Origin of the sequence: Flavobacterium sp. W22_SRS_FK3, assembly GCF_052113665.1 — a bacterium.
Classification (GTDB): Bacteria; Bacteroidota; Bacteroidia; order Flavobacteriales; family Flavobacteriaceae; genus Flavobacterium.
In genome coordinates this window covers 288,357-403,699 of record NZ_JBGQOF010000001.1, presented here as the reverse complement: position 1 = coordinate 403,699, position 115,343 = coordinate 288,357, and the positions used below count along the sequence as shown (strand labels likewise).

At 33.1% G+C, this 115,343-nt stretch carries 103 protein-coding genes, 3 tRNA genes, 1 other RNA gene and 2 pseudogenes (1 of these 109 only partly in view); 43 read left to right on the top strand and 66 right to left on the bottom strand.

From position 1 onward, the window contains the following. The 7 genes from ACEN2I_RS01870 to ACEN2I_RS01840 form a co-directional block, all read right to left on the bottom strand. On the bottom strand, window positions 1–1,578 hold the 5' portion of the coding sequence (locus tag ACEN2I_RS01870; protein ID WP_441764419.1) for a TonB-dependent receptor. It extends 1,812 nt beyond the left edge of the window; the window shows 1,578 of its 3,390 coding nt (coding positions 1–1,578); it begins with the start codon at window positions 1,576–1,578; the stop codon falls past the left edge of the window. A gap of 141 nt (window positions 1,579–1,719) precedes the next feature. After that, window positions 1,720–2,751, bottom strand: a complete 1,032-nt coding sequence (locus ACEN2I_RS01865) for a FecR family protein (RefSeq protein ID WP_441764418.1) — start codon at window positions 2,749–2,751, stop codon at window positions 1,720–1,722. Between the two features lie 216 nt (window positions 2,752–2,967). Further along, a complete protein-coding gene (locus tag ACEN2I_RS01860) occupies window positions 2,968–3,567 on the bottom strand; it encodes an RNA polymerase sigma factor (protein ID WP_441764417.1) in 600 nt (199 codons plus the stop codon). Between the two features lie 359 nt (window positions 3,568–3,926). Next, window positions 3,927–5,696: a RagB/SusD family nutrient uptake outer membrane protein gene (locus ACEN2I_RS01855; RefSeq protein ID WP_441764416.1), complete on the bottom strand. Its 1,770-nt coding sequence runs from the start codon at window positions 5,694–5,696 to the stop codon at window positions 3,927–3,929. Window positions 5,697–5,701: 5 nt separating this feature from the next. Next, entirely contained in the window at window positions 5,702–8,986 is a 3,285-nt protein-coding gene (locus ACEN2I_RS01850) for a SusC/RagA family TonB-linked outer membrane protein (protein ID WP_441764415.1), read from the bottom strand. A gap of 73 nt (window positions 8,987–9,059) precedes the next feature. After that, window positions 9,060–9,983 carry a FecR family protein gene (locus tag ACEN2I_RS01845; RefSeq protein WP_441764414.1) on the bottom strand — a complete coding sequence of 308 codons (924 nt, stop codon included), beginning with the start codon at window positions 9,981–9,983 and terminating at the stop codon, window positions 9,060–9,062. Window positions 9,984–10,066: 83 nt separating this feature from the next. Continuing rightward, window positions 10,067–10,591 carry an RNA polymerase sigma-70 factor gene (locus tag ACEN2I_RS01840; protein WP_441764413.1) on the bottom strand — a complete coding sequence of 175 codons (525 nt, stop codon included), beginning with the start codon at window positions 10,589–10,591 and terminating at the stop codon, window positions 10,067–10,069. Between the two features lie 267 nt (window positions 10,592–10,858). Between ACEN2I_RS01840 and ACEN2I_RS01835 the strand changes: the two genes are divergently transcribed. Next, window positions 10,859–11,920 (top strand): phosphatidylinositol-specific phospholipase C1-like protein, encoded by a 1,062-nt coding sequence (locus ACEN2I_RS01835; protein WP_441764412.1) that lies wholly within the window; start codon window positions 10,859–10,861, stop codon window positions 11,918–11,920. Window positions 11,921–12,064: 144 nt separating this feature from the next. Here the strand turns inward: ACEN2I_RS01835 and ACEN2I_RS01830 are convergent, their stop codons facing one another. From ACEN2I_RS01830 to ACEN2I_RS01810, 5 genes are all read right to left on the bottom strand, one after another. Then, window positions 12,065–14,020, bottom strand: a complete 1,956-nt coding sequence (locus ACEN2I_RS01830; protein ID WP_441764411.1) for a metallophosphoesterase — start codon at window positions 14,018–14,020, stop codon at window positions 12,065–12,067. A 256-nt stretch (window positions 14,021–14,276) separates the two neighbouring features. Beyond that, entirely contained in the window at window positions 14,277–14,741 is a 465-nt protein-coding gene (locus ACEN2I_RS01825) for a response regulator (RefSeq protein WP_441764410.1), read from the bottom strand. Window positions 14,742–14,743: 2 nt separating this feature from the next. Further along, entirely contained in the window at window positions 14,744–17,809 is a 3,066-nt protein-coding gene (locus ACEN2I_RS01820; protein ID WP_441764409.1) for a PAS domain S-box protein, read from the bottom strand. Window positions 17,810–18,082: 273 nt separating this feature from the next. After that, window positions 18,083–18,479: a transfer-messenger RNA gene (ssrA, locus tag ACEN2I_RS01815) on the bottom strand. A gap of 65 nt (window positions 18,480–18,544) precedes the next feature. Next, a complete protein-coding gene (locus ACEN2I_RS01810; protein WP_441764408.1) occupies window positions 18,545–19,747 on the bottom strand; it encodes a serine hydrolase domain-containing protein in 1,203 nt (400 codons plus the stop codon). A gap of 240 nt (window positions 19,748–19,987) precedes the next feature. Between ACEN2I_RS01810 and ACEN2I_RS01805 the strand changes: the two genes are divergently transcribed. Next, the gene (locus ACEN2I_RS01805; protein ID WP_441764407.1) at window positions 19,988–21,187 is read left to right on the top strand and encodes an NAD(P)-dependent oxidoreductase; all 1,200 of its coding nucleotides are present in this window, start codon (window positions 19,988–19,990) and stop codon (window positions 21,185–21,187) included. 101 nt (window positions 21,188–21,288) lie between these two features. Here ACEN2I_RS01805 and fumC read toward each other — a convergent pair whose 3' ends face one another. Beyond that, window positions 21,289–22,674: a class II fumarate hydratase gene (gene fumC, locus ACEN2I_RS01800; protein ID WP_441764406.1), complete on the bottom strand. Its 1,386-nt coding sequence runs from the start codon at window positions 22,672–22,674 to the stop codon at window positions 21,289–21,291. 61 nt (window positions 22,675–22,735) lie between these two features. Between fumC and ACEN2I_RS01795 the strand changes: the two genes are divergently transcribed. After that, window positions 22,736–22,876 (top strand): hypothetical protein, encoded by a 141-nt coding sequence (locus ACEN2I_RS01795; RefSeq protein WP_441764405.1) that lies wholly within the window; start codon window positions 22,736–22,738, stop codon window positions 22,874–22,876. A gap of 443 nt (window positions 22,877–23,319) precedes the next feature. Here the strand turns inward: ACEN2I_RS01795 and ACEN2I_RS01790 are convergent, their stop codons facing one another. Further along, entirely contained in the window at window positions 23,320–25,863 is a 2,544-nt protein-coding gene (locus tag ACEN2I_RS01790; protein ID WP_441764404.1) for a TonB-dependent receptor domain-containing protein, read from the bottom strand. An 87-nt stretch (window positions 25,864–25,950) separates the two neighbouring features. Then, the gene (locus ACEN2I_RS01785; RefSeq protein WP_441764403.1) at window positions 25,951–26,301 is read right to left on the bottom strand and encodes an arsenate reductase family protein; all 351 of its coding nucleotides are present in this window, start codon (window positions 26,299–26,301) and stop codon (window positions 25,951–25,953) included. A 113-nt stretch (window positions 26,302–26,414) separates the two neighbouring features. On the opposite strand from ACEN2I_RS01785, the gene ACEN2I_RS01780 reads away from it, so the two are divergent. Next, the gene (locus ACEN2I_RS01780) at window positions 26,415–27,350 is read left to right on the top strand and encodes a CPBP family intramembrane glutamic endopeptidase (protein ID WP_441764402.1); all 936 of its coding nucleotides are present in this window, start codon (window positions 26,415–26,417) and stop codon (window positions 27,348–27,350) included. Window positions 27,351–27,353: 3 nt separating this feature from the next. Continuing rightward, the gene (locus ACEN2I_RS01775; RefSeq protein ID WP_441764401.1) at window positions 27,354–28,394 is read left to right on the top strand and encodes an AMP-binding protein; all 1,041 of its coding nucleotides are present in this window, start codon (window positions 27,354–27,356) and stop codon (window positions 28,392–28,394) included. A 69-nt stretch (window positions 28,395–28,463) separates the two neighbouring features. On the opposite strand, the gene ACEN2I_RS01770 is transcribed toward ACEN2I_RS01775, so the two are convergent. From ACEN2I_RS01770 to ACEN2I_RS01760, 3 genes are all read right to left on the bottom strand, one after another. Continuing rightward, window positions 28,464–29,678, bottom strand: coding sequence for an RsmB/NOP family class I SAM-dependent RNA methyltransferase (locus tag ACEN2I_RS01770; protein ID WP_441764400.1), 1,215 nt, complete (start codon window positions 29,676–29,678; stop codon window positions 28,464–28,466). Window positions 29,679–29,822: 144 nt separating this feature from the next. Beyond that, window positions 29,823–31,787, bottom strand: coding sequence for a KUP/HAK/KT family potassium transporter (locus tag ACEN2I_RS01765; RefSeq protein WP_441764399.1), 1,965 nt, complete (start codon window positions 31,785–31,787; stop codon window positions 29,823–29,825). Between the two features lie 133 nt (window positions 31,788–31,920). Continuing rightward, window positions 31,921–33,189 carry a hypothetical protein gene (locus tag ACEN2I_RS01760; RefSeq protein WP_441764398.1) on the bottom strand — a complete coding sequence of 423 codons (1,269 nt, stop codon included), beginning with the start codon at window positions 33,187–33,189 and terminating at the stop codon, window positions 31,921–31,923. 119 nt (window positions 33,190–33,308) lie between these two features. Here ACEN2I_RS01760 and ACEN2I_RS01755 point away from each other — a divergent pair, with 119 nt between their 5' ends. Beyond that, a complete protein-coding gene (locus ACEN2I_RS01755; protein WP_441764397.1) occupies window positions 33,309–34,370 on the top strand; it encodes an oxidoreductase in 1,062 nt (353 codons plus the stop codon). Between the two features lie 121 nt (window positions 34,371–34,491). Here ACEN2I_RS01755 and ACEN2I_RS01750 read toward each other — a convergent pair whose 3' ends face one another. From ACEN2I_RS01750 to ACEN2I_RS01730, 5 genes are all read right to left on the bottom strand, one after another. After that, window positions 34,492–34,950 carry a sensor of ECF-type sigma factor gene (locus ACEN2I_RS01750; protein WP_441764396.1) on the bottom strand — a complete coding sequence of 153 codons (459 nt, stop codon included), beginning with the start codon at window positions 34,948–34,950 and terminating at the stop codon, window positions 34,492–34,494. Window positions 34,951–34,968: 18 nt separating this feature from the next. Beyond that, window positions 34,969–35,379 carry a hypothetical protein gene (locus ACEN2I_RS01745; RefSeq protein WP_441764395.1) on the bottom strand — a complete coding sequence of 137 codons (411 nt, stop codon included), beginning with the start codon at window positions 35,377–35,379 and terminating at the stop codon, window positions 34,969–34,971. A 31-nt stretch (window positions 35,380–35,410) separates the two neighbouring features. Next, window positions 35,411–35,953, bottom strand: coding sequence for an RNA polymerase sigma factor (locus tag ACEN2I_RS01740; protein WP_441764394.1), 543 nt, complete (start codon window positions 35,951–35,953; stop codon window positions 35,411–35,413). 68 nt (window positions 35,954–36,021) lie between these two features. Then, complete coding sequence (locus ACEN2I_RS01735) at window positions 36,022–37,158, bottom strand: SRPBCC family protein (RefSeq protein ID WP_441764393.1); 1,137 nt, start codon at window positions 37,156–37,158, stop codon at window positions 36,022–36,024. Between the two features lie 186 nt (window positions 37,159–37,344). Then, entirely contained in the window at window positions 37,345–37,533 is a 189-nt protein-coding gene (locus ACEN2I_RS01730) for a hypothetical protein (RefSeq protein ID WP_223683155.1), read from the bottom strand. An 82-nt stretch (window positions 37,534–37,615) separates the two neighbouring features. Here ACEN2I_RS01730 and ACEN2I_RS01725 point away from each other — a divergent pair, with 82 nt between their 5' ends. Further along, window positions 37,616–37,996: a hypothetical protein gene (locus tag ACEN2I_RS01725; RefSeq protein WP_441764392.1), complete on the top strand. Its 381-nt coding sequence runs from the start codon at window positions 37,616–37,618 to the stop codon at window positions 37,994–37,996. Window positions 37,997–38,055: 59 nt separating this feature from the next. Here ACEN2I_RS01725 and ACEN2I_RS01720 read toward each other — a convergent pair whose 3' ends face one another. After that, window positions 38,056–39,126 carry a branched-chain amino acid aminotransferase gene (locus tag ACEN2I_RS01720; RefSeq protein ID WP_441764391.1) on the bottom strand — a complete coding sequence of 357 codons (1,071 nt, stop codon included), beginning with the start codon at window positions 39,124–39,126 and terminating at the stop codon, window positions 38,056–38,058. A 315-nt stretch (window positions 39,127–39,441) separates the two neighbouring features. Between ACEN2I_RS01720 and mnmD the strand changes: the two genes are divergently transcribed. Together mnmD and ACEN2I_RS01710 are read left to right on the top strand one after the other, a co-directional pair. Then, complete coding sequence (mnmD, locus tag ACEN2I_RS01715) at window positions 39,442–40,101, top strand: tRNA (5-methylaminomethyl-2-thiouridine)(34)-methyltransferase MnmD (RefSeq protein ID WP_441764390.1); 660 nt, start codon at window positions 39,442–39,444, stop codon at window positions 40,099–40,101. A 173-nt stretch (window positions 40,102–40,274) separates the two neighbouring features. Continuing rightward, window positions 40,275–40,472, top strand: a complete 198-nt coding sequence (locus ACEN2I_RS01710) for a hypothetical protein (RefSeq protein WP_441764389.1) — start codon at window positions 40,275–40,277, stop codon at window positions 40,470–40,472. A gap of 225 nt (window positions 40,473–40,697) precedes the next feature. Here the strand turns inward: ACEN2I_RS01710 and ACEN2I_RS01705 are convergent. The 4 genes from ACEN2I_RS01705 to ACEN2I_RS01690 all read right to left on the bottom strand — a co-directional run bounded on the left by ACEN2I_RS01705 (window position 40,698) and on the right by ACEN2I_RS01690 (window position 43,170). Continuing rightward, window positions 40,698–40,771, bottom strand: a tRNA-His gene (locus ACEN2I_RS01705). Between the two features lie 87 nt (window positions 40,772–40,858). After that, window positions 40,859–41,575: a bacillithiol biosynthesis deacetylase BshB1 gene (bshB1, locus tag ACEN2I_RS01700; protein WP_441764388.1), complete on the bottom strand. Its 717-nt coding sequence runs from the start codon at window positions 41,573–41,575 to the stop codon at window positions 40,859–40,861. A gap of 66 nt (window positions 41,576–41,641) precedes the next feature. After that, window positions 41,642–42,736, bottom strand: coding sequence for a chorismate-binding protein (locus ACEN2I_RS01695; protein WP_441764387.1), 1,095 nt, complete (start codon window positions 42,734–42,736; stop codon window positions 41,642–41,644). A 2-nt stretch (window positions 42,737–42,738) separates the two neighbouring features. Continuing rightward, window positions 42,739–43,170, bottom strand: coding sequence for a PaaI family thioesterase (locus tag ACEN2I_RS01690; protein WP_441764386.1), 432 nt, complete (start codon window positions 43,168–43,170; stop codon window positions 42,739–42,741). A 126-nt stretch (window positions 43,171–43,296) separates the two neighbouring features. Between ACEN2I_RS01690 and ACEN2I_RS01685 the strand changes: the two genes are divergently transcribed. The 5 genes from ACEN2I_RS01685 to ACEN2I_RS01665 all read left to right on the top strand — a co-directional run bounded on the left by ACEN2I_RS01685 (window position 43,297) and on the right by ACEN2I_RS01665 (window position 51,983). After that, complete coding sequence (locus tag ACEN2I_RS01685) at window positions 43,297–44,811, top strand: hypothetical protein (RefSeq protein ID WP_441764385.1); 1,515 nt, start codon at window positions 43,297–43,299, stop codon at window positions 44,809–44,811. Between the two features lie 215 nt (window positions 44,812–45,026). After that, a complete protein-coding gene (locus ACEN2I_RS01680) occupies window positions 45,027–45,230 on the top strand; it encodes a hypothetical protein (RefSeq protein ID WP_441764384.1) in 204 nt (67 codons plus the stop codon). A gap of 311 nt (window positions 45,231–45,541) precedes the next feature. Then, a complete protein-coding gene (locus ACEN2I_RS01675) occupies window positions 45,542–47,389 on the top strand; it encodes an endonuclease (protein ID WP_441764383.1) in 1,848 nt (615 codons plus the stop codon). Window positions 47,390–47,640: 251 nt separating this feature from the next. Continuing rightward, entirely contained in the window at window positions 47,641–51,312 is a 3,672-nt protein-coding gene (purL, locus tag ACEN2I_RS01670) for a phosphoribosylformylglycinamidine synthase (protein ID WP_441764382.1), read from the top strand. 239 nt (window positions 51,313–51,551) lie between these two features. Next, window positions 51,552–51,983, top strand: coding sequence for a hypothetical protein (locus ACEN2I_RS01665; RefSeq protein ID WP_441764381.1), 432 nt, complete (start codon window positions 51,552–51,554; stop codon window positions 51,981–51,983). A 128-nt stretch (window positions 51,984–52,111) separates the two neighbouring features. Here ACEN2I_RS01665 and ACEN2I_RS01660 read toward each other — a convergent pair whose 3' ends face one another. The 12 genes from ACEN2I_RS01660 to ACEN2I_RS01605 all read right to left on the bottom strand — a co-directional run bounded on the left by ACEN2I_RS01660 (window position 52,112) and on the right by ACEN2I_RS01605 (window position 58,702). Beyond that, the gene (locus ACEN2I_RS01660) at window positions 52,112–52,591 is read right to left on the bottom strand and encodes a hypothetical protein (RefSeq protein WP_441764380.1); all 480 of its coding nucleotides are present in this window, start codon (window positions 52,589–52,591) and stop codon (window positions 52,112–52,114) included. 108 nt (window positions 52,592–52,699) lie between these two features. Next, window positions 52,700–53,962, bottom strand: a complete 1,263-nt coding sequence (locus ACEN2I_RS01655; protein WP_441764379.1) for an aminotransferase class I/II-fold pyridoxal phosphate-dependent enzyme — start codon at window positions 53,960–53,962, stop codon at window positions 52,700–52,702. A 396-nt stretch (window positions 53,963–54,358) separates the two neighbouring features. Further along, window positions 54,359–54,877 carry a hypothetical protein gene (locus tag ACEN2I_RS01650; RefSeq protein ID WP_441764378.1) on the bottom strand — a complete coding sequence of 173 codons (519 nt, stop codon included), beginning with the start codon at window positions 54,875–54,877 and terminating at the stop codon, window positions 54,359–54,361. Window positions 54,878–54,879: 2 nt separating this feature from the next. Continuing rightward, complete coding sequence (locus ACEN2I_RS01645; protein ID WP_441764377.1) at window positions 54,880–55,155, bottom strand: hypothetical protein; 276 nt, start codon at window positions 55,153–55,155, stop codon at window positions 54,880–54,882. Further along, on the bottom strand, window positions 55,152–55,331 hold the full coding sequence (locus tag ACEN2I_RS01640) for a hypothetical protein (protein WP_441764376.1): 180 nt from the start codon (window positions 55,329–55,331) through the stop codon (window positions 55,152–55,154). Before ACEN2I_RS01640 ends, ACEN2I_RS01645 begins: the two co-directional genes overlap by 4 nt. Before the next feature lie 14 nt (window positions 55,332–55,345). Next, entirely contained in the window at window positions 55,346–55,768 is a 423-nt protein-coding gene (locus ACEN2I_RS01635) for a hypothetical protein (RefSeq protein WP_441764375.1), read from the bottom strand. A 37-nt stretch (window positions 55,769–55,805) separates the two neighbouring features. Continuing rightward, the gene (locus ACEN2I_RS01630; protein ID WP_441764374.1) at window positions 55,806–56,279 is read right to left on the bottom strand and encodes a hypothetical protein; all 474 of its coding nucleotides are present in this window, start codon (window positions 56,277–56,279) and stop codon (window positions 55,806–55,808) included. Continuing rightward, complete coding sequence (locus ACEN2I_RS01625) at window positions 56,272–56,763, bottom strand: hypothetical protein (protein ID WP_441764373.1); 492 nt, start codon at window positions 56,761–56,763, stop codon at window positions 56,272–56,274. Before ACEN2I_RS01625 ends, ACEN2I_RS01630 begins: the two co-directional genes overlap by 8 nt. 40 nt (window positions 56,764–56,803) lie before the next feature. Continuing rightward, a complete protein-coding gene (locus tag ACEN2I_RS01620; protein WP_441764372.1) occupies window positions 56,804–57,745 on the bottom strand; it encodes a hypothetical protein in 942 nt (313 codons plus the stop codon). 68 nt (window positions 57,746–57,813) lie between these two features. Beyond that, window positions 57,814–58,125 carry a hypothetical protein gene (locus ACEN2I_RS01615; RefSeq protein ID WP_441764371.1) on the bottom strand — a complete coding sequence of 104 codons (312 nt, stop codon included), beginning with the start codon at window positions 58,123–58,125 and terminating at the stop codon, window positions 57,814–57,816. Window positions 58,126–58,148: 23 nt separating this feature from the next. After that, the gene (locus ACEN2I_RS01610) at window positions 58,149–58,406 is read right to left on the bottom strand and encodes a hypothetical protein (RefSeq protein WP_441764370.1); all 258 of its coding nucleotides are present in this window, start codon (window positions 58,404–58,406) and stop codon (window positions 58,149–58,151) included. Beyond that, entirely contained in the window at window positions 58,403–58,702 is a 300-nt protein-coding gene (locus ACEN2I_RS01605) for a hypothetical protein (protein WP_441764369.1), read from the bottom strand. The genes ACEN2I_RS01610 and ACEN2I_RS01605 overlap by 4 nt, the downstream gene beginning before the upstream one ends. Before the next feature lie 128 nt (window positions 58,703–58,830). On the opposite strand from ACEN2I_RS01605, the gene ACEN2I_RS01600 reads away from it, so the two are divergent. The 3 genes from ACEN2I_RS01600 (at window position 58,831) to ACEN2I_RS01590 (ending at window position 62,055) form a co-directional block, all read left to right on the top strand. After that, window positions 58,831–59,613, top strand: coding sequence for a LuxR C-terminal-related transcriptional regulator (locus ACEN2I_RS01600; RefSeq protein WP_441764368.1), 783 nt, complete (start codon window positions 58,831–58,833; stop codon window positions 59,611–59,613). Between the two features lie 111 nt (window positions 59,614–59,724). Continuing rightward, window positions 59,725–60,510, top strand: coding sequence for an NYN domain-containing protein (locus tag ACEN2I_RS01595; protein ID WP_441764367.1), 786 nt, complete (start codon window positions 59,725–59,727; stop codon window positions 60,508–60,510). Between the two features lie 33 nt (window positions 60,511–60,543). Next, window positions 60,544–62,055, top strand: coding sequence for an FMN-binding glutamate synthase family protein (locus tag ACEN2I_RS01590; protein ID WP_441764366.1), 1,512 nt, complete (start codon window positions 60,544–60,546; stop codon window positions 62,053–62,055). A 65-nt stretch (window positions 62,056–62,120) separates the two neighbouring features. On the opposite strand, the gene ACEN2I_RS01585 is transcribed toward ACEN2I_RS01590, so the two are convergent. The 4 genes from ACEN2I_RS01585 to ACEN2I_RS01570 form a co-directional block, all read right to left on the bottom strand. Beyond that, complete coding sequence (locus tag ACEN2I_RS01585) at window positions 62,121–62,555, bottom strand: hypothetical protein (protein ID WP_441764365.1); 435 nt, start codon at window positions 62,553–62,555, stop codon at window positions 62,121–62,123. 237 nt (window positions 62,556–62,792) lie between these two features. Then, window positions 62,793–63,200, bottom strand: a complete 408-nt coding sequence (locus ACEN2I_RS01580) for a hypothetical protein (RefSeq protein ID WP_441764364.1) — start codon at window positions 63,198–63,200, stop codon at window positions 62,793–62,795. 50 nt (window positions 63,201–63,250) lie between these two features. Next, a complete protein-coding gene (locus ACEN2I_RS01575) occupies window positions 63,251–63,700 on the bottom strand; it encodes a YhcH/YjgK/YiaL family protein (protein WP_441764363.1) in 450 nt (149 codons plus the stop codon). Window positions 63,701–63,753: 53 nt separating this feature from the next. Next, complete coding sequence (locus ACEN2I_RS01570) at window positions 63,754–64,932, bottom strand: glycoside hydrolase family 88 protein (RefSeq protein WP_441764362.1); 1,179 nt, start codon at window positions 64,930–64,932, stop codon at window positions 63,754–63,756. A gap of 354 nt (window positions 64,933–65,286) precedes the next feature. On the opposite strand from ACEN2I_RS01570, the gene ACEN2I_RS01565 reads away from it, so the two are divergent. Next, a complete protein-coding gene (locus tag ACEN2I_RS01565; protein WP_441764361.1) occupies window positions 65,287–65,439 on the top strand; it encodes a DUF2809 domain-containing protein in 153 nt (50 codons plus the stop codon). Here the strand turns inward: ACEN2I_RS01565 and ACEN2I_RS01560 are convergent. After that, entirely contained in the window at window positions 65,420–67,198 is a 1,779-nt protein-coding gene (locus ACEN2I_RS01560; RefSeq protein ID WP_441764360.1) for an ABC transporter ATP-binding protein, read from the bottom strand. The two genes, ACEN2I_RS01565 and ACEN2I_RS01560, sit on opposite strands and share 20 nt — an antisense overlap. An 82-nt stretch (window positions 67,199–67,280) precedes the next feature. On the opposite strand from ACEN2I_RS01560, the gene ACEN2I_RS01555 reads away from it, so the two are divergent. The 3 genes from ACEN2I_RS01555 (at window position 67,281) to ACEN2I_RS01545 (ending at window position 70,988) form a co-directional block, all read left to right on the top strand. Next, window positions 67,281–67,868 carry a non-canonical purine NTP diphosphatase gene (locus tag ACEN2I_RS01555; RefSeq protein WP_441764359.1) on the top strand — a complete coding sequence of 196 codons (588 nt, stop codon included), beginning with the start codon at window positions 67,281–67,283 and terminating at the stop codon, window positions 67,866–67,868. A gap of 186 nt (window positions 67,869–68,054) precedes the next feature. Continuing rightward, the gene (locus ACEN2I_RS01550) at window positions 68,055–69,962 is read left to right on the top strand and encodes a DEAD/DEAH box helicase (RefSeq protein ID WP_441764358.1); all 1,908 of its coding nucleotides are present in this window, start codon (window positions 68,055–68,057) and stop codon (window positions 69,960–69,962) included. Between the two features lie 252 nt (window positions 69,963–70,214). Then, window positions 70,215–70,988 carry a carboxypeptidase-like regulatory domain-containing protein gene (locus ACEN2I_RS01545; protein ID WP_441764357.1) on the top strand — a complete coding sequence of 258 codons (774 nt, stop codon included), beginning with the start codon at window positions 70,215–70,217 and terminating at the stop codon, window positions 70,986–70,988. Between the two features lie 309 nt (window positions 70,989–71,297). Here the strand turns inward: ACEN2I_RS01545 and ACEN2I_RS01540 are convergent, their stop codons facing one another. Then, on the bottom strand, window positions 71,298–72,758 hold the full coding sequence (locus ACEN2I_RS01540) for an aminoacyl-histidine dipeptidase (RefSeq protein WP_441764356.1): 1,461 nt from the start codon (window positions 72,756–72,758) through the stop codon (window positions 71,298–71,300). 110 nt (window positions 72,759–72,868) lie between these two features. On the opposite strand from ACEN2I_RS01540, the gene ACEN2I_RS01535 reads away from it, so the two are divergent. The 3 genes from ACEN2I_RS01535 to ACEN2I_RS01525 are packed head-to-tail and all read left to right on the top strand — an operon-like array spanning window position 72,869 to window position 75,108. Further along, window positions 72,869–73,930 carry a DUF3810 domain-containing protein gene (locus tag ACEN2I_RS01535; protein ID WP_441764355.1) on the top strand — a complete coding sequence of 354 codons (1,062 nt, stop codon included), beginning with the start codon at window positions 72,869–72,871 and terminating at the stop codon, window positions 73,928–73,930. Window positions 73,931–73,971: 41 nt separating this feature from the next. Then, window positions 73,972–74,466 carry an RNA polymerase sigma factor gene (locus tag ACEN2I_RS01530; protein WP_441764354.1) on the top strand — a complete coding sequence of 165 codons (495 nt, stop codon included), beginning with the start codon at window positions 73,972–73,974 and terminating at the stop codon, window positions 74,464–74,466. 9 nt (window positions 74,467–74,475) lie between these two features. Beyond that, window positions 74,476–75,108, top strand: a complete 633-nt coding sequence (locus ACEN2I_RS01525; RefSeq protein WP_441764353.1) for a hypothetical protein — start codon at window positions 74,476–74,478, stop codon at window positions 75,106–75,108. Window positions 75,109–75,226: 118 nt separating this feature from the next. On the opposite strand, the gene ACEN2I_RS01520 is transcribed toward ACEN2I_RS01525, so the two are convergent. After that, on the bottom strand, window positions 75,227–76,057 hold the full coding sequence (locus tag ACEN2I_RS01520) for a lysophospholipid acyltransferase family protein (RefSeq protein ID WP_441764352.1): 831 nt from the start codon (window positions 76,055–76,057) through the stop codon (window positions 75,227–75,229). A gap of 126 nt (window positions 76,058–76,183) precedes the next feature. Next, entirely contained in the window at window positions 76,184–76,834 is a 651-nt protein-coding gene (locus ACEN2I_RS01515; protein WP_441764351.1) for an NUDIX hydrolase, read from the bottom strand. 86 nt (window positions 76,835–76,920) lie between these two features. On the opposite strand from ACEN2I_RS01515, the gene ACEN2I_RS01510 reads away from it, so the two are divergent. Beyond that, the gene (locus tag ACEN2I_RS01510; protein WP_441764350.1) at window positions 76,921–77,358 is read left to right on the top strand and encodes a DUF4268 domain-containing protein; all 438 of its coding nucleotides are present in this window, start codon (window positions 76,921–76,923) and stop codon (window positions 77,356–77,358) included. A 92-nt stretch (window positions 77,359–77,450) separates the two neighbouring features. Here ACEN2I_RS01510 and ACEN2I_RS01505 read toward each other — a convergent pair whose 3' ends face one another. The 5 genes from ACEN2I_RS01505 to ACEN2I_RS01485 all read right to left on the bottom strand — a co-directional run bounded on the left by ACEN2I_RS01505 (window position 77,451) and on the right by ACEN2I_RS01485 (window position 82,547). After that, window positions 77,451–77,861 carry a hypothetical protein gene (locus ACEN2I_RS01505; protein WP_441764349.1) on the bottom strand — a complete coding sequence of 137 codons (411 nt, stop codon included), beginning with the start codon at window positions 77,859–77,861 and terminating at the stop codon, window positions 77,451–77,453. Window positions 77,862–77,880: 19 nt separating this feature from the next. Next, the gene (locus ACEN2I_RS01500; RefSeq protein WP_441764348.1) at window positions 77,881–78,825 is read right to left on the bottom strand and encodes an NAD(P)H-dependent flavin oxidoreductase; all 945 of its coding nucleotides are present in this window, start codon (window positions 78,823–78,825) and stop codon (window positions 77,881–77,883) included. A 10-nt stretch (window positions 78,826–78,835) separates the two neighbouring features. Then, on the bottom strand, window positions 78,836–80,440 hold the full coding sequence (locus tag ACEN2I_RS01495) for a S8 family serine peptidase (protein WP_441764347.1): 1,605 nt from the start codon (window positions 80,438–80,440) through the stop codon (window positions 78,836–78,838). A 47-nt stretch (window positions 80,441–80,487) separates the two neighbouring features. Then, a complete protein-coding gene (gene mnmA, locus ACEN2I_RS01490) occupies window positions 80,488–81,705 on the bottom strand; it encodes a tRNA 2-thiouridine(34) synthase MnmA (RefSeq protein WP_441764346.1) in 1,218 nt (405 codons plus the stop codon). A gap of 137 nt (window positions 81,706–81,842) precedes the next feature. After that, the gene (locus ACEN2I_RS01485) at window positions 81,843–82,547 is read right to left on the bottom strand and encodes a toxin-antitoxin system YwqK family antitoxin (protein ID WP_441764345.1); all 705 of its coding nucleotides are present in this window, start codon (window positions 82,545–82,547) and stop codon (window positions 81,843–81,845) included. 331 nt (window positions 82,548–82,878) lie between these two features. On the opposite strand from ACEN2I_RS01485, the gene ACEN2I_RS01480 reads away from it, so the two are divergent. Further along, window positions 82,879–83,334: a hypothetical protein gene (locus ACEN2I_RS01480; protein WP_441764344.1), complete on the top strand. Its 456-nt coding sequence runs from the start codon at window positions 82,879–82,881 to the stop codon at window positions 83,332–83,334. Window positions 83,335–83,484: 150 nt separating this feature from the next. Beyond that, the gene (locus ACEN2I_RS01475) at window positions 83,485–85,263 is read left to right on the top strand and encodes an AMP-dependent synthetase/ligase (protein ID WP_441764343.1); all 1,779 of its coding nucleotides are present in this window, start codon (window positions 83,485–83,487) and stop codon (window positions 85,261–85,263) included. A gap of 55 nt (window positions 85,264–85,318) precedes the next feature. Here ACEN2I_RS01475 and ACEN2I_RS01470 read toward each other — a convergent pair whose 3' ends face one another. The 3 genes from ACEN2I_RS01470 to ACEN2I_RS01460 all read right to left on the bottom strand — a co-directional run bounded on the left by ACEN2I_RS01470 (window position 85,319) and on the right by ACEN2I_RS01460 (window position 87,677). Then, window positions 85,319–86,416: a slipin family protein gene (locus tag ACEN2I_RS01470; RefSeq protein ID WP_441764342.1), complete on the bottom strand. Its 1,098-nt coding sequence runs from the start codon at window positions 86,414–86,416 to the stop codon at window positions 85,319–85,321. A 976-nt stretch (window positions 86,417–87,392) separates the two neighbouring features. Beyond that, a tRNA-Leu gene (locus ACEN2I_RS01465) sits at window positions 87,393–87,465 on the bottom strand. Window positions 87,466–87,604: 139 nt separating this feature from the next. Further along, window positions 87,605–87,677, bottom strand: a tRNA-Asn gene (locus ACEN2I_RS01460). A gap of 838 nt (window positions 87,678–88,515) precedes the next feature. Here ACEN2I_RS01460 and ACEN2I_RS01455 point away from each other — a divergent pair. Then, on the top strand, window positions 88,516–89,391 hold the full coding sequence (locus ACEN2I_RS01455; protein ID WP_441764341.1) for a hypothetical protein: 876 nt from the start codon (window positions 88,516–88,518) through the stop codon (window positions 89,389–89,391). 67 nt (window positions 89,392–89,458) lie between these two features. Here the strand turns inward: ACEN2I_RS01455 and ACEN2I_RS01450 are convergent, their stop codons facing one another. The 3 genes from ACEN2I_RS01450 to ACEN2I_RS01440 all read right to left on the bottom strand — a co-directional run bounded on the left by ACEN2I_RS01450 (window position 89,459) and on the right by ACEN2I_RS01440 (window position 92,582). Next, complete coding sequence (locus ACEN2I_RS01450) at window positions 89,459–89,719, bottom strand: hypothetical protein (protein ID WP_441764340.1); 261 nt, start codon at window positions 89,717–89,719, stop codon at window positions 89,459–89,461. 4 nt (window positions 89,720–89,723) lie between these two features. Continuing rightward, a complete protein-coding gene (locus tag ACEN2I_RS01445) occupies window positions 89,724–91,208 on the bottom strand; it encodes a DUF4403 family protein (RefSeq protein ID WP_441764339.1) in 1,485 nt (494 codons plus the stop codon). A gap of 102 nt (window positions 91,209–91,310) precedes the next feature. Then, entirely contained in the window at window positions 91,311–92,582 is a 1,272-nt protein-coding gene (locus ACEN2I_RS01440) for a hypothetical protein (protein ID WP_441764338.1), read from the bottom strand. Window positions 92,583–92,805: 223 nt separating this feature from the next. On the opposite strand from ACEN2I_RS01440, the gene ACEN2I_RS01435 reads away from it, so the two are divergent. The 5 genes and pseudogenes from ACEN2I_RS01435 to ACEN2I_RS01415 all read left to right on the top strand — a co-directional run. Next, window positions 92,806–93,435 (top strand): response regulator, encoded by a 630-nt coding sequence (locus tag ACEN2I_RS01435; RefSeq protein WP_441764337.1) that lies wholly within the window; start codon window positions 92,806–92,808, stop codon window positions 93,433–93,435. 5 nt (window positions 93,436–93,440) lie between these two features. Beyond that, entirely contained in the window at window positions 93,441–94,094 is a 654-nt protein-coding gene (locus ACEN2I_RS01430; RefSeq protein WP_441764336.1) for a hypothetical protein, read from the top strand. A gap of 314 nt (window positions 94,095–94,408) precedes the next feature. Further along, a complete protein-coding gene (locus tag ACEN2I_RS01425; RefSeq protein ID WP_441764335.1) occupies window positions 94,409–94,735 on the top strand; it encodes a hypothetical protein in 327 nt (108 codons plus the stop codon). Further along, window positions 94,732–95,532, top strand: coding sequence for a sensor histidine kinase (locus ACEN2I_RS01420; RefSeq protein WP_441764334.1), 801 nt, complete (start codon window positions 94,732–94,734; stop codon window positions 95,530–95,532). The genes ACEN2I_RS01425 and ACEN2I_RS01420 overlap by 4 nt, the downstream gene beginning before the upstream one ends. 157 nt (window positions 95,533–95,689) lie before the next feature. Next, window positions 95,690–95,815 (top strand): annotated as a pseudogene (locus tag ACEN2I_RS01415) (helix-turn-helix transcriptional regulator); the annotation flags it as partial. On the opposite strand, the pseudogene ACEN2I_RS01410 reads toward ACEN2I_RS01415, so the two are convergent. From ACEN2I_RS01410 to ACEN2I_RS01400, 3 genes and pseudogenes are all read right to left on the bottom strand, one after another. Then, a pseudogene (locus ACEN2I_RS01410) lies at window positions 95,816–96,364 on the bottom strand (TatD family hydrolase); the annotation flags it as partial. 348 nt (window positions 96,365–96,712) lie between these two features. Then, the gene (locus ACEN2I_RS01405) at window positions 96,713–98,134 is read right to left on the bottom strand and encodes an RtcB family protein (RefSeq protein WP_441764333.1); all 1,422 of its coding nucleotides are present in this window, start codon (window positions 98,132–98,134) and stop codon (window positions 96,713–96,715) included. A 66-nt stretch (window positions 98,135–98,200) separates the two neighbouring features. Beyond that, the gene (locus ACEN2I_RS01400; protein ID WP_441764332.1) at window positions 98,201–98,785 is read right to left on the bottom strand and encodes a hypothetical protein; all 585 of its coding nucleotides are present in this window, start codon (window positions 98,783–98,785) and stop codon (window positions 98,201–98,203) included. 195 nt (window positions 98,786–98,980) lie between these two features. Here ACEN2I_RS01400 and ACEN2I_RS01395 point away from each other — a divergent pair, with 195 nt between their 5' ends. The 7 genes from ACEN2I_RS01395 (at window position 98,981) to ACEN2I_RS01365 (ending at window position 108,776) form a co-directional block, all read left to right on the top strand. Continuing rightward, window positions 98,981–99,595, top strand: a complete 615-nt coding sequence (locus ACEN2I_RS01395; protein ID WP_441764331.1) for an HD domain-containing protein — start codon at window positions 98,981–98,983, stop codon at window positions 99,593–99,595. 264 nt (window positions 99,596–99,859) lie between these two features. After that, window positions 99,860–100,873 (top strand): helix-turn-helix transcriptional regulator, encoded by a 1,014-nt coding sequence (locus ACEN2I_RS01390; RefSeq protein WP_441764330.1) that lies wholly within the window; start codon window positions 99,860–99,862, stop codon window positions 100,871–100,873. A gap of 249 nt (window positions 100,874–101,122) precedes the next feature. After that, window positions 101,123–101,581: a MarR family winged helix-turn-helix transcriptional regulator gene (locus ACEN2I_RS01385; RefSeq protein WP_441764329.1), complete on the top strand. Its 459-nt coding sequence runs from the start codon at window positions 101,123–101,125 to the stop codon at window positions 101,579–101,581. Window positions 101,582–101,635: 54 nt separating this feature from the next. Beyond that, window positions 101,636–104,026 carry a 3-hydroxyacyl-CoA dehydrogenase/enoyl-CoA hydratase family protein gene (locus ACEN2I_RS01380; RefSeq protein WP_441764328.1) on the top strand — a complete coding sequence of 797 codons (2,391 nt, stop codon included), beginning with the start codon at window positions 101,636–101,638 and terminating at the stop codon, window positions 104,024–104,026. 99 nt (window positions 104,027–104,125) lie between these two features. Beyond that, the gene (locus ACEN2I_RS01375; protein WP_441764327.1) at window positions 104,126–105,307 is read left to right on the top strand and encodes an acetyl-CoA C-acyltransferase; all 1,182 of its coding nucleotides are present in this window, start codon (window positions 104,126–104,128) and stop codon (window positions 105,305–105,307) included. Window positions 105,308–105,463: 156 nt separating this feature from the next. After that, window positions 105,464–107,269, top strand: a complete 1,806-nt coding sequence (locus ACEN2I_RS01370; RefSeq protein WP_441764326.1) for an acyl-CoA dehydrogenase family protein — start codon at window positions 105,464–105,466, stop codon at window positions 107,267–107,269. A gap of 412 nt (window positions 107,270–107,681) precedes the next feature. After that, window positions 107,682–108,776: a glycoside hydrolase family 18 protein gene (locus ACEN2I_RS01365; protein ID WP_441764325.1), complete on the top strand. Its 1,095-nt coding sequence runs from the start codon at window positions 107,682–107,684 to the stop codon at window positions 108,774–108,776. A gap of 386 nt (window positions 108,777–109,162) precedes the next feature. Here ACEN2I_RS01365 and ACEN2I_RS01360 read toward each other — a convergent pair whose 3' ends face one another. After that, window positions 109,163–109,687 carry a DUF4251 domain-containing protein gene (locus ACEN2I_RS01360; RefSeq protein ID WP_441764324.1) on the bottom strand — a complete coding sequence of 175 codons (525 nt, stop codon included), beginning with the start codon at window positions 109,685–109,687 and terminating at the stop codon, window positions 109,163–109,165. Window positions 109,688–109,714: 27 nt separating this feature from the next. Then, window positions 109,715–110,149, bottom strand: a complete 435-nt coding sequence (locus tag ACEN2I_RS01355; protein ID WP_441764323.1) for an META domain-containing protein — start codon at window positions 110,147–110,149, stop codon at window positions 109,715–109,717. A 213-nt stretch (window positions 110,150–110,362) separates the two neighbouring features. On the opposite strand from ACEN2I_RS01355, the gene ACEN2I_RS01350 reads away from it, so the two are divergent. The 3 genes from ACEN2I_RS01350 to ACEN2I_RS01340 all read left to right on the top strand — a co-directional run bounded on the left by ACEN2I_RS01350 (window position 110,363) and on the right by ACEN2I_RS01340 (window position 112,858). Beyond that, window positions 110,363–110,890 carry a superoxide dismutase family protein gene (locus tag ACEN2I_RS01350; protein ID WP_441764322.1) on the top strand — a complete coding sequence of 176 codons (528 nt, stop codon included), beginning with the start codon at window positions 110,363–110,365 and terminating at the stop codon, window positions 110,888–110,890. 64 nt (window positions 110,891–110,954) lie between these two features. Then, window positions 110,955–111,524 carry a YdeI/OmpD-associated family protein gene (locus ACEN2I_RS01345; protein WP_441764321.1) on the top strand — a complete coding sequence of 190 codons (570 nt, stop codon included), beginning with the start codon at window positions 110,955–110,957 and terminating at the stop codon, window positions 111,522–111,524. 131 nt (window positions 111,525–111,655) lie between these two features. Continuing rightward, the gene (locus ACEN2I_RS01340) at window positions 111,656–112,858 is read left to right on the top strand and encodes an LETM1-related biofilm-associated protein (RefSeq protein WP_441764320.1); all 1,203 of its coding nucleotides are present in this window, start codon (window positions 111,656–111,658) and stop codon (window positions 112,856–112,858) included. A 46-nt stretch (window positions 112,859–112,904) separates the two neighbouring features. Here ACEN2I_RS01340 and can read toward each other — a convergent pair whose 3' ends face one another. Then, entirely contained in the window at window positions 112,905–113,543 is a 639-nt protein-coding gene (gene can, locus ACEN2I_RS01335) for a carbonate dehydratase (RefSeq protein ID WP_441764319.1), read from the bottom strand. Between the two features lie 135 nt (window positions 113,544–113,678). Then, a complete protein-coding gene (locus ACEN2I_RS01330) occupies window positions 113,679–115,316 on the bottom strand; it encodes a SulP family inorganic anion transporter (RefSeq protein WP_441764318.1) in 1,638 nt (545 codons plus the stop codon). Between the last annotated feature and the right edge of the window lie 27 nt (window positions 115,317–115,343).

The following is a 115,343-nucleotide window of genomic DNA, read 5'->3' as shown; positions in this document are numbered from 1 at the left end:
AAATGGCAGTTTATTTTTATCCGAAGCAAAAATAACAGAAGCTCCTATCTTTAGTTTTTTGTTTAAAGTATAATGATTTACATTAAAATTGGTAGAAAATTTATTGTAACCAAAATCTCCTGGTAAAACAGTATTTTCGTTATGATAGGCAGCACTTAATAAAAAATTAGTCGTGTCGTTCCCTCCTTTTAAGCTTCCTGAAAAATCGTTAAATGTTGCAGAGCCCCCTATTAATTTTTCCTGCCAGTCCGTATAAGCATTTGGATCAAAATCCGTAAGAGCTATTCCCGTGCTGGAATTACTTGGATTTGCATTTGCATTGGTTAACGCTGTACGAAGCATATTTAAATAAGTAGCTGTATCTAAGGTTTTTATCTTATGCGCCACATCAGATATACCGGAAGCAGTATTAACAGTAAATTCCGTTTTTCCGGCCTCTCCTTTTTTGGTGGTAATCAGCACAACACCATTTGCACCTCTCGAACCATATATCGCAGTAGCATCTGCATCTTTCAAAATTTCGATACTCTCAATATCGTTTGGATTCAGAATATTTAACGGGCTTGATCTTTTTTGCGCTCCTCTTATTACTCGATCTGACTGTACCTGCTCTTTTATGTCGTCTGAAATATAAGGAACACCATCGATTATATAAAGAGGCAGATTGTCTCCTGCAATAGAATTTCGACCACGAATACTGATATTCATATTACTTCCCGCATAACCAGAAGTCTGAGAAACAAAAACTCCCGGGGTTCTTCCTTGTAAACTTTGAAGAATATTAGTAATTGGCTGTTTTTCAATATCCTGAGAAGTAATTTTAACTACTGATCCGGTAGAAGTTCTTTTGGTTGTAGTACCATAACCAATAATGACCACTTCGTCCAGTTTGGCTAAATCGGGCTGCATTTTAATAGTAACAGTTGTTTGGTTTTCAACCGTAATTTCTTGTGTTTTATATCCTAAGTAAGATATTCTAAGCACGTGTTTTCCTGATGATAATTCGATTGAAAACTGCCCGTCAAAATCAGATATACCGTGCTTATTGCTGCCTACAAGCAAAACACTAACACCCGGTAATGGCAAGCCATTTTCATCTAAAATTTTCCCGCTTAGGTAATAATTAGCTTCGGCGTTATTTGAAGTATTGCTATTAATTTCTGATTTAGTACTTTCTTTTTTATAAACAATAACATTTTGATCTACCTGTTTATACACTAAATTACTGCCCTGAAAAACAGAATCCAGAATATCACTTACAGAGCGCCTTCCCTTTTCTGTACTAATTTTTGGAAAATTATTAATGATTTGCGGCTGATAAGCGAACAGTAATCCTGTTTTCTTCTCAATTGTCTTTAGCAGGGTTTTAAGATCCTGATTATGAAGTTCAATATCTACTGATATCGATTCTAAACTCTGACCGCTCATTTCATTGGCAAGGACCATATGCGTGCCACAGGTCAATAAGAAAATGTGGAATAGACTGATTCGCATAATTGTAATGGTTTTTTTTGAAAAGCCGAATAACGAATTATTCTTTTCCTTTTCAAACATGGTTGTTTTACAGCGTAATTTCATAAATTTGCTTGTTTTTTAATGGTTACTGGAATTAATTATTAAGAATCTTGGCCATCTGGTGTAGGAGCTGGATGGCTTTTTTATTATTTAATTGGTTAGTTTCTGTTTCGTATTTATCTGGTTTTAAAAATTAAGTTTTGTTTACTCACACCCCTTACCATCCAGAGTAATCACTCCGTTTTCATTATGGTAATTCGTTTCAATAACACTGCATATAACTTTTAGAACGTGATCTAAGTCTTCTTCGTTAAGAAAGCTGGCCGTTATTCTGCAGTTTTTGATTTTTTCATTCGATAATAAAATTTTGACCTTATATTTTTCAGAAATCATAGTAACTGCCTCTTTCATGTTCAGGTCATCCAGAATAAGGTAATTACTCTTCCATTCTACTGCAATTGCAGCATTCACATTATTTTGTTCATGAACTAAAGTGCTTTTATTTACTACTATTTGCTGATTAGGAGTAATGATACCATATATCCTATCTAAATCTCCAACCTGAACTTTACCACGTGTTACGGTAACTTGTATATTTTTTGAAGATTTATAGGCATTAATATTAAAGGCAGTTCCTAAAACTTTTGTTTGTACTTTACCTGTATGTACGATAAATGGTTTAGTTATATTTCGTTTAATATCAAAATAAGCTTCTCCTGACAAAGTTACCTCTCTTGTTTTATCATTAAAACTATCCTGATTATATTGCACGCTACTATTTTCATTGAGCAAAATCGTACTTCCATCAGGTAAATGAATCAGCTGTTTTCCACTAAATGCCAACACAGGACTTCTTTCCTCTGACTGTTCTACAGTATCAATTTTTAAATAATCTGGCGAGCTTTTATAAAAGAAAATATTTCTAACTGCAAACAAGACAGTAATTGCTGCCGCAATAGCTAATAAAGTACGTAACGTCTTTTTAGATGATTTCTCTCTAATCGGAATAACTTTGACAGAAGAATCAGAAAGGATATAAGTAAGGATATTATCTCCTTTTTCTTTTTCTAAAAATGCTAGGTCTTTATGATCTCTCAATAAGAAACTGATTTTTTCTTGTATGAAATCATCATGCATGCCATTTCTTATCATTTCCATAAGCTGCTGTTCTTCTACTTCAGACAATGTATGCTGTAGATAACCTTCAAATAATTCTTCAAATACTTTTTTATACATTTTTGAGTATTATAAATTAATAGTAGTTTTTTTAAATGGTAAACCTGGGGAGTTTAGAATTTATTATTTTTTTTTACAAAAACCTCTAAAAACAGGGGGCAAACCCAAAATAAATAGTGTTCTTTATTATAAAGACGATTAAAAAAGAGGGAGGGAGTAGTCTAAAGTGAAAAAAAAATGCAAAAAAAATAAAATGGGAAGGTTCGATACTAATGTTTAAGCAAAAACAGATAACAGAAGAAACAAAAGAATTGACATGAACATATTCATGTAAGGAGAAATTTTAAAACGAACAAACTTCAGGGCCTGAGCCATGTGCTTTTTAACCGTTTCTGTAGAAATACCTAATGTTTCACCAATTTTTTGGTGGCTTAACCCCTCCCATCTTGCCATTTTGTAGATTTTTTGCTGCTGAGGGGGAAGCTGTTCAATTATTTGATTTAAAATAATATTATACTGATCATCTTTAATAGCGTTATCAGCATTATCCGAAGCTGCATTTTTATAATTGATATCTGTTGACAAAGCAGCTTCTCTTGCTATTTTTTTAATCATATCAAAAATATGATTGCGGGAAATAATAAAAAGATAATTTTCAAGATTTGTTATTTCGGCTAAATTTTCATGATTTTGCCAAATTTTTAAAAAGACATCCTGAACAGCTTCTTCAGCTAAAATTTTTGATTTTGTAATTTTTAATGCGGTAGAATAAACAATATTTTTATATTGGTTATATAATTTTGTAAATGCCAGTTCGCTTCCCTGAGATAACTCATGAAGGAGTTTACTTTGATCTAAACTTGAATTTGATGGCATTTGTAAATTTGTTTCGAAAACACAATATTATTAATTTTTTAAACAATCGCCTCATTTAGGTTCAAAAAAAACGAATAAATATTGTTTTAATAATTATTTATAAGAATATTTGCTCTTTCTTGATAAAAAAAGCAAGCGCTTTAATGATCTTAAAAACATACTATTATTAACTTAAAAAATTGATCTTTTAGTAGTTTTGATGCAAACTACAGGTAATAAAACTTGATTATGGATTAGCTCTGGTTATACATTTATTGCATTCTCTTATACTAATATAGTATGATTATTTCATAAATAAAACAGCCTGTCTCTTTCAAAACAGGCTGTTTGTAAAAAAAAAATAAACTAACACACAAAACTTAATCGTATCTGAAATTTTGATCAAATTCTTTATTATCTATAACCGATTGCGGAATTGGAAATATTCTTCTAAAAGGTTCAGTAGCTGGTTTAGCAGTCCCTGACAAATCAAATTTTCCAAAACGTATCATCTGTGGTCTTCTGTATAATTCCCAATACAGTTCGAAACCTATTTCATTATATAAAACAGTTTCGTCTATAGACGTTAAGGCTTTTCCAGCTGCATTACCATATAAAGATTCTCTCTTTCTGCTTGTACGCAGTTTATTAAGGTCATCCATTGCTAAACCATTACTTCCTTTTCTGAAATAAGCCTCTGCCCTCATGGTGTAAATTCCGCCTAAACGATATAACGATATATCAACATTACTGGAACCATTTCCTTCTTCAGGATCAAATTCATATTTAAAAATACGAGCTCCCTGATTGATTTCGTTTTGAGCAAAAATAGCCTGAGCTGGATTTTGAAAAGTTAAAGATGGCGTAAAATCCATTCGGGTTGTGCTGCTTTTTTCCATATATAACGGAGACACTTTTATACGTCCGTCAGCAGTCATTTCAAAAGCTGCCGAAGTCAGTAATTTTGGTCCATACTGCGGTCCGGCCATAATTCCTCTGTTAAAATGAAACCAGGGTTTATTATCACTTTTAGGAACGATATCTGTTGCAGGAACACTAACATCAGTACCATCATTCATAAACCAGGTACCATCAGCATACTGATAAGTTCTGTGAAATCTTGGGTCATCATGATTTCCGTCCCAGGTTGCGTAAAATTCAGGAGTTGTACAGGCCGCATTTGTTCCTCTGTTTGCAGCAGAAACCCTTTGGTTACGCTCCATACAAACGTAGGCAAAACTGTTAGAACCATTACGGATATAGTCGATCTTTTGAGCGATAGCAAAAATAAGTTCCGATCCGTTGTTGTTATCCATATCAAAGTTCTTGAAATAATTACTCTCTAAAGCAAATTTCCCTGAGTCAATTAATAATGAAGTATAATAAATAACACGATCCATATCAGTTCCTGTACCGGTTACGGCAGCTTCATTAAAATTGAAATTTGAAGCTGCATTATAACGGTCTTTTAATACGGCACGGTTTAAATACATTGTACCTAAAAAAGCATAAGCGGCTTGTTTTGTAAAACGTCCGTGATAGGTACGCTGTTCTCCAATATTAGCCAAATCCGGTATCAAAGCTTCGACATCTTTAATCAACTGATCAATATGAGTATCTGCTTTTAAAATTTGTAACGGCGCATTTGGAGTCAATGGATCTCTATAAGGTGCTTGTCCGTATAAGTCTAAAGTTGAGTAGGTATAATACGCTAAAAGTGCTTTTGCTTCAGCCAAAAATAACTTCTTATCAGTTATCGTACTTTCTTCGATAGACTTAATTGCTGTTAAAGAACGTGTAATTCCGTTTGTTAATAAATTCCAGCCATTTCCAACAACAGCATTATCAGATTTCCAGGTAAACTCGTGCATGTCTCTCCATTTTCCTCCATCTCCCCAGTCGCTTCCGCGTGTTGGTAAAATAGCTTCGTCTGTAGTGTATTCCTGTAAAGAAAATACACCTCCATGATCTGTAAAAGTTCCGTCTCCTAATCTGTCATAAGCTGCGGCAAGTGCTCCCTCTGGATTAGAAGCCTCTGCTCCTAAAACTTCATCCAAAACAACCTCATCAAGATCTGTACAGCTGTTTAAAAGAAATATAAAAGTGAATATTGTTATAATTTTTATACTAAAAATAGTTTTTGTCTTCATGATAATTATAATTTTAAAGTTGCTCCAAAGCTAAAAGTCCTGGAAGTTGGGTAAGCAGCATAATCAATACCTATAGATTGGTTGCCACCGTTTGATTTCGGACTGTTAATCAAAGGATCGTATCCGGAATAATTCGTGATCGTGATTAAATTCTGACCTGTTACATAAAGTGTTAATCCGTTTAGCCAGCTTACACTTTTTAAGTCGAAATTATATCCTAAACGCGCTGTATTTAATCTGATAAAATCTGATTTTTCTAAAAACAAAGTAGATAAAATTGGTGAGTTTGCAGGATTCGCACCCGATTCATAATATCCTGAAGCCACGTTTCTATCTGAAGCTAAGTTGTTAATATTTAAAGCATTTAATCCTGTATTATTCAACAAATAACCTCCTGTCTGACCGATTATAGAAAATGACAGACTAAAGTTTTTATATTTCATATCAGTATTAAACCCATAGTAAAAAGTAGGCAGAGCCCCTTCGATAATTACCCTGTCACTGTTATCAATTTTTCCATCATTATTGGTATCTCTGAAAATGTTACCTCCATTTTCATCAAAACCAATATGCTCTAACAAATAAAATGATCCTGCTGCATAACCGCTTTTGTAAATATTTGCATTCACTCCGGATTGTCCCGGTCCTGAAATAGTTCCTGTTAAAATTTCTGAAACCGGCAAGTCTTCTATTTTATTTTTTAAGGTTGCACCGTTCATATCGATATTCAGGCTAAAATCTTTTGTCTCTATTAATTTTGAACCGAACATAAACTCAAAACCTTTATTAATGATCTTACCCTGATTAATATTCGTCCAGATCGTTGTTGTTGGACTCAATGATGGAGAAGGCACATTTAATATGGCATCAGTAGTTGTTTTGTTGAAATAATCAAAAGTTCCGTACAGTTTATCATTCCATAAACTAAAATCTAAGCCTAGATTGTATTGTGTTACAACCTCCCATTTTAAATCAGGATTTGCTGTTCTGACTACAGAAACTCCATTTACCAGATTCAGATCATCATACAAATAATATCCATCAGCACCCGACAAAGAATAACTTGCTTTTGTTAATTTATTTTCCACTTCCTGGTTTCCTGTTTGTCCCCAACTTGCTCTTAGTTTTAAGTTGCTTAATTCCTTTACATTTTCTAAGAAACTTTCTTTAGAAACATTCCATCCCAAAGCAAATGAAGGAAAGTAACCGTATTTATTATTATCTCCAAAACGGGTAGAACCGTCTGCTCTCATGGAAGCTGTTAAAAGATATTTATCATTAAAAGTATAGTTTAGTCTTCCGAAATAAGACTGCAATTCATTTTCCTGAGCATAACCTGTTGTTCCTGATTGTGTTCCCTCAAAACCCGGATTAATTGAAGGTTTAACACCAACGCCCTGATCCGTAATTCCGTCTATACTGAAACTTGTTCCGGATCTTTCAAATTTTTGGTACGAGAATCCTCCTAAAACTTCAAACTTGTGTTTATCCACCAATAAATTATACGTAAGATAATGCTCAATCAAAGAGTTTTTAGAATCCAGATTATTCTGTACATATTTTCCTTTCGGATTCAAATCGGTTAAGTTTGGATAAATTGTAGTATTACGTTCAGCTGTTGAGCGGTCGATACCAACGTTTAATTTGTACTCTAATCCATTAACAATTCGAAAAGAAGCCTCTAAGTTTCCTAAAACTCTCAAAGTGCGTGTTTCATCCTCGTAAATACTTAATAAATAGGCCGGATTATAATGCGCATTCATGTTAAAATTCGTGTAATTACCATCAGCGTCAAAAACAGGTCTTGTTGGGTTTGCCATCAAAGTATGTACGATCAATTGTCCGTTTGAACCTCCATCATCACTGGTCGGAACTCCATTATCTTTTGTTTCACTGGCTGTAAGATTCATTTTTAATTTTAAACGTTTGTTGTCTAAAAATGACTCAGCAGCATTAATTCTACCTGAAATGCGTTTGAAATTACTGTTATTAATTACCCCTTCCTGATCCATTTGGGCAAGAGATGCATAATAATTTCCTGAATCTGTTTGTTTTGCAAAAGACAAAGCATTATTTGTAGTAATGGCTGTTCTGTAAATTACATCCTGCCAGTCTGTATTTCCTCCATGGTCAAATGCCGGATCTTTAATAGCGTTTCTGTATTGGTCTGCACTTAAAACATCCAGTTTATTAGCTACTGTTGCAACTCCTAAATACGAATCAAAAGTCATCGTTCCCTCGCCTTTTGATCCTTTTTTTGTTGTAACCAATACAACTCCATTAGATCCTCTTGCCCCGTAAATTGCTGCTGCAGAAGCATCTTTTAAAACGGTAATCGATTCAATATCACTTGTATTTAAAAAGTTTAAAGGATTTTTTGCAGCCGAAGTTCCAAAACCAACATTAGTCCCCGAAGGACTCACATCATCATTAGATAACGGAACACCATCAACCACAAACAATGGGGTACTTCCGCTTCTGATAGATCCAACTCCGCGAATGGTAACATTTACACCTGCTCCCGGCTCTCCGCTTGTATTGACAACACGCACTCCGGCCACTTTTCCCTGAATTAAATTATCTACAGAAACATTCACTCCCTGTTTAAAATTTGCAGCTTCTAATTGTGTTACAGCTCCGGTTACATCTTTTTTAGACTGTTTTCCATAACCTACTACCAAAACTTCGCTTAATTCAGATGTGTTTGGTTCTAACTGAATTGTCATAAAACCCTTTTGAGCCACAACGGTTTTCATTTTATATCCTAAATACGAAATCTCAAGATTTCTTCCTTCTTCAACCGTAATTTCGAATTCTCCGTCAAAATTACTGACAGAAGCATTTTTGGTTGTTGCTTCTAAAATGCTTACACCAGGCATTGGCACACCATTTTCGTCAACAATTTTTCCTTTTACCCTAATCTTATCTGCAGCTTCATTAGTCTTTTTTGCGGGAACTGTTTTCTGAATTAGAACTAATTTTCCGTTAATGTTATAATTAAAATTGGCTTTTTTAGAAAGATCGCTTAAAATTACCGCTATAGATTCGTCGCTGTAACTCACAGAATAAGTAGTATTATCTACAATAATGGCTTGTCCGTAACTAAACTTGTAGCCTGTTTGCTCGCTAAGTTTTGAAAAAATAGAAACTAATGTCGCTTTTTCTACTTTATTTTTTACATTTGATTTTTTAAGATTGGTGATACTGTAACCGCTTTGAACGGACAATAGCGCCAGAACTAAAAAGAAAGTGCTCTTTAGAAAATTTAAATTGATTCGTTTAAAATACATGATTTAAGTTATTGGTTTTTCGATACTTAATTATTAATCGCAGTTGTTCTCAGCAACTGCTTTTTTTTTGATTTTAGTTCACTTTTACTGTTTCGCCATAAACATTAAATTTTAGGTTTGTGATATAATTTATTTGTTTCAATATGCTTTCAAGAGAAGCTTTCTTGTCGATAAATACAGTAACCGGAATACTAAAAACCTGCTTATTTTCGCATTCAAATGTTACTCCGTATTTGTATTGTAAAACCGTAATTACCTGTTTCAGGGTCGCTTCATTCATAGTAATATCCGTTGTATACCAATTCATTGCCAATACTTTATCTACAGGAAGTCGGGTTAGCTTTTCACCCAAAAACAAAGCCTCTTCATACGGAATCAAATCGACACTTTGTCCTTTTGAAGAAACATTTACTCTTCCGGTTACCACAATTACTTCACATTTTGATTTTGACATTTGAATGTGAAATGAGGTTCCCAAAACCCTTGTTTTAATTTCTCCTGAAGTAATAATAAAAGGATGCTTTTTGTCTTTTGCCACTTCAAAAAAGGCATTTCCTTTTAATAGAGAAACTTTTCTCTCCTCTCCTTCAAATTTTTCAGGATATTGAAATAATGAATTTGCTGCCAGATAAATTTTCGAGCCATCACTTAATTTGATAGACTTGGGGACATCTGACGTTTTGAATGTGAGTTGCTTTTCATTAACAACCTCTGGTTTGAATAAAAATCCTAAACCAACAAGAAAAAGAATACTGGCAGCAGCTATATATTTTAAGTACGGTTTAAAGGTTTTCTTTTTTCCTATTCGGAATTGAATTCCTTCATATATATTTTCAGAAACTTCATTTGAATTTCCCATTACATTTTCATCCCATTTAAAATTTTGATATTCGTTTAAAGCAAAATCATTCAGCAAATTTTCTTCTGCTTCAGTTGCTTTATTACGCATACTTTTATCGATAAGATATTCTAAACTATGTTTTATTCTTTTTACCATAATACGTATTGTTATCTATAAGTACCGAAAATCTAAAATCGTACTATCATGAAATATTATGAAAACATGAACAGAAAGTTATCTTAAAAGTTTTGATGAAAAATAATAAATGGGGCAAGCCAGGCCAGGTCTTTCAGGCCTTCCCGCAATTGTTTTAACGCTGAAGTTATTTGGTTTTTTACGGTTTGTTTTGATATTCCGAGCTCATCAGCGATTTGATCAATTGTCATATCCTGCATTTTATACATCAGCAAAACCTCTTTTCTTTTTTCGGGAAGTTTGTCTAATAATGAATAAATTAAATCCATAATCTCAGGATCAATCGTAGCAAAATGATCAATTACATAATCTTCAAATTTATCTTCCAGTATCGTCTTATCAAATCTATTATTCTGATAATGTTTAAAAACCTGGTTTTTTACTGCTCTGAATAAATAAGGTTCTATGGCGTTTATATCGATATCACTTTTTCTTTCCCATAAATCGACAAAAACATCCTGGACAATATTCTGTGACAGGTCGTTATCCTGAGTCATCGTATACGAAAAGGCAGTCAGCTTTTTCCAGTATTGGGTATACGTTTTTTCAAAAGTTTCAGGATTATTCATAAGTTCTTGAAGTAGTATTTAGTGGTGTAAATTAATAAAATGTAATACCATTGTTTTTTTCCTGAAAGTTATCTTTAAATTAAGGAATCTATACTTTTGCTTTATTAATACTACTTTTTCAAGACAAAAGTTACAGCCTGTTTGCTATTTCTTTTTCTTTATCTAACATAAAAATCATATCTTGATTTTAATTTAGTACTCTCGAAAAACAACAAAGTTCACCTGTCTCGTCCTCACTCCATTTATCAATTCCTATTTTCAAAATTTATGAAACAAATTCTGTTTACATTTTTAATTACTATAACTGTAATTTTAAATTCAAATGCACAAAGCGACGATTTAAAAATCAATCAACTACAGGTTATTGGCTCACACAACAGCTATAGACACGCTATCGAAAGTGATTTGTACAATACTATTCAGGCAAAAGATACTTCGCGTTCTTTAAAAGGGCTGCAATACACGCATATCAGCCTTACAGACCAATTAAACAAAGGCTTGCGTAATCTTGAAATTGATGTTCAGGCTGATCCTAAAGGCGGAAAATATGCGCATCCAAAAGGTTTGGATATCGCCAAATCTGAAGAAGTCTATGATTCGAATGGAGAAATGAAAAAACCGGGATTTAAAGTATTCCATATGATCGATATTGATTTTAGAACTTCATGTTACACTTTACAAAATTGTCTTGCAGAATTAAAAAAATGGTCTGATGCCAATCCGGATCATGTTCCTGTTTTTATTACACTTGAACCAAAAGATGACGACAGTTTCTTAGGCACAAAGGCAGAGAAATTTACACCTGAATTGTTCGACGCTTTAGACAAAGAACTTCGCAAAGGTTTAGGAAATAAGTTAATTACCCCAGACATGGTGCGTGGAAAATACAAAACGCTGGAAGAAGCGGTTTTAAATAACAACTGGCCAACGCTGAAAAATGCAAAAGGCAAATTCTTATTTATTTTAGATAATAACGGAGCCAAAAGAGATTTGTATGCTTTGAATCATCCATCATTAAAAGGCCGTGCTGTTTTTATCAATGCTGAGCTAGGAAAACCCGAAGCAGCGACTTTATTCAGAAACAATTCTGAAGATTCGACAATTACAGATTTAGTTAAAAAAGGGTACATCATCAGAACCAGAGCAGATTCTGACACGAAAGAAGCCCGTGCTAATGATTACAGTCATTTTAATGCTGCAAAGGCTTCAGGGGCACAAATCATTACAACTGATTATTATTTGCCAAGTACCTTTTTTGATTCGCCTTATGAGATAAAATATGATGATGGGAGTTATGCGAGAACTAATCCGGTAAATGGAGGGAAATAGTTTCAGGTTGTACTGAATAAAATTTAACCGCAAAGAACGCAAAAGTTTTTACCTAATTTGTGGTCATAAAACGCAAAGTTCGCAAAGCTTTATTAATAAAACTTTGCGAACCTTGTATAAATCTTAGCGCTCTTTGCGGTTAAATTATTTCAATCCCTCAATGACGCCATTCTTCAAATCTACACTAAAATGATCGGCAGGAACTTCGTGCATGAATTTATTGAATATAATTAAAAACAAATGCAATTGGTTTTGCAGCGGTTTCTCTTTTGAATTATCCTCTTTATGATTTTCGAAGAATGATTGTGTTACTAATTTATATGCTTTGGCTCTATTTTGACCAACATCGGTTAAAGCCAATTCATCAGCACTGCGGAAACGATAGAAATCCACCAGAAAATCATAACCTGTCCAGTTAAGATCTTCCTTTTTAAGTTTGTTTTTGGCTAAAATTTTGTTTGACTTTTGTTCGGATTCTACCCATTCTTTTTTTAAGGTTTCTTTATTTTTCAGAATATAATCAAAATCTTTATCTGCTTGAATATTCGCCAAAATAAATAAATCGTAACCGGAAATTTTCAAGAAAAAATCTTTGAACAATGAAGGCCAATCATCTGATAAAAAGCGTAAACGTACTAATTCTTTCAGGTGAAAATCGGTAAAATCGTGGTAGTTTTTAGTATCTAAAATAGCTTTGTTCCAAATATCCTTAGTTTGCTGACTCTCTAAAAACTGATATTCCATTTTATACAAATCAAAAAGTTCGTTATAACGTTTAACTTTATCAATTGCGATAGTCTGAATATCGAGCAGATTGTCTTTCTTAATTGTCAATAATTTATAAGCCGGAATATAGGCTGCCAAAGATGGTGTTTGTATATTGACCAAAGTATTTCCTTTTGCTGTTGTACGAATTCCGGTATCGTTAATATGCATGTGCCCGCCAAAATGAATTTTCAATCCGGCATCTGCAAAGGTTTGCGCGACTTCTTCAACAGGAACTCTGTTCAATTGCCATTTGTTTGGCCCTAATAATTCTTTTATTTCCTCGGAAGCGTCATCATTAAAATCAATCATCGGAAAATGGCTAAAAGCAATCAATGTTTTGCCCTGTTCTTTGGCTTGCGCCGAAATGTTTTCGACCCATTTTATCAAATGCTTTTTATTCGAAAGCACATTGTTATAACCTGTACTCGCTTCCGAATAACTTTTAGAATTTTTAGGATCTGCAGCATTTTTCTTCGGAATATAAACATTCCCATCAATCGCCATTAACCAGAGTCCGTCAATGGGTTCAACTACATAACTTGCATCCGGAACTTCGTAACCCGGCGCAACATCATAAACCCTGTTTGATAATTTTGCAGCTTCAGAGGCTTTTTCAAAACTATAATCCTGATTGGTATACGTCGAAAAAGGTGTTGCCCAGAATTTATATTTTTTATTCGGACAAAAACCAAAGTTTTGCAGACCATTCGTGATTCCTAAATACCCCATTTTGGCAATATCGCCCGTTACCACAACAGGATTTTCGGTAATCAAATTCGGTTTATATATTCCTTCTTTACTGAAAATAGGCTGACTTTTACCAGATTCTCCCAGAAAATCTTCTTTACCGGATTCTTGTGCAAAAGGCCCAACGGGGTCGTGGTTTCCGGTTGTGATGAAAAATTCAATACCGTATTTTTTTTGATACTGATTGAGAATTCCTTCTAATCCGCGAACGTGAATGGGCTGACCGTCATCTGTATAATCACCCGGAAGTGCCACGTATTTGACCTTTCGCTTTGCAATATCATCCAGGGCAGCAATAAAAGCAAAATAGTTTTCATTAAATATTCTCGTTGAATGCAGTTGAGAAGCCATCGTTCTCAATAAAGTATATTGTCCTGTTTTCGGATTTAAAACACCCTGATAATCACTATCTGAAAACTTTCCAAACAAATCCTGTAAATGCACATCCGATAAAAAAGCAACCTGAACGCCATCGATTTTGGACTGTTTTTGTGCTGAAACAATGCTGGTAAAAAAAATCAAAAACAGTAATACTAAACAAGTAGCTTTGCTTTTTTTATTTGGAAATATACTTTTTAAAATCATAGGTTAATCTATTACAAATTAAGTTTTATAAGACTGGATTGTCTTTCTAAAAATGACTTGCAATTTTATTGATTTAAACCTGAAAGGCATTTACCTTAGTGTTACGGAATGATAAAATTTTATGCTTTCTGAATAATGGTTGTTTTATCATTTTTTTTGTCAAGTTCACCTATAAAAACAGAAGTGATATTTTAATTTGGAAGGTTTGATCTGTCCAAGGGAAAATAATCTCATTTATTAAGATTATTGATCAATCTTAGATAATCCCATTAAATCCAAAAATATTCATAGATCCTTTTTTTTGCATATCAGCGATTGCATCTTGCAAACCATTTTCAAGGTTTTCTGTAAGTGAATGTAAAATATGTCTTAAATCTTTATAAGTATTTGGCTTTACAAAATAACCAATAGCACCCAGACTAGAAGCCGTTTCAATATCCTTTTTATGGGAAGATGTTGAAATCATAATGACAGGTATGTCTTCATATTGCTTATCCTTTTTTAATAATTTCAGACAGTCCCAACCATTCATGACAGGCATGTTGAGGTCTAGAAAAATAAGCTTGGGCTTTTCATTTAGTCCGGTAAGTAACTTTAATGCTTCTCCACCATTATATGCAGTATAGTATAGTATATTTTCATCAATATCTGTTAATGCCTCACAAAACAATTCTGTGTCGTCTGTGTCATCATCTGCCAATAAAATTATTTTTTTATTCATTTTTAAATATCATTTTCTTTTTGTCGCAATGGAAGTGTGATAATAAACGTAGCTCCTGAACCAAGAATGCCTGTAGCAGTTATGGTTCCTTCATGTCGCTCTACTATCTTTTTGCAAAGTGACAATCCTAAACCTGTACCTTCATATCTGTCTTTAGAATTTAGACGTGTAAAAGTCTCAAATATTCGTTCAGCCTGATTTTGCTCAAAACCAATTCCATTATCTGCTAATGTAATTACTGCAGACCTTCTTTCTTTTTCAAGAATAATTTTAGAAAGTATTGTTATTTGTGGTTTTGTATCTGCTTTACCAAATTTAATAGAATTATTGATAAGGTTATAAAAAAGCTGATAAATCAAGACTAATGCACCTTCCAGGGTTGGCAGATCATTATAATGGATTTTCCCTCCTTTTTTTTGCAAAGAAACTTCAAGATCAGTTTCAATATTTTTTATAACTTCATTCAAATCAATCCGTGTCGGTTTTTGCAAATCGGCATTAATTTTAGAGTATGCCAGCACTCCATCAATCATATTAAACATCCGATCTGTGGCAACGTGCACCCTTTCGATATATTTCAATGCCATCTCGTCTAATTTGCCATGAAGATGATCCTCCAGACGACTGGTAAACGTTTTTATTTTTCGTACAGGTTCTTTTAGATCATGGGATGCCACATGGGCAAACTGCTGCAGGTCTTCATTAGAGCGCTGTAATTCTTTTGTACGTTCAGCTACCAGACTCTCCAATTTTTCAGTAATGGTTTTTTGTTCATGGATATCAGTACAGGTTCCAAACCATTTTTTTATTGTCCCCGTCTTGTCAATAATTGGTAAAGCCTTACTTAAAAACCAACGGTATTGTCCTGTTTTTCCATTCTTTAAACGAAATTCAAACTGATAAGGATTACCTGTTTGAACACTTTTATACCAAAACTCTACTACAAGTGACACATCATCCGGATGCATTAATGGAATCCAGCTAGAGTCTCCAAATTCATTTTCGTCAAAAGCGGTATATTCATACCAACGCTTATTATAATAATCTACAAAGCCGTCCGGTTCTCCCGTCCAGATGATTTGTGGCACAAGATCGGCAAGCTGCCTGAATTTTTCTTCGCTTTCCCTAATAATTTCTTGTACCTCTTTTTGTGCAGTAATGTCTGTTGCAGAGCCAAACCATTCAATAATATTACCCTGTTCGTTCAAAACCGGTATGGCTCTTGAAAAAGTCCAGCTCATTGTACCATCTGAGTTCAGCACCCTATGTTCCAGTTCAACTATACTTTTGTTTGCTATAGCATCAGATGTAGCTTTTGCAACCTTTTCCTGATCATTGGGATGAATATATTTATCCTTCCAATTTAAAATCGGTTCGCCCGTATCAGAAAGTATTCCGTTGTCTTCCAGATTCCACATTACGGTCCAGTCTGCATTCATGCGATATACTACATCTGATGAAGCATTTACCAAAGCACGGAAACGATTTTCGCTTTCTTCTAATTTTTTCCTTGCTATGACTTGTTCTGTAACATCAACAGCTGTCTGAATCATTCCGGTTATTTGATTATCTTCAATTAACGGACGATAGGCAAGATTATAGTAGTATTCTTTTATTTCGCCTGTACGATTATGCGGAACAAGCACTTCACTCTGATCAAAAGAAATTCCATTATTATAAACATTCTGTACCTGCGACCAAACAAATTGCCCTTCCAATTCAGGTAAAACATCAATCAATGGCATGCCGATTATTTCTTCTTCTCGGCCAATCATTTCAAGCATTTGTTTATTGATCTGTTCTATCACCAAATCATCACCCTTTAACACCAAAGTGGCACAGGGAGTCTGAGCAATCATAGATCTTAATCGGCTCTCACTGTCTTCTAATTTTCTTCTGGACAGTACTTGCTCCGTTACGTCCATAGCCATGTGTAGTACTGCAGAATCCTCTTCAGTTTCTTTAATACAGTCATAAGAGAAATTATAATAACGCCGTTCCAGTTTTCCGTCAATTATTAAATCAACAGGCTGTTCATCTCCCCTAAAAGGTATTCCTGTTTTATGGACATTAATAACAGTCTGAAGTGCCGGCTGACCTGAAAGTTCTGGTAATATTTCCAGCATTTTTTCCCCGAGAGCCTCATCTGCTGTTTTTTTGTTCATAAACTTAAGCATAGGCTTGTTTATGCTTTCAATAACGACATCAACTCCTTTAGAAAGCAACATAGCTACTGGTGCTTGTTCAATCATATTGCGAAAGCGAGTTTCACTCTGCTGTAGTTTTTCTTCTGCCTGCTTTATTTCGGTAATATCCCTGGTAGTCCCTGCAACAGCTTCAACTATTCCATTTTCATTAATGACGGGAGTAAGAATATAATCATAGATACGAGAGCCTAATTCCGCATGTGGAAATGAAACTGTACCCCTGATCGTTTTTTTATTTGCAACTATTTCATCTATTTCCCTTTCATGCATTTGCGCATGCCATTCTTCGTAACCATTTTCACGTAAACCTAATCCAATGGCATCTTCAGCAGATTTGCCCCACATGTTAAGTAAGGCCTTATTAGCATAAGTAAAATTGTAGTCGAGGTCAAAAACATATACCAGATCAGGCGTATTGCTGGTAATAGAATCGTATAGTCTTTTTTGTTTCTCTGCTTTATTCAATGCTTCACTAAGAGCAATTTCTGATTGTTTACTTTCAGTAATATCATCTGTTGTCACCACCAATATTTCATTTTGCTTTACCACAGTAAAACGAAACCAATATTTCACATCCTCTCTTTCATACCAGCTTTCAAATCTAGCAGTGATTCCGGTTTCGACTACCTCAATCAATTTCATCAGGATACCTGCTTCTTTTACAGCAGGAAAAATATTGCTATATAATTTACCTTTATAATCTATATCACCAATCCAATCGAGAATATAAGTATTTAGTAGCAAAATCGAAAAATCTTCAATCTTCCCTTCGTCATTATAAAAAGACTGTATGACCGCGATACCGTTTGATGCAGAGTTAAAAACGGTTTGAAAAAGGTCTTTGTTTTCTGTTAATTTCATTGATGCATTTTATGACTAAGAAGGAACAGGCACTATTTTACTACTTTTTTGTGCGATTAATAATCTCGACCTTATATGAAAGAAAAAAAACGTTTGCCATTAGCTAAAATAAAAAAAATAACCCAGATACACAATGTCAATAATGAAGATAAGTTTTAAAACTATATCACCTATAAAGAAAACTTAAAACAAAATTAAATGTAAAAATTCGAGAGATTTTCAATTATTTACGTACTAAAAAAAAAAGGGAAGATATCTAAATACCTTCCCTTTTTGTGGAGTCGCCGGGAATCGAACCCGGGTCCAAACAAGCAATTAAAGAGCTTTCTACACGTTTATTTCCTGATTGGATTTTCGATGTTAAGCCAGGTCAGAAACAACCACTCAACACTTATCTTCTTAATTTCGATACCCACCCGAAGCTCATGGAAATCTAGGTTTATTTTTACGGTTCCCCTAGACTGACCGCCACAAACCAAGGCTTTCAAGGAGAATCCAGCTTCCCTATCTTATAGGGACGTGGCTAATCTTACTATAATTCAGATTATGCAGCTAAAGCGTAGTTATTTTCGCCGTGTAAAAGTGTTAAGATCTTATATTTACGAGCAAGGTCTCAATGCTCGACGTGCTTACTTTTCAATTCGACTTGCTGTCAAAACCAGTCGACCCCAAAAATGAGTTTGCAAATTTAGACTTTTTACAATTAGAATCTGTATAAATTTTAATTAAAATTAATTATTCTTCGTCTTTGAAATTAAACGGATAATCACCAAAAATTGGCGCCAGTTTTCGGACTGCATATGTATTCCTGTTCATTTTATTTGATAAAGCAATAATGGTAACATTTTCTTTTTGAAGTGTAATATAAGATGAAGTATTTCCGTGCCACCAGCCATTATGAAAATAAAAATTTTGACCCGTTTCCCAATTTATCATTCTAATACCCAAACCATAGTTTTTTGTACCTTTTCGTTCATTGCTCTGTCCGGTATAAACCTCTTTTAATAAAGCCGGTTTTAAAAAGCCTGGAGCATTTCTGGCTCTGTCAAATTTTAAAAGATCACGTGCTGTTGAAAAGACATTTTTATCTCCGTAAACATTATCCAGATAATCAAAACCAATCTCTGCTCCATTCCCTTTATATGAAGGAACAATCTTTTTTCTCTCCTTGTCATCGTCAAAAACATAAGTATGTTTCATTCCTAAAGGTTTGAAAATCATTTGATACATAGCTTCTTTATACTTCAAGCCTGTTATTTTTTCAATAATAAGTGCCAGCATCGCATAATTGGTATTGCAATAACCAAAACGGGTACCAACCTTTGATTCTAAACCTATTTGTTTTGTTGCCAGAATCTGTAAAATATCTTTGTTTGTTAATTGGTTATGTCTGTCCCAAACCGATTTATCGTGATCTGTAAAATAAGCATAATTTCGCATTCCGCTGCGATGACACAATAACATTCGTACAGTACATTCTTCGTAAGGAAATGTTTTTAAAATAGTATTTACTTTTTGATCCAGTTCAATCTTACCTGAATTAATTAATTTTAAAACAGCAGTTGCAGTCAATACCTTGCTTACAGAAGCAATTTGCACAGGGGTGTCGGCACCAATTTTTGTCTCCGCATTTTTATTAGCGTAGCCATTGTATCTTTCAAATATAATCTGCCCATTTTTTGCTACCAAAAAACTGCCATTCATACTATTATTTGGCCAATTTTTATTGTAAAAATGATTTATTCTTCCTTTTACAGAATTGATATAAGCTGTGGTTATCTTTTTTTCAGGCCCCATTGGGATCATTTTGCCCAGCGTGTCTTTTACTTCAGAAATTTTGTCAGGTTTAGTTTTTTTGTCTTTACCACAGGAGCTTAAAACTAATATTAGAAAAAGTATTTGTGGTATATTTGCTTTTTTTAGGAATCTCATTTGCATCGTTCTTGAAAAACAAATATATAGAATTCAATACTTTTGTTTTGCCCTTTTTATCATACATAAGTTTTATTTTTAACATATAATTAATAAGATTTTAAGTTATTTCATTGTATATCAATACTTAACAATTACTAATCATTAAAAATAAGAAAATAGCAACAAAAATTTAACTATTTTTGTTACATTTAAAACAAAATACACTAAAAAAGTTATATTATAAAATATTTTAAACCCATTAAAATGAAATTCGGAATAATCAAAGAAAGAAAAAATCCACCAGACAGACGCGTTGTCTTTACACCTGATGAATTAGCAAAATTAAAACAGGTGTATCCGGAAGCCTCTGTAACTGTGGAAAGTTCAGACATTAGAATTTTTTCCGATATGCAATACAAAAGTATGGGCATTACTGTTGCAGATAATGTTTCAGATTGTGATATTCTATTTGGCGTAAAAGAAGTTCCGGTTGATGCTTTAATTCCGAATAAGTCCTATTTCTTCTTTTCACATACTATAAAAAAACAGCCTTACAATAAAAAGCTCCTGCAAGCGATATTAGAAAAAAACATCAATTTATACGATCATGAAACCATCGTAGATGAACATAATCGCAGATTAATTGGTTTTGGAAAATACGCCGGAATGGTTGGTGCTTATAACGGAATTCGTGCATTCGGGATAAAATTTGAATTGTTTAAACTGCCAAAAGCAGAAACTCTTTCAGGTAAAGAAGCGCTCATAACGCATTTGAAACGTATAACTTTACCACCATTAAAATTTGTAATCACAGGAACCGGAAAAGTAGGAAACGGCGCTTTGGAAATTTTAAAAGCCATAAAAGTAAAAGAAGTTACTGTAGATAATTATTTGACTAAAAATTATACGCAGTCTGTTTATGTTCAATTGGATGCTTTAGAATACAACAAGAGAATTGATGATCAAGTACTTGATTTTATAGATTTTACAGAACATCCGGAAGCTTATACTTCTGATTTTGAAAAATTCACTAAAGTCAGCGATATTTATATTGCAGGGCATTTTTACGGAAATAATGCACCCAGAATTCTGACTCAGGAAATGCTGAATGCTAAAGATTGTAATATAAGAGTTGTTGCTGATATCTCTTGCGATGTGAACGGCCCAATTGCCTGTACGATACGTTCCTCAACCATAGCTGAACCTTTATACGGATATCTGCCATCAGAAAATAAAGAAGTTGATATTTTTCACCCAGCTGCAGTTGTAGTAATGGCTGTTGATAATTTGCCTTGTGAAATTCCAAAAGACGCCAGCGAAGGTTTTGGCGAACAATTTATGGAACATGTTATTCCGGCTTTCTTTAATGGAGATAAAGATGGGATTTTAAAAAGAGCCAAAATTACCGAAAACGGAAAGTTAACAGAAAGATTTAGCTACTTACAAGACTATGTGAATGGTTGATTGTTGATTGTTGATTGTTGATTGTTGATTGTTGACCTAAAAAAGAGCTTGAAAGGTTTAAACTTTTCAAGCTCTTTTTTAAATTAATCATTAAAATTAATCTAAACCATTTCTTCAGGTTTTACCCAATCGTCAAAATCTTCCGACGTTACGTAACCTAAACGAACAGCTTCTTCTTTGAGTGTTGTTCCGTTTTTGTGTGCGGTTTGTGCTATTTCCGCAGCCTTGTAATAGCCAATTTTAGTATTTAAAGCTGTAACTAGCATTAAAGAATTATCAACTAGTTCTTTGATACGTTTGTAATTTGGTTCGATTCCCTGAGCGCAATGTTCGTCAAAAGAAACACAGACATCACCGAGCAATCTTGCCGACTGTAAAAAGTTTGCTGCCATTACCGGTTTAAAAACATTTAATTCATACTGTCCCTGCATTCCTCCTACTGAAATAGCCACATCGTTTCCAATAACCTGAGCACAAACCATTGTTAAAGCCTCACATTGGGTTGGATTTACTTTTCCTGGCATGATAGAAGAACCCGGTTCATTTTCAGGAATATGAATTTCACCAATTCCGGAACGTGGGCCTGAAGCCAGCATCCGAACATCATTGGCAATTTTGTTTAAAGACACAGCCAATTGTTTTAAAGCGCCGTGGGATTCAACAATTGCATCATGAGCTGCCAAAGCTTCAAATTTATTCTCCGCAGTAACAAATGGATGTTTTGTAAATTTTGCAATATATTCGGCGACTTTTACGTCGTAGCCTTTTGGCGTATTTAATCCTGTTCCAACTGCAGTTCCGCCTAAAGCGATTTCAGATAAATGAGCTAATGTGTTTTTCAATGCTTTTAATCCGTATGCTAATTGTGCAGCATATCCTGAAATTTCCTGACCTAATGTTAAAGGTGTAGCATCCATAAGATGTGTACGCCCAATTTTTACTACATCTTTAAATTCAGCTGCTTTTTTTAATAAAGTCGAATGCAGTTTTTCAACTCCAGGAATTGTGGTTTCAACCACCATTTTGTAAGCCGCAATATGCATTCCGGTTGGAAAAGTATCATTTGATGACTGCGATTTATTGACATCATCATTAGCTTTTATAAATTGTTCGCCTTCGCCAATTTCAAAACCTTTAAGAACCTGAGCACGATTTGCAATGACTTCATTGACGTTCATGTTGCTTTGTGTTCCTGAACCGGTTTGCCAAATAACAAGAGGAAATTGATCATCTAATTTTCCTTCTAAAATTTCGTCACATACTGCTGCAATCGCATCACGCTTTTCAATTGATAAAACGCCTAAATCGTAATTGGCATAAGCTGCTGCTCTTTTAAGGTAAGCAAAACCTTCAATGATTTCTGGCGGCATGGATGCCGATGGACCAATTTTAAAATTGTTTCTGGAACGTTCTGTTTGAGCACCCCAGTATTTATCGGCTGGGACTTGTACTTCGCCCATTGTATCTTTTTCTATTCTGTATTTCATTTTGTTATTTGTAAAGTGTTATTAGTAATCTGTAAAATATTATTATTAAACGAAACTTCTTATGAAAACGGTTGCCGTAGCCCTGATGGGAACGGCATCCTTTTATGCCGGGGTTCGGAATAAAAGATATAGTGTACAGCAGGAAGAGCTCCTGAAAACACTCATATCCTTCTATTTTAGACTTTTAAAAGATAATGATTAAAACCTCTTATTTAAAATGAGTTTAAATATACGGATAATTGTCATTTTATAAAAATTGATTTGGTTTTTATTGCTAAGAAAAAATATAAAACATACATTTGTCCTTACATTCAAAAATTCCGGAAAACATGTTTGAATTTTCACAGTACTTAGGTTTTTTACTTTTCTTGACCATACTAACTATAGGGTTTTGGTTGATGTTTTTCTTGGTTGGATTCGTATCTTTTTGGGTTACGGGTGCTAGCTGGGAAATGTTCAAAGAGAAAAGAGCAAAGAAGAAACAAGAACAGTCAATTTAATTTTAAATTGATTTCATAAAAAAAGGACCCGTTTTTACGAGTCCTTTTTTTTATTTATAAAAATCCAAATTCCAATTAAGTCACTTAATAATTTAGTTTTCAAAATTGGAATTTAGATTTTTAACATTTTTGGATTTAAATTATATTATCCCGGAAAATCTCCTCCGCCATCACCTCCGCCATCATTATTTTTTGGCATGTTTTTGTTTTTGTCTGTTTTTTTCATGTTCAAGCGGTACGTAAATGACAGGTTGAATTGTCTTTTTCTCCACTGAAATTCGCTGTACGAATTAACACTTGACAAATTAACTTCCGATTTCATTTTTCTGGAATTAAATAAGTCACTTACATTAAAAGCAATCGTAGCTTTGTCTTTTAAGATGTCTTTGCTAAATGCAGTATTGACTACATAATTCCCTAAGCTTTTTCCTTGAGCTGTATTTTGTGGGCTAAAATACATTCCGGATAATTGCCAGTCAATTTTGTAAGGAAGCGTTAAACGAGAGTTTACTCTAGAAAACCAAGAGAAAGTTTCGTTGTCTAAATTTTGTGTTATTTCATCGCCTACAGCAGGTTTGTAAATATAGTCGCCAGTTGTTTTTACATCAGCTAGGTTGAAACTACTGTTTATTTTCCAAATCTTGAATGGACTGTAGTTCAATGTGAATTCTAAACCAAATTTTTGCTCTTTGGCTAAATTGATTGGGCTGCTTAAAATTACTGGATTTTTTGTTTCAAGAAATTCCGGGCTATTTGGATCGTTTGAGTCATAATCTGGATTCGGGTTTTGTGTTGTTACAAATTCACCTGTTTCGGTACGAACAAATGAAAATACATCTTTTGTGTTTTCAAAATAAATCGAAGTACTAAAAGTTACTTTATCCCATTTTTTTAGATAACCTAAGTCAAATTTATCTGTAAAAGAAGGATCCAAGTCTGGATTTCCTCTAAATAAATTGATATTACTGGAGTAATTAGTAGCTGGATTTAAGAAACGTCCTCTAGGCCTGGACAAACGTTTGCTATAACTCAAAGAAACACTGCTTTCATCTGATATTTCATAGTTGATAAAAGCACTAGGAAAAAAATTATTGTATTTTTTAGTATTGTAATTTTGTGTATCTAATAGATTGACATCAATTTTAGTATCTTCCCAACGCAATCCTAATAGATAAGAGAACTTATTCAATTTAAATCCATATTGAGTGTACAAAGCATTAATACGTTCGTTATATTCTAAGGTATTTGAAAGGTCGGTATTGATTACGTTATTAGGCATAACAACGTATGGATTCGTTAGATTATTAAAGTTTCCTTTGTAACCTGCTTCAAATTGGCTTCCATTTTCAAAAGGTAAAACATAATCTGTCTGCACTTGAAACATGTTTTGTTTTTGATTGTTTTTAGTAAAATCTAATTTAGCAGGATTGCTACTACCAATAGTTTCATCAGTAATAAGAGAATTATCTGCATCTTTATTGATTGCATAAGAAACATCTACCGTTAATTTATGTCCTTTGTCGTTGAAATTCTTTAATAAATTAGAAGCAAATTCGGTATCTTTTCCAGTATCGTCTCCTGCACTCAAACGATAACGTTTTCCTGTGAAATTTTTATCTGAATCAAAATTATTATAATTTACTAAATCATTGTTAGTGCCACTATTGTCTCTATAGCTAATGGAGTTTGTCCAAAAAGTATTAGGAGCCACAGTCCATTCTACTCCTGTTTTTGTAGAAATTCCTTTTCTAATTCGCTCTGTATCTCTATATTCATCAGTATAGCTATTTATAACACCATTATTAGTATTTAGATTAGTACCGTTAGCACTATTAGTCAAACCAGATCCTTTACTTGTTCTATAATTGTATCCCGTAGAAGTAAAAAAGTTTAGTTTTTTAGTTTTGTAATTCAAATCGGCGCTCAAACCATAGGTTTCAGGAATTCCTGTAGAGGCAATAAAACTTCCATTAAAGCCTAAGTTTTTTCCTTTTTTCAAAATAATGTTTAGAATCCCAGCTCCTCCTTCGGCATCATAACGTGCCGATGGGTTGGTGATTACTTCAACTTTATCAATCGCATCTGCAGGAATTTGGCGTAAAGCCTCAGCCATATTTAATGCATTAGAAGGTCGACCGTCTATAAAAATTCGTACATTTTCGTTTCCTCGCAAACTTACATTCCCTTCTACATCTACAGAAACAGATGGTACATTTTCTAAAACATCACTAACAGTTCCTCCTTTTACAATCATGTCCTGGCCAACATTGTAAACTTTTTTATCTAATTTAATTTCAACTGTTGATTTTTCTGCACGAATCACAACCTCGTTTAATTGCGCTGCGTCTTCAGACAAGTTTACAACTCCTAAATTAGTGTTTTCCTGTATGGTTTTTTGTTTATATTCTGTTGCTTTAAAAGAGATAAACTCAATTTTTATATCATAAGTTCCAGGATCAACAGCTACTTCAAATTCTCCTTTTGGGTTTGTAATTCCTCCTGCAACCACTTTTGCTTCATTTGGTAAACTAATAGTTACAGTAGCGTATTCTAATGGCTGTTTCGTTACTTTTTCTAAAACTTTTCCGGTAACTTTTACTTTGTTTTGGCTTGTAGTTCTTTCTTGTGCATAATTATATATTCCTGAAAACAGAAATATGAATAATATCGCAATTTTGAATTTTTTCATTATTATTTGGTTTCTTTTTGCTTTTAGACCACAAATGTAGCTTTTGGTTTAAAATAAGAAATCACAAAATAATGTTAATTCAACACTTTACATTGATTCTAAAAAAGAGCTTACTTTATCAAGATCACGGCCAATAATAGCTTTCCCCTCTTTTATTACAATCGGTCTTTCAATCAAAATCGGATTATCAACCATTCCCTGAATAATCTGTGTATCACTTAATGTTTTTCCTTTAAAATTTTCAATCCAGATTTTCTCTTTAACTCTTACTAATTCTATTGGCTTTAGGTTTAATTTTTCGATTAAACTTTTTAACTCCCCAAAAGAAGGTATTTCTGTAAGGTAAGAGATAATTTCATAACTTAGATTAGCCTCATCAAGAAAGGTCAGACAATTTCTTGATTTCCCACAACGTGGATTATGGTAAATTTGTATCATTTTCTTATATTTAATGTTTGCTAAAATAGATTCACTTCAAATGGGGTAATTTAGCAATACCAAAAGTAAGATTTACTTATTAAACTGAATTCTAATTAGAAAAATTTTTATACATGTTTTTAGAACAAGGAATTAAACCCGAGAATAAATTTTGGAAATATCTTTTAGGCTCTCTACTTATCATTATTGCTTCATTCATTGGCCAGATTCCCCTTTCTGCAGTCGTTTTATTTGAAACCTTTTTTAATAAAAAACCTTACCCAACAAATGATACGATGTTAATGAAAATGTTTGATTCAAATCTGACTTTATTTTTGGTCATGATTTCATTTGCTTTCGCTTTGGCAGCAGTCTTTTATGTCGTTAAAAAACTTCATAACCAAAGTTTATTATCCATTACAACCTCTCGAAGAACAGTAGACATCAAGCGTATTTTATTTTCATTTCTATTATGGGCAGGATTTTCAGTAGCAAGCTTCCTGTTTATTTATTTTCAATCACCTGAACAATTTATTTTGAATTTCAAACCTATTCCCTTCCTGATTTTAGCAGTTATCGGAACAATATTAATTCCAATACAAACCAGTACCGAAGAGTATGTTTTCAGAGGTTATCTTATGCAGGGATTTGCTAATTTAGCTAAAAACAGATGGTTTCCGCTATTAATGACTTCTGCAATATTTGGCTCTATGCATTTGTTCAATCCAGAAGTAACCAAAATGGGCAATATCATTATGATCTATTATATTGGTACCGGCTTATTTTTAGGAATTATTACCTTAATGGACGAAGGAATGGAATTGGCACTTGGCTTTCATGCTGCCAATAATCTGACCGGTGCTTTACTGGTAACCTCAGATTGGTCCGTTTTTCAAACACATTCTCTTTTTATAGATACATCAGAACCTTCTGCAGGTTTTGATGTGATTTTACCAGTAGTCATTATCTACCCTATTTTGCTTTTTATTTTTAGTAAAAAATACCAATGGAACAATTGGAAAGAAAAATTAACAGGTAACATAACTGTTACAGAAACAATTAATTATTAAGCCATGATTCAATTAACTCATAAAAACGTTCATAATTATTTTAAAATAAATGGTCATCATTTAAATGGAGATGAACTTCGTAGCGCTGCCTATAGTTTTATTAAAGAAGGGGATCCTAACGAACAGGCAATTGGAGAATTTTTACTAGATTGGTTCGATGACAAAGAATATATCGAAATGAAAACATCCGGAACTACTGGTCTTCCTAAATTAGTTCGGTTAAAAAAACAAGCCATGATACATTCGGCACTGGCTACTGGTGATTTTTTTGATTTAAAACCCGGAAATAAGGCGTTGCTATGTTTACCTGTAAAATTTGTAGCCGGAAAAATGATGTTGGTAAGGAGTTTAATTCTTGGTCTGGATTTGGATATTACAGAGCCAAGTACGGAACCTTTAGCTTTAAATAAGACAGCATACGATTTTGTAGCGATGGTACCTCTGCAAGTTCAAAATTCAATTAAAGCTTTAAAAAAAGTCAAAAAACTTATCGTTGGAGGAGCAAAAATGGATACAGAACTAGAAGAAAAATTGTTGCCTTTAAAGACAGAAGTTTATGAAACTTATGGAATGACCGAAACAATTACTCATATTGCAGCCAGAAAAATAGGTGATAAATTTTTTACTGTTTTGCCTAATGTAAAAATCACTAAAGACAATCGAGGATGTTTGGTAATTGACATTCCTGCTATTTCTGCAGAACCGATTGTTACTAATGATCTGATTGAATTAATAAGAGAAAATCAGTTTACTTTTTTAGGAAGGATCGACAATGTAATTAATAGCGGCGGTGTAAAACTAATTCCTGAACAAATTGAAGCAAAATTGATTGGAAAAATTAATTCAAGATTTTTTGTAACCGGAATTCCGGATTCTGTTTTAGGAGAAAAATTAATTTTAGTTATTGAAGGTGAAAAACAAGATTTTCCAATTGATTTTTTTGATGTTTTAGACAAGTATGAAAAACCAAAAGAAATAGTTTTTGTCCCAAAATTTAAAGAAAATGAAAACGGAAAACTATTACGCAAACCAAGCTTAGTTTGATAAATTAAAAAACCCAAATGCCAATTTTAAAGTTGGAATTTGGGATTTATATTTAGGATTTAATTGAATTTATTCTTTACGCTCTAATAGCGCCATATAAAATCCGTCAAAACCAGATTCTGAAGCCAGGATTTTGCGGTCTTTTATAAATGTAAATTGTTTGCCAATTTCGGTTTTCAGGAATTTTTCTACCTGTTCCTGATTTTCTGATGGTAAAACAGAACAAGTTGCATACACTAATTTTCCGCCCGGTTTTACAATTTTGGAATAACTTTCTAAAACTTCTGCCTGCACTTTACGAATGTTGTCAATAAATTCAGGCTGTAGTTTCCATTTTGCATCAGGGTTTCTTTTTAAAACTCCTAAACCGCTACAGGGTGCATCAATTAAAACACGATCTGCTTTTTCGTGTAATTTTTTGATCACTTTTGTAGTGTCAATAATACGATATTCAATATTAAAGGCACCATTTCTTTTGGCTCTTAATTTTAATTGCTTCAATTTACTTTCGTATAAATCCATTGCAATCAATTGCCCTTTATTTTCCATTAAAGAAGCAATATGCAGTGTTTTTCCGCCAGCACCGGCACAAGTGTCTACAACGCGCATACCTGGTTTTACATCAAGAAAACTGGCTACCAATTGTGAATTTGCATCCTGAACTTCAAAAAGTCCTTGTTTAAAAGCATCTGTTAAAAACACATTCGCTCTTTCTTTCAGAACTAAAGCTTCCGGCTGATCTTTTAAATATTCTGTTTCAATATTTAAATCCATCAACGTATTTCTCAGGTTTTCTTTCGTTCCTTTAAGTGTATTGGTCCTTAAAATAACTTTGGCCGGCTGATTTTGGGCTGCAATTTCTGTAGACCAGACTTTTTCTCCTAATTCCTTTACTCCCAATTCATCAATCCAGTCCGGAATAGATTCTTTGAAAGCCCTAACTTTTGAAAGCTCGTCAAAACGACCTTTTATTTTTCTTTCAGGCGTACCTTCCAATTGTCTCCAATCCGGAATTGGATAACCTCTTAAAACTGCCCAAACTGCAAACATTCTCCATAAATTATCTCTGTCAAAAGGTTCTTTAACTTCGGCAATTTCAGCATATAATCTTTTCCAACGAACAATTTCGTATATGGTTTCAGCAACAAACTTCCTGTCAGAACTTCCCCAACGTTTGTCTTTTTTTAAGGCTCTCGCTACCACTTTATCTGCATATTCTCCTTCATTGAAAATAGCATTCAAAGAATCGATGGTAGTATAAACTAAATTTCTGTGTAATCTCATTTTAATTATTTGAGTTGCAAAGGTACTATTAATTGATTGAAAGTTAAATTTTTAATTTTGATTGTATTTTTTAACTTTCTTAAAAAAAAAAAAACACTCTTATAAAGTATAAAAGAGTGTCTTTCTTTTTAATGTAAAACCAAATTATTTTATAATTCTGGTCAAACCTATGTTCTCAGGAGCGTGAAGCACCATTGGGAATTTCTCAATTTTTACGGAACTGCTGTCTAGACCAAAAGCACTTTCTTCAGACAAACTTAATTTTTTGATTAAAAAGTATGAATTCATGATTATCTTCTCATGCCATAATAAATCGGAGTCATTAGATAAGAATTTCTCTGATAATACGAACTTGAAATCTCCAACGATATTGTTTTTGTTTAATGATTCATAACGGCTTGTAATATCAACCTCACCATTTTTTACCATATCACGTATAACTTCCCTAAACATTAAATTGATTTTGGTAGGTTCTCTAAAGCCTAAATTAAAATCAACTCTGTAAATGTCATCTTTGGCAATCTCAGTAACTTTATATTGTGTTTTATAAGGTTCAGACAAGATATTAACATGTACAAACCAATAAATATCTGCTCTTTTTGGTCGTTTTTGCAAGATTGAGTACATTACTTTTTGCTCTAATTCATCAACACGATTAGCATTTGTCATATAAACTAAATGAGTAGCATATTTTGGAATAGACAAATCCTCACTCAATTCCATCAGTACTTTTTTATAATCGGCAATTTTAATGATTTTAGTGTAGCTTTTGTTAATTTTCTTAGCCAGAAACCATGTGGTCATTACTGAAATCAACAAAATAGCAATGATTAAAGTTACATAACCGCCTTCGGCAAATTTAGTAATGTTAGCAATTAAAAAACAACCTTCAATTATTAAATATATTGTAATTAAAGGAACCATAAAATATAGTTTTACCCTTTTCATAATCAAATAATAATTCAGCAAAATAGTAGTCATAATCATACATAGTACAATGGCCAGACCATAGGCGTGCTCCATATTACTTGACTTTTCAAAATGCAAAACAATTCCGACACAACCAAAAAACAACAACCAGTTGATTGATGGAATATACAATTGCCCTTTTACTTCAGTAGGATATTTGATTCTTACTTTTGGCCAGAAATTCAATCGCATAGCTTCATTTATCAAAGTAAATGAACCACTAATAAGTGCCTGCGATGCTATAACTGCTGCCAAAGTTGCAATCACGATTCCTGCCGGCTGAAACCAATCAGGCATAATTAGGTAAAAAGGATTACCATTCTCTCCCCCTAATGTCAGTAATGTTTCGCCTTCATGATGAATTAGATAAGCTGCCTGACCAAAGTAATTTAGTACTAAAGTTAGCTTGACAAAAATCCAGCTAATTCTAATATTTTTTCTACCACAATGTCCCATATCTGAATACAACGCTTCGGCTCCTGTAGTACATAAAAATACAAATCCTAGTACAAAAAAACCGTCAGGATGAATGGATAACAAATGATAAGCATAATAAGGATTAATTGCTTTAATAACCTCCGGATGATCTAAAATCTGAATGGATCCTAAAATTCCCAACATAGCAAACCAAATAAGCATCATTGGCGCAAAAAATTTACCAACGAGCTTCGTACCAAATTGTTGAATGGTAAATAACACAAGTAAAATACCAATAACTATAGGAATTGTATTTATTTCAGGATAATACGTTTTTATACCTTCTACCGCAGAGGAAACTGAAATAGGCGGTGTTATAATTCCATCGGCTAACAATGCACTACCTCCAATAATAGCAGGAACAATTAGCCATTTTATTTTAGTTTTTTTGACTAAGGCATATAATGCAAAAATACCACCTTCACCATGATTATCAGCACTTAAAGTAATAAGCACATACTTAATTGTAGTTTGGAGGGTTAATGTCCAAAAAACACAGGAAATGCCTCCCAAAACAATATCTGCATCAATATAATGTTCACCAAGTATGGCCTTCATTACATATAATGGAGAAGTGCCAATATCTCCATAAATAATTCCTAATGTAATTAATAACCCCCCTATAGACAACTTACTGTGCAAGTTTTTATGCGATGCGTTCATGTATATTTTTATAAAAGACGGTTGCAAATTTACTGTTTTAAAACAAATTAGCCTCAATTATAATTAAAAAGATAAAAAAAAGCACAATCTGGTGATTGTGCTTTTTTAAAAATTTTAAAATTTATTTTAGAGATTAACCTCTTCTTCCGCCTCCTCTGGATCCTGAAACACTTTCTCTTTGCGACTGTCCTCCTTTAGACTCCTGACTCACTCTTGGTGACTCAGAACGCTGCGTATTTTGAGGTCTTGCTGAGCTTGATCTGCTTTCTGAAGCTGATCTGTTTTGTGTATAATTTCCTGAAGATTGTACTCTGGGAGTTTCAGCTCTTTGAATTGAAGGCGCACTGTTTTGTGTATATCTTCTTGAAGGTTCATTTCCTGGAGATTCTACTCTTGATGTTGAAATGGATCTATTTCTACTAGTTCTGTTTTCTGAATTCACTCTTGATTCAGTTTTCTGAGTATTTTCAAACCTTCCAGAATTATTTTTATTTGGTCTGACTGCGTTATTATCTTTTCCCAAAGAAACTCTATTTGAGTTATAACTTCTGTTAGTTGTATTTCTATTTTCGGCATAATTCCTGTTTGCCGTTCTGTTTTCATTACCCGAAATCCTTGCTGAATTTGACCTGCCGTTATAACCATTTTGACTTCTTCCTGCTAAACGTCTTTGATCTAATTCATATCGGTTGTTAACATTTGCATGTCTTTGAGAAAAACTATAATTAGGATGCTGTCTTTCGTATCCATAAGAACGTCTTGTTTCGTATAGAACAGGAGCTCTATAACTTCTTCTGTAATTCACATAATTGTAATGATTGTTTACATTTATACAAATATTGATATTACTTCTATATCTGTAAATCGGATACGGTCTCCAGGCAACATAATATGTTGGATAAAAATTCCATGCCCATGTAGAGTAATAAGGTCTGTAGTTTGTTACCCAAAATGAAGTATAAATTACTGGGGCTACATTATAAACGGGTTCATAAATATAATTATCCCCATATAAATAACTGTTACCAACAACCTGAACAACTACTTTATTAGAATTATCTCTTTCAACATCAATAGTTGCAATATCCTGATATACATCACGATCAAGAACAGCCTGGATAATTACAACGTGAGTTCTGTCTTCTACGGTTTCGATAACACGTAAATAATCAACCTGCTCATCATTATTCAGGTCAAGATTTGAAATCTGATATTTAGGATCGTTTAATCTTCTTTCAAAATCCTGAAGATTAGCAGACTCTCCAAAAATAGAAGCAACAGCTCTTAAATCTAAATTATCGCTTATATCTGAGTTTTTTGCATATACTGTAGTTTGGCTTTGAACACTGCATGAAGTCAAACCTATGGCTAACATGGCTATTAAAAGTAATTTCGTTTTCATGGCAAATCATTTTAAGATTAATATTCTGAAGTATTCAATTACTGTGCCATAAAAAAAACAAAATATATATCATATATTATAAATAATTGTATTTTAGCGATAACTAAATCTCAACCTATATGAAAAAAACAATATTATTTTGTGGTCTTTTTATTTTATTTATATCCTTTAAGCCATTGAATTATAGCGCTAAAAAAACTTCTTATAGTGGTTTTACATCAATGCAGACAGATACCTTATTTGAGGATAAAATTAGTATCAGAGCCATTACAATTGACAAAAATAAAGTTTGGTACGGTGCAGATAATTCTCGTTTTGGATACTATGATTTGGATAAAAACGAGAAATTCGAAGAGCATATTTATCGTGACACCTTGAAACTAGAGTTTAGAAGCATTGCCCAAACTTCTAAACATATTTTCTTATTAAGTGTCGGCAATCCTGCATTACTTTATTCAGTTTCTAAGAAAACAAACAAAGTAAAATTAGTTTATAAAGAAATCAATGAGAGAGTTTTTTATGATAGTATGCAATTTTGGAATGACAAAGAAGGTATTGCCATTGGCGATCCGACAGAAGATACTTTTTCAGTCATTATAACCCGCGACGGAGGAGAAACCTGGACAAAAGTATTATCATACAAATTACCAACAAATGCTCAGGGTGAGACTGCTTTTGCAGCCAGTAATTCAAATATAGTTATAAAAGGTGATGATACCTGGCTGGTTTCCGGAGGAAAAAAATCACGCGTTTTTTATTCTGAAGATAAAGGTAAAACCTGGAAAGTAATTGACACTCCTATTGTTCAGGGAAAAACTATGACAGGAATTTTTACTGCTGACTTTTACGATTCGAAACACGGATTTATTGCCGGCGGGGATTACGAACTTCCAAACATAAAAACAGACAATAAAGCCTTTACAGAAGATGGCGGAAAAACATGGCAATTAATAGGACAGGGAATGGGTTTTGGATATGCTTCATGTATACAGTATGTTCCAGGAGGAAACGGTAAAGAATTAGTCTGTGTTGGTTCTGAAGGGATCCAGTATTCTCAAAATGGCGGTGAAAACTGGACACAATTATCTACAGATTCTAAATTTTTTACGATTCGTTTTGTCAATAAAAATACAGCAATTGCAGCTGGCTACAACAAAGTTGTCAGACTTCGCTTTAAATAATAAAAATAACAAGACCCCTAAATAATAAAGTAAGTATTATTATACAGGGGTCTTATCGCTGTTGTTCTTGTGGTATTATTGCCTTGTGGTATTTGAGCTATTATATTTGCTATAAAACTTCTTAATTTTTAGAGGCTTTTTCCTTATATTGTTTTAACAATTTTCGGTATAAATCATCCTCAGATTTCTTCAGTTTTAGTATTTTTTTTGCTGATAGTACTTTTTTAAGATTAGCCATATATTTTTCTTTCAGAATAAACAATTCTTTATCCGTACTTTCAATTTGCGACAAAAGTGTAGCAGCCTCTTTTTCTGAAATTGAATTAATATTATCATCATTCAATTTGCTCAAATACGTTTTCATTTTACTATGACGTAATTCAAATTGCTTATCGTCAAAAGTATTATAAATTGGCCAGAATTTCTCAGCCTCTGTTGAAGTAAGCTCCAATTCTGTTGTTAAAAAAGAAACTTTGAAAGCTTTAATTTTTTCACGTTTTTCATCAATTCTATCATTTTGTCCATAAAACGATAAACTAAGTAAAAAAAGTAATAGTGGTAGTATATTTTTGATTTTCATCTTTATTGTTTTTAATTTTTATTCTGAAATTAAATTTTCAATATTTGGATTTGAAGACAAAACATCTTCAAGGGTTTCCTGTTCAAGCACAACATTTTTATTGATTGCTTCAATATCTTTAGTGTCTAATTCACGAATCAAATCATATTGATTTATATTAGACTGATACGATAAATACGTTTCTAAAGCAGCCTCGTCAAGTTCTTTCCCTTTATTATAATTATTTACTATAGGAATCATCAATGCAATAACAACTACTGCAGCAACAAGCATTGCAATAACCTTTTTACGATTGTAAATTGGAATCACCTTCACATCTCTTTCATTAATTTGCAGTAAAACTTTTGTCGAAAAATCATCAAAATAATGATCCGGAGTTTTAAATCCGGTTTTTACCTTAGGCTCGTTTTCTAATTTAAATGTTTTCATACTATATTAGATATGTTTTATAACAAAAGGTTTAATTTGATGTAACATATAATTCGATTTTTTTAACAGCATGATGATAAGAAGCCTTCAATGCTCCTATTGAAGTTCCAAGAATTTCGGAGATTTCTTCATATTTCAATTCTTCAAAATACTTCATTTTAAATACTAATTGTTGTTTCTCCGGCAATGTAACAATCGCTTTTTGAAGCTTTATCTGAATTTCATCACCGTCAAAATAAGTGTCCGCCTTCAAATTATCAATAGTCTTATTCTGTAACGCTTCTGATGTCAAGCCATTTAATTTAGCCTTCTGACTCAAAAAAGTCAGTGCTTCATTGGTTGCAATACGATACATCCATGAAAAAAGCTTGCTTTCGCCTTTAAAATTTTTTAAATATTGAAATACTTTTATAAAGGTATTCTGTAACACATCATCAGCATCATCATGATTCAAAACAATATTCCGAATATGAGAATACAATGGCTTTTGATATTCTGACAAGAGTAATTGAAACGCAGCATTTTGCGTTTTAGAATTTAACAATTGCGCTATAAATTCCTTCTCGTTTGTCAAGTTTTTAATTTATCTTGTTTGTTAGAATGAATTTATTACAAAAGGTTTAATCTGATTATTATTATTATTTAAAATTCAGATTCTTCTTCCGAAGTTACTTTAGGAACAGTAGTTTCTGAAGGTTTTTTAGCAACTGGTTCAGGCACTACTGGTTTATATACAGGAACCGTAACAACAGGTATAACTTTAGGTACAATAGGAAAATAAATTTCTGTTACCAATTTGGAAGAACTTTTAACATCTAATTTACCTACTGTTAAAATTTCAAGATGTGACCAACTTAAATCAGAAACAATTTTTTCAGTATTAATAAAAGCTATTGTTTTTGAAATAGCCTCATTATTATGCAAATAATCTCCTTTTAAAGTAGTCTTTACAGCATCAAAGCTATTTAATTTTCCGGACAAAATATCACTTCCTGAACTTATTGAAATTTCCTTATTTATTGGCAAACATATTGAAATTTTCGCCAAATTTGTTTTTGTATCATAAGTGTGATAAATAATAAAAGGTTTTCCGTTTGTATATAAATTATTTGTTTTGCTAAACTCAATCAATTTCGGAATAACAATTCTCGCATTTTTATTTACTTTTTGAATTTCACTTGTAAATGTCTGTTTAATGTAAAAAGTCTCCGTTTTTTTGACAACACCATTTACTTTTATAGCATAAGTTTTCGTTTCATAATACAAATTCTTATCAATGTTGGCAAGCGTTTTTTCATATATAGTTCCTATTATTTTATCGAAACCACCATTCAAAACAGTGTAAATTTTAAACAAAAAACTCATTTCACCTTTTGCTTTCCAGGTAACTTTTGTCTTACCATTGAGTGTATCCTTAAAAACCCAATTAACGTCAGCATGAGTTCCTTCAAAATTCATTTTTTGATGAATACTTTCCCCTTCCTGAACCTTTAATGTTATTCCATTTCCTTTTCCCTCACTTCCTTCCCAGGAAAAAGAAGCTCCATTTCCTGTTGTTTTTGCAGGAAATGACATTTTTATTGTTGGATCCTCAACTGCCCAGGATTCAAAATCTTCAAAATTTCTAAAATCATTTACATAATTATACACGGTTCCTCTTGGAGAATTAATCACTTTGCTTCGTTCTACTGTAAAAACGCCTTTTTGCGTGGCTACAAAAACAGTTAAAGCAACAAAACTTAATAAAAGTAAAAGAAATAAATATTTTAAGATTTTCATTGTGTAGGTTGTTTGGTGTCGTAAAGTTATAAATTATTTACTATCTTATGAATAACAAAAAAGCAAAAATGCTTCTTTTCAATTATGTTATACTCAAAAAAACATAACAAAACGATTTTTGAAAGTCTAAAGGGTAAATTTTATTCCATATTTTATATTCTTAAACATAGAAATAAATTTCCGCTCTTACCTTTTAAAAAAGAATTTTATCAAAAATAAAATAACAATAAAAAGTAAGAAACCAATTAATACCTTGTAATTTCCTTTATAGAAAATTTTGTGTAGAGCAAGATCTTTTCGGTAAGCAAAAATCATTACGATTACAAATGCAATAAAAAAACAGACTGCGAATATTAATTGTCCCTGACTAAACATAGTTGATAATTATTTTTGACAAATTTAGAGAATTGTATATGAATAGTTGCTAATTTGGCACTCCATTTAATCAAATAAAAAAATGAAGAAACAAATCGATGCAGTAAAAGAATTCCACACTGCTTTTAAAATAGGCCACAGCGAAACTCCCCTTGCAGACTTAGGAGAAACCAAAAAAAACCTTCGTTATAATTTAATGAAAGAAGAAAATGAAGAATATCTTGAAGCAGTACAAAACAATGATTTGGTTGAAATTGCTGATGCTCTTGGAGATATGATGTATATCTTGTGCGGAACGATTATTGAGCACGGTTTACAGGACAAAATAGAAGCTGTTTTTGATGAAATCCAACGAAGTAACATGAGCAAATTAGGTGAAGACGGACAACCTATTTATCGTGAAGACGGAAAAGTAATGAAAGGACCTAATTATTTTAAACCTGATTTTTCTAAACTATTATAAAAACAAAACCCGACAGGATTTTAAAAACTGTCGGGTTAGTATTTTAAACTAATTTTGGATTATTGAACTTTAACGGTCCATCCAAAAGTATCTTCAGCAAGTTTGTTTTGAAGATTTGTTAGTTTTTCTTTTAAAAGAGATGCATATGAATTCTCGATTGGTGCCATTTCGTAATAAACATCCTGATAAGAGAATCCTTTAATAACACTTATAACAGCAGCTGTACCAGCACCAAAGATTTCTTTTAAAGATCCGTTTTTAGCAGCCTCTACCAGTTCTGAAACAATAACAGGACGAACTTCAACATTTAAGCCTTCTTTCTCAGCCATTGCAATTAAACTTTTTCTGGTAACACCATCTAAAATTCTTTCACTTGTTGGAGCAGTCAGCAATGTATCATTAATTCTAAAGAAAACATTCATTGTTCCGGCTTCTTCAAGCTTAGTATGTGTTGCATCATCAGTCCAGATTACCTGCTGGAAACCATCTTTATTTGCCAGATTTGTTGGATAAAACTGTGCAGCATAATTCCCTGCTGCTTTAGCAGCACCAATTCCACCATTAGCAGCTCTGCTGTAATGCTCGGCAATAATTACTTTTACTTCACCGGCATAATAAGATTGTGCAGGAGAAAGTAAAATCATGAATTTATATTCATCCGACGGATTTGCAACAACTCCGGGTCCTGTAGCAATCATAAAAGGACGAATATACATACTGCTTCCGTTTCCTTTCTTAATCCACTCTTTATCTAATTTCAATAGTTCATTCAAACCATCCATAAATACAGCTTCAGGCACTTCTGGCATCGCCATACGAACTGCCGAGTTATTAAAACGTTTGTAGTTTTCATCAGGCCTGAACAACCAAACATCATTGTTATCATCTTTATAAGCTTTCATACCCTCAAAAATTGCTTGACCATAATGAAAGACTTTTGAAGAAGGATCCATTAAAATTGGAGCATAAGGCTTAATGACCGGTGCCTGCCACTCTCCATTTTTAAAATCGCATTCAAATAAATGGTCTGTAAAAACAGCACCAAAGCTTAAGTTTTCAAAGTCTACTCCGCTTATTTTTGACGAAGTCGCTTTTATGATTTCAATTTTGCTTGTTTGAGTTGTACTCATAATAATGTAAGTGTAAGTTTTACGTAATTTTTAATCTACAAGAAAAAAATACCTAAAGTGATGATATGATATAAAATAGAATTTATTGAATGCAAAATTAAATAAATTTATATAATTTACTTATCAAAAAAACATTATTTACCACGTTTAACTGAGATTTATTTATTTTATAATAAACCTAAAAATTTAACTGGTTTTTATAAGGATTTTATGAAAAAACCTTATTTTTTTAAGGCTTTACGCATTAGTTTTGATTAAATTTGACTTGTTACATATACAACAAGTATTGAAATCGCATTGTAAAGTTCAAAATTGATGGAAAGAGAAATAATTAAAACGCTGGATGGCTCAACTACAATTCATTTAAAAGAATGGGATGAATGTTATCATTCAAAACACGGTGCAATACAGGAAGCTAAGCATGTATTTATAGAAAATGGGCTTTCCCTTTTTGAAGACAGATCCATAAATATTCTGGAAATAGGTTTTGGAACCGGCTTAAATGCTTTTATAACTTTTTTGGATTCAAATCAAAAAAAACAAATTATCAATTACACAGGTGTAGAAGCCTATCCCGTTAATATTGTTGAAGTTGCAGCCATGAATTATGTATCAGAGCTTGAAGCAGACCAATTTGATGCCATTTTTCAGACCATGCATGAATGCGAGTGGAATTTAAAAACTGAAATAAGTTCTACTTTTTCGTTAACCAAAAGAAAACAATTTTTTGATGAAATAGACGATTTTGAAACTTTTGATTTGATTTACTTTGACGCCTTTGGATACAGGGTTCAACCTGAGTTGTGGAGCACAGCAATTTTCGAGAAAATGTACAATAGTTTAAAACCAAATGGCGTTTTAGTAACTTATGCTGCTCGGGGAGTTGTTAAAAGAAGTATGATTGAAGTTGGATTTACAGTTGAAAAATTACCTGGTCCGCCGGGAAAAAGAGAAATGTTTAGAGCTGTAAAATAATTCACACAAATACAATATAGAATAATTCTATATTGACTTATATTCATTAAGAAAACGTATTCGTTACTACTATTTTTAAAAAAATAAGTTAAAAATGTATTTTATATGTGATATTTATTTAAATTTGGCTTGAGTTTAAAAATAGAGATAACCCCCCAAAATCTTATTTTATTATGTCAAAAATGATGTTTGATTACACGAAATCAATACTCGAAAGAGTAAGTTTCGATCCGGTGCTTTTTTACAAAGAATTAGAAAAAGCCATTAGAACACTGTTACCTTACGAAATGGAACAACTACAAGAATGGTTATTACACTTTATAGTCGAAAAACCTGAATTAAAAGAATGTTTGTTATTAGTTAAAGTATAAAAAGAAGAAGACTGTCTAAAAAAAGATAGTCTTTTTTTTTATTTGGTAAAGCTATTTTTTTACAAATTTAGAGGACGTTTTCGTATTGATCCCAAATCACTCTTACCATTAAAGAAATCTCAATATAATAGGAAAGCAAATTGTTTCTTTAAAATTATGGAGTTTATATCAATCAATTATACCCACAAAAAAAGCCCTGAATTTCTTCAAGGCTTTAAATTTCTGGGTGGCTGACCGGGTTCGAACCGGCGACCCGCGGCACCACAAACCGCTACTCTAACCAACTGAGCTACAACCACCATTTTTCTAAGCTTTCGCTTAGCGGTTGCAAATATATAACAAAGGATTACTTCTACAAAGAAAAAATTAAAAAAAAATCTATCTTTTTATATCAAATCATCTAAGCTATTGACAGCCAAACATCTTTCTACAGTAAAACCTTCAGCAAAATCTTTGCCAACCAGCCTTCCCAGATCCTGTGCCCTGTAATTTAAACTTTCTAAAAAGTTTTTACTTGTAATTGGTGTTACAGGCTCTTTAGAATTTGGATCATAAAATTGCGTTTTATAAGCCAAAATTGCTTCAACTTTCTTTTCTTCAAACCCAGTAATATCAACAACAAAATCAGGTTGTAGATTTTTCCACTGAATATAATGGTATACTACTTTTGGTCTCCAGGCTTCTTGCTTTTCTCCATCAATGAAAGTTTCAATTTTAATTAGTCCTGACAAAAAACAAGAGTCTGAGACTAATTTACTTCCTTTTCCGTGATCAATATGGCGGTCATCAATAGCATTACATAAGACAGTTTCTGGCTTATATTTTCGAATCATTTTAATAACTTCTAACTGATGTTTTTCGTCATTCATAAAAAACCCATCACGCATAGCTAAATTTTCACGAACAGAAACACCTAAAATTTTAGCCGCATCTTTGGCTTCTTCATCTCTGGTTTCAGCTGTACCGCGTGTTCCTAATTCGCCACGGGTTAAATCAACGATTCCAACTTTCTTCCCCAGAGAAACTTCTTTTAAAATGGTTCCTGCACAACCTAATTCTACATCATCGGGATGTGCACCAAAAGCTAATATGTCTAATTTCATAATTATTAATTTCAATTTTAAAAAATCAACTTCAATTTCAATTTTGAAAAATTAAAATTGATTTTTTCATCTATATTCTTTATTATATTCCCTATTCTCTATTCTCAAAACTCTTTTCATTGTCATTGATTTGTTGACGCTTTCCTCCCACTCCTTTTCAGGAATACTTTCCTTTGTAATTCCGCAGCCCATGTACAAAATTGCTTTATTTCCCTGAATCTGCATACTTCGTAAATTTACAAATAAATCAGAGCTTATACAATCATTTGCAAAACTGCTATTAAGTTCACCAAGAAAACCTGTATAAAAAGTTCTGTCATAATTTTCGTTTCCCAAAATAAATACTTTTGCTTTTTTCTTTGGTAAACCACAAACTGCTGGTGTTGGATGAAGCGTATCGATTACTTCCTCCAAAGTAGAATTTTCATTCGAAATTCCCGAAATATCAGTTTTTATATGCCAGATTGATCCTGCTTTCACACTATAAGGTTCTGTAACTACAACTGAATTTGCAACTTCTCTTAATCGCTTTACAATAAAGTCGGTTACATATTGCTGTTCGTCTTTTTCTTTTTGTCCCCAACTAATTTCGGTTTCCAAATTTGCCTTTTGTGTTCCTGCTAAAGCAGTTGTTTCAAAAACGTTTTCATTGGCTTTCAATAGCTGTTCGGGTGTTGCGCCCATCCAGAGTCCTATTTTTGGATGAAAAAAACAATATGCAAAAGTCGACGGATATAAATGAATCAATCGTTGGAAAGTGACAATAAAGTCAAAATTAACTAAATCAACAGATTCACTTCTGGACAAAACTACTTTTTTGAATTCGTCGTTTTGAATCGCTTCTATTCCTTTTAAAACCAAATCTTCGTACTGCTTTTTGGCTGTGAGATCCAAATTTACTTCATCAATTTCAAAAGCATTAAAAGGTAGTTCCGTCTGTTTTGCACTAATAATTTTAGATTGCTTTTCCGGAATCAAAATCAATTGCTTTTCATCAAATGAAGCAAAAACAAAACCTTTTTCGCTATAATCCGATACTCTATATAACTTATCATTTTGCTGTAAAAAAGCAAAAATACTATTAGAATCAGGTTTTGAATAGATAACAAAAGGCAAATTTTGTGCCTGGTGTTTTCTTACACTAGAAAAAAAGTCATTCATTATTATTCGCTTATCTTTTTTTCTAAAACCATATTCGTCAGCTTGCAAAGCGAAATCAGATTTCCGGCTTCATCTGTAATTTTAATTTCCCAAAGATGAACACTTCTGCCTTTATGAATAATACGTGCAGTTCCAAAAACCATTCCATCGCGAATACTCTTCAAATGATTTGCTGAAATTTCTATTCCTCGTACCTCTTGCTCTTTAGAATTGATAAAAAAATGCGATGCAGCGCTGCCAACACTTTCAGCCAGAGCAACTGAAGCACCTCCGTGCAGTAATCCCATTGGCTGATGAACAGAAGGATTTACAGGCATTTTGGCAACTAAAAAATCTTCACCCGCATCAATATATTCTATTTTTAGCGTTTCCATCAATGTGTTTTTTGAAAACTCATTGCAATACGCTATAATTTGCTCTTTTGTATAATTCATTAAAATCAGCTTTAAAATCGTAAAATTAAAGAAAAGATAAGATACAAATCAGAAAAAGCAATTCTAAAATTCAAAATCAACTGTTAACATATAAGATTTTTGTTATTTTTACAAAAAAACTACTCCATGCGTCATTGTTTTGTACTCTTTATCTTCGGAATACTTTTAGCTGCCAGTTCATGTAGAACTGATTTTGATACTGTTGCGAGTACCGGAAATTTAAAATTCTCAAAAGATACTGTATATTTAGATACTGTTTTTAAAAATATTGGCTCCAGCACATACAATCTAAAAGTATACAACCGCAGTAAGGAGGATATTAATATTCCAACCATTCAACTTAAGAACGCATTAAATTCAAAATACAGAATGACTGTTGACGGAATGAATGGTAATAGTGGCAAAGCTTTTAACAACGTTACACTCTTAGCCAAAGACAGTTTGTATATTTTTATTGAAACCACAGCAGATATTACAGATGCTAATACGACTGATTTTTTATACACAGATGAAATTCAGTTTGACAGTGGTGCAAATCTTCAAAAAGTGGCTCTTGTTACTTTAATTCAGGATGCCGTTTTTTTATATCCAAAGCAAAATCAGGATGGATCTAAAGAAAAAATTCAGATTGACGGCAAAGATATTGATGGGTTTTATCTCAATGAAAATGATGAAACAAATGGAAATGAGTTGTTTTTTACAGAACAAAAACCTTATGTGATTTATGGATATGCCGGAGTTCCTGAAAATAAAACCGTGACTTTTGAAGCCGGTTCAAGAGTTCATTTTCATGCCAATTCAGGTCTTTTTGTTACTAAAAATGCTTCTCTGCAAATTAACGGAAGTGCCTCAGCAACTGCAAAACTTGAAAATGAAGTTGTTTTTGAAGGAGATCGTTTAGAACCCGAATTTTCGGATGTTCCGGGGCAATGGGGTTCAGTTATTTTAGCAAAAGAAAGCACCAGCCATTCCATTAATCATTTGACTTTAAAAAACGCTACGATCGGTTTGTCAGTTCAGGGTCAGGATAAATCAACAATCCAATTAAAAAACGCTCAGATTTACAATTGTTCTAATTATGGAATTTTGGCTGAAAATGCTCGTATCGACGGAGAAAACATCGTTATCAATTACGCCGGTCTAGCAAGTTTATCTTGTGTTTACGGAGGCAATTACAAATTTACACACTGTACTTTTAACAACAATTGGTCCGGAGGTCAACAATATGCCGTTAACCTCAGTAATAGCAAAACCGGAGCAACTCCTGAAACGAATGATTTGAGTGAGGCCACTTTTAACAATTGTATTATTTACGGTTCAAATACAAATGAATTCAATTTAAATAAAAACACAAATGCTGGTTTTGTCTATCAACTGAACAATTGTTTGTTGAAATTCAGCACAACAAGTTCTAATCCTGATTATCAATTTGGTACTGACACAGCACATTACAATCAAATTATTTTAAACGAAAACCCAAAGTTTTATAATGTTTCTCAGAATAAATTCAACATTGACATCAGTTCTTCCGCTTTCGCGAAAGGAAACCAGACTTATATCATTCCATTAGATATTATTGAAAACTCCAGAACTTCTCCACCTGATTTGGGGGCTTATCAGAGTAAAGACTTTCCTAAATAAAAGTTTTACCATGAAGATGGTGGTAAGTTTGAAATAATATATTAAATGAAGTAAAGTATTCTAACACTAATCTGCTTATCATTCTGCACCAGCTCATTTCGTCAAAAAGAAAATATTATAAAATGTGATTCTATTTATAAAGGCAAAGGAATCTCTTTAAACTAATCTCATTTAACGAAGGAAAAGATGATTATAATGAGGATAAAAACTGCACTATGATCATTAATCAAAAACGCAAAAATAAAAATTCAGTTTTAGCAAAAGATTGCATTTTTAGCAGTGTTCAACAAATTGAATTTCAAGACTTAAATAATCATAAAATTAAAGACATATTAGTTCAAAATATTTTTGATGTAAGAATAATTGGTCGTACAATTTATATTTATACAATGCCAAAAAAAACAGTTTCAATGAAGTAATTGGTTTTGACGATATAAAAAATCCAAGTCACAAGTCTACAATTATAATATTGAGATAATTGACCATGGTAGTTCCAAATCTGAAAAAGAATACAGAAAAGCCATAAAAAAAGATTTCAGAAAAAAAATAAAACTTCACTTCTTCTCGACTTTTCTGGATTTTTTTCTCAAAAAAACACGCGTAAGAAAATATATCCAAAAATAAACATTAGTTAACTCAGCGTGTTCTTAAAAGTAGTAATTTTGATACAAATAATAAATTAAAATACTCTTAATCAATTTATTAAACAACCTAATCTAAAACTATTTTTATGAAAAAATGCTACTCTTTTTTCTTATTACTCGTTATTACAGCAAGTTTTGCTCAAATTCCGAGTGGGTATTACAATACTGCAACTGGAACAGGCTATACCTTAAAGACCCAATTGTACAACATCATTAAAGGTCATACTGATAAAGGGTATGCCGGTTTGTACACTACCTATCAAACTTCTGACGTTGATAATTTTTATGAAAATGACGGAACCATTTTAGATATGTATTCCGAAAATCCAACAGGAACAGATCCTTATAATTACAGTACAGCAAGCACACAACGATGTGGTAATTATTCTGTTGAAGGTGACTGTTATAATAGAGAGCACATTATTCCGCAATCCGTTTTTAATGAACAGTCTCCAATGGTAGCTGATGCACATTTTATTACACCAACTGATGGGAAAGTAAACGGAATACGTTCTAATTATCCTCACGGAACGGTAAATTCTGTAACTTATATTTCTCAAAACGGAAGTAAACTAGGATCAAGTTCTGTATCCGGATATTCAGGAACTGTTTTTGAGCCCGTAAATGCTTTTAAAGGTGATATTGCCAGAATGTATTTTTATTTTGCAACCCGTTATGAAAATACGGTCGCTGGGTACTCTTATCCTATGTTTGATGGTTCCAGCAACAAAGTATTTACTGCCGCATTCTTAAGTATGCTATTAGCATGGAATGCGCAGGATCCTGTAAGTGCACGAGAAATTGCGAGAAACAATGCTATTTATGCACGCCAAAATAATAGAAATCCTTACATTGATCATCCGGAATATGTAAATCAAATTTGGGGCGGTACATCTTCCGGAGATACTCAGGCTCCAACTGCTCCAACGAGTTTGGTATCAACATCAAAAACAGCAACTTCACTTACAATTTCCTGGACTGCGTCTACAGATAATATTGCCGTAACAGGCTATGACGTTTATGCAAACAGCGTTTTAAAAACAACTGTTTCAGGAGTAACAGCCACTATAACTGGTTTAACAGCTTCAACCAGTTATTCTGTTTATGTAAAAGCCAGAGATGCAGCAGGGAACGCTTCTGCTTCAAGCAGTACGATTGCCGTAACGACCAACAGCAGTGGTACAGCAACAGCTACAGATTTACTTTTCTCTGAATATATTGAAGGTTCAGGAAATAATAAAGCTTTGGAAATTGCAAACAACACGGGAAGCTCTGTTAGTTTATCAACTTATACGATTAAAAAACAAACCAACGGTGCCGGAGCATGGAGTACAGGTTTAGCTTTAAGCGGAACATTAACAAACGGAAGTAAATTTGTTATTGTAAACAGTTCTATTTCTGCAACTTGTTTTTCTACAAACGCTGCGAATATTTCTACTTCTGGAACAGAGTTGATGTTTAACGGAAATGATGCTGTAGGTTTATTTAAAAACGGAGTTTTAATTGACATCATCGGAACGTTTAATGGCGGAACTGCAAACTTTGCTGTCGATGTTACTTTAAGAAGAAAATCAACTGTAACTTCTCCTTATACAACTTTCAATTTAAGTGCTCAATGGGATTCTTACTCCACTGATACCTGCAACAATCTGGCAAGTAAAATGGCACAACCTATTGAAGAGGATGAGATTGTTGCTCTTTCAGAGGAAATTATCATTTATCCGAATCCATCTGATGGAAACTTCTATGTTGGATTAAACAATTTAGACTCTCCTTATTCGATAGAAATTTTATCATTTACAGGTCAAATAGTTTTTGCAAAAGAAAACGTTGTTGACACTTCCGTTTCAGTAAGCCATCTTTCAAGCGGCATTTATTTGGTAAAAATTGTAAAAGATTCGAAAACTATGATCAAAAAAATAATTATCAACTAGTTAAATCACATCTTACTTTATTTAAAAACTGACTTACTCAATATGAAGCCTTTTTATTCAAATCTAAAATAACACTTCTTGGCAAGTAAAATCATGGATCAAAAATGCGAAATATACGATAAAATAAACCCCGCAAAATTGCATTATGGATAAAATCATGAAAAATAAATAACTAAAAAAGAGGCAGATTGTCTCTTTTTTTTTTGGTTTGAATTGACTAAATTTGCACCTCAATACAACAAACACACAAAATGATCCATTTCTTTGAAAACCAAAGCAAAACTGTTTTTGCCGTTCAAACGGAAAACGAAATTTCAGCTCAAGACATTTCAAAATTAAATTGGCTTTTTGCCGACTCAAATAAGATCGAAAAATCCGCCTTGACGGATTTTTTTGTTGGTCCCCGCGCCACTATGATCACACCCTGGAGCACAAATGCTGTAGAAATCACTCAGAATATGGGTATTTCGGGTATCATCAGAATTGAAGAATTTCATCCGGCAACGGAAGATTTTACTGATTTTGACCCAATGCTTTCACAAAAATTCAATCAATTAGATCAGGAGATTTTCACTATAAATGTTCAGCCGGAACCAATTTTGGAAATCGATGATATTGCCACTTATAATAAAGTAGAAGGTTTGGCTTTAAGCCAGGAAGAAGTAGATTATTTAGACAATCTGGCTGTAAAACTGGGAAGAAAACTAACCGATTCTGAGATTTTTGCTTTCTCACAAGCGAATTCAGAGCACTGCCGTCACAAGATTTTCAACGGAACTTTTGTTATTGATGGCGAAGAAAAAGAAACTTCTCTTTTTAAATTAATCAAAAAAACATCACAGGAAAACCCTAATGATATTGTGTCTGCTTACAAAGACAACGTTGCTTTTGTAAAAGGACCAAAAGTGCAGCAATTTGCACCAAAAACAGCTGACAAACCTGATTATTACGAAATAAAAGAATTTGATTCGGTTTTATCTTTAAAAGCAGAAACACACAATTTCCCAACAACTGTGGAACCTTTTAACGGAGCTGCAACAGGTTCAGGAGGAGAAATTCGTGACCGTTTAGCAGGTGGACAAGGTTCATTGCCATTAGCAGGAACTGCAGTTTACATGACTTCATACTCTCGTTTAAAGTCTTTCGACTCCGCTCAGGATGACAGGACTTGGGAAAATGCTGTTGAAGAAAGAAAATGGCTGTATCAGACTCCAATGGATATTTTAATCAAAGCGTCAAACGGAGCTTCTGATTTTGGAAATAAATTCGGACAACCGTTGATTACAGGTTCTGTTTTAACTTTCGAACATTCAGAAAACGATCGCAAAATTGGTTACGATAAAGTAATCATGCAAGCGGGTGGAATTGGTTACGGAAAATTAGATCAGGCTATTAAAAAGAAACCACAAGAAGGCGATAAAATTGTAATTCTTGGAGGAGAAAATTATAGAATCGGGATGGGTGGCGCTGCTGTTTCTTCTGCAGATACCGGTGCTTTTGGTTCAGGAATTGAGTTAAACGCTATTCAGCGTTCGAATCCAGAAATGCAAAAACGTGCTGCCAATGCCATTCGTGGTTTGGTAGAAAGCGACAATAACCCAATTGTTTCGATTCACGATCACGGAGCTGGAGGACACTTAAACTGTCTTTCTGAATTGGTTGAAGAAACCGGTGGATTAATCGATTTGGATAAATTGCCAGTTGGAGATCCTACACTTTCTGCAAAAGAAATTATCGGTAACGAATCTCAGGAAAGAATGGGATTGGTTATTGGTCAAAAAGATATTGCTATTTTACAACGAATCGCTGACAGAGAGCGTTCGCCAATGTATCAGGTTGGAGATGTTACGGGAGATCACCGTTTTACTTTTCAATCAAAATCAAATGGTTCAAAACCGATGGATTACGCTTTAGAAGATTTCTTCGGAAGTTCTCCTAAAACGATAATGACAGATAAAACTATTGACAGAAAATATGCTGATGTTGCTTATTCAGCAAATGATTTTGAAAGTTATTTAAAAGACGTTTTACGTCTAGAAGCTGTAGCTTCAAAAGACTGGTTAACCAACAAAGTTGACCGTTGTGTGGGTGGAAAAGTAGCGAAACAACAATGTGCAGGACCTTTGCAATTGCCTTTGAATAATGTTGGTGTTATGGCATTGGATTATTTAGGTAAAGAAGGAATCGCAACTTCTATCGGCCACGCTCCTATCGCAGCTCTGATTGATCCGGTTGCAGGAAGCAGAAATGCTATTGCAGAATCGTTATCAAACATTATCTGGGCTCCTATTAAAGATGGTTTAAAAGGTATTTCATTATCTGCCAACTGGATGTGGGCTTGTAAAAACGAAGGTGAAGATGCTCGTTTGTACGCTGCCGTTGAAGGTTGTTCAGATTTCGCTATCGAATTGGGAATCAATATTCCGACAGGAAAAGATTCACTTTCGATGAAACAAAAATATCCAAACGACGAAGTAATCGCACCGGGAACGGTTATTATTTCGGCTGGAGGAAACTGTACCGATATCAGAAAAGTGGTTGAACCGGTTTTACAAAAAAACGGAGATTCCATTTATTATATCAATTTGTCTCAGGATGAATTCAAATTGGGTGGTTCTTCTTTTGCACAAATTAGAAATACAATCGGAAATGAAACTTCTACAATTAAAGATGCTTCTTTCTTCAAAAATGCTTTTAATACAATCCAGGAATTAATCGGCGAAAGCCAGATTGTAGCCGGACACGATATCGGAAGCGGTGGTTTAATTACGACTTTATTAGAATTGTGTTTTGCTGATGTGAATCTGGGAGCTAAAATTGATTTCAGCGCTTTTGCGGAAAAAGACGTATTGAAAATCCTTTTCGCTGAAAACATCGGAATCGTTTTCCAGGCAAAATCAGATTTGGCTGTTGAATCTAAATTGAAAGCGAATAATATCGAATTCTTTAAATTAGGAAAAGCGACAACTACTGAAACTTTAGTCCTTGGACTTTGGACTTTAGACATAAAAAAATACAGAGACATTTGGTTTGAAACTTCTTATTTATTAGATCAAAAACAATCTAAAAACGGAAGAGCTCAGGCACGTTTTGAAAACTATAAAAATCAAGTTTTACAATATACTTTCCCTTCTCACTTTACAGGGAAAAAACCTGAAATCGATAATTCTAAACCAAGACCAAAAGCCGCTATTATTCGTGAAAAAGGAAGTAATTCTGAGCGTGAAATGGCAAATGCTATGTACTTGGCTGGTTTTGATGTAAAAGACGTTCACATGACCGATTTAATTTCTGGTCGTGAAGCTTTGGAAGATATTCAGTTTATCGGAGCTGTTGGAGGATTCTCTAATTCAGATGTTTTAGGTTCTGCAAAAGGCTGGGCCGGAGCATTTTTATACAACAAAAAAGCCAAAACAGTTTTGGATAACTTCTTTAAAAGAGAAGATACTTTATCTGTTGGAATCTGTAATGGATGTCAGTTGTTCATGGAATTGGAAGTAATTAATCCGGAGCATGAAGTACACGGAAAAATGCTTCATAACCAAAGCCAGAAACACGAAAGTATCTTTACTTCTGTAACGGTTCAGGAAAACAATTCTGTGATGTTATCAACTTTGGCCGGAAGTACTTTGGGAGTTTGGGTTTCTCACGGAGAAGGTAAATTCAAATTACCTTATGCAGAAGACCAATACAACATTGTTTCTAAATATGCTTACGAAGGCTATCCGGCAAACCCGAACGGCTCTGACTATAACACCGCTATGATGTGTGACAAAACCGGAAGACATTTGGTTATGATGCCTCACATCGAGCGTTCGACTTTCCAATGGAACTGGGCATATTATCCAAAAGACAGAAATGACGAAGTTTCTCCTTGGCATGAAGCTTTTGTTAACGCCAGAAGATGGATTGAGAAAAACTAATTTATTTTTCATTATATAGACAGCCTCAGCAATACTTATTTGCTGAGGCTTTTTTTTATAAAACAATTATCTTTTTTCAATTATTTTATTTTTTGATTATATTTTTTGATTATATTTTTTCAAATATTTTTTTTGTTTAATTCAAAAACAAACGTTTATTTCCTTGTTAAATTAAAGTATATTAGCTAAATAAATGCCCCCAATTTAAAATAAGTTCCAAGACCTAAAACCTACGTAAAATGAAAATCCTAAAAGCATTCCCTTTTATCTTATTTTTTGTTACTATAAAAATACATTCACAAGTTCAGGTTTATCAAATCGTATATAAATCAAAAGAACATTATATTACCAATAGCCTTCCTTACCATATTACCGGTACATTCCTGCCTCCGGACAAAAAAGAGCCAAGCACAGTTTTAAATGATGACGGAAGCGGAGTGATACAATATGATGATATGACCAAGAAAAAAATAAATTGGGGCATAGAATGCAATTGGGAAGGTACTGCTATACGTAAAGACGGATACAATAGCGCTTCATATACATTTTGGTACAGAACAGAAGACAGCGACGAATGGATGTACAGCCAGTTTTCTATTCATTTTCTTAAGAAAAAAATGTTTTTGATGGGCGAAAGATCAAAAATTTACGAGGATTACAACGTACAATAACGGCTTCAGATACTTAATATAAATATATTATTTTACTTGATTTCAACAATGATTTGAAATTTTCTTTTAAACAAAAACGCCCGAAAATTTTCGGACGCTTTTGTTTTATTACTTATTTAAAATATGGTCTACTCAGTACAATCGACTTTAGTCAATGTATTTTTCATATCAAATTTTAATTTTTTTCTGTCTTTAAAACTTACTTTTCCATTTGCTTCAACAACATCACCATAGCCTTCAATGTAAGTTCCGTCTTTTTGTAAAAATGCTACTTCACGAATTGATGAAACACCTTCTGAGTCAAAAGTATAATCGGCTATAATAGTGTCACCGTAAATATTTCCAATCAAAGTTCCTTCATTTTTATCTTTCCCTACTAAATTATACTTTAGTTTTCCGTTTACTTCCTGATTCGAATTTACATTAAAACTCATTTCAATAACACTGCCATTTGCTCCCCATGCATAACATTGATTACCAGCCGGCTCGACAATTTCAGCTTCTTTAGGAGAATCTTGAGTTATTTGTGGAGAAGAAAGCGTTGTTTCCTTTTTACAGGAAATAAAAATACTAGACATCATGATTATTATTGCTGCTATTTTTTTCATATTTTTATCTTTAAGTGATTAGAAGTATAAATTTACCTCAAACAAAAAAAATCCACTCCTATTAAGAGTGGATTTTTTTTATATAATTCCCATATTAATTATGAATTTTTAAGCATCCAGATCGACTGTAGTTCTGCTAGCAATTTCTTTATAGGTACCATTTACTAATTTTTCACGGATAGCTTCAAAAGAAGTAAGTGTCTCAGCAATATCTTCCAGTGTATGAGAAGCGGTAGGAATAACACGCAATAAAATCATTCCTTTTGGAATTACCGGATAAATTACGATCGACAAGAAAATACCATAGTTTTCTCTTAAATCATTCACCATTACCATTGCCTCAGGTACACTTCCTTCCAGATAAACTGGTGTAACACAAGTATTGGTGTCACCAATATTAAACCCTTTGCTTCTCAAACCATTTTGCAAAGTATTTACATTTTCCCACAATTTATCTTTCAATCCAGGGTTATCACGTAACAGTTGCAAACGTTTCAATGAACCAATAGTTTGAATCATTGGTAATGCTTTTGCAAACATTTGAGAACGTAAGTTGTATTTTAAATAATCTATAATATCTTTATCCGCAGCAACAAAAGCACCAATGTTAGCCATAGATTTAGCAAAAGTTGAAAAGTAAACATCAATTCCATCCTGACAGCCCTGCTCTTCGCCTGCCCCCGCTCCTGTTTTTCCAAGAGTTCCAAAACCATGTGCATCATCAACCAAAAGACGAAAATTGTATTTCTTTTTCATTTCTACAATTTCTTTCAATTTTCCTTGTTGCCCGCGCATTCCAAATACACCTTCAGTAATAAAAAGAATTCCTCCGCCTTGCTCTGCTGCCAGTTTAGTAGCACGCTGCAGGTTTTTCTCCATACTTTCAATGTCATTATGCTTATATGTAAAACGTTTACCACTATGCAAACGAACTCCGTCAATAATACAGGCATGCCCATCTACATCATACACAATTACATCATTTCTGGTAACCAAAGCATCAATAATAGAAACCATTCCCTGATAACCAAAATTCAATAAATAAGCTGATTCTTTCATTACAAAAGCAGCCAATTCCTGCTCTAATTGTTCATGATATTTAGTGTGACCACTCATCATACGAGCACCCATTGGAGCGGCAGCTCCATATTCTAAAGCGGCATCAGCATCTGCTTTACGTACTTCCGGATGATTTGCAAGACCTAGATAATCATTCAGACTCCAGTTTAAAACCTCTTTTCCCTGAAATTTCATTCTTGGCCCTAAATCTCCTTCTAATTTAGGAAATACAAAATAACCTTCTGCTTGTGAAGCCCATTTTCCTAAAGGCCCTTTATTGTTCTGAATTCTTTCGAATAAATCTTTTACCATAATATATTGGAGTAATAATTTTAATTTTATCAGTGCGCAAAAATAAATATTTATTCTATGTTATCATAATAAATTAAAAATCATTCCGATTCAATATTGCTGTTTAATAAATTTTTAGCGAAAAAGACTAATTATCATCTTAATTTTCCTTATAAAAAATATCATATTTAAAATTGAATACAATTTACAGTTAATCTTGGTTATAAAAGGGTATTTGGCATTAAGGGGTTTATCGTTTAAATAAAAGTCAAAAACAGATACTAAATTTATGATTATAAGTAACCGAACTTCGCTATGAAAATTTATTTCTTTTTCATTTTATTGATAATTTTTTAAAAGTGTGCCTTTTAGAGATGTGCTACAATTTTTATTACTCAAATATTGGTAATAAAAAAATCATTCCAATTTATCAATATAACTTGATATTACTTTGTACAAAGGATCATCAGTTTTGTAAAAATCCTCCATTACAGTTTGAAGTTCTTTCTTGTTTTCAAAAGAATAAATTTCTAATTCTCCAAAGTCACATTTGCCAACCGTTCCTTCTTTCTGAATTTGAATTACAAATGAAACTGGAAAAAAGTTTAGGTCTTCTCCTTTTATGAATTTTGAAAATTTCCCTTCTGATATTAAAAGATTCGTTACTTCATTTTTCTCTGTTACTTGCAATTTTGAAAAATATTCCGCTTTTATTATCTTAAAGGTCATATCTTCATAAATAACTCTTACAGTAACTGGTGCTATTCCACTTTCATCAACTTGACCAATAAGAATCATTGCTGTATTGACTGCGATTCCTTTCCATCGTACAAAATATATTCCGTTAAAGTCTTTTGTTGCCTGTGCTGCAACATTTGAGCATATAAAAAATGCAGTAAGTAACAGTGCAATACTAATGTAGTTTTTTTTGTTCATCTTTATTTCTTTTTCAGTTTATCAATAATTTTCAATAACGGTTCACGATTTTTGGCTTCGTGGTAAAACTTAGGCAGTTTCTCTACAAGGGTAAAATGTGTTCGGTCTTTGTGTTCGCGAAGTGTTGCTGCAATATATTGCTCTAAATAGACTAAATGACTTTCATTATATGCCCAAAAAATATCATTTTTAAAAGGGAGTTGCAGCCACAACTCGGCATCAAAATAAGCATGTGCGGCCATTTGCCAATTTCCTTTTTGCCCTAAAACAGCTGTCATCGTGTTTTTTTCTTTGTTGTAACCGCAAAGAGCGCAAAATAATCGGCATTTTTAGTTTCAAAATCAACACGGGTAATGGCTTTTTTTGCGCATTGCGGACAAACGACCCAGACTTCTTGCTCAAAATCGCTTACGCGCAGGTTTTGGTCTTGGAAACGGTTTTCTTTATTAGGCATATATAATACTCAAATTAGTCTTCAATTTCTTCTACAGATTCTATAGCATACACATCTTTTACTTTAAGTTTATCATCATCTTCATCAGTATAAAAATGGGTTATTATTTTTGAATTGTAATCAATTATTAAATTACTCTCCTCCCCATACAATTCTAGGTCAAATTCTAATATTGTTTTACTTTTAGTTTTTTCCTTATTAACCAAGTAATTTTCTGTGTAAGAAGGTTTAGGTGAAACAAAATAAACCATTTTTATTTTATTTTCTATTTTAATTAACTTAATGAAATTAATCTTGTTTTTTATGCTTTCTGATTTCCAATTTTTGCTTTTTTTGTCAAATGTATAATGTTCTATTTTATTTGTTCTAATGTCTGTTTCCTGTGCTTGTGTCACAAAAGAGACGAATACAAATAGAAGATAAATGCTTTTTTTCATGTTAGTTGTTTTTGAGTTACTAGTTTTTTTTTAAATTCTAATATTTGCTTTCTAGTATTCTAGATTTATACGAGCTTGAATGAAAATAAATCCTGTCAACCAGAAACGAACTGCTCCCATACAAATAATACATTTCTTTTTTAGTTTCTGCTGTTCCAAAGAGATGCTGTTTTAAATCGGTTTTTACTACTATTGCCGATTGGAGTACTAAGTCATATTTTTGTAGCAATGCCTTTATTTCTTCGGGATTATTTTTTAAAATAATTTGTAATTGTTTGTCAAAAAAGATTTTTTTCTGAGTTCCTAAATGGATTAAGCTGTCCAGATTTTTAATTGATTGAGAGACCTCAGATGCATCGTGAGGCAAAGCACCTTTTATGGTGAGGAGATAGTCTTTTACGACCATCAAGGAATCTATTGTTTTACTGCTTTGTGCATTTGTACAAACGAATGAAAGCAAAATTAAAAACAATAATATTATTTTTTTGAAATTAGGTGCTTTTTTAATCATACCAATTTGAAATTGTAATGGAATACCCAGCATTTTTAAACAGTTTTACCAGTTCATGCCCTAAGTCTTCGTTTTCTTTTTGAGAGCATAAATTAGTTCTAAAAAAAATTCCTAACAAACTATTTGTGTCTTTAGTTCCGTCAGTATGGTAATTAGTGTCTGTTATTTTTACGTTGTCGTTAGTTTCTATCAAAACACAAACATCTTTGCTGATACTTGTAATATCTTTTAGTGCTACCTCTTGCTTTCGAATATAATAACCTTCTTCATTGTATCTTTTGTGTTTGGTTTGGCAGCTTAAAATATTTTTGTCAATTTTAAATTCCTGAATAACAACCAAAGTATCACCATTAAAATTTGGATCCTGAAATTGCTGTTTTAGTTCTTTTTTTAATTCCTTATTCAATAGTTTTTCTATTTCGCCTGTGTTTTGGGAGAAGGTTAGAATTGGAATTAAAACAAAAAAGAAGAATGTTTTTTTCATAATCAATTTGCTGATGCTGTTAAAAAAATAATATTTAAAATTAATCACGCCACCAGTTGGCTCTTTTGATTGTAAAACCTGATTTTTGCATTAGTTCTACTAATTTATTACCAAAAGCCTCGTTGTTTTTTATGCTTAGATAAGTTACAAACATACTATCAAAGAATGGTTTGTTTTCTTCTTTGATCTCACCTTTATTATTATATGTTTTGGTTATGTATTTTACATCTTCTTTTCCAAAAGTTATAAATTGAATTTTTCTGTCTTTCCCAATAAGCATTAGATTTTTTAAAGCTACTTCTTGTTTTGTAATGCTATATGAATCTTGGTATAAGTTTTTAGTACTAAAGCTTAAGATGTTGTTCTCATCAATTTTAAAATTTTGAACAACATTCAATTGATCATAATCGTGAGCTGGCTTAATTTGTAATTGCTTTTTTAACTCTGTATTTAATAGTTTTTCAATTTCACTAATATTTTCTTTCTTTTTTGCGTATTCAGCTAAAGCGTTAAAAAGAGTATCATCACCACTATCTTCAAAACCTCCTGACATATTGGAAAGAAAAGAGTAGTTATTTTGTAATGCAGCTAGTGCTTTTAAAACATTTTTAGCATCAATTTCAGTTGAAAATGAACTTGCAAAAGGTATTAATTTAGCTCCTTGTTTTTCTTCATTATTTATATTAATGATTCTGTAATCATTATTCGAAAATTTGATGTATTCTAAATCATAAATGGATTTAACTTCATTGCCGGTTTTAACAGTTTTGTTTAAATCTAGAGCATATTTATTTTCTATATTTTGAGTTAAAATCCCTTTATCTGAAACAGCAATTTTAATACTTTTATTACTGCTGCAACAAGCTAGTTTTTTATTAATATAAGTTATCATTTTTTCTATACTATAATCATTAAAATTTACATCTTGTGCTGAAGAAATGGAAACATATAGTAAACATGATATCAATAGTATTGTTTTCATTTTTAAATTCTGTAAAACAGAGATCATAAATACGTTTTTAATGTTCATATTTGGCTTTCATAGGTTAATTAGATGCATTCGACTTTAAATTGATACTGTTCATTTGAATAGGGATCATTCTCATAATATGTACCCAGAAGTTTGAGGTTCGAATAATATTCTAATCTTTGGGTTGCCCAGTTTCTAATTCTTGTCTTGGTTTCATCAGATAATGACTTTTTATAATACAAAGCATTTTCCCATACTGCATTATTATTTAAAGAGTAAAATTTAGCTGTATAAGAACAAGTTCCTAAACCGGCTGAAACTCCCTGCATTACATCGCAGCTAGTAATAAGAAAGAGCAGGACTATTAATGTAATACTACTTTTTATTTTCATCTTTTATAGTTTTAAAATTATGATTATTTTATTTCTATCGCTTCATTAGCTTTAAAACCTTTATTATTGCATATGTCATTATATTCTCTGTTTTTCAATTTTGAATCAACACAAGAATATGAAAAAGATAATTTGCTTATTTCGCCTGAAATTTTGTTTTTGGTCATTGGATAACATTTTTCAGTATCCCAAAACGATATGAATTTATCGTCTTCGGCTTGATTTGCCGAATAAAATTCGTCATTTATAACATAAACTCCATCATAGTTATTAGTCATCATAAATTGAAATACTTTATCACTTCCTTTTTTAGTTTCCCAATCGTATTGACAGATAGATAAATTACATACCCATATCTATACTCATTTGCACTATAAGCAGGAGAATTTTTATCCAATTTCATTTCAATTTTATAGTAAACTTTGTTACCTGCTGATTTTGTTTTGTTTAGTCTAAACTGCACCGGCTTGTCTGATTTAAAATAGACCCAGTCACTATAATTGTTTGTTTTTTGGCTGTAACTATTAGCTGAAAAAAAAATAGTCAGTACTATCAGTAAAGTATTTAATTTCTTCATAATTTATGTTATTTATTTGCAATTGTTTATAAAAACAAATTTCCTGATAAAAACGCCATTAAAAAATCCCTATTTATAGGGATTTTTTACATTATTTTAACTATTTTGGTAATTCCAAAAGAAATTTTATGGAAGAAAACGCACAAAACGAAGTAGTCATTTTTGATACTGCAAAAAAAATATGGACTCAGGTTTCTAAAAATGGTAAAGACATCGATCCAAATTTTGAACTTGAAGTACACAAAAAACTATTAAAAATTTTTCAGATTGGAGAGCAGTATCATTTTATTTTTAATTGTACTACTTCTAAAATTGAATTTGTTCATCAGGATATCGTAAATATATTAGGATATCAGCCGGATGAATTTTCAATTAACCTAATGTTAGAACTCATTCATCCCGAAGACATCAATAATTTTATAAATTCGGAAAATACTGTTACTAAATTTTTTATTCAATTACCACCCGAAAAAATCTTAAAATATAAGGTGAGTTATGATTTTAGAATTAAAAAAACGAATGGTGAATATATCCGAATTCTCCAGCAAGTTGTTACTATTCAGACTGACGATATGGGTTCCGTAATTAGAACATTAGTTATTCATACCGATATTTCGCATTTAAAGAAAACCAAAGAAATGTCATTGTCTCTTATAGGATTAGACGGCGAACCTTCTTACTATGATGTTGAAATGAGTAGCGTTTTTAAACCATCTAAAGATTTATTTACTAAGCGAGAAAAAGAAGTGATTAAGCTAATTATAGATGGTAAAAACAGTTTTGAAATTGCTGATTTACTTTGTATTAGTAAACACACCGTTGATAGTCACCGCAAAAACATACTCAATAAAACAAATTGTACTAATACTTCAGAATTAATTTCGAAATCATTCCAAAATGGCTGGATTTAAACAATCTGTATTAGTTACTTATAAACAAAATCAGTTTTTAAAAATGATTTTTAATCCATTTTGATTTTTTAATTCCGTGGAATAGCTATCTTTAACATTCAAAATTTATTTATGTCACAAGTTAGCAAAGAATTAAAACTAGCCGTACTTATTGATGCTGACAACGTCCCGTACAGCAACGTAAAAGGAATGATGGAAGAAATTGCCAAATTCGGAACTCCAACTACCAAACGTATTTATGCCGATTGGACCAAACCAAACTCAAATGGATGGAAGGCGGTTTTACTGGAACATGCCATTACTCCTATTCAACAATACAGTTACACCGTTGGAAAAAATTCTTCGGATTCTGCCTTAATTATTGACGCTATGGATTTGCTTTATTCAGGCAAACTCGATGGTTTTTGCATTGTTTCAAGCGACAGTGATTTTACTCGTTTGGCAATTCGATTAAGGGAATCTGGAATGAAAGTAATTGGTATTGGTGAAAAAAAGACTCCCAACTCTTTTATTGTTGCCTGCGACAGATTCATTTATATTGAGGTTTTGGATGGTGCCATTCAGAAGAAAAAACCAAAAACAGCAATGTCTGCAGCTAAAGATTCTAAAAAACCAGTTGAGAAACCAACAGAAAAAGCCTTAGCAAAAATCGATGCCGGAACCATAGAACTTATAGAAGCTACAATTGAAGACATTGAAGACGATGACGGCTGGGCATTTTTAGGTGATGTAGGAAATCTAATTGTAAAGAAAAAACCCGAATTTGACCCCCGAAATTATGGATTTTCAAAACTTACTCCGATGCTTAAATCACTAACAGATATACTTGAAATTGACGAGAGAGAGTCAGACAAAAAAGGAATCAAACACGTTTATGTTCGTTTGCGATTCAATTAATTATCAAAATAGTACTTTTTAATTTTTTTAAACATGAGAAAAAAATTCTTTATTTACGGATTTTTATTATTACTGATTGTTGCAGGAATTTATTACAAAACAGGCCGCGGTTATTTACTTGTTATTATTATACCTATTTTATTGATTGTTGGTGTTTACAATACTATTCAAAAAAAACATGCTATTTTAAGAAATTTTCCTGTTTTGGGTTATTTCAGATATTTATTTGAAATGATTGCACCTGAAATTCAACAATATTTCATCGAAAGATCAACGGATGGAAAACCGTTCTCCCGAAATCAACGTTCATTAGTCTACCAAAGAGCAAAAAACATCGATTCAAATTCTCCTTTCGGAACTCAATTAAATCTGAATCAGGATAGTTACGAAGGAATAAAGCATTCGATTTTCCCAGCAAAAGTTAATGAAGAATTACCCCGCGTTTTAGTAGGCGGAAAAGACTGTAAACAACCTTATTTGGCTTCAATCTTAAATGTTTCTGCCATGAGTTTTGGTTCACTAAGCGAAAATGCCGTACGAGCCATAAACATTGGGGCAAAAAAAGGAAAATTTTATCAAAATACAGGCGAAGGCGGCTTGACCGATTATCATCTTGAAGGCGGCGGTGATATTACCTGGCAAATTGGAACCGGTTATTTTGGCTGTCGTAACGCAGAAGGAAACTTCAGTGCAGAAAAATTCTCAGAAAAGGCAAATCTTCCAAATGTAAAAATGATTGAGATTAAACTTTCTCAAGGTGCAAAACCAGGTCATGGCGGTGTTCTTCCAGCAGCAAAAAACACAGAGCAAATTGCCCGAATAAGAGGAGTTGAACCACATACCCTAATACTTTCTCCACCAAGTCACAGTGCTTTTTCGGATGCAAAAGGATTAGTTCATTTTATTAAGGAATTACGTGAGTTATCGAATGGGAAACCAATTGGATTTAAATTATGTATTGGGAACACAGCCGAATTTGAATCTATTTGTCATGAGATGATTGCTGAAGACTGCTACCCTGATTTTATAACAGTAGATGGTGCAGAAGGCGGAACCGGTGCAGCGCCTTTAGAATTCGCAGATGGTGTTGGAATGCCTTTTGAACCTGCTTTAATCTTTGTCAACCAAACCTTGGTTGGACTAAATATTCGTGATAAGATTCGCATTATTGGTAGTGGAAAAATCATTTCAGGTTATTCAATTCTTCATGCTATTGCCTTAGGCGCAGATATGTGCAACAGTGCACGAGGATTTATGTTTTCTCTTGGCTGTATTCAGGCATTACGCTGTCATAATAACGAATGCCCGACTGGTGTTGCAACCCAAAATAAAATGCTAATGAAAGGTTTGGTTGTCACCGATAAGTCAGATCGCGTGTATCATTTTCATAAAAATACTTTGCATGCTGCAAATGAACTTTTAGCTGCTGCAGGAAAATCAAGTTTTGCAGATGTAGATATAAATATTTTCATGCGTGGAGATGAATTTACAAGCTTATCCGATTCCTATTTTCCGGATAGCCTGACGAATGTGACCAAACATTAAAAACAAAGCCTCTTTGTTCAGTTACAAAGAGGCTTCTGTATGGATACCAGTTTTCATTTAAAATATTAAAGCTTTGCTGTTACTTTATCTGCAGAACCCTCTCCCTCTGTCAAAACAGCTAATTCTTCTTTACCTATTAATTTCTGAGCAATAATGGAATTATTATATGCTAAAAAATAAACATCAAACTTAACTCCTTCTTCAATTAGTTTTGGAGAAATTTGATCATTTTCAATCATTCCTTTCAACAAATCAGGAAATGATTCACTATAAGTTAATTTGTTCTCTTCGGTTTCTTCTAAATTGGTTTCAATTCTTATTTCAATTTTATTATCATTCAAAAATGCTTTTGCGCTGGTACTAGTGATACTTGGACCTTTAATTGAACTTGAAGTATTATAGTTGGTAACATGTTCCTGAATTTTTTGCTTAGTATTTTTACAGCTAACCAACATTAATACAACGAAAAAAGCAAATACGATTTGGGTAATTTTACTCATAATTTTTTAGGTTTTAGGTTAATTTATTTGATCTCTAACTCAAACATAGTAAAATTTTAACACAAAACCTATATAGGATAAAAAATACAACCATTTAATAGTCTGACATTAAACCAACTATATAAGAATAAGATTAAAAAAAATATAAATTTAAAACACATAAAAAAAAGCTTAGCCCTTTAACAGCACCAATAGAGAACTTTTTATTTTAAAAAAGCTTTCATAATTATTTTTTAATTATTTTTTCAGAAACTTTTCAATTTCCTCCTTATTAATGACTTCTTTAGCAAGAACCGTATTGTCGTTAGCCAAAAAATAAACATCAAACCTTACATTCTCTTCCACTAACTCTTTAGAAACCTGATCTTTTTTGATCATTTCTGTTAGTAAAGCAGGAAATGTTTTTGTGGCTTTCAATCTATTCCCTTCATTTTGCTTTAAATCTGTTTCAATTCTCAGCTCAATTTTACTATCGTTGATATAACCTCTTGCTGTAGTTGTTCTAATATGTTCTCCTTTAAAATTAGAAGCTTCATTGTTATAAGCCACCACAAACTCCTGCAGTTTTTGCTTGGTATTTTTGCAACTAGCTAACAAACTTACAATAGCAATTGCAAATAATATTTGACTTATTTTTCTGACCATAATCTCATACCGATTAATTCTTAAACTATTATTTCAAAGACAACACTCATTTATATTTCAACCTTTATTACAATTTTATTCAACATCCCATCTGTTATCATGGGCGCATGGACATCTTCCGGAAAAAGAATTACAAATTGATTTTTATTTAACTGAAAAAACATATCCGGAGCATCGCTAAAAAAACGCACATCTTTTTCTTCATTGTATCCTCCGTTTGGTGCTTTACAATTGGCTCTGGGTTTCCATGCAAAAGTTTCATTTTCGCTGATACAAAACTGAATATCAATATTCTTGTCGTGACATTCAAAAGTTGTTAAACTTTCTTCGGTTGTTTTTCCTTTTCCCTGAAATCCAAAAAACTTTACTCCTTCCATTTCATGCTTAAAATCGGCAGAAAGATTTTGCAAGTCATTTTGACGTAAGTAATCAAAAGCTTTTTTGAAGGATGGATGCAAAACTTCATATTTTGCTGCATTCTCTAACGAATCTATAATCATATGTTTATTGTAATTTAGTTTGCGTTCATTTTTTGTAAAAATAATATAATTTTTTATTTCATTTTTTGTAACCTTAAAAGTGCTTCCAAATAATAATAATCCGCGTAATTGATAGAACAATCAATTTCACTTCCGGCAGGTTTGTGACCTGTTGAATGCAGCAAAAATGCTGAATTTACATCATGACTTTGATAATGATATGAAAGCGACTCAATCATCTTTTTAGATTTTGCCAGATATTCGCTTTTGAGATTTTTATCATTGGTATAAGAACTCAATTCAAGAAGCGCTGACGATACAATGGCTGCAGCCGAAGCATCTCTCGGTTCATTTGGAATTCCGGGTGCATTAAAATCCCAATACGGAACTAAATCTTCTGTTGTTAATCTATCCAAATAAACACGTGTCACTTTATGAGCAAAATCTAAGAATTTAGTATCTTTTGTTTCTCTGTAAACCATTGTAAATCCATAAATAGCCCAAGCCTGACCACGCGCCCACATACTATCATCACTGTATCCTTGCGCAGTTCTGCCTTTTATTTTTTTACCAGTTTTATAATCATAAATTAAAACATGATAGGCTGAATAATCTGGTCTAAAATGATTGGCCATTGTCGTTTCTGCATGTTTTACGGCAATGTCATACAACTTTTTGTTTACTCCATTTTTAGAAGCCCAAAAAAGCAATTCCAAATTCATCATATTGTCGATGATGGTATTATGACCGCCCATTTTATTATGGGGCCAGGATTGAATTGTTTCTACTTTTGGATTAAAAAGTGTGGCCAAAGTATCAGCCGTTTTTAACACTATATCCTTGTATTGCGGACTTTTTGTTAAGCGGTATCCATTTCCGAAACTATTAAATATCTGAAAGCCCAAATCATGATCACCAGCCTTGCTTACCGATAATGGAGTTAAAAACCGGCTGAATTTATCAGCTTCTTTTTTCCACTTTTTATCGCCTGTTGCCTGGTACAAATACCATAATTCTCCTGGCCAAAATCCGCTTGTCCAATCTTTATAGCCCACGAACTTCCATGCTGCACTTCCATTTGGAACCGCTCTTGGAGAAGTTCCGTCCTCTGGAATAACTTTTAAAGTTTTTGAAGCTTGTTCAGCACAATATTCAAGTTGTTTTTTAACATTAAATGAATCGTTTTTTTGAGAATAAGCAGAAACCGTTAAGAGAAATAAGGTAAAAACGAGTTTAGTAAATCTAGTAATCATGTGGTTATTTTTGTAAAGTTTTTTTAGCATTGATAAATTTATAAAATAAAGCATACCTATCCGAATCTTTGTATTTTTGTTTACCAAGAAAAGTACTTTTTAATCCAATCAAAATTCAATTTTGAACAAAAACAGACTTTATTATTTCATACTTTTTATGGGAATTATTATTCTTGGAATACTATCCCGAAAATTAAATTTTATTCCATTATACATTGGAGACTTTCTGTATGCTATTATGATTTATATACTTGTGAAAACTATATTAATTAATAAAAAAGCAATTCAAATAGCAATTGTGCTTTATTGATTTGCTATGGAATTGAGTTTTTACAAATTTATCAAGGTGAATGGATGATCGAACTCAGAAAAACACTTTTTGGGAGATATGTTCTCGGACAAGGTTTTTTATGGAGTGATATTTTAGCTTATACATTAGGAATAATCATTGCTTTTTGCAGTGAAAGAATTATTCTAAAACATTTCTCTAATCAAGTGTCTGTGTAATTTTCTCAATATTCAAACTATTTGCCATAGCTGTAAATATTCCATAATAAACTGATTTATTATCGTATAATTCATCATGTGTTCCTTGTTCTACACATTTTCCTTGTTCTAAAACTATTATATGAGAAGCATCAATAATCTGAGAAATACTGTGCGAAATAATAATTACAGTTCTGTCTTTTTTAATGGCATCGAGCGATTTTTTTATTTGTTCTGTTGCAATAGCATCCAAACTGGCCGTCGGCTCATCTAAAAAGATAATTGGCGGGTTTTTTAAAAATAATCGCGCAATAGCAATTCGCTGTTGCTGACCGCCCGAAAGCAAATGTGCATCAGAATTATAACCTTTTGGCAATTGTATAACCTGTTCGTGAATATAAGCTTGTTTGGCCGCATCTATAATTTCAGATTGTGTGGCATCGGGATTTCCGTAGAGAATATTCTCGGCAATCGTTCCTTTAAAAATGTGATTTTTCTGCAAGACCAATCCAATATTTTTTCGAAGAAAATCAGTATCATAATCGTTTAAATCTACTCCATCTAAGTAAATTTTTCCTGATGCAGGTAAATAAAATTTATCCAGCAGATTAATAATGGTACTCTTTCCAGCACCGCTCAATCCTACCAATGCACTGGTTTCATTTGGTTTAATGGTAAAATTAATATCTGAGAGTGCTTTAGTTCCGTTTGGATAACTAAAATCGAGATGTTTAACCTCTACGAGTCCAAAGATTTTTTCCGGAATATAACTTCCGCTTTTTTCTTTTTCATGATCTGATTCTAAAATATCAAAAAAACCTTCCGAATAAATTAGCGCATCATTTACTTCATCATAAATACGGTGTAATTGTCTGATTGGCGATGAGACATTATTAAACAACATAATATGAAACATGATCGCACCAATGGTCATCGTATTATTCAAAACAAAATAAGCAGTCAAAATAATGATTACTACAACTCCAATTTGCTCAATAAAGCCTTTTATACTTTCAAAAATGAAACTGGTTTTTCTGGTCGCTAATTGATTTTCGGTCATTTCAAACTGAATATTTTTATGCCGATCCGCTTCCATTGGTTCTCGCACAAACGATTTGATTACAGTTATGGATTCAATTAAACTTATGATTCCGTTATTCTTCGTTTCACGATACTTTCGCATTCTTCTTCTAAAACCGCTTAATTTACTAGCCTGTAACTGGCTTACATAAAAATAAATCGGAATAATACATAAACTTACTAAACCTACATAAACATTTGCATAAAACATTAAAACCAAGGCTACAAAAGCATTGGCAAACAGTGGCAGAATATCAATAAAGAAATTTTGAATCAATCTTGTCAAACTGCTGATTCCTAAATCGATTCTGGTTTGCAGTTTTCCGCTGTCATTTTCATTAGAAGTATAAAATTCCATTCTGTAACTTAGAATTTTTTCGACAATAGTTTGAGAAATATCACGGGTTATAAAAATTCGCAGTTTTTCTCCATAAAATTTCTGTCCAAATTGCACTATTGAATAAATTAACTCTTTGGAGAGCAATACAATACTAATTATACCTAATAAATGAAATCCTTTTGATAAAGGTTCATGTGCCACCATCAAATTATTGATCGTATCAACCGTATACTTTAATATTAAAGCATTTACCTGCGCCGCAAATGAACCTAAAAAAGTAAGCAATAAAGTAGCGATAACCATTTTCCGATAGGGTCTTACAAAAGGCGCAATCTTTTTATATAAGGCGGATATCTCCATTTATTTTCATGTTAGGTAACATATCAAATATAAGAATTCTAAATTTGTATTTAAAATCACTCATACAACTAAACTCTTTATTATGAAACTTGTTTTTGCATCAAACAATTTAAACAAAATCAAAGAAATTCAAAGTATCTTAAACGGTTCAATCCAATTATTAAGTCTGGAAGAAATAGGCTGCCATGAAGAAATTCCGGAAACGGCAGATACTATAGAAGGAAATGCAATTTTGAAAGCCAATTATGTAACAGAAAAATATGGCTATGATTGCTTTGCTGATGATACTGGTTTAGAAGTAAATTCTTTAAACGGCGAACCAGGTGTTTATTCTGCAAGATATGCAGGAGAACAACGAAATACAGATCATAATATGAATAAACTTTTGAATGCCTTAAAAGACAAATCAGATCGAAGTGCACAGTTCAAGACCGTTATTGCATTAAATTTAAAAGGAGAACAGTATTTATTTACCGGACTTGCAAAAGGAGAAATTACTTTTGATAAAGCAGGAAATAACGGTTTTGGATATGATCCTATTTTTCAGCCTGAAAATTATACGGAAACTTTTGCTGAATTGGCTTCAGAAATAAAAAATAAAATAAGCCATCGTGCAAAAGCAACAAAGCAACTAATTGATTTTCTGAACTCCAGCAAACAATTTGTTTAAAATACAACATTTTAAAGGGTAAAATTTATATTATTAGACGTAAAATTATTTGTTTTGTTATCAAATTGATTTTGCGATAAACATAACTTTTTGATAATCAAATCCTAACAAATACATAATTCTTAAAAATGCATTAGTTTATATGAAATATTAACAGTAATTTTGCACCCTATTTTAAATACACATATGAATAAATTTGAACAATTAGGATTGAATGAATCGTTACTGAAGGCGATTTTAGATCTAGGATTTGAGAATCCGTCAGAAGTACAGGAGAAAGCGATTCCCCTATTATTGGAAAAAGACACAGATATGGTTGCGTTGGCTCAGACAGGGACAGGGAAAACGGCAGCATTTGGTTTTCCGCTAATTCAAAAAATTGATGCTGACAACAGAAATACACAAGCATTAGTTTTATCGCCAACACGAGAACTTTGTTTACAGATTACCAACGAACTTAAAAACTACTCAAAATACGAGAAAGGTATTAATGTGGTAGCAGTTTACGGCGGGGCTAGTATTACAGAGCAAGCTAGGGACATTAAAAGAGGAGCGCAAATTATTGTGGCTACTCCGGGGAGAATGCAGGACATGATCAACAGAGGTTTGGTAAACATTAAAAATATAGATTACTGTATTTTGGATGAGGCTGACGAGATGTTGAACATGGGATTCTATGAGGATATCGTATCTATTTTATCCGATACTCCAGATCAAAAAAGCACATGGTTGTTCTCTGCAACTATGCCACAAGAGGTTGCCAGAATTGCAAAACAATTCATGAGCGATCCAGTTGAAATCACTGTTGGAGCTAAGAACTCAGGTTCTGCAACAGTTTCTCACGAATTTTACTTAGTAAATGCTCGTGATCGTTACGAAGCTTTGAAACGTTTAGCCGATGCAAATCCAGACATTTTCTCTGTGGTTTTCTGTCGTACTAAAAGAGACACACAAGCTGTAGCTGAAAAATTAATAGAAGATGGATACAGCGCTGCTGCTTTGCACGGAGATTTATCTCAGGCGCAACGTGATGGTGTAATGAAATCTTTCCGTGGAAGACAAATCCAGATGCTTGTTGCTACTGACGTTGCTGCACGTGGTATTGACGTTGATAATATTACTCACGTAGTAAATTACCAACTTCCTGACGAAATTGAAACTTACAATCACCGTTCAGGACGTACTGGTAGAGCCGGAAAATTAGGAACTTCTATTGTAATTGTTACAAAAAGTGAGTTGCGTAAAATTTCTTCTATCGAAAGAATCATCAAACAAAAATTCGAAGAGAAAGCTATTCCATCCGGAATCGAAATTTGCGAAATTCAATTATTGCACTTAGCAAACAAAATTAAAGATACTGAAGTTGATCACGAAATTGACAACTATTTACCGGCAATCAATAACGTTCTTGAAGGTTTATCCAAAGAAGAATTAATCAAGAAAATGGTTTCAGTAGAATTCAACCGTTTTATTGCTTACTACAAAAAGAACAGAGATATCTCATCTCAATCTGGAGAAAGACGCGAAAGAGGCGATTCTGAACCAAGAGAATTCAATAATAACGGAGCAACCCGTTATTTTGTAAACATCGGTTCAAGAGACAACTTTGACTGGATGACCCTTAAAGATTATCTGAAAGAAACATTAGACTTAGGTCGTGATGATGTTTTCAAAGTGGATGTAAAAGAAGGTTTTTCTTTCTTTAACACTGATCCTGAGCACACTGATAAAGTAATGGAAGTATTAAACAACGTACAATTAGAAGGACGTCGTATTAATGTTGAAATTTCTAAAAATGACGGTGGTGGAAGACGTGACCATAACGGACGCAGCGGTGGCGGACGCAGTTCCGGACCAAGAAGAGAAGGAAGTTTTGCTCCTAGACGCGAAGGTTCTGGTGGTGGATTCAGAAGCGACAGAAACTCAGCTCCGAGAGAAGGTGGTTTCAGAAGCGACAGAAACTCATCTGCCCCAAAAAGAGAAGGCGGTTTTAGAAGTTCAACACCAAGAACAGAAGGTGGTTCTGATAGAGCTCCTAGACGCTCTGAGAGCTTTGGTGATTCTCCAAGACCAAGAAGACCAAGAAGAGACTAACAAGTCAATATCTTAAAAATACAAAATCCCAAATTCCAGAGATAATTGGAATTTGGGGTTTTGCATTTTTAAGAATCTCTCTTTGAATAGATGATTCTTGTAACTAAAAACAATTTCATTTAAACCTCTGTGTCTCTATTGAGTTAAATATTAAAGTAACACTTGCACCTTTGTTAATTTTCTGATAATTATATTCAGAGACTGCGAAATATTTAATCCTGATTTACTACTTTTAGTGCTTTAAATCAGGATATGAAATATTTCGCAGTTTTCTTTTTCACACTATTATCAAGCATCGGTTTTGCACAAGAAACAGAGGTTACTACTCCACAAAGGGTTTCAGGTTATATCTACAACGATAACAGTAAAGAACCAATACCAAACGTAAATGTCATCAACACAAACAAAGTACGTGGCGCACAATCTGATGCTAAAGGATATTTTGAAATTGATGTACAGCCTAATGATACACTCCATTTTTCTATTCTGGGGTTTCAGTCATTGAGAGTCAGAGTTACAAATGACTGGATAAAAAACAAAGTGACCCGAATCCAGCTTACAGAAAAAGCTATTGCACTTGAAGAAGTTGTCATTGCTCCTTTTAATCTAACGGGGTATCTTGAAGTTGATTCAAAATTAATTCCAACTAAAGAAAATTATCGCTACAGTATTTCCGGACTTACACAAGGTTATGAGGCAGGGGAATATTCACCAAATGCTTTCGGAAAAGTTTTGGGATCTATTTTTAATCCCGCTGATATGCTTTATAATTTCTTTGGAAAAAATGGAAGAGAGCTCAAAAAACTGAAGGAAATGAGAAAAGATGATACTGTTCGAAATCTTTTAGAATCAAAATATGATCGCGAAACTGTATCTGTGCTTTTGGGTGTAAGCAAAGATGAAATTCCTGAAATCTTACATAGATGCAGTTATTCAGATTCATTTATTCAGGAAGCAAATGATTTGCAGATTATGGATGCCATTAGTGCTTGTTATGAACAATACAAAGTATTGAAACGAAATTGATTCTTTAAATAAATTATAATATATACTAATCCTCAACTAACTTTAAATTTGGGGATTTTTTTATGCTTTTTAGGATTTTAAAAACGTTACATTTACTTTAATATTATTAATTTAAAAATCAACCACATTATGGCAAAGAGTCAGGATGCAAAAAAAACCGCCAAAAAAGAGCCGCTAAAAACTGCCAAAGAAAAAAAAGAAGAAAAGAGAGAAAAGAAAAACTCGCCTAAAAGAGATTAATTTTTAGTATCAGTCACAGTTCTCGGTATACAGTTTTAACTGAAACTGAAAACTGTGACTGTCAACTTATTATTTAAGCGGAATATTAGATAGGATTTCTAGTATAAATTTCCAATATTTTTGAGCAGAGGAAATACTGGCTCTTTCGTCTGGCGAGTGCGCTCCATGAATAGTGGGACCAAAAGAAATCATATCCATATCTGGATAATTTGTTCCTAAAATCCCACATTCTAAACCGGCGTGACAAGCTACAACTTTGGCTTTTTCACCGTTTTGTTTTTCGTAAATACTGGTTAAAACATCTAATATTTCAGAATTTACATTTGGTGTCCAACCCGGATATGAACCTGAAAGTTCTACTTCACATCCAACCAGCTCAAATGCGGAACGCAAGGAATTAGCCAAATCAAATTTTGAAGTTTCTACGGAAGAACGCGTCAAACATCCTACCAAAATCTCTCCGTCTTTTACAATAACACGGGCAATATTATTTGAAGTTTCAACCAAATCAGCCATATCAGCACTCATTCTGTAAACACCGTTATGTGCTGCATAAATTGCTCTGATAATTCCTTCCTGCACACCCAGATCCATTACCTTTTCCGGTAAATCACATTTTACGATTTCAATTGATAAGTTTGGTTCGGTAGTCTTATATTCAGCTTTAATATCATTGATAATTTCCTGCATATCAAAAATATAAGCCTCATCAAACATTTCAGAAATAATCACTTTGGCTACACTTTCTCTCGGAATCGCATTACGTAAACTTCCTCCGTTAATTTCTGCTACCTGCAATCCGAAGTTTTCAAAGGCATCAAATAATAAACGATTCATGATTTTATTTGCGTTTCCAAGACCTTTGTGAATATCCATTCCTGAATGACCTCCATTTAATCCCTTTACTGTAATAATATGACCAACAGAACCTTCAGGCACATCTTCTTCGTGATATGTTCTCGTAGCTGTCACATCAATTCCTCCAGCGCAGCCAATATCAATTTCGTCATCTTCTTCAGTATCCAGATTCAATAAAATCTGACCTTGAAGGATTCCTCCTTTTAAGTTTAAAGCACCTGTCATTCCGGTTTCTTCGTCAATTGTAAACAAAGCTTCAATTGCAGGATGCGGAATATATTTACTTTCCAAAACAGCCATAATTGTTGCCACTCCTAGCCCATTGTCTGCTCCAAGTGTTGTACCGCGAGCACGAACCCAGTCACCATCAACATACATATCAATTCCTTGTGTATCGAAATCAAAAACCGTATCAGCATTTTTCTGATGCACCATATCAAGATGTCCCTGCATTACAATTGGTTTGCGATTCTCCATTCCGGCAGTTGCAGGTTTTCTGATGATTACATTTCGGATTTCATCTTCAAAAGTTTCTAAACCTAAGCTGTTTCCAAAGTTTTTCATAAACTCGATAACACGTTCTTCTTTTTTTGAAGGACGCGGAACAGCATTCAAATCTGCAAATTTATTCCATAGTGCTTTAGGTTCCAGACTTCTTATTTCCTCACTCATTATATTTTGTTTGAAGTTTAACAATTAAGAGTGTCAAAGTTACAAAGTTTAAATTCTTTTTCGATACTAATTGATATTGTATTTATATTTACGTATCCAAAATTTATGCTGTGAAATCAAAATACATTTTACCCTTATTTCTAGTAATTCAAATTATCTTTCTGAAAGTCCTTCCCTTTTTTCCAGATTTTGTCGAAGGTGCCTACAGTAACAATTTTTATATCCGAATTTCGCATTTCGCAAGAACACTTTTAGGTAAAATTCCATTCTCCGTTGGTGATTGTATTTACGCTGTTCTAATCCTGTCTATAATTACCTGGTTCTGGCAAATACGAAAAACATGGAGAAATGACTGGAAAAATCACCTTTTAAAAATCTTAGGAAAAATTTCTGTTTTTTACTTTTTCTTTCATCTATTGTGGGCTTTCAATTATTACAGAGAACCACTTTTTGAAAAAATGAAAATTAAAAAAGAATACAATGATGCTGAATTATTGGCTTTTACCAAAAAGCTAATTTCGAAAACAAATCAAGTTCAATTTCAGATTACTAAAAATGATAGTTTAAAAGTTGTTTTTCCGTATTCTCAAAAAGAAGTTTTTCAGATGAATTTAAACGGATATGATAATCTCGCTAAAGAACATTCTTATTTTAAATATGAAATTTTAAGTGTTAAAAAATCATTGTTCAGTATTCCACTAACATACATGGGTTTTGGAGGATATTTAAATCCGTTTACGAATGAAGCACAGGTAAATGATTTACTGCCTATGTATAATTTCCCGCTCACAAGCTGTCATGAAATGGCACATCAAATAGGTTTTGCCAGTGAAAGCGAATGTAATTTTATTGGTGTTTTGGCAGCTGTTAAAAACGAAAATTTATATTATCAATATTCCGGATACAGTTTTGCTTTGCGATACTGTTTAAGTATTTGGCAGGTAAAAAACAAGAAAATTTTCGAACAGTTAAAAAAGCAAACCCATATTGGAATTCTAAAGAATTATCAGGAAAGCCATGATTTTTGGAAACAATACGATACTTTTATCGATAAAGGATTTCATGCTTTTTATGATACTTTCCTTAAAACAAACAATCAAAAAGAAGGAATGGACAGTTATAGCAAGTTTGTTGATCTGATGGTGAATTATTACAAAACCAGAAAATTATAATGGAGTTGTAACAAAACAAGTTTCAATACTACTAATAGACTATGAGCAAAAACCTAGAACAGTCATTTGTTACGCAATTGCAGGCAAATCAGAATATAATCCACAAGATTTGTAGGTTATATACTGCCGGCGAAGATGCTCACAAAGACTTGTTTCAGGAAATTACCATTCAGCTCTGGAAAGCTTATCCTAAATTTAGGGGGGACAGCAAATTTTCTACCTGGACCTATCGCGTTGCATTAAATACAGCTATTACTTTATACCGAAAAACCAAAAGAACCATTTCGACTGTAGAATATGAGAGCCATCAGCATTTTGTAAAAGATGTTGACTATAATTATGAAGAGGAAGAACAAATAAAATTGATGTATAAAGCCGTTTATCAATTAAATGATATCGAAAAAGCATTGGTTTTTATGTACCTGGAAGATAAAGATTATCAGGAAATTGCCGAAACTTTAGGAATTAGCGAAGTAAATGCACGCGTAAAAATGAACCGAATTAAGGGAAAACTTAAAAAGATACTAAATCCTTAAAATACCACTATGAAAGAACTGGATTTATTGAAAAAAGACTGGAAAAAGAACACGGATTCTTTTGAACAAATTTCTGAGAAAGAAATCTACAAAATGATTCATAAAAAATCATCTTCAATTGTGAAGTGGATTTTAATTATCAGTATGTTAGAATTTTCATTTTGGACCTTTTCCAACCTATTTATAAATACTGATGAATTATTACGAAAAATAAAACATCCCGAAATTGTATTAACTTTAGATTTATTAACCTACTTTAATTATATCATAGTACTTATTTTTGTTTTTATTTTTTATAAAAACTATAAAACCATATCCACGACTGTTGCAACAAAAAATCTTATGAGTGCCATTTTAAGAACCCGTAAAACAGTTCAGTATTATGTGTGGTATAACCTTGGAATGATCGTTATTATATCAATATTAAGCTATTTCATAGCTTTTGTTTACAATCCGGATATGGCATTTTTAAGAGAAAAATTGGCTGAAGATGGAAAAGCAATGTTTTTTACCACGGGAATTTTGATTCTGATAATATTAGGTCTACTGGGTATATTTTGGTGTATTTACAGATTGCTCTACGGAAGGCTTTTACGTAGATTATATGCAAATTATAAGGAATTAAAGAAGATCGACTTTTAGTTTAATGCACCAAAATTCTGGTAGCTAGTTTTCTATTTTTTTTTCGAAAAATTCAAATCAAAGATATTTCAAATTCTAATGATATTGACATGAAATTTAAATTTTAAACTTTACAAAATTAATTTTCATTTTCTGGTGCCTTATAACTCCACCTTCTCATTTCATTAAGTTCTTCCTCTGCTTTGATTTCTTCTGCCGGAATAACTTTTAAAAATGATGGATGCTGCTCTATTGCATATTCTACTTTTTCAACAATTTCTTCAATTGTATCATTTTCATAATCAATATCAAGAGGTTCCTTGATTATAAATGATTGCAGAATATTTTTCTTTTTCATTCGTAATCCTTTTTTATCAAATGAACGACGAAAACCATCAATAACAATAGGTATTACAACTGGTTTGTGCTGTTTAATAATATGAGCAGTTCCTTTACGGACTGGTTTAAATGCTTTTGTAGTGCCTTGCGGAAATGTAATTACCCAACCGTCTTCAAGTGCAATTCTGATGTTTTCAGTATCATTTGGATTGACATCACGCTTTTCTTTAACATCAACACCTTTGGCACGCCAGGTTCTCTCTACTGTAATGGCACCTACATATGCCAAAATTCTAGGCAGCAAACCTGCCTGCATCGTTTCTTTGGCTGCAACATAATAAATATTCATTTTAGGCTGCCATAAATAACCTATATTCTTAATAGTATCCTGACGACCGCTTAAACTTGCATTAAAAACATGAAACATCGCTACAACATCAGCAAAGTAAGTTTGATGATTAGATATAAACAAAACATTCGTATCCGGCAGTGTTTTAATGATTTCAGATCCTTCAATCTGTAATTCGTTAAAACCTCTATATCGTCTATGTGTCATGGCTCCCAAAATACGGATCAACCATTTTTTAATAAATAATATATGTCCGAAAGGGTTTCGTTTAAACAATCCCATAGCAGTAAATTATGTGTTTTGTGTTAGGCCGCAAACATACAAAAATTATTTTTTTTGCAATTTTCATAAACAATTCCAAAAAGAAATAGTTATCCTAATGAATATCAAACTATTAAATTTACGCTTTTAAATCTTCTCTTCAAAGGTAATTTTCAAAACTTCTCTCAACTCACTTAATATCATCGCTGTTGCTCCCCAAACTATGTGATTTTGAATATTAAATGCGGGAACTGAAATATTGGCAGCATAAGAAGTTGATAACGTAGCTTCAATTATAATTTCATCATTTAGAAAGACAGAAAGTGGAAGTTCAATAATATCAGCTACTTCCCTGACATCGGGATAAAATGAAAGTTCTTGCGATGAAATTCCCAAAAAAGGGTGTACAGAAAAATTACTTGGTGGAATATAAACTGGTGTAAATTGTTTTATAATTTCAATTTTATCTGATGGTATTCCAACTTCTTCATGCGTCTCGCGCAAAGCTGTTTCCCGAAAATCAGCATCTGAAATTTCGTATTTTCCACCCGGAAAAGCAATTTGAGAGGAATGCACTCCATTGTATGCATTACGAACAATCAAAACCAAATGTGTTTTTCCTTCTTTAGGATATAACAGCATCATGACTGCCGCAATTCTGGGATTTTGGGTTAACAAATCAAGGTCTTTCATTAACTGAATCCTTTCTAAAGGAGCCATTTTCACATGTGCCTCCCAAGCCGGAAGTTCAACCGGAATTAAATTAGGAACATGTTGCAAAAAATATTGAAAATCCATAATCAAAGCTTATTTTTGTATTTTAAAATATAAATATAGTCCAGAAAACGTGTTTGAACAAGTTTTCTAAAATCTAAACCCTGAAAATGTACAGCAGAGAAGAATCCCAAAAACTAAAAAGAGAATTCTGGGTGGCTTTTGCCGAAAAATATCCCAGAAAATGGATCCTTTATGATACTAAGATCAAAGACTTTTCTTTTAAATTTTATGTCGATAACAAAAAAGCTCAGGTTTTAATTGATATCGAGCAGCGAAACGATGAAAAACGAATTGCTTATTTTGAAAAATTAGAAGCCTTAAAAAATATTCTGGACGAAGAATTCATTAAAGATTTGGTTTTCGAAAAAAATCATACGCTGGAAAGTGGTAAAACCATCAGCAGAATCTGGGTTGAAAAATTGGGTACAGGTTTTAGCAACCGTAATAATTGGGACGCCATTTTTGATTTCTTTTTCGAAAAAATGAATGCCTTAGAAATGTTTTATTTTGAGTATGATGCGTTTATTAAAGATATAGATTGTTAAAGTTGTTCTGATTTTTTATAAAACAAACCCGTTGTTTTATAAAAAATTTATCGGGTTTGTTGTTTATTACTAATTTAAAAGTCTTTCAATAGTTAAACATTAAATATATTATAAACTATAATATGATCGTCGTAGTTAATATAAAGCTGTTTACGGTAATCTTGTTTTTTTCGCGTAATAATTGAGATTTTGCAGTCAATACCACTATTGTCTTTACATATAAACGAATAGACAACATCAGTATCATTCTCTTCTCTTTCTATATATTCAATAATATTATAGAGCTGTATTTCCTGCGAATACACTACAATTCGATGTTTTTCAGTATCTAAAACAACCGAAAGATTTACTAAATCGAGACTGGACCATTCACCCCATTTTCCTTTATCATTTTTTTGTAAAACACTAAAACCTGATGTTTTAAAATGATAGGACTGACTGTAAGATTGCTGCATTCCTAATCCCAGAAAAAGAAGTAATATATAGTTGCGTAAAATATTCATATTGTAATTATAGGGGCTATTAAAACTCAAATTTAGTTTTTTCCTGACAAGCAGCTCCAAAATCGGCTATCATTTCATGAATTATTTTTTCTGCAGGCAAAATTTCATTAATTAATCCTGCTATTTGTCCTATTTCGAGTTCACCTTCTTCAAGATCACCCTCAAACATGCCTCTTTTAGATCTTCCCCGACCTAAAAGCTCTACTAAATCTTCTTTTGAAGGGCATTTTTGGTATAAATCCTGGACATCTTCATAAAATTTATTTTTAACCAAACGTACAGGGGCTAATTCTTTCAATGTCACTTGTGTATCCCCTTCTCTTACATCCACTATTTTTTGTTTGAAATTATTGTGTGAGGAGGATTCTGTTGATGCAGCAAAACGGCTTCCAACCTGAACACCATCAGCACCTAGAATCATTACGGCCAGCATTCCTTTTCCGGTCGCGATTCCACCTGCAGCAATAATCGGGATCCGGATTTTTTCTTTTACCATCGGAATCAAAGTCAATGTTGTTGTTTCATCGCGGCCATTGTGTCCACCGGCTTCAAAACCTTCTGCTACAATAGCGTCTACTCCGGCTTCTTGCGCTTTTAAGGCAAAAATACTGCTGCTTACTACATGAACAACCGTAATTCCTTTTGATTTTAAATAAGAAGTCCAGGTTTTAGGATTTCCTGCCGAAGTAAAAACAATTTTTACCCCTTCTTCAACCACAATGTTCATGATTTCTTCGATATTGGGATATAACATCGGAATATTGACACCAAACGGTTTATCTGTTGCTTTTTTACATTTCTGAATGTGTTCACGCAAAACTTCTGGATACATCGAACCCGCCCCAATAAGTCCTAAACCTCCGGCGTTGCTTACTGCAGAAGCCAATTTGTAACCGCTGTTCCAAATCATTCCGCCCTGAACTATGGGATATTTTATATCAAAAAGCTGTGTAATTTTATTCATTCAAAAACTATTATTGTTTTATAATCTTTCCGGTTTTGTGTAATCCATCTGCATCGAAAATATAAAAATAGAGCCCGCTTTTTAAGGATTCTAAAGATAGATTTAGATTTTGACCCGATATTTTTTTGTCCATCACTTTTTGCCCCAGAATCGAATAAATAGCTACAGAAGCATTGTTTATTTCTTCAGGAAAAGAAAAAACAATCGTAGTCGTTGCAGGATTTGGATAAACTATAAAATCTTTATTTACAAAAGTATCGATTGCTAAAGCAGTACCAAAATTAGGAATTCCATAACCGTAATTATTATCAGGAATCAAATATTTATCGCAAGACTGAATGACCATATCTCTAATTTCCTGATTCGTTTTTATTGGAAAAGCCTGCCATAAACAAGCTATCATTCCAGCCATAATCGGACACGAGAATGAAGTTCCATTAGCTGTACCAATATTTCCTGAAGTATCCGAAATCACAGCCGCAGTACCTTGAGCCATAACATCCGGTTTTATTCTTCCGTCATAACTTGGACCTATCGAACTAAAAGAAGATCTTGATTTGTTAGCTGCAACAGCACCTACCGCAATAACGGAAACAGCATCTGCAGGGCTGCCAATATGTTTTTCTGTCTGATCCCCTTCATTTCCGGCAGAAGCTACTACAATTATACCTTTGCTAAAAGCGATTTCGGCACCACGAGAAATAAAAGTAGTAGAGCCATTCATATTACTGTAAGTATAATTATAATTTGGATTATCCCGCTGAGCAAAATACCCTAATGAAGTAGTAATAATATCAACACCCAAACTATCTGCTTTTTCGGCTGCTTCTACCCAAAGGGATTCTTCAAGAGGATTTTCGTCTGCATCAATCTCTGTTCTAAATAAATAATAAGACGCATCCGGAGCAGTCCCAATCAATGCATTTTCTTTATAACCACCCATGGTAGAAAGTACTGAAGTTCCGTGACTTCCACCAGTGTAAAAATTGGCATTTCTGGAAACAAAATCGTAGCCTCCCAAAATTAGGTTATTATCGCGTAGTCTCTGAAAAGGCTGGGCCGTATTTACACCCGGAAAACCAGCGTCCATAACTGCAATTATTTTTCCGGTTCCGGTATAATTTTGCTGATGCAAAACATGCCCATTAAGCATCTGTATTTGATTTGCCGAAGTACCGTAGGCATAATCAATTGCTGTTTCAAGTATATCGTTCTTATTTTCATTTTGAGCTGCGCGAACCTTTTTTGAGGTTGTATTTAATGCTTTATTTGCAAAATCTATCTTCTCAACAAATGAAATTGATTTTAAAGCTAAAATATTCGTCTGGCTTCCCTGGACATGAAGTGCATTCAACCATTTTGATTGTGCCAAAACAGTAATTCCTGTACTTGCTTTTATCTGGCTTACATAGGTGGTTTCTACAGGAGCATCCGTAAAATTTAAAGCAATACTTTGATTTGATCTTCGATCCAGAGCGCGCTGTGAAAGCATTAAAGTGGGCGAATCCAAATAGGTTTGGGAATTTGGTTTGGCATTAAAATATACCCAGGCATCTTCCTGAGAAAACATCACAGTAGAAATCAATAAGAATAAAACAGCGTAATGTAGCTTCATAACAATTTACTTTTTTAAGGTGATAACCTGTGTAAAAAAGTATAAAGCTATGAAATTACTCCCGAACCAACTAATTCATTATCTAAATACCAGGCGACAAATTGTCCTTCAGTGATTGCCGATTGCGGTTCATCAAAACGAACATACATTCCGTCTTCAAATTGGTGCAAAGTTGCTTTTTGCAATGGCTGACGATAACGAATTCTGGCCATCACATCCATCGTTTCTCCTGGTTTTAAAGCCAAATCAGTACGAATCCAGTGTACTTCGGGTTTTTCTATGAATAATGCTTTTTTGAATAATCCGGGATGATTACTTGTTAAGCCTGTATAAATCGTATTGGTTTCAACATTTGTAGCGATGATAAATAACGGATCAGTAGTTCCTCCAACGTTCAGTCCTTTTCGTTGACCAATTGTAAAATAATGCGCTCCCTGATGTTTTCCAACTACTTTTCCCATTGTTGGAAGATAGTTAGGCTTTTGAGATTCTAATTTTAGTTCTTCTTCTATTGATAAACCTGCCGGTCTTTCAATATTGTAAATCGGATCATTTTTATCAATCTGAACAATCTTTCCTTCTTTAGGCTGTAATTTCTGCTGTAAAAATTCAGGCAAACGTACTTTTCCAATAAAACATAATCCTTGAGAATCTTTCTTTTCGGCAGTTACTAAATCCATTTCTGCGGCAATTTCACGAACTTCAGGTTTTGTTAAAGCTCCTATTGGAAATAGTGATTTTGCCAATTGTTCCTGAGACAACTGGCATAAAAAATACGATTGATCTTTGTTAATGTCTGCTCCTGCTATTAATTGATAAACGGGTTTAGCTTTGCTAAGTTCGTCTCCGCCTCGGGTTCCATCGACTTCAATTTCACTTTTTTGACAATAATGCCCTGTCGCCACATAATCAGCACCAAGGCTTAAGGCGATTTTCATGAAAACATCAAATTTGATTTCGCGATTACAAAGCACATCAGGATTTGGAGTTCTTCCTTTTTCGTATTCGTTGAACATATAATCAACGATTTTTTCTTTGTATTCTTCGCTTAAATCGACAGTCTGAAACGGTATTCCGAGTTTTTCAGCTACTAACAAAGCGTCATTGCTATCTTCTAGCCACGGGCATTCGTTTGAAATAGTTACCGAGTCATCGTGCCAGTTTTTCATAAAAAGGCCAATAACTTCATATCCCTGCTGCTGCAATAAATAGGCTGCAACACTTGAATCTACTCCACCGGAAAGTCCAACAACTACACGTTTCATTCTAAATCGTTTATATTTTTACAAAGGTGCAAAGATAAATCAAATTATAGATAATCAGGATAGTTTTGATTAGTTTATCTAATGAAAGAGTAGATAAAACTTATTGTTAAAAAAGAAAAATTATTCTAACAAAAAAACTATTCCATTTTAGGTTTTGAGTCAGCCTGATAATTGCTTTTAGGGTCGCTCATATTGACTTCTTTTATTAATTTCCCTTTTAGGTAAAATTGCCACATACCTGTTTTTTTTCCGTTTAGAAATTTACCCTGAGAAGCCACTACTCCATCAGAATCATAAAAAACCGCATCCCCATTATATAGGTTATTACTATATGTGGTTTGTTCTAAAATGATTCCGTTTTGTCCAAATTTTTTATAGATCCCTTCTTTGAGACCATTTTTATAGGTCATTTCTTCGGCAACTTTTTCATTTGGATAATAAACGGTTCTTTTTCCATCTAACTTTCCGTTTTTATAGTTTTCAAGTGTCATTAGCACTTTTGAAGCCTTGTGATAATATTTCCATTCACCTTCATAATTTTTTCCAACCACTTTTCCTTCGCTTACTATGTTTTTCTTCTGGTCGTAAAATATCGTATAAGCACTTCCGTCATTAGCACTAAAATCGCGGGTTGCTATTACATCTCCTTTTTTAGTATCATCGAAAAACTTAAAAACTCCAATTTCTTTCCCGTGACTGAATGTACCTTCGTAACGAGGTCTTTTCGAAAGTTCATAAGTCCCTTTCCAAACTCCGTCTTTTTTTCCGTTGGCATCAACTTTATTAAAATCCTGTGCAAAACCGAATGCGCTTATTAAAAACAAAATCCAAAAATTTTTCATATTTTCTTTTTCTATATAACAACAAATATTGTTTTTTAGTATTGCAAATGTATAAACCAATTAAACAGGAACATATTTATTTACCAATAAAAAATCAGATTAAAACGAAAGACCAAAATACTGCTGAAATTTTTTATTTCATAAAATCACATTTAAACAAAATCCTACATAAACGCAGTGTGGTGGCTAATAAATACAAATTTTAAAGAAATTTTTCGGGAAATAAAATTTAAAAAAGCTTTATAATTTGTAGAATAACTTTTCCAATTTAAACTATATTCGCAAAAAATAATTTCCAAAAATATATTACCAAAATATTAAACAGTCATTCATGAAAATCTTAAAATTACTCTTTTTATCCCTTTTTATTGGTACCATACAATTACATGCACAAGCACAAGGTAAAGTCACTTCTATCATGTACAAATTCCACGAACATTTTATGACTACAGACATAGGTCTGCCTATTGATGGTATTTATTTAATTGAAGGAAAAACAAAACCCATTATTCAGATTAATGCTGATGGTACGGGTATTTTTCAATTAGAAAATCTGTCAAAAAAAGAAATGGTCTGGGGTATTAAATGTAGTGATGAAGGTATTCCTATATACAAAGAAGGGTTCGATAGTGCATCTTATACATTTTGGTACAAAATAAAGGGAAGTGGTGAATGGCTTTACACACAGTTTTTAATTCTTCCCAACAAGAAAAAAATGTACCTTATGGGAGATCGTGTAAAAGATTATGAAGATAACACTGAAGCAAAGAATACGGAATCAAACTAGCTATTGTTTTATATGAAGTTACAGTAAAAATGAAAACGTTTTCGCTGATTTTATAAACCCTCTCAAAAATTTCGGTTTTTTATTTCATAAAATTAAAAATCATACCTTATTTTTATTTAATTTGCAGTAAACTTCAATATATCATATAAAATGGTTACAATCACACGTCTTTTTGATTTTCCTTATTATCAACAAGAAACTTACAATCTACCGGTTGCATTGGCTACCAAAAAAAATGGGGTTTGGGAAAAAACGTCCAGCAATGATTATATTGCTAAAGCAAATGCTGTTTCAAGGGCATTGTTGCGTATGGGCGTTCAAAGAGATGATAAAATCGCTTTAATAACTTCAAACAACCGTACAGAGTGGAATATCATGGACATTGGTATCCTGCAGACCGGCGCACAAAATGTTCCTATTTATCCAACAATTGCCGAAGAAGATTACGAATATATTTTAAACCATAGCGGCAGTATTTATTGTTTTGTTTCTGATGAAGAAGTGCTTCAGAAAGTAAATGCCATAAAAGCAAATGTTCCTACACTAAAAGAGGTATATTCTTTTAATGAAATTGCAGATTGCAAGCACTGGTCAGATTTGCTTCTTTTGGGAGAAGACGAAAGTAACCAGACAGAAGTTGAAGCCAGAAAAGACAGCATCAAAGAAGATGATTTAGCTACTATTATTTATACGTCGGGAACAACCGGAAGACCAAAAGGTGTTATGCTTTCTCATAAAAATATTGTGTCAAATGTTTTGGACAGCGCGCCAAGAATTCCATTTGACGCAGGAAGAAGTACCGCTTTGAGCTTTTTGCCTATCTGTCATATTTTTGAGAGAATGATTTTGTACATCTATCAATATTATGGTGTTTCGGTTTATTTTGGAGAATCTATTGATAAAATCAGTGACAATCTTAAAGAAGTTCGCCCAACAGTAATTACCGCTGTTCCAAGGCTTTTAGAGAAAGTCTACGATAAAATTTACGCAAAAGGAACTGAATTAACAGGCATCAAGAAAAAGCTGTTTTTCTGGGCTATTGATGTAGGTTTAAAATACGAACCAAACGGAGCCAATGGTTTTTGGTATGAGTTTCAGTTAAAAATTGCCCGCAAATTGATTTTCAGTAAATGGAAAGAAGGCTTGGGAGGAAAACTGGATTTAATGGTTTCCGGAAGTGCCGCTTTACAGCCCCGTTTAACAAGAGTTTTTGCTGCTGCCGAAATTCCCGTAATGGAAGGTTACGGATTATCTGAAACATCTCCGGTAATAGCAGTAAACGATCAAAGAAACAAAGGTTTCAAAATTGGAACAGTTGGAAAAGTAATTCGCAATGTTGAAGTAAAAATTGCCGAAGACGGAGAAATCCTATGCAAAGGACCAAATGTAATGTTAGGCTATTTTAAAGATCCTGAAAAAACAGCCGAAGCTTTACAAAACGGTTATTTCCACACGGGTGATATTGGCGAAATAGACAGCGAAGGTTTCTTAAAGATTACCGATCGTAAGAAAGAAATGTTTAAAACTTCGGGAGGAAAATATATTGCACCTCAGCTTATTGAAAACGCGATGAAACAATCTCGTTTTATTGAGCAAATTATGGTAATTGGGGAAGGTGAAAAAATGCCGTCAGCTTTTATACAGCCAAACTTTGAATTTGTAAAAGAATGGGCAAAAATTCATAAAATAACTTTAGGAAGTACTGATAAAGAAATTAGTGAAAATCCTGAGGTTATTAAACGTATTGACAGCGAAATTGAAGAAGTTAACAAAAAATTTGGCCACTGGGAACAAATCAAACGTTTTGAATTGACTCCCGATGTTTGGTCAATCGATGGCGGGCAACTTACTCCGACTTTAAAATTGAAACGTAAAATTATTAAAGAAATTTATAAAGATCTTTATGCTAAAATATATGGTCAGAATTAAATCAAAGTAATATAACCAAATGAAAACGGCTGTCTAAAAAAGACAGCCGTTTTTTTTATTTTACGAAAATTTCCTTCAATTGACCGATTACGTTTCCGCTACCTGAAATCGTGATTTCACCAATTTTATCAGCGATTTTTTCAACGTATTCCATCTCCTTCAATTTCCACAACATTTCGTTTTCTTCCATAAGCTTTGCTGTGTTAAGTAAACTTCTGGTGGCTGCGGTTTCTTCTCTTCTCATGATGCTGTTGGCCTGCGCTTTTTTCTCGGCAACTAAAACCTGATTCATGATTTCCTTCATATCACCAGGCAGAATCACATCCCTGATTCCGGCATCAGAAACTGCCAATCCCAACTCGTTGATTTTGGCTGTTACTTCAGCTAAAATCGCTTCGGCAATAGTGTCCTTCTTAGACAACAATTCATCCAGCGTCAATCCGCCTACAAAAGCTCTTAAAGCCAGTTGCATCGCAACATACAATTGTTTTTCAAAGTCTTTGTTATCCACCACCGCTTTCATAATATCAACAACCTGGTATCGCACAAAAAAGTTGATTCTCAATCCGGCTTTATCTTTGGTCAACAATTCCTGACCTGAAATTTCAACTTGTTGTTGTCTTGCATCAACAGTTTTGACTTCGATCGTAATAGCATTATTCCAAAAGTAATGCGTTCCGGCTTTTAATTCTTTTATGAAAGTGCCGTTTACAAATAACAAGGCTTTATCGTTGCTGGAGACAATGTATTTTCTGGTAAACAATCTCAATTGTGCATTCTCTAATAAATTCACAGCAATATTCTCTGTGATTTCAATTTTAGAAATGTTAGCTTTAATGAATTCGTTTTTTAAAATTCCTTTCCAAAATGCATATCTGCCTGCAGTTAAAACACGTTTAAAATTTCCGTTTTCAAATTGCAGCACAATTTCATTATCCGCAACGGAAACAATTTCCAACATAGCAGCCAATACTTCGTTTTCCAACAAAATATTCAACTCATATGGCGCCTGAAATGCTGTATCCATATCGTAAATCATTACATTTTTGTTTCCAAAAATCCAGTGTAAACCTTCTTCTAAAACGTTAACTAATTTTCTGTTTTCGAATACCAAACCTACTTGGTACGCTTCGATTTTAATTCTCTTAATCATTTTTTCTTTTGTTTTTTTTAGTTTTCTTTGTTTCAAGTTTCAAGTTATGAAGCCGTTGAAAAACTATGTTTTTTTATCCGTTCTCTAAGTCTATTCTCTCCAGTCTATCCTCTTATATCTATATTCTTGCTTCTTGCATCTATAATAAAAAACCTCTTTGCCTCTCTCCTCTGAGAAAAACGGACGAACAGTTGTGATTTGTTTGCTCAAATTATTTTGCGATTCTGTTTTGTAAAAGCGATTCTAAATTCTAAAAAAATCACTTAAACAATCAAACCGAAAAGAAAATGAGCGTTTCAAAATACATTTCTGTTTGCACTGGTTTTATCAGGAGTGTGAAATTTTGGATCCCCAAATCCTGGTTTCACTGACAAAGACAAATCAGTTTTTTCAATGGGCATCTTTTTAAGAGTGATGCGCTCTGTTCAAACAGGTTTTGAGTCTGTTGGCGATTTACCATTCATCCAATCGATTAAAATCGATGCAGGATTCGAACCTGCAAATTTCTATTGCTCTAACCTAACTGAGCTATCACATTGCTGCGAATGGGAATCGAACCCATGACCTATAGAGGAGATAATTTTTTGGAAAACCATCAAAACCTCCAAATCAAGCTGCATAGAAAAACATAATACGCTTTTGCGAAAAGTTCCCTACAATGGTGCTATACAGAAACACGCAACAGGACTTGTTTGATATTGTAAATCAAAGTTTCCTTTGATGTAATTCAGTTTATAAAAGAACTTGTTTTATTTCCTGAGCAAATATTCAAATTGTACTGCGCAATTATTTTGCGTAGTACTTTAGTCTGCCACAAAGTCACTAAGACACAAAGCTTGAGTTGTTATTATTTTTAAAAATCTTTGTGTCTTTGAGCCTTAGTGATACAACTCTTAAACAAATTCTAATGCCAACGTTTAATTCCGAAATCTGACTTTCTTAATTTGCACATTCTTCCGTCAGAATGTTCATTTAGTACAGGAAGAGAGACTCGAACTCTCAAAATACTGATTCTAAGTCAGCCGCGTATACCATTCCGCCATTCCTGCTTGTTTTACTTGTCTTGCCACAAAGTCACTAAGACACAAAGCTTAAATTCTTATCCTTTTTAAAAAATCTTTGTGCCTTTGAGCCTTCGTGGCATAAAAACAAGCGGCTCATACAAGCCAGTTCTTTCTAGAGAACGCGCGATTTCGGAAGGAATTGAACCTTCAACCTATTGATTAACAGTCAAGCGCTCTGCCAATTGAGCTACGAAATCATTTGTTTTTGGGCACAAAAAAAGCACCCGGTCAAAGGTGCTTCATGAGATTGAATACGATATAATTATCCTATTGCCTGTATTCATGCACCTGTATTGTTAAACATCCAAGATCTGAGCTCGGGTTTAGCAGTTGTTGGTTATGTGTATTATTATTGAAAGCCATTTTATATTGTTGTATTATATTTTGAAATCATTCTCGTTTTTTGAAATTCTCTTTTGAGATTTTCTTCGGCAAAGATAATGTCGAAAAAATCAATTATCCAAATCATTTTTAAAATTATTTTACTGATTGTCAATTAGTTATATTTAAATAAAAGCCATAAAAATCCCTGTCCGCATACTGGTGCAGATCTCTTTTTTTATCAAATGACTGTCTCTCATCAGATTACTTTTCAAGATTATATTTCGCTATTTAGTTTAATCATTAAACATTTGGTCAATTATTTTTTTAATTATTTTTAGTTAAGGGTTATTTTCTATAATTTCTTACCATTCTGAACGAAGTCGAAGTGCATTAAAAACAAAAAAAGCGCCCCGATAAGGACGCTTTTATATATTTATGTTGAGTTTAAAACTACAGTTTACACTTCAATTCTATAAAATACATATCACATCCAGCACTTTTAGCCGGAAGAAATCCCGCTAAACAATCGCTATATTGTCTTACTGACAGATTGATATGTATGTTTTTGATTTTCATTTCGGGAGCAAATGTAATTGTTTTATATAAATATTTGATCCATTTGGTTTAAAATTGTAAAAAATGTATTTCATTTTCTTTTAAAATACCAAAGCAATTCTTTTTTTAATATTTTTATCACTTTAAAAACAAACTATGAAAGAATATATTGATTCCATTAATTGGCAGGTAGCCTGGGGATTTACAAAACAAATATTGTTACCAAACTTAGGTTCGCTACTATTTTGGAGTGTTCTGTTTATACTACTGGGTTTACTCATTAGTATTATTCTAACCGTCAATTTGCATAAAAAGAAGTTTTTTGCAAGAGATAAAAAATACTACAATTGGTTTGCAAAAGTCTGGATTCCTTATATACTATTGGTTAGTATTTATTTCTTCGGGATGTTAGGTTTGTTTTATGGCGGTCATGCTATACTTTCTAAGGAAAGTGAAAGTATGGCAGCCACTATTTATGCTCAATCTGTTGGATCTACATTTTCGTCCGAAAAAGAAAAAAAAGAATTTTTAGCAACGCTTCAAAAATTTTCGGACTCGTCAGAAGATTTTAGTAAGGATTTAACCAAAGCGATTGGTGTATATATCAAAAAGAACAATACTGGAATGAGTTCTGTCGATCATCTCAAAAATACATCGACTGCCTATTTACTCCAAAAATACGAACCTGAGATTTACAGCACCACACTTTATGGATTTATCAAAGTAGTCGATGATAAAGCTGATCTTGCTTCTCTTAAAAAATTAAATTACGCTGAATTTAAATTGCTTTTAAAGCAACTCAATACTATTGATCCTAAAAGAATTGAAGAGTCTATTCAATTAGAAATGAATAACAAATTGCAAAGCTTTTTAGATTATTTCTATAAAGGAATGATAAAACATCAGTTGCTTCTTTTCGCTCTTTTCCTGGCTATTCCTTTTATCGAATATTTTATTTATTTGAAGTTTGTGAAAACTAAAGAATCTGATGTAAGCGGGCCAAAACCTGTTGAAAATGTAATTGCTTCCTAGAATTTCTTATAAAAAATGCGCAATGTTATTTGCGCATTTTTTGATTTTCATTTAAGAAACTAAAAAATTATCTGTCATTTCTGGTCAAATAATCGTATTCTTTTTTACTTTTTAAATATATATTAAAACTGGAAATAAATTCTGTTATTAAGGCTATTTCATCTTTGTCTAATATTATATCGTAAATTCCGAAATCAATATCACCGATAGAAAACCCAATATCATCATGGTTAAATGAATTAGTTTTTTCAAGTAATTTTTTCTTAATATTGGAAATGCTATCAGTGAAATCCCGTGTAGTTTGTTTTTTAATTTCATTAATAATCAAAGGCTTAAAAAGGGTCGCTATCGTGGGATAAAATATCAACTGTCATGCTAAAATCCAGGTCTTGAAGTTCGAATTTCTTATTCCCCGTCATAACCGGTTTGCCTGTTAAATAAACCCATCCTGACACTGGTAATAAATTGCCTGGTAGTTTAGCTTTTAACTTTACTCCAACAACAATTTCATCTGCATTTGGATAAAAAGTCATTTCAATTAACTTCACTTTAGCTTTCTTTTTAAGAATAATATCAGGTTTTAAAACCACATCATTGTCTTTTAAATATTGATTAGCAGTATGCTCGATATCGTGATATTTAATAAGCAAAGGAAGAAAGGCTTTAACTTCGCTTACTGTTTCAGTCTGTTCTTCTAATAAGGGAATTGAACTTGTTGTGTTGACAATGTTATCATTAAAACTAATATTTCCTTTTATTCCAACATATAAAGCTAATGTATCTTTATAAACTTTTAAGCCGGACAATGATACTTTTGAAGGATTAATATTCAATTGATATTGCTTGCCATTTGCCAGAGCTGGCAAACTAACACCATAATATTTCCATCTATCCTTAACAATATCCCTAATCATTTCACATTTGACTTGCTTACTTATAATATTGCTTACATCTTTTTCAATTTCTTTTAAATATTTGTCTGTCAATCCAGTCAAGGAAATATTAATATTATCCATAATCTCAATCTGTGGATTTGATATCCAGGAATGTGTTACATTTAATCCTATCTTGGGACACCAATCTGGTGTGATGGAAAAACTTGTGTTAACGAAAAATTGAATTTCCCCATCAAAATTCTTTTTATTTAAAGTTAAGGCCGCTGGAACATTTCCTTGCAGACCTGCATTTCCTTTGAATGAAATAGGAACAGATATTCTTAAGGTATTATCATCAACATAGGATAGTGTTATTTTTTCTTTTTCTTTCAGCTTCAAATCAACATCATATTTATATCCTACAGCTACTGCCGGACCTTTTGTTTCTATCCACTCGTTTGGATGATACAAAGGATTATTTGTCTCTATCCATTCATTTGGATGATACAATGGATCCTTGGTTTTAAACCATTCATTTGGGTGATATAAAGGGCATTTAAATTTGACTCCAAATTTCTTTTGCCATTTATGTGGGTGATATAAAGGGTCTTTCGTTTTAAACCATTGATTTGGATGATATAAAGGATCTTTCGTTTTTATTAACTTATTCGGATTATAGAGAGGATCTTTTGTTTTTATCCAGGATCTATATTGAAATGTACCTTCATCAGAATTGCTATATCCATTTTTCAATGCATCATTTAATTTGCTCTCCAAGCTGGATAAATCAACCTTTAATGCAAGCGAAAAATTACTTTCATAGTTAGGTAATTCTACATCTTCATGTAAGCGCTCAGGTTTTTTTGTTATCTCTTCATAACTTTTACAACTTGTAAATGCAATTGCCACTACAAGTATCAGAAGGTATTTATTGTATTTCATAATAAATTGATTTTAATTATTAGAATTTTCTGTTGTTTTGAAAAACTTATTCGCGACAATCTACTTAGCAGTATTTTTTAATTGAAAGTTTATTTGTAGTATCTAATTTTCTTCGATTCCTTTATCCAGACTTATTTTCTTAACCTTAGATAAATTGTAGGTTATCCCGAAAAAGTGTCCGAATTTGAATTGGCTTTGTATAGGTATAGTTCCGGAGTCGCCTAAGTTATATGAACTCCCAACCTGATAACCATCTGCAATTCTATCTACTTTTCCCATAGAAATACCTGTAGAAAAAATAATGCGTTCCTGTTTTCCTAATATAACTCCACCACCTAAAAGCACTTGCAGCTTCTCGTTCTGCGTTATTACTGCGCCAAAATTAAGGGTTGGAACAATCCAGGAATTCATTCGGATATAAGTGTTAATTGTAGAACCAAAGGCCATATCATAATCTCCACTATTTTTCAGCATGATGATTTTATTACCCGCAGTTGACGGATCGTCTCTTTTATCATAGTCATCATCATAAAGTGATGTAAAAAATACTCCGGCACTAACATCAATTTTTACCCCCCCTTTTATCCAGATATTATAAGGAGTTGATGCGAAATCAGCCTCTTCAACTTTTGTTTCTTTATTAAAACGGCGTAGTTTAAACTCTATAATGTCAATATTTTTACCTTGTACATCGATTGGAAACGTATAGACATTTAGATCAATGCCGTAGAATTTTTCTACGATTATTTTTATACTTTTTTCTGCTTTATCTTTTGTTTCAATTACACTTTTTTGTGTGATTGAATTTTGAATATCATTGTCTAATTTTTGTAAATTGTCTAATAATTCATAAGAACTCTTTAGTTGTTCTTTTGCAAAAGAAAGGAATTCTAGTCTTTTAATGCTATAATCATTTTCGACGAGTTTGCTTTTTTGTCTTAAAATTTCATAAAAAATTTCTATTTCAAAATTTAGACTGTCGATACTTCGTGCTAAGATGTTATTTTTTTTGATAATGCTTTCGAAAGTTTTATTTTCAGCATCCCATTTTAAAAATTTCTTATTTGATTCAGCTTTTACTTCTTGAATAATTTCATCAGATTTCTGTTCGTTATTAAAAAATGAAATTTCTTTAGTATCAATTTTGTAATTATGTGATAAAGGATTTCCATTTATTAGTTTAATGGCTGCCATTTCTCTCGATTTAATAGAAAGCCATTTGCTACTGTCTACAGCACTAGGCAATGAATCAGTATAAATTGTTACACTCTTTTTATGTGGTTTACTCAAATCGATTTCTATAATCTTGGTTGTGATCTGACTATAGCCAATAAATCCAAAAAATAAATAAAGAATAATTAATATTGTTTTCATGATTTCTATGTTTTAGTTATGTTTCAAATGTACCTACACAACAACATATCAATCAATTACCCATTCGGGTGATATTTTATTATCTTACATTCTTCTATTTTTTTTGTAAGTTTATTGAATGTTAAATTTATATTTCAAATTCTGCCTAATTTCAAATATCACCCAAAAGGGTAATTGCAATCAATGTAGGTATTGCACAACTTTGTAATGAAAATGTAACACCATGAAGATAAGAGTTGCTATAGTAGAGGATGATAAAAATTATAATCAGGCGTTGAAAAACATCATCGACTTCCAGGAAGACATGGAATGTGTGGCTCAATTTTTTAATGGTAAAAATGCGTTGCAAAAATTAGAAGCCATAGAACCAGATGTAGTTTTAATGGATATTCAACTGCAGGATTTATCAGGTATTGATATTGTTTTTAAACTGACAGAATTGATGCCCGGTACTACTTTCGTAATGTGCACCAGTTTTGAAAATGACGAAAAAATCTTTTCTGCCTTACGTGCAGGTGCGAGTGGATATTTGGTAAAAGGAGATCCTTTGGACAAAATTATTCAAGCAATTTTGGAGGCCCATAAAGGAGGTGCACCCATGAGTTTCGCTATTGCCAAACGTGTTTTACAGCATTTTCAGGAATCAAAAGTACAAGTACAAACCTTATCGTTACTAACTGTAACTGAAAAAGAAGTGCTGGAATTGCTGGCGCAGGGACTTCTGTATAAAGAAATTGCCGACAAAAAAAGTGTCACCATTGACACCATTAAAAAACACATTGGCAACATTTACAGAAAATTACAGGTAAGCAACAAAATTGAAGCAATTAATAAATTTAACAACAAAAATTAGAAATTATGGAATTAGAAAAATTACAAGACAAAGGAATTGAAAATTTTATCTTTAAAAAAAAGATTAAACAAGAAGAAGAAAAACTTTTTATTATGAGGTATCAAGTTTTAACAAAAAGCATTAATGGATTAACTGAGAGCTTTATTGTTAACTTTCAAAGGCTAAAAGAATTACTTCTGGAAAATGGTAGCAAAAGTTATTGTAATTTCTATTATATCCAAAACGATAATATGTTGAATCTCGGTTTGTCTTTTTCAGATAATGACGAAGAACCTATTCAAGAATCTGATGCATTGTATATTTTACAAAACGAACTCTTTATTAGAACAGATTACGCAAATTTTAACAAATTAATAAATACTTTTAAAAATGACATCGGAAAGAATATAAAAGCTAAGACTAAACTTGAGACGAATATGATTTCATATGATTTTGAAAATGTCGATTATTACTTAAAAACATTGGATTTTCACTTTCCTGTTAATTTCTTAAAATTCAACATGTTCCAATATCGTTCTACTAATTTAAATGATGAGATCTTAATCAATTTTGAAGGCAAAAATAATAAAATTTCTTTCTGCGTACATGCTATATTTAGCAATACTGATAAACTATTCGGTGAAAGTAACGGTTACGATTTAGGCAACTTAAGACCTTAATGAATAGTATTTACGAAATAATATTACTTATAACACTACTAAAATCAATAGTTTTGGTTAAGAAGTTTACTCTTTCTAGCCAAAACTATTTGTTTATATACCTTTTTATTACTTTTTTGACAGAAGTACTTTCGTGGATTATTTTATTAATAGATAAAGATTCTAAATTTAGTTTTCAATATATTGTATATTGTATATTCTGCATACTATTTTTCTGGTTTTATTATTCCAGACAATTCCATAAAAAGCTAAAGAAAAAAGTCACTGTCCTATCTGTTATTCTCATAGTTTATGTTTTAACATTCCCTGGCTTTTTGGGAGAAAACTTAGATTCGAGATTAGTCATTGCCTTACCCATTTTTTATATCTTGTACACTATTCTATGGTTTTATCAAAAAGTAGCTTTCCCATCCAAAGATAAAATTACGGATGATCCTAATTTTTGGATTTCAACAGCTTTACTTCTTTGGAGTTGTTTCTTTATTTTTAGAGTAATTCCGAGATATTTTTTTGATACTACAGATAAAGATTTTTTAATTTTATTGAGAGAATTGGTATATATCATAAATATTATAATGTATCTTTTATTTTTCAAAGCTTTGATGAAATACGAAATCCTTGCAAAAAATCTACATAAATGAGCCAGCTTCCACAAGAAATAAAACTCACTTACATTATTGCCATCATCGTGATGCTAATTTTTGTGTGTTTTATTATTATGGTGGTGTTTATTTACAATAAAAAGCAATTGATTCAGCAGCAAGAAGATCAAATACGGGAAAGCGAATTCAAAAATCAATTGCTGCAGAAAGAACTAGAGCGGCAGAAAGCGATTCAGTTAGAAAGAGAACGTATTTCGCAGGATATGCATGATGATTTAGGTGCCGGAATTTCTGCCATAAAACTTCAGGCTGAGTTTTTAAAATATAAAATGCCTAAGGAAAGCTATACCGAAGATTTAGAAGCCATTATCTCTACTTCTGAAGATATGAATTTAGCCATGCGGGAGATTCTTTGGAGTCTGAATTCACAAAATGATACTATTGGAAATTTTATAGAATATACCGGCTTGTATGTGAAACGCTTTTTGGACAAAACCACAATTAATACACAATTGGATTCGAACGTTCTTGAAAAAGAGACCAATTTATCTGTAAAAGCAAGACGAAACCTTTTTTTAGTGGTTAAAGAAGCCATTCATAATGTGTACAAACATAGTCAGGCAACTAACATCCTTATCCAATTTGAAGAAACCGAAGCCTATTTTAAAATTGCAGTAATTGACGACGGCATTGGATTATCAGATACTATTCAAAAAGGAAATGGTCTAACGAATATGTCTCTGCGAATGGAGAGTATAAACGGAACTTTTAAGATTGTTCCTGTTCAAAAAGGATCTTCTTTGTTATTTGTGTGTCCACTACATCATTACAATTAAAGAAATCTGTAAAAACCTATTTATTAATCATTCAATTAAAATAAGCAAAAGCGTATATTTTTAAGCGATACAAAAAATAACCTAAACAGTATTTTACCAAATTAATCGTGTTTTTACGGATCACTGTTTTTATAAAAATTTTAAATACCTTTGAATTATGAGCACAGCAACAAAACCAAAACATATTGGCCGCAATATAAGCCGAATAAGAGAACTTCTAGGTATGAAACAAGAAGCACTTGCAGAAGCAATTGGTATAAGCCAACAAACTGTTTCCAGTATTGTCGGATATTGCTCCGGTAAAACCAAAATAAAATCCGTTATCGAGATAGGTTTTGGCTTCTTGTAAAGTCCCTGTAAAACAATGCACAACGGCTTTTGGCAATTGTGGCAAATAGTCTTTTGTAATGCTCATAAACTTTGTAAAAGCAGCTCTTTCGTGCAAAAACAAAGGCTTCTGAACTTCGATCGCCAATGCTAATTGGGCTTTGTAACAGGTTTCCTGTACATTTCTGGGCGAAAAGTCACGATCAAAATCCAGTCCGCACTCGCCTACTGAAACTACGTGTTTCTGCTTTAATAAATTTCGTAGTTTTGAAATGCTCTGCGCATCAAAACTTTTCGCCTCATGCGGGTGAATTCCAGCTGTTGCGTACAAAATTCCCGGATATTGTTTTGCTATCTCAGCCGAAGCTTCGCTGTTTTTTATGCTTGTTCCGGTGAGGATCATTTGCGATACATCGGCATCTAAAGCGTCTTGTACGACATCGTCTATGTCGTTGTGGAATTGTTTATTCGTTAAATTAATTCCGATATCTATGTATTGTTTCATTTTTTTTGTTTGCCACGAAGGCACTAAGACACAAAGTTTTCTATTCTTTGGTCTGGTTATTATTATTTTTTAAGCGTAATATTTGTCATTTCGACCGAAGGGAGAAATCTCCGCGAGAAACTCTACAAAGATTGGACTCACGTTGCGGAGCTACTTGCGGAGATTTCTCCTCCGTCGAAATGACATAAAATGAGGATACGTTGTGTTAGACGCACTGCTGTGCGCCTCTACACTGAAAACTGCGACTGCGACTGACAACTAAAAGTGCGCCTCTACACTGAAAACTGCCACTGAGACTGAACACTAAAAGCACACATCTACACTGAAAACTGCCACTGCGACTGATCACTAATCCTCTCTACTCCCATCATCCGCCATTCTTACCATTTTAGGTGTAAACTTCGCTACTACATCTACCAAATCCTGTTGTGCTGCCATTACCTGATTGATATCTTTGTAGGCCATTGGTGCTTCATCCAGACCTGCGCCAATAAGCGTCACGCCATGATGCTGCAAGATGGATTTCATCTCGGTTTTGGTAATGTTTTTAATGGCTTGTGTTCGGCTCATTTGTCTTCCTGCTCCGTGTGAAGCCGAATTAATGGCGTTCTCCTCGCCTTTTCCTCTCACCAAAAATCCCGGTGCGGTCATACTTCCCGGAATGATTCCCATCACGCCTTTTCCGGCTGGGGTTGCTCCTTTTCTATGTACGATTACTTCTTCACCGTTCCAGATTTCTTTCCATGCAAAATTATGGTGGTTTTCGACTTTGGCTAAAATCGTTGCTCCCAAAGCGCGTTCCATTTTGTTATGGATAATCTCGTGACAAGCCGAAGCGTAATCTCCCGCCAGATTCATCGCTATCCAATATTCCTGACCCAGTTGCGAATTCATATCCAAGTACGCTAAGTTTTTAGCCACTTCCGGAAGTTTACAAACGTCTTTGGCAATTTTAGTGTAATATCCCGCAATGGTAGCGCCCATTCCGCGTGAACCGGAATGCGTTAACAAAGCGACATATTTACCTTTTGGGATATTCAAAACCGCATCGTCTTTGGCAAATTCCATGATTCCGAATTCCACAAAGTGATTTCCACCGCCCGAAGATCCTAATTGCGACCAGGCTTTATCTTTCAAATTTTTCACAAACGGAGTCATATTAAAAGCATCGTTTTCTAAAACCGCGTGATCTGATTTGTACTGACCGTGAAATCCGTGTCCCGCTCCAAAAATAGAATTCGCGATTAATTCTCTTTTGAATTTGGCTTCGTTTTCAAAGTAAAAATCCTCCGCAATATCATAAACCGATAATGCCATTCGACACCCAATATCAACCCCAACACCATACGGAATAATGGCATTTTTGGTCGCTAAAACTCCGCCAATTGGTAATCCGTAACCCTGATGCGCGTCCGGCATTAAAGCTCCGGCAACGGTAACGGGCAATTTCATGGCCACTTCCATTTGTTTTCTCGCTCCGTCTTCGATCTGATCTAATCCGTAAGCAGAATATTCGTTTGGGTTTTGGTTTAATGAAATGAAATCTTCCGGTTTTTCATTTGCTTTTTCGATCAGGGCAATTGCAAGTTTGCTAAAAATAGCGTCGTCTATATAATTTTCCGGTTTTGCTAAAACGTTTTTGAAATTGGCTATCATTTCATCACGCGTGAAACCGTTTATTTTGCTGTTTATTTTTAACGCGATTCCGATTATTTTTCCTTTCGGGAATCCTAATTCTAATATATCTGTACCGTTTATTTGTGTTTTCATTTTTTTATTTTTTTAAGGTACAAAGTGCCAGAGTTACATATTAAAAAGTCCCTTAACACTTTGTAATCATCTTAATATAAATCGATCACCATTCTCTTGTTGTCTTAATAAAATTTCATGAATTCTATTAATCTCTTCTATAATTGGTTCTATTTGGTATTCTACATTAAACATTTTAAAAATATGCTTATCATAAAAATATGCTCTAAAAAATGTTCTATTATTATCTACATAAGTTATTGGTCCCACGTATTTCGGCATTACTATTCCAATTGTAAATTCTTTTAAAAAATCATCTAATCTTTCATCAAAATGTTCCATAAGATTCCGCATATCTCGATTTTTTAAAACACTTGAATCACTAACATGATAAACTTCACGTAGCTTTTGCCCTCTAATCTTATAATCCACCGTATTCTTATTCTTCGGATTATTCGGAGGCCAAAAAAATCGAGAAATACCTCCTACACAGAGAATTATGTTTTGAAGCAAATCTAAAATCACATCATCGTTTTGACAATCATAACATTCACTTTCAAAAATTTTATTTAATAATTCAATATCATTAAAAATTGAACGTGTTTTAGTTAATAAAGCTTGAATGTAAAAAGCTTCATTAAGAGGATAGATTTCAAATTCTGAATTTCTCATATTTTATCAATTTATTTTTAAAGTTCAAATAATACTTCGTAATTAATGGGGAGCAGTAAATAACTCAAATTCACTTTTTTTAGTTAAATCTTATTTTAAAACAACTTGTATTATTTACTTAACAAAGATTTCAACAGTAGTGCGCAATTATTTTGCGCAGTAAAAAAAGAACTTTATATTTGAGTAAAAAAGAGCATGGATTTACAGCAGAAATATACTGAATTGCTTTTGAAAATTGGTTTTCCCGAAAATGATATTCGACAGCACTGGCTGGATTTAGAAAAAGCCTATTCTAAAAAATCAAGGAATTATCATAATCTGACTCATATACAGGATATGATTTTTAGTTATGAAAAGTATTCAGACCAACTTCAGTTTCCTAATGAAGTCTTGTATTCGATCTTTTATCACGATTATATCTATGTGAGTTCGAAAAAAGATAATGAATTGAAAAGTGCTGAATTTGCCATTAAAATTCTTCCGAAGAATGCGAGTTTAAAATCCAAAATGGTTTTTGATATTATTGTGGCTACTCAGCTGCATCAGCATAATGACAACCAAGATATTAACTGGCTGATAGATTTTGATTTGAAGATTCTTGCCAGAGACTGGTACGATTATAAAATCTATTTTGAACAGATTCGGAAAGAATACGGTATTTATCCTGATTTTCTATACAAACCCGGACGTGCCAAAGCCCTGAAACATTTTCTGGAGAATGAATTTATTTTTCAGACCGAGGAATTCAGGAATTTATATGAAGAAAAAGCGAGGGAGAATATTGAAAAAGAGATTTTACTGCTAAGTTGAATTTCATAAATTTTTTAATCTCACTGACGAAAAGTTTTTTTCTCGCAGATTTGGCAGATTAAGCAGATTTTTAATGTTTATCTGTGGATTAAATAATTGATGAATTTAGAAAATTATAAAAAAACGAAGAAGATTATTGAAAACGAGATTTCATGATTAACGTAATTGCGTGAGGGATGGAAACGGCATCCTTTTGTGGCGTGGTTCGCCACAAAAGATATAGTGTACAGCCCGGCCCTTGGGACACGCCCAAAAAACGAAACTATGTCACAAAATAAAAACGCCTTAATTCGGTATAAGACGATTGACAAATGCCTGCAAAACCGATACCGGCAATGGACTCTGGAGGATTTGATCGAATGCTGTTCTGAAGCTTTATTTGAATATGAAGGACGGGGAAATCCGATTAGCAAGCGAACGATTCAGATGGATATTCAGCTGATGCGGAGTGAGAAACTGGGGTATAATGCGCCGATTGTGGTGTATGATAAAAAGTATTATAAGTATGAAGATGAAGATTTTTCAATAACGGATATTCCGCTGACGGAAACCGACATGAATGTTTTGACCGAGACAGTTTCGATGCTCAAGCAGTTTAAGGATTTCTCTTTATTTAATGATGTTTCGGATATTTTGCAGCGGTTGGAGGATAAAATATATGCCGAAAAATCGCATACGAAACCGGTTATTTATCTGGATAAGAACGAGAATTTGAAAGGATTGCATTATCTGGATGAAATTTATCAGGCGATTATTAAAAAAGTAACACTAGTGATTACGTATAAATCGTTTAAATCGAGAGAAGAAACGAAGTTTCATTTTCACCCGTTTATTTTGAAGGAATTCAATAACAGATGGTTTTTGGTGGGAAAGAAAAAAAGTTCACAACCCATAACTAATTTGGCTTTGGATCGAATCATTTCTATCGATTATGATTTTAACATTCCGTATCTGGAAGAAGATTTTGATGCAGAATCGTACTATAAAAATATAATTGGCGTGACTGTAAATTCAGGTTTGCAGCCGCGAAAAATAGAGCTTTGGATTGATGCCGAAAATGCGCCTTATGTTATGACAAAACCTTTGCATCATACACAAAGGCTCATACAGGAAAACGAGGATAAAAGTATTATTGTGCATTTGTTTATTGCTCCCAATTATGAAATGGAACGCCTTTTATTAGGATTTGGCTGCGGAATTGAGATTCTGCGGCCGGAAGGCTTACGTAAGAGGATGAAAGAAACACTCCAAAAAGCGTTGAAGAAATACGATACTTAAAACTCCTATTATTTGATGCAGGATTTCTATTACAGAATAAAGAATTTTAGTCTTTCTTACTGTGGTTCTCATAATTTTTACAGTATAAAATTCATTAAAACTTAAAAAAAGAATAGTATATTTCAAGTAAAAAACTAACCCATAAAACACTCTATTTCAGAGAAATTTATTTACTAACCTAAAATTTATCCTAAATTAATATGCGTGCATAGTATTTTTTGATTATATTTGAAATCGATATAGTTACCTATGAAAGACAAAACAATAGATTATATTTTGAGAGCTACCTGGCAGGCTGTTTCCCGAATGTATAACGAGGAGGCTGCGAAGTACGACGCCACAATGGCAACCGGATTTGCGCTTTTAAGTATGGACAAGGAAGAAGGAACTCCTTCGACTGCTTTGGGACCAAGAATGGGAATGGAAGCTACAAGCCTTACCAGAACATTAAAATCAATGGAAGACAAAGGTTTGATTGTTCGCAAAAAAAATCCGTCAGACGGTCGCGGTGTTTTAATTTACCTGACCGAATTTGGAAAAGAGAAAAGAGATTTATCAAAAAATACCGTTCTGAAATTTAATGAAACCGTTAGAAAACACGTTTCTGACGAAAAATTGAAACATTTTATCGAGGTTTCTGAAATCATAAACGAATTAATTCAGGACAAAAACATATTTAATCAAACAGAAAACAAAGAAAATGAATAATCTTATTTAAAGATAAAAAATTCAAATTCTACCCAAAAAACAAATTTTACAAATATGAAACGCACAATTAAAAAAGTTGCTGTAATTGGATCCGGAATTATGGGTTCAGGAATAGCTTGTCATTTTGCTAATATTGGTGTTGAAGTTTTACTGCTTGACATCGTACCGCGCGAGTTGACAGAAGCTGAAACTAAAAAAGGATTAACGCTTGAAAGTAAAGCTGTTCGCAACCGTGTGGTAAACGAGCACTTAGCAAATTCATTAAAATCGAAACCATCTCCTATTTACAGCCAGAAATTCGCAAGCCGAATCACAACCGGAAATACGACTGATGATATGGCAAAAATTGCCAATGTTGACTGGATTATCGAAGTTGTCGTAGAACGCCTGGATATTAAAAAAACGGTTTTTGAACAAATTGAAAAGTACCGTAAACCGGGAACTTTGGTTACTTCTAACACTTCTGGTATTCCGATTCAATTTATGAGTGAAGGAAGAAGCGAGGATTTTCAAAAGCACTTCTGCGGAACTCACTTTTTTAACCCTGCGCGTTACTTAAAATTATTCGAAATTATTCCGGGTCCAAAAACCTCAACTGAAGTATTGGATTTCTTAAACGAATACGGTTCTAAATTCTTAGGAAAAACTTCAGTTGTGGCTAAAGATACTCCGGCGTTTATTGGAAACAGAATTGGTATTTACGGTATTCAAAGTTTGTTCCACCTCGTAAAAGAAATGGGATTAACGATTGAAGAAGTTGATAAATTGACTGGTCCGGTAATTGGACGTCCAAAATCGGCTACTTTCCGTACCGTTGACGTTGTTGGTTTGGATACTCTCGTACACGTTGCCAACGGTATTTATGAAAACTGCCCGACAGACGAACAACACGAATTGTTTAAACTTCCTGATTTCGTCAACAAAATGATGGAAAATAAATGGTTAGGAAGCAAAACTGGTCAGGGTTTTTATAAAAAAGTAGATAAAGATATTTTGTCTTTAGACTTAGATACATTAGAATACCGTGCTGCTAAAAAAGCAAGTTTTGCTACGCTTGAACTGACAAAAACTATTGATAAACCAATTGATCGTTTTAAAGTTTTAGTAAAAGGAAAAGACAAAGCAGGTGAATTTTACAGAAAAAGTTTTTCTGGAATGTTTGCTTATGTTTCAAACAGAATTCCTGAAATCTCAGACGAATTATATAAAATTGATGATGCGATGAAAGCCGGTTTTGGATGGGAAAATGGTCCATTCGAAATTTGGGATGCCATTGGTGTTGCCAACGGAATCGAAATCATGAAAGCAGAAGGTTTAGAGCCTGCTGCGTGGGTTACTGAAATGTTGGCTTCCGGAAGCGAAAGTTTCTACTCTGTAAAAGAAGGAGCAACTTATTTCTATAATATTCCAACAAAATCTCAAGTTAAAGTTCCGGGACAAGATTCATTTATTATTCTGAACAACATTCGCGAAAGCAAAAAAGTTTGGAGCAATAGCGGTGCAATCATTGAAGATTTAGGAGACGGAATTTTGAATTTAGAATTCCAGTCTAAAATGAATACTATTGGTGGTGATGTGCTACAGGCTATCAATAAAGCAATTGACTTATCTGAAAAAGAATATCAAGGTTTAGTTATTGGAAACCAAGCCGCGAATTTCTCTGTTGGAGCTAACATCGGAATGATTTTTATGATGGCTGTGGAACAGGAATATGATGAACTGAACATGGCTATCAAAATGTTCCAGGACACGATGATGCGCGTTCGTTACTCTGGAATTCCAGTTGTAGTAGCGCCGCACGGAATGACATTTGGTGGTGGTTGCGAAATGAGCTTACATGCTGATAAAGTAGTAGCTGCAGCAGAAACGTACATGGGATTGGTTGAGTTTGGTGTTGGTGTACTTCCTGGCGGAGGTGGATCTAAAGAAATGGCTTTGAGAGCTTCTGACCTTTTCCGCAAAAACGATGTGGAATTAAATGTTCTCCAGGAGTATTTCTTAACCATTGCGATGGCAAAAGTTTCGACTTCTGGTTATGAAGCTTTTGATACAGGACTTCTTCAACATGGTAAAGATGTTATTGTAGTAAACAAAGATCGTCAGATTGCCGAAGCTAAAAAACATGCGTTGTTAATGGCAGAAGCTGGTTATACACAGCCTATCACAAGAACTGATGTTAAGGTTTTAGGTAAACAAGCTCTTGGAATGTTCTTAGTTGGAACGGACCAAATGGAAGCTGGTAAATACATTTCTGAACACGATAAAAAAATCGCGAACAAACTGGCTTACGTAATGGCCGGTGGTGATTTATCTGAAGCAACTTTAGTATCTGAACAATATTTATTAGATATCGAACGTGAAGCTTTCCTGAGTTTATGTACAGAAAGAAAGACGTTAGAGAGAATTCAGTATATGTTAACTAAAGGAAAACCACTTCGTAATTAGAGAATAGATGCAAGAAACAAGAAGCAAGACTTCAAACTACGTTTTGTGTTTTTTCTTGCTTCTTTCTTCTTTCTTCTAAAAATCTTAAAAACAAAACAAATGAAAACAGCATATATAGTAAAAGCATACCGTACGGCGGTAGGAAAAGCACCAAAAGGGGTTTTTAGATTTAAGAGACCTGATGAATTAGCTGCAGAAACCATTCAGTTTATGATGGATGAACTGCCAGATTTTGACAAAAAACGTATCGATGACGTTATGGTAGGAAATGCCATGCCGGAAGCTGAACAAGGACTAAACGTTGGACGTTTGATCTCTTTAATGGGATTAAAAGTCGAAGATGTTCCTGGTGTAACCGTAAACCGTTATTGCGCATCTGGATTAGAAACTATTGGAATGGCGACTGCTAAAATCCAATCAGGAATGGCTGAGTGTATTATTGCAGGTGGTGCAGAAAGTATGAGTTATATTCCGATGGGAGGTTACAAACCAACTCCGGATTACAAAGTTGCAGCTGCAGGTCATGAGGATTATTATTGGGGAATGGGTTTAACTGCTGAAGCGGTTGCTAACCAATATAAAGTCTCGAGAGAAGATCAGGATGAGTTTGCTTACAACTCTCACATGAAAGCCTTAAAAGCACAAGCTGAAGGGAAATTTGACAAACAAATTGTTCCAATTACTGTTGATCAGACCTTCATCAATGAAAACGGTAAAAAAGAAACTAAATCATACGTTGTAAAACAAGACGAAGGTCCAAGAGCCGGAACATCTGTTCCTGCCTTGTCTGGATTACGCCCAGTTTTTGCTGCTGACGGAAGTGTAACAGCAGGTAATTCATCACAAATGAGCGATGGTGCTGCTTTTGTTTTAATCATGAGTGAGGACATGGTTAAAGAATTGAATCTTGAGCCAATCGCCAGATTAGTAAATTTTGCTTCTTCTGGTGTTGAGCCAAGAATCATGGGTATCGGACCTGTAAAAGCAATTCCTAAAGTGTTGAAACAAGCAGGAATGTCATTAAACGACATTGAGTTATTCGAGTTGAATGAAGCTTTTGCTTCTCAATCCTTGGCTGTAATTCGTGAACTAGGATTAAATCCGGATTTAGTAAACGTAAATGGCGGTGCCATTGCTTTAGGTCATCCACTAGGTTGTACAGGAGCAAAACTATCTGTTCAATTGTTTGATGAGATGAAACGCAGAGGTAACAAATACGGAGTTGTAACTATGTGTGTAGGAACTGGACAGGGTTCTGCAGGTATTTACGAGGTACTATAGATAAAGTATTTTTTCTTATTCTGTCATTGCGAGGAACGAAGCAACCTCACTAACCATTACGCAAAGTTTTATTTTGCAATGTGTTTGCTTCGTTCCTCGCAATGACAAGATTGGGGAAATAAAATCATAAATAAAAAACATACAAAAACAAAAGCAATGGCAGATACAATCGAAAAAAACGTAACCCGTGGTGGTCAGTTTTTAGTTAAAGAAACAAAATGTGAAGATATCTTTACACCAGAAGATTTTTCGGAAGAACAGTTAATGATGCGTGACTCTGTTAAGGAGTTTGTAGACAAAGAATTATGGGCACATAAAGATCGTTTTGAGAAAAAAGATTATGCTTACACAGAAGAAACTATGCGCAAAGCTGGTGAATTGGGACTTTTAGGAGTTGCTGTTCCTGAAGCTTACGGCGGACTAGGAATGGGATTTGTTTCTACAATGTTAGTTTGTGACTACATTTCTGGTGCAACAGGATCTTTTTCAACAGCTTTTGGTGCTCATACCGGAATTGGAACTATGCCAATTACATTATACGGTACAGAAGAACAAAAACTAAAATACGTTCCTAAATTGGCTTCAGGAGAATGGTTTGGAGCTTATTGCTTGACTGAACCAGGTGCAGGATCCGATGCTAACTCAGGAAAAACAAAAGCGGTTCTATCTGAGGATGGAAAATACTACTCAATCACAGGACAAAAAATGTGGATTTCGAATGCTGGTTTTTGCAGCGTGTTCATCGTTTTTGCCCGTATTGGAGATGACAAAAATATTACAGGTTTCATCGTAGAAAATGATCCGTCAAACGGAATTTCTATGAATGAAGAAGAGCATAAATTAGGAATCCGTGCTTCTTCTACCCGTCAGGTTTTCTTCAATGAGACAAAAGTTCCCGTTGAAAACATGTTGTCTGAAAGAGGAAACGGTTTCAAAATCGCGATGAATGCTTTGAACGTTGGTCGTATTAAATTGGCTGCCGCTTGTTTGGATGCACAAAGAAGAGTTACTTCCGGAGCTGTAAAATATGCTAACGAAAGGATTCAGTTTAACACACCAATTTCATCTTTTGGCGCTATCCGTTCTAAATTAGCTGAAATGGCAACTAGCGCTTACGCTGGAGAAAGTGCATCTTACCGTGCTGCAAAAGATATCGAAGACAGAATCGTAGCTCGTGAGGCTGAAGGAACTTCTCACCAAGAATCAGAATTAAAAGGAGTTGAAGAGTATGCTATCGAATGTTCAATCCTGAAAGTAGCAGTTTCTGAAGATGTACAATCTTGTGCTGATGAAGGAATTCAGATTTTTGGCGGAATGGGATTCTCTGAAGACACTCCAATGGAAAGCGCCTGGAGAGATGCTCGTATTGCCAGAATTTACGAAGGAACAAACGAAATTAACAGAATGCTTTCTGTTGGTATGTTGATCAAAAAAGCAATGAAAGGACATGTTGATTTACTTGGACCAGCAATGAAAGTTCAGGAAGAATTAATGGGAATTCCATCTTTTGACACTCCTGATTTCTCTGAATTATTTGCAGAAGAAAAAGGAATCGTTGCCAACCTTAAAAAAGTTTTCTTAATGGTAGCGGGAAGTGCTGTTCAAAAATACGGTGCTGATTTAGATGCTCACCAACAGTTATTAATGGCTGCATCTGATATCTTAATCGAAATTTATATGGCTGAAAGTACTATTCTTAGAACTGAAAAATTAGCCAAAAATCAAGGTGAAGATAAAGTACAAGAGCAGATTGCTATGGCAAAACTGTACCTATACAAAGCTGTAGATATTGTAAACCTAAAAGGAAAAGAAGGAATAGCTTCTTTTGCTGAAGGTGATGAACAACGTATGATGTTAATGGGATTACGCCGTTTTACAAAATATACAAACATGCCAAACGTAGTAGCATTGAGAGAAACAATTGCTTCTAAATTAGTTGCGGAAAATTCATACTGCTTCTAATATAAAATAGTTTTTTTAGCTTTTAATTTGTTTAAACCCGTACAACCCGAAATTGTACGGGTTTATTTTTTTATCTACATAAATGATTTTTTACCATATATGATATAAGTTCATTTAAACATACTTTGTCGATATTTCTTGCGAATTTAAATTCTTATATTTTCCTAAACAAACAGCATAAGATTCTTATATGATTTATATCGTTTAAAACATCATTTTGCTATCAAAAGAGAATTTTAATTTCTTATATTTTCCAGAAGCACATGCTAACCAGACAGCTTCTATCTTATTACATGGTTTTAAGCCAATATCACAAATCTTTATTAAAATTACGGTTATGCTATAGGATTAATAACAAAACTTACAATTCAATGTTTTATATTTAGCATTTTAAAACTTTAAAAAACATAAAATGAAACAAGTTAATCTAATTACCCTTTTATTTATCTGCCTGATATCCTCAAATATTTTTGCGCAGAAAAATAAAAAAATAGACATCATCGCTTATTATACCGGTGATTCTAAAATCATTGACGAATACGAAGTCAATAAACTGAATCAAATAATTTTTAGCTTTTGTCATTTAAAAGACGGCAAACTAAGCGTAGATTCTCCTAAAGATTCAATTACAATAAAACACTTAGTTTCTTTGAAAGCTAAAAATCCGCAATTGAAAATCATTTTATCACTTGGTGGCTGGGGTGGCTGCGAACCTTGTTCATCTGTATTCTCAACTACCGAAGGGCGTTTGAAATTTGCAAAATCAGTAAAAGAAATCAGTGACTCTTATAAAGTTGATGGTTTTGATTTGGATTGGGAATATCCCGCAATTGAGGGACTGCCTGGGCATTTATATCAATCTGTGGACAAATCAAATTTTACGGAATTAATCAAAATATTACGTTCGGTTTTAGGAAAGAAATACGAATTGAGTTTTGCTGCAGGAGGTTTTCAAAAATATTTAGATGAATCTATAGATTGGAAAACGGTTGCGCCATTAGTAAATCGTATTAACATTATGAGTTATGATTTAGTAAATGGCTATTCAAAAGTTACCGGACATCATACGCCTTTATTCAGCACAAATGCAAACGAAGAATCGACAGACAGAGCGGTTACTTATTTATTAAAACAGGGAGTTGCTGCTGAAAAATTAGTTATTGGTGGTGCATTTTATTCAAGAACCTGGAAAAATGTAGAAAACATTAACAATGGTCTTTATCAGGCTGGTGAACACATAGAAGGGGTTAGTTTTAAAGATTTTGAAAAAACGTATACTGAAGCAAACGGCTGGAAATATTTTTGGGATGAGAAAGCAAAAGCACCTTACTGGTACAATACACAAACCAAAACTTTCGCAACGTCTGATGACCTTAAATCTATAAAGGAAAAAACTAAATATGCAAAATCCAAAAAACTGGGAGGAATCATGTTCTGGGAACTTACTTTAGATACTACTCGTGACGGAATGGTTAATGCTATTTACGAAGTGAAAATGGCTAAATAGACAGTCAAAAAAAATAAAAAAAGCGACAGTTGTAGAAATCTATAACTGTTGCTTTTTTTAATTAAAACATATTAATATTTTCTTTTTTTTTAAGAATGAATATTGATAGGCGGCAGTTAAAGCATAATAATTCAATCCGTTATTGGTATAAGCACCTATATGGATCTGCTAATACATTTACATCCATATAAGCATATCCGATTGCAGCTACATTTATTTTTTTTGCATATTAGTATAAACTCTGGGTTCTAAATCCTGAATGTAAGCTGTAATTACAAATAAAAAAAACAGTATCGGTAATCGATTTTTCGAGAGAATATAAAAAGTCTTTTTTAGCATCCATCACAGAATTTGGGACACAATGATTAAAAAACTACCTACAATTCCTATTTTTTAAGTTCTTCTGGTTTTGGTGCTTCAATTTCTCCATCATAAGAAATTGAGGCCCTATTATTACTATTGACTGAAAGAGTTGCTCCTCCATTAAAGAAAACAGTAAAAAAAAGATTATAAACATCTTCTTTACCTTTTACAGTTGTTTTTATATTATACGATTTTTTATTTTTTTCAATTCGTATATCTTCAGGAATACCTTCGAATTTTATACCGCCTTCTCCTCCTCCGTAAGGTATATTAAATCCACGTCCAAAAAAAGGCAGATCGCAGGTTGTCTTGGTTTCATTAAATTTTAAAAAATAAGTGTTGTAATCTAAATTCAAAAGCCTGCCTCCCTGCGGCATAACTTTTTGTGCTTCAAAAACAAAATTCTTAGAATCAATAAGGGCTTTTATTTCTTTTTGTTTCTGTAGTTCTCTTTCTTTTTTAAGTTCTTTTTTGGATTTTTCCTGTGCTAATAAAGGATATCCTAAAAAAGATAATACTATTAAAAAAATGAATAGTTTAGTTTTCATAAATTACATATTTAAGAAAAGGAAATTCTATTTTTTTGTGAATCTCATCATTGCAATATCACCAGAAATAAGGTTTAAAGTTTTTCCTTCATCAGTAACACTATAGGAAGTTACTTTTGACAAAGTACTCATAAAAACCTGTTCACCCTGGCCGTCCATACACATCATTTTGGTTGCTGCCATAGGTTGGGTAAAATCAATTTTATTCTCAGTTACTTTAAGTTTTCCTGTATAAGAATTACAGCTGTTATTGCCCGAAACCAAATTCTCTTTAATATTGAAATTTATAGTAGGTCTTTTATCAGGATACAAACCATCGAAAGCGATTCGCGGTCCGCTGATATAATTAAGCTCCCAGTTGCCTTCCAGTTGTGAAACGGTGTCCTTTTTTTTACATTTAAAAACATTACAGGAAACTAATAGAAAACTAAAGAAAATAAGTATGACAACATTCTTTATCATAATCTTAAAATTTTAAATATTAATGAATTAGAAACCGGAATTAAACATTTGTATCGTTAAAACTTATACGAATTTAAGCAATATTTTTGAGTTCTTCATTCGAAGTGAATTAAATTACACAGAATAGTTTTAGATTTTTTTAACTTCAATCCTTAAAGATTATCGTTTGTTTTATGTTAAATTTACTTAATCTTAAATTTAAAAGCCACACATATGAAAAAAATGATTTTTTCTTTCGCAATAATTACTGCCTTAATAATTGGCTGCAAAACTAGTACAAAATCAAACGATGCTAAAACTCTGACTATAACTTTAGAGCCAAAAAGCAATAGTAGCGTTACAGGAACTGCAACTTTTACAGAAAAAAATGGCAAAGTAACTTTTACAGCAAAACTGGCAGGTTTGCAACCTGGAGTTCATGCTGTTCACATTCATGAAAAATCAGATTGTACTGCTGCAGATGGAAGTTCTGCCGGAGGACATTGGAATCCAACTTTTAAAAAGCATGGAAAATGGGGAGTTGGCGAATATCATAAAGGTGATATTGGCAACTTTACAGCAGATGCAAAAGGTAACGGAACTATAACCATGACTACTGATGAATGGGCAATTGGGGGTGATGATGAAACAAAAAACATATTAGGTAAAGGATTGATTGTGCATCAAGGTGCAGATGATTTTACCTCCCAGCCGGCAGGTAATGCAGGTGCAAGGGTTGCCTGTTCCGGAATTATAAAATAAAGTTTTTATCTAATGATGTTTTTAAAATATAAATCTCATAACAGAACCTAACAAAAATATTTTTTTGAAAGATCAGGAACATCTATATTTTAAAAACGCTCAGGAATGGAGAGCTTGGCTGCATGAAAATCATCACAGTTCAAAAGGCATTCATTTGATATTTTACAAAGTAAGCAGTGCAAGTGAAAGTATGCGTTGGGAAGAAGCTGTTCAGGTTGCAATTTGCTACGGTTGGATAGATTCTACTGTTAGGAAGATTGATGACGACTCCAGAAAGCAATTTTTTTCGCCCAGAAAAACTAAAAGTGTCTGGAGCAAACTCAACAAATCCTATATTCAAAAGCTAATCGCTGCTAATTTAATGCACGAAAGCGGTTTAGCTAAAATTGAAATTGCAAAACAAAATGGCTCCTGGAATTCCTTAGATTCTGTCGATGAGTTGATTATTCCCAAAGAACTTCAATTGGCTTTCAATTCTAATCCAGTTGCTTTTGAGAACTATCAGAAGTTTAGTCCCTCGTACAGAAAAAATTATCTTTACTGGCTCAATCAGGCCAAGAGAGAAGAAACAAGAAACAAGAGAATTGCAGAGATAATTTTGCTTTGCGAACAAAATAAAAAGGCGAGAGTCTAATTTTACATTCCTCTTTACTTCACAAAATATATAGCCACTATTTTTTTTACAAAATCTAGTGGTTATTTCATTTAAAAAATTAATCTTGGCACGAGAAAAAGATATAGCTTTGTATTCTCAAATTAAAGTTAATGATTAACCCATCGGCACACGGCTGGATAGATAAATTTTTTAGTGACCAAAAATTCTCAGAAGCCATTCCTTTTGAGACTACAAATTCTTTTTACCAAAAAGTAAGAGAAACAGGTTTTATCTACGGGCATATTATTTCTATTAATTCTCAAATCCCAATTCCAATAAAAGGCTGGTTTAAAACTGAAATTTCTAAAATTGCCTTATTAAACACCTTGTATCATGTTTTTTGCTTAGAAAAAAGAAACTCCGAACCCCATAACTTTATTTCTGAAGTTTTAAAATTCTATAAGGAAATGAATCCTGAGAGTTTTAATTTGTTCAAAATTCTGCTTCCAAAAGATTCGCCTTCACTTGAGTTAGAAAATATAATTGATCAGAGAGTACAAACCAATGACAGCATTATTAGCAAAAACTTCTCGCATCTTGTAACTAATGCTTTGTTATTTATAGATGTACTGGCTTTTAGACAATATTTAGAAAATGGTACAATTCCGGAGAAGTATCTCAAAAGAATTGAAGAAACTGTACTGGGAATCGTAGGACTTGCATTAAAAACAAAAACGGTTAAATCACAGCATGACGACTTATTAATTAAGCTTTTTGAGGCTTCTATACGTTATTCTAAATTTTCAAAAGTTACAGTCGATACTTTAGAAACCTTACGTCTTGATTATTTTACCAATACACTAGAGCATTATTACTTAATCGATATGGCCGGTATGGCTTTATGGAGTGATGGCGTAGTCGAAAATGAAGAAGCTTACTTTTTATATTCTTTAGGATCAATGATGGAGGTTTCTGATGATTTTGTAACTCAAAGTATCGATACAACAAATTCGTTTATAACAACACATAAAAAGAAAATACCCTATTTCAATTATTCGAATCCGGTAAAGCATTTCTATGATCAGATGACACATACGGTTGTAAAATTGATCATTAGAAACAAAAACAGATTAATTAAGGAAATTGTTCAGAGTAAAGAATTAATGGTTCTTTTGGCTTATTCTACAACCAGAGATTTGGATGCCAAAGAAAAGAAAAAAGTAAAAAAACAGCTTTTGGATATTTGTAAAACAATACCATCACTTACTATATTTTTACTTCCGGGAGGAAGTTTATTATTGCCTATTTTAATCAAGTTTATTCCAACAATGTTACCATCTGCTTTTAATGAAAATCTAGATGAAAATGAATAAAAAAAAATCGCCTTATTTGAGGCGATTTTTTTTTACAAATTACTTCTTACAAATTACTCAATTGATAAACATCATCTAGTTCTTCATTCGATGCAATATTCACATTCAAATCGGTTACGAAACCTGAATTTAAACCGTAAACCCATCCGTGAAGCATTAAATCCTGACCATTTTTCCAAGCAGCCTGTACAATTGAAGTTTTAGCCAAATTATAAACTTGCTCTTTAGCATTGATTTCAACAAAAGCATTGAAACGTTCTGTTTCATCTTCGATTGAATTTAGATATTTATCATGCAAACGGTATTCATCTTTAATATGACGAATCCAGTTATCGATAATACCCACTGACATATTTCCCATTGCAGCTTTTACACCACCACAACCATAATGCCCGCAAACAATAACGTGTTTTACTTTTAAAACATTTACGGCATAATCCAGTACGCTTAACATATTCATGTCTGAGTGAACAACCATATTGGCAATATTTCGGTGTACAAAAACCTCACCTGGCTTTGCTCCTATAATTTCGTTTGCAGGAACACGACTGTCGGAACATCCAATCCATAATAATGGCGGGGTTTGACCTTTAGCTAAATCAGCAAAATAATTTGGGTCTAATGCTAATGATCTTTCAACCCACTCTTTATTATTGTCTAATAATTTTTGATAAAATTCTCTCATTACTTATTAATTTTTGAAATGGTATTTTTATATCTATAAAATATTAAAATAAACTTTTGCAAAGTTACATTTTTTGATATTTATAAAACTTTAGAAATACCTTAATTATTTTTTTATTTGTTTTAAAACTCTTTTTTATTCAACTTCTTTTTTTACTAAAATTCTTTTAGCAACATCATAATAATGCTCGATTGTGACGTGGTTATTCGTCTCTGGGGTATTTTCCAATTCGTATGCTTTCTTAAAACCTTTCAATTTTACTTTAATGTTTTCATCTATAGCCCGTGTTTCCTTAAACTCACGAATCAAATCCAGAACATCATGAGCGATATACTCCGTATCATGCGCATTTATGATTACTTTAGAATTTTCAGGAATATCATTTAAGGTTTGTTTGATTGCTGCTTTATTCAAAAATGAAACTTCCTGTGCCAAATCGATATGGATAATATCTCCGTCTTCATATTCTTCTTTTTTAAAACTGTAAGCTCTTTTTAGATTTCCTCTCAATACAAAAATGATACTAATAATGATTCCCAACGCAACCCCTTTAAGCAGATCTGTAGCTACAACAAATACTAAAGTTGCGATGAATGGTATAAATTGATATTTTCCTTTTTCCCAAAAATGTAAAAATGTAGCAGGTTTAGCCAGTTTATATCCTACCAAAATCAAAACGGTAGCCAATGTAGCCAACGGAATTTTATTCAATATTGCCGGAATAGCCAAAACACTGATTAACAAAAGTACACCATGAATAATAGAAGACATTTTAGACTTTGCCCCTGCATTATTATTAGCAGATGACCTAACCACAACCGATGTCATAGGCAGTCCACCTATAAGAGCACTCATCATATTACCAACCCCTTGCGCTTTTAATTCGATATTGGTATTGGTATATCGTTTCTGAACATCCATTCTGTCGGAAGCCTCAATACACAAAAGAGTTTCAATAGAAGCAACAATGGCTATAGTAATCCCAACAACCCAAACTTGCGGATTTGTTACTGCAGCAAAATTTGGCGTTATAAGAATTGATTTAAATTCATCAAAAGATTGTGGAACAGGTAAAGAAACCAAATGCTCTTTTGCAATTGCCAACGAACTACCTGAAATAGTAAATATTTCATTCAAAACTACTCCCAGAACAACAGCTACAAGTGCTCCCGGAATTAATTTTAATCTCTTTAAAAAAGGAACTTTATCCCAGGAAATCAATATAACTAATGATACTAACGAAATTACGACAGCACCAGGCTTAATATGATTAATTACATCGAATAAAAATGAAAAAGTATTGCTTCCGTCATGTTGGATAAAAGCCTGATCTCCTTCAAAATCTGCATCGTAACCAAATGCGTGTGGTATTTGTTTTAAGATGATAATAATACCAATACCCGCTAACATTCCCTCAATAACATTTGTTGGAAAATAATTTGAAATACTTCCGGCTTTTAAAAACCCTAATCCTAACTGAATTAATCCAGCAATAAAAACAGACAGTAAAAAAACATCGAAAGCACCAAAATCAGTGATTGCAGTCAAAATAATAGCTGTTAAACCAGCCGCAGGACCCGATACACTAATGTGTGACTGGCTTAAAAACCCCACCACAATACCACCAATAACACCTGCGATAATTCCGGAAAACAAGGGTGCTCCGGAAGCCATTGCAATACCTAAACACAAGGGAAGAGCCACCAAAAAAACTACTAAACCTGAAGCAAAATCAGATTTAAGGTTGGCAAAAAGATTCATTTTTTTTGACATAATACAATACTAAAAATTGATACATTA

Bases quoted from the DNA above. Each gene is read 5' to 3' on its own strand.
- ACEN2I_RS01865 (WP_441764418.1), bottom strand. From the start codon at position 2,751: ATGTATAAAAAAGTATTTGAAGAATTATTTGAAGGTTATCTACAGCAT.
- ACEN2I_RS01860 (WP_441764417.1), bottom strand. From the start codon at position 3,567: ATGCCATCAAATTCAAGTTTAGATCAAAGTAAACTCCTTCATGAGTTA.
- ACEN2I_RS01855 (WP_441764416.1), bottom strand. From the start codon at position 5,696: ATGAAGACAAAAACTATTTTTAGTATAAAAATTATAACAATATTCACT.
- ACEN2I_RS01850 (WP_441764415.1), bottom strand. From the start codon at position 8,986: ATGTATTTTAAACGAATCAATTTAAATTTTCTAAAGAGCACTTTCTTT.
- ACEN2I_RS01845 (WP_441764414.1), bottom strand. From the start codon at position 9,983: ATGGTAAAAAGAATAAAACATAGTTTAGAATATCTTATCGATAAAAGT.
- ACEN2I_RS01840 (WP_441764413.1), bottom strand. From the start codon at position 10,591: ATGAATAATCCTGAAACTTTTGAAAAAACGTATACCCAATACTGGAAA.
- ACEN2I_RS01835 (WP_441764412.1), top strand. From the start codon at position 10,859: ATGAAACAAATTCTGTTTACATTTTTAATTACTATAACTGTAATTTTA.
- ACEN2I_RS01830 (WP_441764411.1), bottom strand. From the start codon at position 14,020: ATGATTTTAAAAAGTATATTTCCAAATAAAAAAAGCAAAGCTACTTGT.
- ACEN2I_RS01825 (WP_441764410.1), bottom strand. From the start codon at position 14,741: ATGAATAAAAAAATAATTTTATTGGCAGATGATGACACAGACGACACA.
- ACEN2I_RS01820 (WP_441764409.1), bottom strand. From the start codon at position 17,809: ATGAAATTAACAGAAAACAAAGACCTTTTTCAAACCGTTTTTAACTCT.
- ACEN2I_RS01810 (WP_441764408.1), bottom strand. From the start codon at position 19,747: ATGCAAATGAGATTCCTAAAAAAAGCAAATATACCACAAATACTTTTT.
- ACEN2I_RS01805 (WP_441764407.1), top strand. From the start codon at position 19,988: ATGAAATTCGGAATAATCAAAGAAAGAAAAAATCCACCAGACAGACGC.
- fumC (WP_441764406.1), bottom strand. From the start codon at position 22,674: ATGAAATACAGAATAGAAAAAGATACAATGGGCGAAGTACAAGTCCCA.
- ACEN2I_RS01795 (WP_441764405.1), top strand. From the start codon at position 22,736: ATGAAAACGGTTGCCGTAGCCCTGATGGGAACGGCATCCTTTTATGCC.
- ACEN2I_RS01790 (WP_441764404.1), bottom strand. From the start codon at position 25,863: ATGAAAAAATTCAAAATTGCGATATTATTCATATTTCTGTTTTCAGGA.
- ACEN2I_RS01785 (WP_441764403.1), bottom strand. From the start codon at position 26,301: ATGATACAAATTTACCATAATCCACGTTGTGGGAAATCAAGAAATTGT.
- ACEN2I_RS01780 (WP_441764402.1), top strand. From the start codon at position 26,415: ATGTTTTTAGAACAAGGAATTAAACCCGAGAATAAATTTTGGAAATAT.
- ACEN2I_RS01775 (WP_441764401.1), top strand. From the start codon at position 27,354: ATGATTCAATTAACTCATAAAAACGTTCATAATTATTTTAAAATAAAT.
- ACEN2I_RS01770 (WP_441764400.1), bottom strand. From the start codon at position 29,678: ATGAGATTACACAGAAATTTAGTTTATACTACCATCGATTCTTTGAAT.
- ACEN2I_RS01765 (WP_441764399.1), bottom strand. From the start codon at position 31,787: ATGAACGCATCGCATAAAAACTTGCACAGTAAGTTGTCTATAGGGGGG.
- ACEN2I_RS01760 (WP_441764398.1), bottom strand. From the start codon at position 33,189: ATGAAAACGAAATTACTTTTAATAGCCATGTTAGCCATAGGTTTGACT.
- ACEN2I_RS01755 (WP_441764397.1), top strand. From the start codon at position 33,309: ATGAAAAAAACAATATTATTTTGTGGTCTTTTTATTTTATTTATATCC.
- ACEN2I_RS01750 (WP_441764396.1), bottom strand. From the start codon at position 34,950: ATGAAAATCAAAAATATACTACCACTATTACTTTTTTTACTTAGTTTA.
- ACEN2I_RS01745 (WP_441764395.1), bottom strand. From the start codon at position 35,379: ATGAAAACATTTAAATTAGAAAACGAGCCTAAGGTAAAAACCGGATTT.
- ACEN2I_RS01735 (WP_441764393.1), bottom strand. From the start codon at position 37,158: ATGAAAATCTTAAAATATTTATTTCTTTTACTTTTATTAAGTTTTGTT.
- ACEN2I_RS01730 (WP_223683155.1), bottom strand. From the start codon at position 37,533: ATGTTTAGTCAGGGACAATTAATATTCGCAGTCTGTTTTTTTATTGCA.
- ACEN2I_RS01725 (WP_441764392.1), top strand. From the start codon at position 37,616: ATGAAGAAACAAATCGATGCAGTAAAAGAATTCCACACTGCTTTTAAA.
- ACEN2I_RS01720 (WP_441764391.1), bottom strand. From the start codon at position 39,126: ATGAGTACAACTCAAACAAGCAAAATTGAAATCATAAAAGCGACTTCG.
- mnmD (WP_441764390.1), top strand. From the start codon at position 39,442: ATGGAAAGAGAAATAATTAAAACGCTGGATGGCTCAACTACAATTCAT.
- ACEN2I_RS01710 (WP_441764389.1), top strand. From the start codon at position 40,275: ATGTCAAAAATGATGTTTGATTACACGAAATCAATACTCGAAAGAGTA.
- bshB1 (WP_441764388.1), bottom strand. From the start codon at position 41,575: ATGAAATTAGACATATTAGCTTTTGGTGCACATCCCGATGATGTAGAA.
- ACEN2I_RS01695 (WP_441764387.1), bottom strand. From the start codon at position 42,736: ATGAATGACTTTTTTTCTAGTGTAAGAAAACACCAGGCACAAAATTTG.
- ACEN2I_RS01690 (WP_441764386.1), bottom strand. From the start codon at position 43,170: ATGAATTATACAAAAGAGCAAATTATAGCGTATTGCAATGAGTTTTCA.
- ACEN2I_RS01685 (WP_441764385.1), top strand. From the start codon at position 43,297: ATGCGTCATTGTTTTGTACTCTTTATCTTCGGAATACTTTTAGCTGCC.
- ACEN2I_RS01680 (WP_441764384.1), top strand. From the start codon at position 45,027: ATGATCATTAATCAAAAACGCAAAAATAAAAATTCAGTTTTAGCAAAA.
- ACEN2I_RS01675 (WP_441764383.1), top strand. From the start codon at position 45,542: ATGAAAAAATGCTACTCTTTTTTCTTATTACTCGTTATTACAGCAAGT.
- purL (WP_441764382.1), top strand. From the start codon at position 47,641: ATGATCCATTTCTTTGAAAACCAAAGCAAAACTGTTTTTGCCGTTCAA.
- ACEN2I_RS01665 (WP_441764381.1), top strand. From the start codon at position 51,552: ATGAAAATCCTAAAAGCATTCCCTTTTATCTTATTTTTTGTTACTATA.
- ACEN2I_RS01660 (WP_441764380.1), bottom strand. From the start codon at position 52,591: ATGAAAAAAATAGCAGCAATAATAATCATGATGTCTAGTATTTTTATT.
- ACEN2I_RS01655 (WP_441764379.1), bottom strand. From the start codon at position 53,962: ATGGTAAAAGATTTATTCGAAAGAATTCAGAACAATAAAGGGCCTTTA.
- ACEN2I_RS01650 (WP_441764378.1), bottom strand. From the start codon at position 54,877: ATGAACAAAAAAAACTACATTAGTATTGCACTGTTACTTACTGCATTT.
- ACEN2I_RS01645 (WP_441764377.1), bottom strand. From the start codon at position 55,155: ATGACAGCTGTTTTAGGGCAAAAAGGAAATTGGCAAATGGCCGCACAT.
- ACEN2I_RS01640 (WP_441764376.1), bottom strand. From the start codon at position 55,331: ATGCCTAATAAAGAAAACCGTTTCCAAGACCAAAACCTGCGCGTAAGC.
- ACEN2I_RS01635 (WP_441764375.1), bottom strand. From the start codon at position 55,768: ATGAAAAAAAGCATTTATCTTCTATTTGTATTCGTCTCTTTTGTGACA.
- ACEN2I_RS01630 (WP_441764374.1), bottom strand. From the start codon at position 56,279: ATGATTAAAAAAGCACCTAATTTCAAAAAAATAATATTATTGTTTTTA.
- ACEN2I_RS01625 (WP_441764373.1), bottom strand. From the start codon at position 56,763: ATGAAAAAAACATTCTTCTTTTTTGTTTTAATTCCAATTCTAACCTTC.
- ACEN2I_RS01620 (WP_441764372.1), bottom strand. From the start codon at position 57,745: ATGAAAACAATACTATTGATATCATGTTTACTATATGTTTCCATTTCT.
- ACEN2I_RS01615 (WP_441764371.1), bottom strand. From the start codon at position 58,125: ATGAAAATAAAAAGTAGTATTACATTAATAGTCCTGCTCTTTCTTATT.
- ACEN2I_RS01610 (WP_441764370.1), bottom strand. From the start codon at position 58,406: ATGATGACTAATAACTATGATGGAGTTTATGTTATAAATGACGAATTT.
- ACEN2I_RS01605 (WP_441764369.1), bottom strand. From the start codon at position 58,702: ATGAAGAAATTAAATACTTTACTGATAGTACTGACTATTTTTTTTTCA.
- ACEN2I_RS01600 (WP_441764368.1), top strand. From the start codon at position 58,831: ATGGAAGAAAACGCACAAAACGAAGTAGTCATTTTTGATACTGCAAAA.
- ACEN2I_RS01595 (WP_441764367.1), top strand. From the start codon at position 59,725: ATGTCACAAGTTAGCAAAGAATTAAAACTAGCCGTACTTATTGATGCT.
- ACEN2I_RS01590 (WP_441764366.1), top strand. From the start codon at position 60,544: ATGAGAAAAAAATTCTTTATTTACGGATTTTTATTATTACTGATTGTT.
- ACEN2I_RS01585 (WP_441764365.1), bottom strand. From the start codon at position 62,555: ATGAGTAAAATTACCCAAATCGTATTTGCTTTTTTCGTTGTATTAATG.
- ACEN2I_RS01580 (WP_441764364.1), bottom strand. From the start codon at position 63,200: ATGGTCAGAAAAATAAGTCAAATATTATTTGCAATTGCTATTGTAAGT.
- ACEN2I_RS01575 (WP_441764363.1), bottom strand. From the start codon at position 63,700: ATGATTATAGATTCGTTAGAGAATGCAGCAAAATATGAAGTTTTGCAT.
- ACEN2I_RS01570 (WP_441764362.1), bottom strand. From the start codon at position 64,932: ATGATTACTAGATTTACTAAACTCGTTTTTACCTTATTTCTCTTAACG.
- ACEN2I_RS01565 (WP_441764361.1), top strand. From the start codon at position 65,287: ATGATCGAACTCAGAAAAACACTTTTTGGGAGATATGTTCTCGGACAA.
- ACEN2I_RS01560 (WP_441764360.1), bottom strand. From the start codon at position 67,198: ATGGAGATATCCGCCTTATATAAAAAGATTGCGCCTTTTGTAAGACCC.
- ACEN2I_RS01555 (WP_441764359.1), top strand. From the start codon at position 67,281: ATGAAACTTGTTTTTGCATCAAACAATTTAAACAAAATCAAAGAAATT.
- ACEN2I_RS01550 (WP_441764358.1), top strand. From the start codon at position 68,055: ATGAATAAATTTGAACAATTAGGATTGAATGAATCGTTACTGAAGGCG.
- ACEN2I_RS01545 (WP_441764357.1), top strand. From the start codon at position 70,215: ATGAAATATTTCGCAGTTTTCTTTTTCACACTATTATCAAGCATCGGT.
- ACEN2I_RS01540 (WP_441764356.1), bottom strand. From the start codon at position 72,758: ATGAGTGAGGAAATAAGAAGTCTGGAACCTAAAGCACTATGGAATAAA.
- ACEN2I_RS01530 (WP_441764354.1), top strand. From the start codon at position 73,972: ATGAGCAAAAACCTAGAACAGTCATTTGTTACGCAATTGCAGGCAAAT.
- ACEN2I_RS01525 (WP_441764353.1), top strand. From the start codon at position 74,476: ATGAAAGAACTGGATTTATTGAAAAAAGACTGGAAAAAGAACACGGAT.
- ACEN2I_RS01520 (WP_441764352.1), bottom strand. From the start codon at position 76,057: ATGGGATTGTTTAAACGAAACCCTTTCGGACATATATTATTTATTAAA.
- ACEN2I_RS01515 (WP_441764351.1), bottom strand. From the start codon at position 76,834: ATGGATTTTCAATATTTTTTGCAACATGTTCCTAATTTAATTCCGGTT.
- ACEN2I_RS01510 (WP_441764350.1), top strand. From the start codon at position 76,921: ATGTACAGCAGAGAAGAATCCCAAAAACTAAAAAGAGAATTCTGGGTG.
- ACEN2I_RS01505 (WP_441764349.1), bottom strand. From the start codon at position 77,861: ATGAATATTTTACGCAACTATATATTACTTCTTTTTCTGGGATTAGGA.
- ACEN2I_RS01500 (WP_441764348.1), bottom strand. From the start codon at position 78,825: ATGAATAAAATTACACAGCTTTTTGATATAAAATATCCCATAGTTCAG.
- ACEN2I_RS01495 (WP_441764347.1), bottom strand. From the start codon at position 80,440: ATGAAGCTACATTACGCTGTTTTATTCTTATTGATTTCTACTGTGATG.
- mnmA (WP_441764346.1), bottom strand. From the start codon at position 81,705: ATGAAACGTGTAGTTGTTGGACTTTCCGGTGGAGTAGATTCAAGTGTT.
- ACEN2I_RS01485 (WP_441764345.1), bottom strand. From the start codon at position 82,547: ATGAAAAATTTTTGGATTTTGTTTTTAATAAGCGCATTCGGTTTTGCA.
- ACEN2I_RS01480 (WP_441764344.1), top strand. From the start codon at position 82,879: ATGAAAATCTTAAAATTACTCTTTTTATCCCTTTTTATTGGTACCATA.
- ACEN2I_RS01475 (WP_441764343.1), top strand. From the start codon at position 83,485: ATGGTTACAATCACACGTCTTTTTGATTTTCCTTATTATCAACAAGAA.
- ACEN2I_RS01470 (WP_441764342.1), bottom strand. From the start codon at position 86,416: ATGATTAAGAGAATTAAAATCGAAGCGTACCAAGTAGGTTTGGTATTC.
- ACEN2I_RS01455 (WP_441764341.1), top strand. From the start codon at position 88,516: ATGAAAGAATATATTGATTCCATTAATTGGCAGGTAGCCTGGGGATTT.
- ACEN2I_RS01445 (WP_441764339.1), bottom strand. From the start codon at position 91,208: ATGAAATACAATAAATACCTTCTGATACTTGTAGTGGCAATTGCATTT.
- ACEN2I_RS01440 (WP_441764338.1), bottom strand. From the start codon at position 92,582: ATGAAAACAATATTAATTATTCTTTATTTATTTTTTGGATTTATTGGC.
- ACEN2I_RS01435 (WP_441764337.1), top strand. From the start codon at position 92,806: ATGAAGATAAGAGTTGCTATAGTAGAGGATGATAAAAATTATAATCAG.
- ACEN2I_RS01430 (WP_441764336.1), top strand. From the start codon at position 93,441: ATGGAATTAGAAAAATTACAAGACAAAGGAATTGAAAATTTTATCTTT.
- ACEN2I_RS01420 (WP_441764334.1), top strand. From the start codon at position 94,732: ATGAGCCAGCTTCCACAAGAAATAAAACTCACTTACATTATTGCCATC.
- ACEN2I_RS01405 (WP_441764333.1), bottom strand. From the start codon at position 98,134: ATGAAAACACAAATAAACGGTACAGATATATTAGAATTAGGATTCCCG.
- ACEN2I_RS01400 (WP_441764332.1), bottom strand. From the start codon at position 98,785: ATGAGAAATTCAGAATTTGAAATCTATCCTCTTAATGAAGCTTTTTAC.
- ACEN2I_RS01395 (WP_441764331.1), top strand. From the start codon at position 98,981: ATGGATTTACAGCAGAAATATACTGAATTGCTTTTGAAAATTGGTTTT.
- ACEN2I_RS01390 (WP_441764330.1), top strand. From the start codon at position 99,860: ATGTCACAAAATAAAAACGCCTTAATTCGGTATAAGACGATTGACAAA.
- ACEN2I_RS01385 (WP_441764329.1), top strand. From the start codon at position 101,123: ATGAAAGACAAAACAATAGATTATATTTTGAGAGCTACCTGGCAGGCT.
- ACEN2I_RS01380 (WP_441764328.1), top strand. From the start codon at position 101,636: ATGAAACGCACAATTAAAAAAGTTGCTGTAATTGGATCCGGAATTATG.
- ACEN2I_RS01375 (WP_441764327.1), top strand. From the start codon at position 104,126: ATGAAAACAGCATATATAGTAAAAGCATACCGTACGGCGGTAGGAAAA.
- ACEN2I_RS01370 (WP_441764326.1), top strand. From the start codon at position 105,464: ATGGCAGATACAATCGAAAAAAACGTAACCCGTGGTGGTCAGTTTTTA.
- ACEN2I_RS01365 (WP_441764325.1), top strand. From the start codon at position 107,682: ATGAAACAAGTTAATCTAATTACCCTTTTATTTATCTGCCTGATATCC.
- ACEN2I_RS01360 (WP_441764324.1), bottom strand. From the start codon at position 109,687: ATGAAAACTAAACTATTCATTTTTTTAATAGTATTATCTTTTTTAGGA.
- ACEN2I_RS01355 (WP_441764323.1), bottom strand. From the start codon at position 110,149: ATGATAAAGAATGTTGTCATACTTATTTTCTTTAGTTTTCTATTAGTT.
- ACEN2I_RS01350 (WP_441764322.1), top strand. From the start codon at position 110,363: ATGAAAAAAATGATTTTTTCTTTCGCAATAATTACTGCCTTAATAATT.
- ACEN2I_RS01340 (WP_441764320.1), top strand. From the start codon at position 111,656: ATGATTAACCCATCGGCACACGGCTGGATAGATAAATTTTTTAGTGAC.
- can (WP_441764319.1), bottom strand. From the start codon at position 113,543: ATGAGAGAATTTTATCAAAAATTATTAGACAATAATAAAGAGTGGGTT.
- ACEN2I_RS01330 (WP_441764318.1), bottom strand. From the start codon at position 115,316: ATGTCAAAAAAAATGAATCTTTTTGCCAACCTTAAATCTGATTTTGCT.